Below are 111,903 nucleotides of genomic sequence, written 5' to 3'. Positions count from 1 at the left end.
CGCGTTGATGCGCTGGGCCCTGCACCCCGACGAGGACCTCAACGCCCTCGTCGAGGAGTGCTTCGCCCTGGCTTTCTCAGCCTCTTAAGCCTGGACCATGCAGCCCCAGCCGTCGTAGATGCCGTCGTGGCTCTCGACGATGCCGCGGACCTTCCACGTCGTCTCGTGCAGGGCGGGCGGCTCGACCGAGTCGCGGCGGATGGCCTGCAGCACGAAGTCGCCCTCGTCGCCGCGCTCGACGGTGACCGCGAACCCGTCCTCGCGGAGATCCTGGGCGGACAGTTCGGCGCGGTCGGCGTCGGAGAAGTACGCGAGGAACTCGACCGCCCGCGGCGAGCTGAGCCGGTCGCCGTGCGCCTCGAGCTCCTGCACGACCTGGTTGTCGTCCATGATGTTGCGCTGCCAGGCGTCCGGGGTGAGCTCCTCGCGGACCTTGCTCCAGCCGGGGTCCGAGGCGATCGCCGTCTCCGGCGTGATGCCGTCGATCGACGGGAGCGGCGGCGGGCTGCTGTCGGCGGGCAGATACCCGGTGATCCGCCCGCGGTTGTCGGACAGCACGCGGCCGACCAGCGCGCCCCCGGCCGAGCGCAGGACCTGACGGACGGCGGCGTCCAGCTCGTGGATCGCGGCCAGCTCCTCGGCGGCCGGCATACCGCTGACCCCGTCACCCTTGTACGTGAACTCGACGTCGAAGCGCTGCGGGTACCGGGCCACCGGGGCGGCCTCGACCGCGCCGAGGTCGATGTTGTACATCGCGAGCCGGTCGCCCACCTCGCCCGGGTAGACCGCCCAGCGCTCGACCCACGCCGGTTCCCGGCCCAGCAGCCTGCGCAGCAACCCCACGCCGTCCTCCTTGACGCCTCGTGCGTTTACGACCCCTTGGGCACCGGGAAGCTGGGCGCCTCCGGGCCCGCGTGCGACTGCTTCGGCACCATCACCCGGCGCCGGAAGACGCAGACGAGCGTGCCGTCCTGCTTGTACCCCTTGGTCTCCACCGTCACCACGCCGCGGTCGTCCTTCGACTCGGACTCGCGCTTGTCCAGCACCGTGGTCTCGCCGTAGACGGTGTCGCCGTGGAAGGTCGGCGCGGTGTGCCGCAGCGACTCGACCTCCAGGTTGGCGATGGCCTTGCCGGACACGTCGGGCACGGACATGCCGAGCAGGATCGAGTAGATGTAGTTGCCGACCACGACGTTGCGCTTGAACTGCGTCGACGTCTCCGCGTAGTGGGCGTCGAGGTGCAACGGGTGGTGGTTCATGGTCAGCAGGCAGAACAGGTGGTCGTCCGACTCGGTCACCGTCTTGCCGGGCCAGTGCCGGTAGACCGCGCCGACGTCGAACTCCTCGAAGTACCGGCCGAACTGCATCGTCGCCCCCTTGTTCAGGTGTCTGGCGGCAGCATGCCGGGCCGGAACGGACGCTCGATAGAGGGACGCGGGCAAGTGTGACAAAACGCAGCAAGCGGCGGGGCTCACCCGGCGCCCGCCGCCCACGCTTCGTGCTGGTTATCTTGGTACGCCATCCACGCCCGTCGCAACGCTGCGTATAGAGACGCGCGTCACATTCTCGCTGGATTGGGCGTGCTCACTACGCAGTGTGACGGCCGTCCCACTACTGACAGTGAGATGTTCACCATTTGGTAAAGTCCGGGCCCGATGGAACGGTTGAACACCCGGGGGCGCGTGCTGCGGATCGTGGCGACGCTGATCGTCGGCGCCCTCACCCTCGCGGGCACCTTCTTCGCCGACGACACGGTGTTCCCGTTCGCGCCGTTCCGGATGTTCTCCACCGCCGACAAACCCAACGAGCCGGTGCTCGTGCTGCGTACGGACGGCATCGACACCACGGGCCGCAAGTTCGAGCTCAACGAGCGCAACGCGGGCGTGCGCCGGGCCGAGATCGAGGCGCAGATCGAGCGCTTCAAGGCCGACCCGTCGCTGCTGCACTCGGTCCAGGAGTCGTACGCGGCGCGCAACCCCGGCAAGCCACCGCTGGTCGAGGTGGACATCGTGGAGGTGCAGCACCACCTGCGCCACGCCCAGCCGACGGGGGAGATCACCGAGGTGGTTCTGGCGAGGTACCGGCCATGACGCGCTGGCTGTTCGCACCCGTGCCGAAGGCGCGCATCGCCGCCTTCCGCACGCTCGTCTACTTGTTCATCCCGCTCGACCTGGTGTTCTTCAGCGCCTGGATCAAGTCGCACGGCAACCTGCCGGGCAACCTGTACCAGCCGCTCGTGGTGAGCGACCTGCTGCACCTGCCCACCCCGACCCACCTCCTCGTCAACGCGATCTACTGGGCCCTCATCCCGCTGTCCCTGCTCGCCGCCACGGGCCGCGCCCCGCGCCTGCTCGGCTGGACGGTCTTCGCGCTCTACTTCGAGTGGATGATCATCGCGATGAGCTACGGCAAGATCGACCATGATCGGTACGCGATCCTGGTCGCCCTGGCCGCCCTGCCCACCGCGGGCCGCGCCCGGCACGGCGACCAGACCCCCTCGGAGGCGAGCGGCTTCGCGCTGCGGGTGACCCAGATCGCCGTCATCGCCACGTACTTCCTGGCCTCGGTGGCCAAATTCCGCTACGGCGGCCTGGAATGGCTCACCGGCGCGACGCTGACCCGCTCATTCATCCGCCGGGGCACGTGGGCAGCGCAGTGGCTGCTGCAGATCCCGGGCTTCACGACGGTGTCGCAGTTCGGGATCGTGGGCTTCGAACTGCTCAGCCCTATCGTCTTCTTCGTCCGGCCCAAGTGGCGCTATCTGATGGTGGCGGGCTTTTACCTGTTCCATTTGCTGACGTTCGCTTTGATCACGATCTCGTTCGTGCCGCATCAGATCGCTATGGCGGGCTTCCTGCCGCTGGAGAAGGTCACGCCGATCACCTGGCTCCGGCGGTGGCGTTCGCGCTCCTCGTCGCCCTCGGCCGACGCTCCCACTTCCTCGCCCGACGCTTCCACTTCCTTGCCCGCGCACGACGCTTCCTCGCCCGCGCCCGGCGCTTCTTAGACCGCGCCCGCGCTTCCCCGGCCGACTTTTCCTCGCCCGTGCCCGGCGCTTCCTCGCCCCCCGCTCCCGCGCCCGGCGCTTCCTCTTTCTCGGCCGCCTTGAGTTCGTCGTCGTCCTCCGCCGCGTCGAGGTCCTCGTCAGCGTCGGTCGCGTCGAGTGCTTCGTCGTCCCCAGCGGCGTCGAATGCTTCGTCGGCTTCGGCCGGCGAGCTTGGGGCGGTTGATAAGGGCGGCGACCGGTCCCGCCGCGACGGGCCGGAGGAGCCGGGCGCCTACAACAGCGTGAGCTGCTCGTTCTCCTGCTCTGGCAACGCCTTCACCGCACGTGGCCGTCTCTCCCCCGCACGCGGCCGCCCCTCCCCCTCGCTCGGCGGACTGTTCATCGGGCGCGGCGGGTCGTTCACCGGGCGCGGGTCGTCGACGTTGCGGTTCGAGCCGAAGTCGCCGGCGTTCATCCCGTGCTTGCGCGCGGCGAGCCGGACGCGGGCGGCGATCTCGCGCTGATAGGACTGCGGCGCGTACGATCCGTCGCCGTACAACTCCCGATACCGCGGCCCGAGTTCGGGGTGTTCGCGGAGGAGCCACTCGCGGTACCACTCGCGGGCGCCCGGCCTCAGGTGCAGGGCCAGCGGCACGATGCTCGCCGCCCCCGCCGCTGACAGGGCCGCCACCGTGGCGTCGATGGACTCCGGCGTGTCGGTGAGGCCGGGCAGGATCGGCGCCATGAGCACCCCGACCGCGAACCCGGCGTCGGAGAGCCTGCGGATGGCGTCGAGGCGGCGGCGCGGGCTGGGCGTGCCGGGCTCCACCGCGCGCCAGTAGTGCTCGTCGACGAACCCGACCGACATGGACAGGCTCACCGACGTGACCGAGGCGGCCTCCTTGAGCAGGTCGAGGTCGCGCGTGATGAGCGTGCCCTTGGTGAGGATCGAGAACGGGTTGGCCCGATCGCGCAGGGCGGCCAGGATCTCGCGCATCAGCTTGTACCGTCCCTCGGCCCGCTGATACACGTCGACGTTCGTCCCCATCGCGATGTGCGCGCCCGACCAACTCCGCGCGGCAAGCTCGCGCCGCAGCACCTCACCCGCGTTGACCTTGACCACGATCTGCGAGTCGAAGTCCCGCCCCGCATCGAGATCCAGGTACGTGTGGGTATGCCGGGCAAAGCAGTTGTGGCTCACCACCCCGTTGGCGATGAAGTCCCCGGTCCCGGTCGTGATGTCGAACATCGGCGCCTCGACCCCGAGCGGCTCGACACCCACCACCCGCAGCGATTCGTCGCCACGGACCAGCTCGCCGATCGGAACACCGATGCCGCGGGCCGGCCCGAACGCCAGCCCGAACCGCACGCGCTCCCGCGGTCCACCGAGCACGCGAACGCCGCCTGCCCCACCTTCGCCGCGGTCAGTTCGGAGGCCAGCCGCGTGACCGTCGCCCCGGGCCGAGCCGCGGTCAGCTCGGAGCCCGGCCGCGTGACCTTCGCCCAGGAGGCCAGCCGCGTTACCGTCGCCCCGGGCCGAGTCGTAGTCAGTTCGGAGGCCAGGCGCGTGACCGTCGCCCCGGAGGCCCGCCGCGTGACCTTCGCCCAGGAGGCCAGCCGCGCTATCTTCGCCCCGGGCCGTGCCGTGGCCGGTTCGAGGGCTGGCCGCGTGACCATCGCCCCGGAGGCCGGCCGCGTTGCCGTCGCCCCGGGCTGGGCCGCGGTCGGGACGGAAGCCGTCGAACGGGTCGTCGGTCGCGGTGGCGAATCCGGCGCGCTCCAGGCACTCGACCAGCCAGTCGACCACCACCTTGTCGACCACGTCGAAGCGGGGCAGGTCGCCTGCCATCGAGCCGGTGGCGTCATAGAGGCCCGCCACGAAGCCGAGGCCCCAGGCGCGGTCCGGCTTCTCCGGCCAGTCGAGCAGGGCGCTGGCATCGCGGACGCTGGCGCCGGCGAACTCGCGGGAGTCGTTGGTCAGCGCGTGCAGGCCTCCGCAGGCGGCGGCGTATTCGTGGACTCGGTCGAGTACGGCGGAGGGGACCTGGGTGGCGTGGCCGTCGCCGTTGACGAAGCCGCAGAGGTAGCCCCGGCGGTAGGCGGGTGCGTCCGTCGGCGGGGCGGGCGGCAGGGCGCCGAAGCCGGCGAGCCGGTTGGCGGTGGTCAGGTGGGGCCGGCGGCTGCGGCCGTGGCGGGCGCCGGTCACGTGCTTCCAGCCGCGGTCGGTCAGGAAACGGTGCTCGCCCGAGGCCACCAGCGCGGTGCCGTCGGCGAGGGTGATCCGGTGGGCGGGCTTCACGGTCTGCCAGTGGGCCAGCACGCGGGTCGTGGTGTAGCGGCGCAGGCGGCCGTCGCGCACGGTGCCGACGATCTCGTCGCCGACCCGCAGGTCGGCCAAGGGGCGGGTGGTGCCGTCGGCCATCAGGATCGCGGTGTCGCCGGTCAGGCAGTAGACGCAGGCGTGCGAACAGCCGCGGTACGGGTTGATCGTCCACTGGAACGGCACCCGCGAGGCGCCCGGCACCTTGTTGATCAAGGATTTGGCCTGGACCTCGTAGAACGTGATGCCGCGGAACTCGGGTGTGTCGAAGGTCCGGGCGACGGCCCCGGGCAGGGCGAGCGGTAGCGCTCGCGGCCGCCCGGGGTCACCGGTGCCAGGACCGCCAGTCGCCTTGAGGTTGTCCCATCGCACGAGCCCATTCGAACACGCGTTCTAACGGGATGCAAGGCGCCCTGGTGGGGTACTACCGTGTGTCAGGCCTTGGTGACGGAGTCGGCGTCGGCGGCCGGCTCGCCCGTCGCCTGCTCGGCCGCCTTGGCCTCGGCGACCTTGGCCTTGACCTCGGACATGTCGATGTCGCGGGCCTGCTGGATCAGCGACTCGAGGGCCTGCTGCGGCAGGGCGCCGGGCTCCGAGTAGAGGGCCACACCGTCGCGCACGATCATGAGCGTCGGGATCGAGCGGATGTTGAACTCGGCGGCGAGCATCTGCTCGGCCTCGGTGTCCACCTTGCCGAACGTGATGTCCGGGTTGGCCTCGGACACGCGCTCGTAGACCGGTGCGAACATCCGGCACGGGCCGCACCAGGAGGCCCAGAAGTCGACGAGGGTGATGCCCTCGCCACCGATCTTCTCGGCGAAGTTCTCCGCGGTCAGCTCTACGGTTGCCATGCTTTTCAGCTCCGATCCTTCATGGCGTCCTCGGGTATGCACCGTCATAACCAGATACCCCTTACCGGCATTCCCAACCGGTCTGCGGGATGATGGTCACGTGGCAACGATCGAACGCCCGGTCTTCGTCTTCGACGGCGACTGTGCCTTTTGTTCATCATGCGCCCGGTTCATCGAGCGGCGCATCGGGCCCGCCGCCGAGGTGGTCGCCTGGCAGTTCGCCGACCTCGAAGCACTCGGGCTGAGCGAGGATCAGGTGAGCTCGGCCGTGTACTACGTGGCCCCCGGACGGGTGACGGCAGGCCCGGCGGCCATCGCCGACCTGCTCAAGCGCGCGGGCCTGATCTGGCGCGCCGCGGGGTTCGTGCTGGGCCTGCGCCCGATCACCGCGATGGCCTGGCCGGTGTACCGCTGGGTCGCCCGCAACCGCCACCGCATGCCCGGCGGCACCGCGGCCTGCGCCCTCCCGCCGAACCACCCCGCCCGCGCCGGTTCCTAGCACTGGGAGGGTCTGGCGCACTCGCGCTCTTTCTCAGCACGGCACTGTCCAGCGCTGTCATTCGGCACCGCGAGGTCGGGGGGGGGTGTCCTTCGGCACCGCGAGGTCGGGGGGGTGTTCTCCGGCACCGCGAGGTCGGGGGGTTGTTCTCCGGCACCGCGAGGTCGGGGGGTTGTTCTCCGGCACCGCGAAGTCGGGGGCTTGTACTTCAGTGCCGGAAGGTGTTAGCGCTGTATGGGCGCCTTGGCGGCGGGGTTGGACCGTCGGATGTCCTGAAAAGCGGTGGGGGAGCTTCGCTCCACCCACACCCCCTCAAGACCGCAGCGGGGTCCTATCCGGGGCGGAGGCTGGGCGTCCCCTCAAGACCACAGCGGGGTCCTATCCCGGTAGAGGCTGGGCGCCCCTCAAGACCGCAGCGGGTCCTACCCAGGCGGAGCTTGCGGCCGCACTTGGGGGGCCGCAACCGAAATGCACGGGCAAAATGGCGCCAAGGCGGGCCTTTCGGCATACGCTCGGCGGTGGGAGGTTGCCATGCCGAGCAAGCCCGCATCCGGCCCGTCCGGTCGTCCGGCCGTTGGGGTCGACCTGCCGTTGCGGCGGCAGGAGTGGGATCTGCTCGTCCGGCTGCCGCGCAGTGTGCTGGTTGCGGCCTGTGCCGGGGACGAGGACGTCGACGCCGTTGCCGGGGTCGCGGCCATCGCGGCTGGGCAGCGGTCCCGGGCGCTGCTCGTGCGCGGGGTGGTGGCCGCCATCTTTGCCGAGCAGCTCACCGACAACGATATTGAGGACTCCGGGCCCGGCGTGGGCGCGGTGCTCGATGATTGCGGCTACGCGGTGCGACTGCTGGCCGAGCGACTTGGGCCGGACATCGCCCTCGCGTACGGCGAGTGGCTGATGGACATCGCCGCCAGCGTCGGGCGGACCGCCTGGGAGGCCGGGCGGATTCGGCTCGGCGGGGTGGAGATCCAGCTGGCCGAGCGCCGCTTCGTCAACGGTATCGGCCGCGAACTGGCCCGCGCACTGCACCGCTGAGAGGGCGAACCCGGCGCGTCGCGGAGCGCCGGCCGTGAAACTGGCGCGCGCCCGACCCCTGGCGCGCCGCGAACGCCGGTCGGGTGGGCTGGGCAAACCTTCTCACCCGGCTGGCCTCCAATCACGAAAGACCCCGAAACACCCCGCCGGCCGCCAACCACGAGACGCGCCGCCGGCCGCCAACCACGAAACACCACGGAACACCCGGCTGGCCTGCGAGTCCCGCTGCCCCAATACAGTGCCCCGATGGACATCGAGCCTCTGCTGGAGGTCGGCGTAGGCCCCTGGGACGGCCCCTGGCCCACCGAGGACCACTACGACCCCGAGCTCCTCGAGGCAGGCGACCGGCGCAACGTCGTCGACCGCTACCGCTACTGGAAACTCAGCGCGATCGTCGAAGACCTCGACACGCGGCGGCACCCCTTTCACGTCGCCGTCGAGAACTGGCAGCACGATCTGAACATCGGCACCGTAGTACGCAACGCCAACGCCTTTCTCGCCGCCGAGGTGCACATCGTCGGGCGGCGGAGGTGGAACAAGCGGGGCGCCATGGTCACCGACCGCTATCAGCACGTGCGCCACCATTCCGACGTCGAGTCCTTCCTGGCCTGGACCGAGGAGGCCGGGCTGCCGCTGATCGGCATCGACAACCTTCCGGGCGCCCGCGCGCTGGAGCGGGCCGCGCTGCCCGAGCGGTGCGTGCTGCTGTTCGGCCAGGAGGGGCCTGGCCTCTCGGAACCCGCCCATGCGGCGTGTGCCGCGGTGTACTCCATCGCGCAGTACGGCTCCACGCGCTCCATCAACGCCGGCGTCGCCAGCGGCATCGCCATGCATACCTGGATCCGTCAGTACGGGGTCGTAAACCCGTGAACGGCCTTACCGTGGGTACATGGGCGTCGCAGTCAGCTGTCCCCGCTGTGGTGGTCCGGTGCGGCCGCCGGACCTCATGCACTCCGACTGGCGCTGTGACGGCGACGGTGCCGTGTTGCCGTTGCACGTCGCGCACCACATCGGCCCCGAGATCGTCGACGCGGCCAAGGCCAAACTGATCGCGGCCGCCACGCGGGCCGGGGACAAGCGCCCCACGCCCCTGTGGTGCCCGTGGCCCCTGCCGACCGGATGGACCGTGACCGGGCTCGGTTGGGTCGGTGATGAGCGTTCGGGTGTACGGGCAACCGCCGTCGCCTGCAGCGGCCCGGGTCCGGTGGAGCACGGGCCGGCCGACTGCGTGATCATCGCCGAGGAGCCCGGCATCGGCCTGGGCACCCGGTTCGCCGGCATCCCGGGCACCGATCCGGGCCCGTTCTTCGACGGGGACATCGCCACCACCACCGCGCACGCGCGGGTCAAGGCCTCGGGCTGGCCGACCCCGCTGTGGATGGCCAAGTCGCCGGAGGATCGATGCGCGTACGTCGGCGAGGCGGCCGGCATGTGGATCTACGTCGTGACCTGGCCCGCCGCGGCCGGTTATCTCCTGGAGGAGGAGCTGGACCTGCACGATCTCGCCGAGGACATTCCCGCGCAGCTGGTTTACGGCGCGCCGTCGCCGTATCTTCACGGCAAGGCGTAGACAGCCGCGACTAAGATCGGGCTCCGAGCCGCAAACCGCTCGGCGCGGCGCAACTGCACCCTGAGCCGCGTAGCTGATACGCTGAGTTCGCCGGGGCGTTGGTGCGCAGCGCCACGGGGAGGGGATTGACGGCGATGGTCAAGAAGGTCCTCACCTGGGGAAGCATTGCCTTCCTGATTTTCTTCGTGGCATATCGGCCACAGTCGGCCGCCGAGGTGTTCAAGTCCATCGGCGGCGGCATCATGGACATCGCCACGGGTTTCGGCGACTTCTTCTCAAGCCTCGTCGCCTAAGGCCCGCACATGTCGACCGGCGCCGAGCCTCCCGAGGACGATCCGAACGCCCGGCGAAACCAGGACCGGGACACCGAGCCGATCCCGCGTGCCCGACCGGGGTCCCGCCCCGAGTCGCACGCCGACTACGCCGCCGATGAGCCCGAGTACTCGCCGACCTCCGACTACGAGGCCGTCCGCGACGCCGAGGCGTCCCGCGGGCCCGCGCACGCCGACTACACCACGGACGGCGACGAGTACCTGTCGGACCCCTACGCCGACCCGATGACCGACGGGGCGCATGCGCGTGGGGCGGCCGCCCCGCAGTACAGCGGCGCTCCACCGTCTTTCTCGCAGGACGAGTTCGCGCGGCTGCAGGGCGGCGACGCGGTCCCCTCCGTCCCGCCGGGCAGCCGGATGGCGCCGCTGGAGGACGAGGCGAGCCGGCACGCGGCGCGCTATCTGTTCCCGACGGAGAAGTTCCGCGGTGAATGGAAGCGGCACTGGATCCAGCTCGCGAAAGAGGGCGGGATCGCGATCTTCGCGACCATTGCGATGGGCTACATCGCCGGCTGGCTCACCAAGCACGGCCAGGACCAGCTGCGCACCGCGGTCGTGGTGATCTGGGCCGTGGTGATTCTCTGGTGCGCCTGGAAGGTCGCCGACTGGTGGTACGACCGATTCATCCTGACCAACAAGCGGGTCATGGTCGTATCGGGCATTTTCACGCGCAATGTTGCGATGATGCCGCTGCAGCGGGTCACGGACATGAAATACGTACAGTCATTGACGGGTCGCATGTTCGGCTACGGCCATTTCGAGCTGGAGTCGGCCGGTCAGGATCAGGCGCTGCGCAACATTCGCAACCTGCCCAACCCGAATGAGCTCTACCTGCGCATCGTCGAGGAGATGTACGAGCCGGAGGCGGTCGAGGCCCGCCTGGGCCGTGCGGTCACCGGCGAGGACGACGGCACCTGAGGCTGAGAGTTCGCTGAAAACTGGGCCCGGTATGCAACCTCAGGGACCCTTCGTTGCGTCTATGAACGTGGGCGCGGAGGGTGGAGGGGGCGGCCGGTGCCGGACGACGCAAAGTTCCGCGAGGAAGATTTCCGTGAGTTCGTCGGGCTTCGCTCCAAGGCGCTGTTGCGCACGGCCTACCTGCTGGCCGGCGACTGGGCGACCGCGGAGGACCTCCTCCAGATCGCGCTGACGAAGACCTTCCTCGCGTGGAAGCGGCTCGGGCACATCGAGGCCGTCGAGCCGTACGCGCGCCGCGTGCTCGTCAACACCGCGACCAGCTGGTGGCGCCGGCGCTGGCACGGCGAGCGGCCCACCGAGATCCTCCCCGAGAGCGCCGCCGCCGACCAGCTCGAGGAGAGCCTGGAGCGCGACGCCATGTGGCGGCACGTAAAGGCCCTGCCCAACCGGCAGCGGGCGGTGCTCGTGCTGCGGTACTACGAGGACCAGTCCGAGGCCGAGACCGCCCGCCTGCTGGGCGTGTCGGTCGGCACCGTCAAGAGTCAGACCTCCCGCGCCCTGGCCACGCTGCGCGAGAAGCTCAGCGCCGAGGGTGTGCGTCCCTCCACGAAACCCCAGCCCGCCCGGCCTCCCACCGAGCCCGTGCCGCTGCCCGTCGCCGCACCTGTGACGGACGAGATTGCGGTCATCGAGGACCCGGAACAACCTTTTGCCGAGGCTGAGGCGCTTCTACCCGCGGACACCGTGGTGGAAGAGCCGGTTGAAGTCTGACCATGCGGTTGGGTTTGGAGACGTGACAACCATGCTGGAAGACGAGCTCCGCGAAACGTTCGCGGCCAGGGCGGGCAGCACCCCGCCGGGGTCGCTGGCGTCGCTGGACGGGTTCGCCGACGCCGCCATCAGCGGCGCCGCGCGGATCCGGCGGCGACGGCGCGTCGCGATGAGCGGGTTGACCGGGATCGTCGCGCTCGGTGCCGCCTCCGTGGCGGTCCTGTACACGCTGACCACCGGTGCCCCCGGCGGCGCACCGCAGCCCCCCGCACCCGCCGCGCAGGGCAGCACCTCGCAGCACCCGGCGACCGAGCAGACCCCCACCGCCCCGGTCACCCCGTCGGAGATGCGCGAGGTCACCGGCATCGGCCCCAGCGCCGAGGCGGCCACCCGGGTGCGGCTGCAGCTGCCGGCCAAGAGCAGCGTCACCGCGGCGTACCAGGCCAAGGACGGCTACCTGGTGGTCAACACCCAGCCCGACGGCGACAAGCAGCTCGTCCTGCAGGACGACGACGAGCAGCAGCAGGTGCTGGTCGACGAGGCCACCAACATCACGGTGGCCAAGGACGGCAGCACCGTGGCCTGGGCGTCCAAGGGCAAGATGAACGTCGGCACCCGCAGCGACGAGAGCGCCAAGAAGATCACCAAGGAGAACTCGGTCGACGTGCCGCAGGACACCGAGCCGGTCGCCTTCGTGGGGACCAACCTCGTGGTCAGCAACGACGACAAGGGCTTCGACGTCTGGCACACCGAGCGGGGGTACAGCCCGACCTGGGACGCCACCGTCGTGCGCGTGTTCGGCGGGACCCCGGACAACGGCGGCGTCTACGCGGAGCTCAAGGCGGTCGCGGCCGGCGAGACGGCGATGTGCCTGGCCCTGCTGAAGTTCGACCAGCCGTTCAAGATCATGAACAAGGTGTGCGGGCTGCCGATCGCCGACAAGGAGGGCGGCCGGATCTCGCCGGACGGGCGCTGGCTCGCCTACCCGGTGGTGGGGGCGAAACAGGTGGCGATCCTGGACCTCACCTCGGTGTTCACCGGTGGCAAGCCCAAGCTGTGGAACCTGACCGTGACGAACAAGACGGTCTGGCTCAACGCCAAGGCGTTCGTGGTCGACAACGGCAAGAAGTTCGTCAAGCTCGACCCGAGCGGCCAGGCGGACAAGGTCGAGACGCTCGACGAGGACAGCGACGGCGTCGTGCTCATCGAACCGCTCACGCAGAAGTGACGCCTCCCTAGACTGGGGGCGTGCGGATCGATCTTCACGCCCACTCGACGGCCAGCGACGGCACCTCGACCCCGGCCGAACTGGTCGCCGAGGCGGCCGCGGCCGGGCTGGACGTCCTGGGCCTGACCGACCACGACACCACCGGCGGCTGGGAGCCCGCGTTCGCGGCCCGGCCGGAGGGGCTGGCCATCGTGCCCGGGGCGGAACTGTCGCTGCGCTGGCACGGCGGGGCCCGGCCGATCGGGCTGCACATGCTCGCGTACCTGTTCGACCCGGCCGATCCCGCACTGTCGGCCGCGCTGGCGAGGGTGCGCAGCTCGCGCGAGACCCGGGCCGAGCGGATGGTCGACCTCCTGGCCGCCGACGGCATCGACGTCACCTGGGACGAGGTCCTGCAGGACGCGTCCGGTGGCACCGTCGGGCGCCCCCACCTCGCCCAGGCGCTCATCCGCCGCGGTCTGGTCGGCACGGTCACCGAGGCGTTCCAGCCGGAGTGGCTCGGCGCGCGTTATCGGGTACCAAAGGAGGATCTTGAAGTTTTTGAGGGCCTCCGGCTGATCCTCGGGGCGGGCGGGGTGCCCGTGTTCGCGCATCCGCGTGCGAGCGTGCGCGGCCCGATCGTGCCCGATTCGCTCATCGTCGAACTGGCCGCGGCCGGGCTCTTCGGGCTGGAGGCCGACCACACCGACCACAACCCGCGCGAACAGGCCGAGATGCACGCCCTCGCCGACCGCCTGGGCCTGGTCACCACCGGCAGCAGCGACTACCACGGCACCAACAAGACCGTCCGGCTCGGGGCGCGGACCACCTCGCCCGAGGCGCTGGCGAAGATCGTGGCGGCCGGACGCGGGAGCGAGGTGGTCGGCGGGTGAGCACGGAATACAGCGGCGCCGGCGATCCGCGCCGCAGCATCGACCTGCTGTGGGGGCGGATGCCGGGCCCGACCGCGCGCCGGGGGCCGCGGCCCAAGTTCACCGTGCCCGGCATCGTGGCCGTCGCCGTCGCGCTGGCCGACGAGGACGGGCTCCCCGCGGTGTCGATGCGCAAGGTGGCCGAGCGCCTGGGCGTGACGGCGATGTCGTTGTACACCTACGTGCCCAGCAAGTCCGAGCTGCTGGACGTGATGGTGGACGCGGTGGCCGGCGAGGCGGTCCGCGACGCGTACACGTCCGACGGCTGGCGCGACCGGCTCACCGAGGTCGCCCGGTCCAACTGGGAGCTGTACCGCCGGCATCCCTGGCTGCTGCAGGTGGCCACCAGCCGGCCGGTGCTCGGGCCGAACACCATCGCGAAGTACGACTGCGAATTGCGCGCCTTCGACGGCACCGGCGTCTCCGACGTGGAGACGGATCAGCTGCTGAGCCTGGTGCTCGATTACGTGACCGGGGCCGCCCGGGCCGCCGTCCTGGCCGACCTGGCCGAGCGGCACACCGGGCGCAGCGACACGGAGTGGTGGGAGGCGTGGGGGCCGCTGCTGGCGGAGGTATTGGACCCGGCCCGCTACCCCACCGCGGCGCGGATCGGGCAGGCGGCCGGGGAGGAGTACGGCGCCGGAGATCCCGCCCGCGCGTTCACCTTCGGCCTGAAGCGAGTACTCGACGGCATAGAGCGTTTCCTGCCGCCGAGTACCCGCCCCAGCTAGGACCCGGTGCGGTGTTGAGGGGGTGTGGGTGGAGCGAAGCTCCCCCACCGTTCTTCAGGACATCGAGGGGTAAACCACGCCGCCCGAAAGACCGTCCGCTGCCTACCTCAAGGTTGTGTAGAGCGCCTTGGTGAGGGAGCCGTTGGCGTCGTCACCGTCGAGCGACCAGATCATCGCGCCGCCGTAGCCGGCGAGGCGGACGTACAGACCCTTCTGGGCCACGACGATGGGGTCGTCGAAGGTCCAGAACGTGGTGCCGTTGAACAGCCACGCCTGGCCGGAGAGCAGGTCGTGGTACACCTTGTAGCCCTGCTGGGGCAGCTTGGCCAGGACCTTGTAGTCCTCGTTGCCGGCCGCCCAGGTGCCCGGTGCCGCTCCGGTCGCGGGCTTGAACAGGCCGTTGCCGCCGCCGGTCACGCCGGTCCAGCCCTGGCCGTAGTACGGGACGCCGAGCACGAGCTGCTTCTTGGGCGCGCCGCGGTCGGCCCACGCCTTCAGTGACGTGGAGCCGCTGAAGTCCGGGGTGGTGGGGGCGTTGCGCGGCACGAACAGCGCCGACTGCTGGTTGGTTGTCGTCTCCCACGTGCCGTGGAAGTCGTAGCCCTGAACGGTACCGAAGTCGAGGTATTTGAAAATCTGGTTGGCCTCGAAGCCGGCGTCGATCTTCGCGGGGGCGGCCGGCAGGAAGGCGGTGAGGGTGGCCTTCTTGCCCAGCTGCTTGCGGAACTCCGCCACGAGCTTGGTGAAGTTCTGCTTGTCCTCGGGCCGGATCACGTTGCCCGGGTTGCCCTCGGAGCCCGGCCACTCCCAGTCCAGGTCGAAGCCGTCGAACACGCCGGTCGACATGAACGTGTCGATGCAGGACTTCACCAGCGTCTTGCGCGACTCGTCGGTCAGCGCGGCGTTGGAGAAGTTCGCCGACAGCGTCCAGCCGCCCAGCGACATGAGGACCTTGAGGCCGGGGTGCATGGCCTTGAGCTTGCGGAGCTGGTTGAAGTTGCCGGCGATGGGCTGCCCGGCCTCGTCGGCGACGCCGTCGACGCTCTCCGCCGCACCGACCGGGCGCTGGTAGTCGGCCCACGGGTCGACGGAGACGCACTTGCCGGTCGCGTCCACGCCGCCGAAGGCGTAGTTGATGTGGGTCAGGCGGGAGGCCTGGCCGCTGGTCTCGAGGTTCTTGACGAAGTACGAGCGGCCGTAGATGCCCCACTGGATGAAGTACCCGACGCGCTTGTACTCGTCCTGGTGGGAGACGCCATTGGCGCCGGCTGCCGTCGCGGGCGCGAGGGCCAGCGACGTCACCGCCAGCGCGGCCGCGACCCCCGCCAGGAGCCTGCGTTTGCCCATGAGCCCTCCATTTGTAAGGAAAGTTTTCGGTTCTCTGGGCAACGTAGGGGCGGGGTTCGATGGCGTCAAGACCCAGGTATCCGCTCGATATGGGCCTGCTATGACAATCCGGTCGTGGATTTGAAGCTTCTCGGCGAGGTGTTCGTGACCCTGCTCGTCATCCTCGACCCGCCAGGGGCCGTGCCGATCTTCCTGGCCCTCACCGGGCAGATGGAGCGGCGGGCCCGGCACCGGGCGGCGCTGCAGGCCGTGCTCCTCGCGCTCGGGGTCATCGTGGCGTTCGCGGTGCTGGGCCGGCAGATCCTCGCCTACCTGCACATCGACCTGCCCGCGCTGCAGGGCGCCGGGGGTCTGCTGCTGCTCCTGGTGGCGCTCGAACTGCTCACCGGCAAGACCGACGACCCGCGGCAGGAGGTGACCTCCAACGTGGCGCTGGTGCCGCTGGGCACGCCGCTGCTGGCCGGGCCGGGCGCGATCGTGGCCACCATGCTGTTCGTGCGCCAGGCCCACACGGCCGGCCGATACGCCGCCGTCGCGCTGGGCATCGTCCTGGTGATGGCGGTCGTGTACCTCGTGCTGCGCTTCTCGGGAGTGCTGGTGCGCGTCCTGCGGCCCAGCGGGATCGAGGTCGTCACCCGGATCGCCGGCCTCCTGGTGGCCGCGATCGCCGTACAACTGCTGGCCGACGCGATCGGGGCGTTCGTGACGACCTATCTCCATTCGCCGCATTGATTTTTTGTCGTACCCGGCTGGCAGGATGCTGGGCGTGGAGCAGTTGGGACTTTTCGCATCACCGCCGCGGTTGTTCACGTGCACGCCGAGCAAGCTCGGGAGCTACGAGGACTGCCCGCGGCGCTACCGGTTCACCTACGTCGACCGCCCGGCCCCGCCGAAGGGCGCACCGTGGGCGCACAACTCGCTCGGCGCCTCGGTCCACACGGCGCTGAAGAACTGGTATGCGCTGGAGCCCGACCGACGCCGGCCCGAGGCGCTGCCCACCCTGCTCAAGGCGACCTGGGTCCGCGAGGGCTACAAGGACGACAACCAGGAGCGCGAGGTGTACCGCCGGGCGCTGGGCTGGCTCGAATCCTATGTGGACACCCTGGATCCGCAGGAGGACCCGGTCGGCGTCGAGCGCACGGTCGCGGCCCGGACCGAGACGCTCGCCCTGTCGGGCCGGGTGGACCGCATCGACCAGCGGGGCACCGAACTGGTCATCGTCGACTACAAGACCGGCCGCAACGGCGTCTCGGAGGACGAGGCGCGGGGGTCGCGGGCGTTGGCGCTGTACGCGATCGCCACCTCGCGGGTCTTCCGCAAGCCCTGCCACCGGGTCGAGCTGCACCATCTGCCGACGGGGACCGTGGCGGCGTTCGAGCACACCGACGCCTCGCTGGACCGGCACCTGCGGCGGGCGGAGGCGACGGCGGCGGACATCCTGGCCGACTCCGAGTTCGCGGCCCGGCCGGGACCGCAGTGCTCGTGGTGCGACTACCGGAAGGTGTGCCCGGAGGGTTCCTCCTCGCCGGCGCGCGATTCGTGGGCAGCGGTCGAGAGGGGGCCGGCGGATGCGGTTCGGGATTGACGTCTGCACGTTGGGCGAGTTCGCGGAGCCCGCGCTGGTCGTCGACATCGCGGTGGCGGCGGAGGCGGCGGGGTGGGAGGCGCTGTTCGTCTGGGATCACCTGGCCTTCGCGTGGGGGATGCCGTCGGCCGATCCCTGGGTGACGCTGGCGGCGGTCGCTCAGGCCACTTCCGACCTGCGCATCGGCACCGCGGTGACGCCCCTTCCCCGGCGCCGGCCACAGGTGGTGGCCAGCGCCCTGACCACGCTCGACCGGCTCAGCCGGGGCCGGGCGGTGCTGGGGGTGGGCATCGGCGGGGTGGACGTGGAATACACGGCGTTCGGCGAGAGCGCGGACCTCAAGTCGCGGGCCCGCCTGCTCGACGCCGGGCTGGAGACCGTCGCCGGCCTGCTCGGCGGGCAGAGCGTCGACGGCGTCACGCTGGCGCCGTTGCCGATCCAGCAGCCGCGGCCGCCGATCCTCGTCGGGGGCGCCGGCAGGGCCGCCCTGCGCCGAGCGGCCCGGTGGGACGGCTGGCTCGCGGCGGGCGATGACGAGGACGGGTCGATGACCACCTCGCCGGCCGAGATCGCCGCGGCCATCGAGCTCATCCGCCAGCAGCGCGACCCGGCGGCGGGGCCGTTCGAGGTGGTGCTGGTCGGGGCGTCCCGCGGGCCGGATGACCCGCTGCTGGCCGAATACGCCGACGCCGGGGTGACCCTCTGGCTCGAGCACATCCATCTGCGCCGCGACTCTCTGGAGGGCCTCATGCGCCGCATCGGCGACCGCTGATCAGGCGTAATAGATGATCGGCAGGCCGCAGACGACGAGCAGGACCGTGTAGCCCACGATCATCGCGGCCAGGGCCAGGCCGGCGCCGGGGCGGTGCTCGCGGCGGCATTGGGACCAGGCGATGTGCCCCATCAGGATGCCGAACGGCGGGATGAGGAAGGCGCAGATCAGGGCGGCTATCGACAGGCCGTTCACTCGCACCTGAGAACCATTTCACATGGTCTGTCGGCTTCGGAAGGTCGATACTCCTCGCATACCCGCCAGTAACTTCCAGGAGGTCTCCCCATGGCTCGGCTGGCACGGACGCCCGGACTCAGTGATGTGCAGGAGTCGATGCTGGAGACCGTGCGGGCCTTCGTCGACAAGGAGATCATTCCGCACGCGCAGCAGCTCGAGCACGACGATGTCTACCCGGCCGACATCGTGGCCGGGATGCGGGAGATGGGGCTGTTCGGGCTGACCATCGGCGAGGAGTACGGGGGACTCGGGGAGTCGCTGCTGACCTACGCGCTCGTCGTGGAGGAGCTCTCGCGCGGGTGGATGTCCGTCTCGGGAATCGTGAACACGCACTTCATCGTGGCGTACCTGGTGTCGCAGCACGGGTCCGAGGAGCAGAAGCGGCGGCTGCTGCCCCGGATGGCCACCGGCGAGGTGCGCGGGGCGTTCTCGATGTCGGAGCCCGGTACCGGGTCCGATGTGGCCGCCATCCGCAGCAAGGCCGTGGCCGACGGGGACGAGTGGGTGCTCGACGGGCAGAAGATGTGGCTCACCAACGGGGCGTATTCGTCCGTGGTGGCCACGCTGGTCAAGACCGAGGTCGGGGCCGAGTCCGTCTACGGGAACATGACGACGTTCCTGCTGGAGAAGGAGCCCGGGTTCGGGCTGAACGAGCAGCTGCCGGGGCTGAACATCCCCGGGAAGATCGAGAAGATGGGGTACAAGGGCGTCGAGACCACCGAGATGGTGCTCGACGGCGTGCGGGTGCCTGGATCAGCGGTGCTGGGCGGGGCCGAGAAGGTGGGGCGCGGCTTCTACCAGATGATGGACGGGATCGAGGTCGGGCGGGTGAACGTGGCCGCGCGGGCGTGCGGGATCTCGATTCGGGCGTTCGAGCTGGCCATCGCGTACGCGCAGCAGCGGCACACGTTCGGCCAGCCGCTGGTCAAGCACCAGGCGATCGCGTTCAAGCTGGCCGAGATGGCGACGAAGATCGAGGCGGCGCACGCGCTGATGGTCGGGGCGGCGCGGCTCAAGGACGCCGGGCAGCGCAACGACGTCGAGGCGGGCATGGCCAAGCTGCTGGCCAGCGAGTACTGCGCCGAGGTGGTCCAGGAATCGTTCCGCATCCACGGCGGGTACGGCTATTCCAAGGAGTACGAGATCGAGCGCCTGATGCGGGAGGCGCCCTTCCTGCTGATCGGCGAGGGCACGTCCGAGATCCAGAAGACGATCATCAGCCGCGGTCTGCTGCGGGAGTATCGGGCCCAGTGATCGCGTGCACCGCGCGGACGACCGCGATGCACGTGTTCTCCAGGAAGTCGACGCCGGCCTCGGCGGCCAGGGCTCGGCCCTCGGGGCTGTAGATGTCCTGCTGCAGCCAGATCGCGGGCGCGCCGATGGCCAGCGCGTCCTTGACGACCTGGGTCGCGTCGGCCGACGGGCGGAACACGTTGACCAGGTCGACCGGGAACGGAATGTCGGCCAACGTGCGGTAGGCGCGCTCGCCGAAGATCCGGTCGGCGAACGGGTTCACCGGCACGATGCGCCAGCCGTGGCGCTGGATCTGCAGCGGTACCGCATGAGCCGTCTTCCCCCGGTCCCGCGAAGCCCCCACGACGGCGATGGTCGCTGACTCGCGCAAAATCTGTGCAGCAGAACGCATGCCACCAAAGCTAGCGCGCGAGGAGGATCGGGCGCGGGCCTCCGTGCAGCCCGGCGGCGAGGCGCGCACTGAGCAGCAGCCCATGGACCCGCACGGCCTCCGCCGGGTCGCCGATCGCCGCGCGCGCAGAACCGTGGGTCTGGTAGTAGCCCAGCAGGTCCATGAGGAACAGCAGGCTGGCGTCGACCCCGGCCGGGCGCAGGGTCACCGGGCGGCGCTCGCCGGCGACGACCAGGTCGAGGCGCGGCACCGCGCGGTCGCCGTTGAGCTCGACCGAGGTGAGGGCTTCCCAGGTGTACCGGCGGCCGCGCACTTCGACCCCACCCGGGCTCAGCCGCAGCACGGAGGCGCCCCGCACCAGCCGCGTGACCAGGGACACGCCGACGCAGGCGGGCACCCCGGCGAGCAGCGCCACCGTCGGTATTCCGGCGAACAGCGCCGCCGCCGCGACCGTTGCGGCGAGGGCGAACGCGCGCCCCGCCCGGGCCGCGACCAGCGGCGGGGACGCGAAGAACTCGAACCCCGGGCGCACCGGCGGCTCCTCGCGGCGGCGCAGGTCGGTGAGCACGTGGCCGAGGCCGACGATCGCGATCGCGAGCAGGCCGAAGAGGATGAAGCCGTCGGACGCCACGGCGTGGATGAGCCCGGCCGCGGCCCCGACCAGCAGCGTCGGAACGACGACCCAGAGCCAGCGCATGGGTTCCAGCCTAGGAACGCCCGGACCCGGCCGCGTCGGGCGTTCAGGTGGCCTGGCGGGCGAGCGTGCCCCGCAGGCGCTCCAGCTCCTCCGGCAGGCCGATCGCGGCGCGCTGGGAGGGCTGCTCGACGTACGAGTGGATGGCCCGGAACAGGAACCACAGCGACACGTCGAGGGGCACGTCCTGCCCCGGCTGGAAGCGCTTGATCGGCCGCCCCTCGACCAGCTCCGGGCGGACGATCATCCACAGCGAGCTCTCCGGCCCCGGCCCGAGCGCCTCCCACGGGACGAACGTGCGCCCGCCGTCGATCGCCAGGCCGTGCGGGGTGAGCAGCAGCGGGCCGCTGCGGATCATGCGGAAGAGCAGCAGCAGTACCGTGCAGCCGTTGAGCACCAGGATCGCCCAGGCCATGGTCGGGACGATCCGGCCGGTCACCCGCAGGCCGTTGAGGGCCATGAGCAGCAGGGCGGCGCTGAGCAGGCCGTTGAACACGCACTGGCGGCGGAACGCGGGCAGCGCGGCGAACGCGGGCTCGCCGCGGAACAGCATGAGCCGGAACGTCGACGGGCCCCGCGTGCTGCGGGTGAGCTGGACCAGCCCGACCACGATGCCGAGCACGGTCAGCGGCTGCAGCACGATGATCAGGGGCAGGAACATCTCGGGCTCGCCGGACAGGAGCACGACCTCGCAGGCCGCCGCCACGACGGCCGGCGGTGCGAGCAGCACCACGTAGTCAGCCGGACGAGCCCCCATGTGGCCAAACATAGCCAGCAAAGCTGGACATTCGCTGACCGTGCGGTGGGTGCGGGCTCAGCGGTACTGGGCCTCCCGCACGCTGTTCCCGCCGTCGATCACGAGCATCTGGCCGGTGATGTAGGACGCGCCGGGCGAGCACAGGAACGCGATGGTGGCCGCGACCTCCTCCGGCGTGCCGGGGCGCCCCATCGGGGTGCCGAAGCCCTGCTTGAGCTCGACTAAGGTGGACGCGCCGGTGTGGATGATGCCGGGGGCGACCGCGTTGACCGTGATGCCGTCGGCCACCAGCTCCATCGCCAGGGCGCGGGTCAGCCCGACCACGCCGGCCTTGGCCGCGGCGTACCCGGCCTCGGCGGGCAGCGCGTTGACCGGCCCGGCGGTGGCCGCGAGGTTCACGATCCGGCCCCAGCCGTGCTCGGCCATGCCGCCGACGAAGGCCCGGCTGACCAGGAACGCGGTGGTGAGGTTGCGGTCGATCTCGCCGCGCCACTCCTCGTAGGTGAGCTGGGCCACCGGGCGCAGCACCTCGGGGCTCGCCTTGCTGGCCAGGCCGGCGTTGTTGACCAGGATGTCGACCGCGCCGAGCTGGTCGAGGATGGCGTCGGCGAGCGCGCCGACCTCGGCCTCGACGGTGAGGTCGGCAACGAAGCCGATCACGCCGAGCTCGCTGGCCCGGTCGTGGATGCGCCGCGTGGTCGACACGATGGCGACTGCCGCGCCCATCTGCTTGAGCCGCCGGGCGGTGGCGTAGCCGATGCCGTCCGGGCTGCCCGCCCCGGTGACCAGGGCCACCCGGCCGTCGAGCCGGTCGATCGCGGTCGGCTGCTCCTCCTCGACGGTCTCGCCGTCGAGGTCGGGGCCGCTGGACGGTACGGCGCGCAGGGTGCGCCGCGCGGAGGACGGCCGGCTCGCGTCGCGCCGGCCGCTCTTGCCGGCGGGGCCGCTGGAACGTAGGTCGGGTGCCATAGGGCAAATCCTGCCTGCCCGATACACCACCGGGCAATGCGACGCGCGTTTTCTCAGTTCGGCGGGGTGAATGAGGTTTTGCGAATCATCCCGGCGGCCCGCCCCTTGGCCGCGATGACCAGCGCCATCTTGCGGGAGGCCTCGTCGATCATCTCGTCGCCGAGCATGACGGCACCGAGCTTGCCGCCCTCCTCGGACGTGTAGTAGTCGTACGCGTCCAGGATGAGCTCGGCGTGGTCGTAGTCCTCCTGGTCGGGCGAGTACACCTCGTTGGCCGCGTCGATCTGGCCCGGATGCAGCACCCACTTGCCGTCGAAGCCCAGCGCCGCGCTGCGCCCGGCGACCTCGCGGAACGCGTCCACGTCGCGGATCTGCAGGAACGGCCCGTCGATGGCCTGCAGGTCGTGCATGCGGGCGGCCATCAGGATGCGCATGAGGATGTAGTGGTACGGGTCGCCCGGATAGCCGGGGATCAGCCCGCCGACGACCAGGGACCTCATGTTGATCGAGGCCATGAAGTCGGCCGGGCCGAAGATGATGGTCTCCACGCGCGGGCTGGCGGCGGCGATGGCGTCCACGTTGACGAGCCCCGCGGCGTTCTCGATCTGCGCCTCGATGCCGATCCCGCCGACCGGCAGGCCCATGGTCTTCTCGATCTGGGTGAGCGTCAGGTCGAGCCACTCGATCTGCCCGGCGCTCTGCACCTTGGGCAGCATCACGGCGTCCAGATTCGCGCCGGCGCCCTCGACGACCTCGATGACGTCGCGGTACGTCCACGGCGTGGTCAGATCGTTCACGCGCACGACCCGCGTCTTGCCGGCCCAGTCCCCCTCGTTCAGGGCGGCCACGATGTTCTTGCGGGCCGCGGGCTTGGCCAGCGGCGCGACCGCGTCCTCCAGGTCGAGGAACACCTGGTCGGCCGGGAGTCCCTGGGCCTTGCCGAGCATCTTCACGCTCGATCCGGGGACGGCGAGGCACGAGCGGCGCGGTCGTCCGAGGGCGGCCATGGCGGGCTCCTTAGCGAAGGTTCAGGCGGCTACCAAACGGTAACCTCGGGGCGTGAGTACACAGAACTCCCCTGTGGGAGATCTCACCGGCCGTACGGTGGTCATCACCGGGGCCAGCTCCGGCATCGGTCTGGCCGCCGCCGTCGACATGGCTCGGCGCGGCGCCAACCTGGTCCTGGTGGGCCGCACTCCGGCCCGCCTGGAGGCGGCAGCCACCGCGGTCAGGGCGGCGGCGAACGGCCGCACGATCCCCGCGTACCGCAGCGACTTCGCCAAACTCGACGACGTCCACGTGCTGGTGGACCACCTCCGCCAGCGCCACGAGCGCATCGACGTGCTCGCCAACAACGCCGGCGGCGTGGTGCGCGGCCACCGCGTCACGCCCGACGGCTTCGATGCCACCCTGCAGACCAACCACCTGGCCGCGTTCCTGCTCAGCAGCCTGCTCCGGGAGCAGTTGCGGGGCGGCCGGATCATCAACACCGCCTCCGGCGCGCACGCGATGGGCGCGCTGGACCCCGCCGACCTGCGGGGCGGGCGCAAGCGCGGGCTGTGGCGGACGTACGGCTCGGCCAAGCAGGCCAACATCCTCTTCGCCGCCGAGGCCGCGCGGCGCTGGCCGGACATCATGTCGGCCTCGTACCACCCGGGCTTCGTCCGCAGCCGCTTCGGCGCCTCGATCGGCGTGAACCTCGCGGCCCGGCTGGCGCCGTTCGCCCGCACGCCCGAGCAGGGCGCCGACACGCTGACCTGGCTGGCCGCCACACCGGCCGGGCAGCTGACGTCCGGCGGGTACTACATGGACCGCAAGCTGTCCCGGCCCAACCGGGCGACCGACGACCCCGCCCTGGCCGCGCGGCTGTGGGAGGAGAGCCTCAGCGCCGTGGGTCTTTCGTAGCCCCGCGGACCTTGTGCAACCGGAACGGCCGGCGCGGGATGCGGGTGGCCGGGGTCGGTCGCGGCGGGGCGGCCTGAGCATCCTCGGGCAGCTCCGCCGAGCCGGCCGCCGGGGTCAGCCGGCTGACCACGCAGCGCTCGGCCCAGCCGCGGGCCAGGTCCTCGGCACCGCCGGTGCCGTTGAGGCGCTTGCCGGCCAGCTGGGGCACCAGCTCGGCCCAGGCCTCGTCGTCCGGCGCGATCCGGGTGACCTCGGCCGGGAACGTGACGATCCGCCCGCCGTGGTCGCCGCGCAGGCTCACCTCGGCCGTGGCCGCCTCGGCCAGGCCGGGGACCGCCTGCTCGCCCTCGCCGCTGACCACGAGCAGGGCGCCGCCGAGCCAGGCGCACCACACGAGCGTGGCGGGCCGGCCGCCGATGCCGATCCAGGCGACCGCGGCCTTCTTCGCCGCCTCTTCGACCAGCGCGTCCATGCCGGACATCCAATCACGGCCCGATCGGATCGCGCGGCGCCTTGTCGTGGAACTCGGTGGAGCCGTACCGCAGCGCCTGCAGCTCTTCCGGCCACTCCCCCGCGGGCCAGCCGCCCTTGCGCAGCAGCGCGTCGACGAACTGCCCCGGCTCGCTCACCTTGGCCCAGACCGAGGGCAGGAAGGTGGCCCGCCGCCCGTCCTCGCGCAGGATCAGCCCGTCCACGCCCGGGCGCAGCGCGGCGAGCAGCTCGTCCCGCGACCGCGCCGCGATCGGCTCCGGATGGCTCAGGATCGACACCTTCACGTCCAGCGCCGGCCAGTCCTCCCCGGTGACCGGGGGCAGCCGCGGGTCGCGCATGGCCTGCACCGCGTTGCGCACCACGTCGCGGTGCAGCGGCTGGACCGGCTCCAGGCTGCCGACGCACCCGCGCAGTGCCCCCGCGCGTTCCAGGGTCACGAACGAGGCGCCGTCGGCCTGCAGCGGGCTGTCCGGCGCGATCGTCGACGTCAGGCGGGTGCTCGTCAGCCGTGCGTGTATGGCGTCCGCGGCCAGGCGGGCGAGGAATCGGCCATCCGTCAGCGACAGCGTCGCCGTCACGGTCACGCCCACAGCATAGGCGCGTTTCAGGCCACCAGCATGGGCGTTCCGACCAGGTCCAGGACGGCCTCCAGGGAGGTGACGACCCGCCCCCGCCAATCCGGCTCGGCGTGGAAGGTCAGGTGTCCGCCCAGGTCAGGAGCCCGCAGTTGGACCGCCGTGAGCCCGAACCGGGTCGCGCCGGTCAGCTCGCGGCTGCCGCCGTCGCCCACGTACAGGCAGCGGGCCGGATCGACGTCGAGCTGCGCGCAGGCGGTCGCGTACATCGCGGCGTGCGGCTTGGTGTGCCCGACCTGGCACGAGTAGACGGCGGTGTCGATCACGTCGGCCAGCGGCGTGCGCGGCAGGAGCAGCGGCAGCTCGAACCAGCAGTCGCTGACGATCGCGATGCGCACCCCGGCGGCGCGGAGCGTTCGCAGCACACTCAGCGCCTCCGGCCGCAGCGGCGCGTCGGCCAGCACCGTCTCCAGCCGCAGCTCGAGCGCCGCCCGCAGCTGTGCGGTGCTCGGCTCCACGCCCAGTTCGGCGCAGAGGCGGCGCAGGCCGGCCAGGTGGCTGCCGTAGCCGCCGCGGGCCCGCTCGTCGTAGGTCCGGTCCAGCACGGCCAGCCACTCGGCCGGGTCCACGCCGAGCACCTCAGCCGTGCGCCGATGGCCCCCACCTCGGCGAACCGCGCTGGTACAGGTGTTGAAATAGTCAAAACAGACGGCGTCGATCACCGTTCGGCCCCCCTCATGTCCTCCGAACGGTCTACCTGGTCGCTGTGGCGGCCTGTGTCGGATCAACGACAATTCGCACCATGCGCAAGGTCGGTCTCACCACCATCGCCGCCCTCGTCGTCGCGATCGTGGCGGTGTCGGCCTCGGCGCCCATGATCGCCTTCGCGGCCGCGCCCGCGCTCGCCATCGCGTTCTGGCGCAACGCGCTCGGCACGGCCGCGCTGGCCCCGGCCGCACTGCTGGGGCGGCGGGGCGAGCCGGGCCGGTTGCGCGGCGCGCTCGGCGTGACCGTGCTGTCCGGCGTCTTCCTGGCCGTGCATTTCGGCACCTGGGTGCCCAGCGCCAAGCTGACCAGCGTGGCCATGTCGGTGGCCCTGGTGTCCACCACGCCGGTGTGGACCGCCCTGGTCGCGGCCGCGCGCGGGGTGCGGGTGCCGGGGAGCACGTGGGCCGGCATCGGGATCGCGGTGGCCGGCGTGGCCCTGGCCACCGGAGCCGACCCCGATCTGTCGGGGCGGGCGCTGCTGGGCGACGCGCTGGCGCTGGCCGGTGGCATCGCCGCGGCCGGCTACACGCTGCTCGGCGAGCGCGCGCGGGCGACCCTGCCGACGACCGTGTACGCCTCGGTCTGCTACTCGGTCTGCGCGCTGATCCTGCTGGTGGTGTGCGTGGCGAGCGGGACGGAGCTCTGGGGGTACACCTGGGAAACCTGGATCGCGATCGCGGGCATGACGATCGGGCCTCAGCTCCTCGGCCACACGTTGATCAATTACTCGCTGCACCGGGTGAGCGCGACCACGGTCGCCGTGCTGCTCCTGCTGGAAGTGCCGGGCGCCCTGGTCATCGCGTGGCTGCTGCTCGGGCAGCTGCCGGCCGCGCGCACCCTGCCGGGCATCGCGATCCTGCTGGCCGGCGTGGCCGTGGTCGTCCTGGGCGCCCGGCGCCGTCAGCCCACGAAGGGCGGCACGATCATCTCGCCGGAGGCGATCGGCACCACGTGACCGGCGACGGTGGCCGAGACGGCGGCGCCACCCGACGCCGTCACCGTGCAGTGCAGCGCCGAGGGGCGGTGGATTTCCAAGCCTTGGGCGATCTCGTACTGCGCTGTGCCCTCGCCCGCCACCAGCCCGCTGGTCACGAGCCAGACCCCGAGCCCCATCGCGGCCGAACCGGTCGCCGGGTCCTCGGCCACGCCGACGTCCGGGACGAGCACCCGCACGTGCGCGAGGTGCCGCTCGGCGTCCCAATGGAAGACGCTGAGGTTGTCCACGGGCCGCAGCAGCTGCACGCGCTGGACGGCCTCGTCGGTCACCGACAGGAACGTGAACTCCAGCCCGCATCCGGCCTTGCGCGGGGCCGGGCCGAGGTAGTCGGCCTCGGTCAGCCCGATCGACTCCAGCAGCGGCTGCGGGTCGAGGGCGGGTCCGACGGTCGGCGTGCCGCCGGTGACGGTCGCGGCGCCGTGCACCTCGTCCACGTGGATCGGCAGCAGCCCCGCGCCGCACTCCTGCACCACGTCCGGGCCCTTGATCAGCCCGTCCCGGACCAGCGTGACGGCGACGCCGACGGTCGGGTGCCCGGCGAAGGGCAGCTCCGTGCCGGGGGTGAAGATCCGGGCCCGGTACGTGGCGTTGCTGCCCGGGCTCGCCGGCAGTACGAAAATGGTCTCGGAGAGGTTGAACTCGCGCGCGATGGCCTGCATCTGCTCGGTCGCGAGGTCCTTGGCGTCGTAGACGATCGCCAATGGGTTGCCGGTGAAGGGCCGATCGGTGAAGACGTCCACAATCGAGTACCGCACCATGCTCATGGGCTCAGCCTATTGGCCTGCGGACCGTGTGGTTCGGTCCAACGCTTGCTTTGTGGCCCCTTTCAGTAGGCTTGAGCCTCGTGAGTACTGCGCCGCGGGTCTACATCGCGCGCCTCGCGGGCCTGAGCGTGTTCGATCCGAACGGTGACCAGGTCGGCCGGGTGCGGGACGCGGTCGCGCGCGCCCGCACCGGCAACCAGCCGCCGCGGGTGGTCGGGCTGGTCGCCGAGATGCCCATGCGCCGCCGCATCTTCCTGCCCATCGGGCGGATCACCGCCATCGAGCCCGACGCCGTGGTGCTCAACACCGGCACGCTGAACCTGCGCCGCTTCGAGAAGCGCCCGGGCGAACTGCTGGTGCTGGAGGACTTCATGGACCGGCACGTGACGATGGCCGCGACCGGGCGTACCGGTGCGGTGGTCGACGTGGCCATGGACGCCGACCGGGCCGGCGAGTGGTCGCTGTCGCGGGTCGCGGTGCGCGAGTTCACCGGCCGGCTCACCCGCCGCGGCCACCTCAACCAGCTCGAGTGGGGTGAGGTGACCGGGCTCACCGGGGAGCCGGAGACCCAGGGCACCGCCGGGCTGCTCGCGGTGCTGGACAACATGCGCCCGGCCGACCTGGCCAACGTCCTGCAGGACCTCTCCGAGACCCGGCGGGTCGAGGTCGCGGCCGCGCTGGACGACGAGCGCCTGGCCGACGTGCTGGAGGAGCTGCCGGAGCACGACCAGCTGGAGATCATCACCTCCCTGGAGCCGCAGCGGGCCGCCGACGTGCTGGAGGAGATGGACCCGGACGACGCCGCCGACCTGCTCGCCGAGATGCCCAAGCCGGAGCAGGAGGTGCTGCTGGACCTCATGGAGCCCGACGAGGCGCAGCCGGTCCGGGCCCTGCTGGAGTACGAGCCGGGGACCGCCGGTGCGGTGATGACCTCCGAGCCGATCGTCATGGCGCCCGACAACACCGTCGCCGAGGCGCTGGCCCGTATCCGGGAGCCGCAGCTGTCGCCCGCGGTCGCCGCCGGCGTGTTCGTCACGCGGCCGCCGATGGCCACGCCGACCGGGCGGTACCTCGGCGTCGTGCACTTCCAGCGGCTCCTGCGCGAGCCGCCGTCGGCCCTGCTCGGCGGGGTGGTCGACAACGACATCGAACCGCTGTCGCCGGAGCTCCCGCTGGCCGAGATCACCCGGCGGATGGCGACCTACAACCTGGTGGTGATGCCCGTGGTCGACGACAACGACAAGCTGGTCGGCGCCGTCACCGTCGACGACGTCCTCGACCACCTGCTGCCCGAGGACTGGCGGGACCGCGATCACGCCGAGCCCATCGCGCCGATCTCCCTGAACGGCGGAAACGGTGGGTCCCGTGGCTGAACGCAGTGAGCGCAAGCGGCTCGATCAGCCGCGGGACACGCGCATCAGCCTGCCGCGGTTCGACCCGGAGGCCTTCGGGCAGTGGTCGGAGGGCATCGCCCGGTTCATGGGCACGGCGAAGTTCCTCGTGTACATGACGATCGTGATCCTGGGCTGGATCGCCTGGAACACGCTCACGCCGAAGAGCTGGCAGTTCGACCCGTACACGTTCACGTTCCTGACGCTGATCCTGTCGCTGCAGGCCTCGTACGCTGCGCCGCTGATCCTGCTCGCGCAGAACCGGCAGACCGACCGGGACCGGCTGGCGGCGGAGGAGGACCGGCGGCGGGCGGCGGCGCAGAAGGCGGACACGGAGTACCTGGCCCGGGAGATCGCGGCGCTGCGCATCGCGCTCGGCGAGGTGGCGACGCGGGACTTCCTGCGCTCGGAGCTGGCCCGGGTGGCCGAGGAGCTGGACGAGGCGGCGGACCGGCGGGCGAAGGCGGAGCGCAAGAAGGTCCGCAAGGCGCTCGGCTCGCTGTCGGATCCGCTGGCGCTCGACGAGCCGGACGACGTCGTGGACTCCGACGAGCCGCCGCGTCGCCATAAGCGCTGAGGTCTTTGTATTACGCCCCCGCGCCTCAAGGGGCGAGGCGCGGGGGCGGGTAAACGATGATCCCATCGGGTTCGGTGCGGCGACAACCCCCGCGGGGGGACATCATTCGCTTATCGGGCGTGTGACGCGTTCCTCGTGCGAGCTCGACGAGGCGGGCCGGGCGGGTGGCCCGACGTACGATGGCACGCATGTCAGCCCCGGCCACCACCGTCGAAGACGCGATCACCGCTGCGCTCGCGACCGTCGACGATCCCGAGATCCGCCGGCCCATCACCGACTTGGGCATGGTCCGCGACGTCACCCTCCGACCGGACGGGATCGCCGTCATCGGCCTCCTGCTCACGGTGGCCGGCTGCCCGCTGAAGGACAAGCTCCGCTCCGACATCACGCGCGCGGTCGGCGCCGTGGACGGTGTCGCCGGGGTCGAGGTCGAGTTCGGCGTGATGACCCCCGAGCAGCGCAAGGACCTGCAGTCCAGCCTGCGCGGCGACGTGCAGGAGCCGGTCATCCCGTTCTCCCAGCCCGGCTCGCGCACCCGCGTCTACGCGGTGGCCAGCGGCAAGGGCGGCGTCGGCAAGTCCAGCGTGACCGTGAACCTCGCCGCCGCGCTCGCCGCCCGGGGCCTGGCCGTCGGCGTGGTCGACGCCGACATCTACGGCCACTCGGTCCCCCGCATGCTCGGCGCGGACGGCCGCCCGACCCAGGTCGAGTCCATGATCATGCCCCCGTCGGCGCACGGCGTGAAGGTCATCTCGATCGGCATGTTCACCCCCGGCAACGCCGCCGTCGTCTGGCGCGGCCCGATGCTGCACCGCGCGCTGCAGCAGTTCCTGGCCGACGTGTACTGGGGCGACCTCGACGTCCTGCTCCTCGACCTCCCCCCGGGCACCGGCGACGTGGCCATCTCGCTGGCCCAGCTGCTGCCGTCGGCGGAGATCCTGGTCGTGACGACCCCGCAGGCCGCCGCGGCCGAGGTGGCGGAGCGGGCGGGTTCCATCGCCCTGCAGACCCACCAGCGCATCGTGGGCGTCGTGGAGAACATGTCCTGGCTGGAGCTTCCGGACGGCCAGCGGATGGAGGTCTTCGGCGCGGGTGGCGGCCAGACGGTGGCTGACTCCTTGACCCGGGCCGTGGGGGCGAAGGTGCCGCTGCTGGGGCAGATTCCGCTCGACACGCGGCTGCGGGAGGCGGGGGACGAGGGTCTTCCGCTGGTACTGGCTACGCCGGACGCTCCGGCTGCTCAGGCGCTCGCTTCGGTGGCTGACAAGTTGGCGTTGCGGCGGGAGAGCCTGGTGGGGAAGCCGCTCGGCCTCAAGCCGGCTGGGCGCTGACGCTCTTTGTTGCTGACGGCGGTCTCTTTGGGGCCGCCGGTTGTGCTGGTTTGCTGACGGCGGTCTCTCGGGGCCGGCCGGTTGTGCTCGTTTGCCGACGGCGGTTTTGGCACCGGGCCGTTTGTGCTGGTCAACGAAATGTCGGGCGCTGGCGCGCCGCGACATTTCCTGATTTTTCGCCTGACGGGGCATAAATCCGTTATGTCGCGATGCGGAGCGTCCGACATAACGGACAAAAAGCTTTTCACGCGCGGATTAGGCGACTGTGCTTGAGAACGCGCGGACGGCCTTTACGCGCGGACCAGGTGACTGTGCTTGAGAAGGCGCGGACGGCCATTACGCGCGGATCAGGTGACGTCGTCCCACGAGGCACGGACGGCCGGCTGTGTCGCCGGTGCGGTGGCCGGGGTCGGCGCGGAGGCGGTCACGTTCTTGGCGGCCGAGGCGGCGTCCTGGGCGTCCTTCTTGACCTGGTCGGCCACCCCGCGGACGTCGTCGTAGATGCCCTGCAGCGGCTTGCGCAGCGCGGCCTCGTCCTCCTCGCTGAGCAGGTGCTTGCGCAGGAAGGTCTTCGGGTGCAGGTCCTCGAGCTGGATGTCGGTGCCGAGCTCCTTGCTCAGGTCGCCGGTGGCGTTGCGGGCCATGGTGCGGACCTGGCGCAGCATGCGTACGCCGTCGCTGATCGCCTTGGGCAGGCGGTCCGGCCCGAAGATGAACACACCGACCAGGATGATGACCAGAATCTCCCAGCCGCCCACGTCGAAGCCCATGCGCCGGCCCTCCCCTTGCTCTCGCCTGCCAGACTACGCACTCCCCCGCCGGTTCCGGGAGGGTCCGTCACGTCACTTCGCGTCGGCGACGAGCGTGACGGAGGCCTTGGCTCTGGCGGTACCGCGGAGATATTGCACTTCGACGGTGTCCCCGGGTGCGTATTTGCGGATCAGGGCCGTGAGGTCCCACGACTCCTCGATCGGCTTGCCGTTGACCGCCAGAACCACGTCGCCGGTCTTGAGCCCGCCCGCCTCGGCCGGTCCGCCCGCCTCGACCGTGGCCAGGCGCGCGCCGCCGGCCGGGTTCTGGTAGGAGTTGTCGACCTGCACGCCCATCACGGTGCGGCGGGCCTTGCCGGTGTTGATGATGTCGGTGGCGATCCGGCGGGCGTGGTTGATCGGGATGGCGAAGGCCAGGCCGACGTTGCCCGCGCTGGCCTGGTCCTCGGAGAGGGTGCCGATCACGGAGTTGATGCCGATCACGCGACCGGCGGCGTCGAAGAGCGGGCCGCCCGAGTTGCCCTGGTTCACCGCGGCGTCGGTCTGGATCGCGGAGTAGTACCGGGCCGTGCCGCCCTCGCTGGTGCGGATCGGGCGGTCGAGGTAGCTGACCACGCCGTACGTCACGGTGCTGGTCAGGCCGAGCGGCGCCCCGACGGCCACGACCGGGTCGCCGACCTGCACGGAGTCGGAGTTGCCGAACTCGACCGGCACCAGCTTGCCGTCGGGCAGGCCGTTGGTGTCGATCTTCAGTACCGCGATGTCGGACTCGGGGTCGGTGCCCACCACGCTCGCCGGTGCGACGGAGGCGTCGCTGAAGCGGACGGTGGCCGTACCGGTGCCGCCTTCGACGACGTGGTTGTTGGTGATCACGTGGCCGTCGGCGCTCACGACGAAGCCGGAGCCCAGGGACGTGCCGTTGCCGACCCGGATGCTGATCGTGACGACGCTCGGCAGGACCTTCTTGACCAGGGCGGCCAGCGACTCGGGGGCGCGATTGTTCAGCGGGGCGTTGCCGAGCTGGTTGCCGCCGAGGACCGACCCTCCTCCGCCGACCGCGAAGACGTAGCCGAGGGTGCCGCCGAGCGCGCCGGCGAGCAGGGCGGTGACGATGGAGACGACGAGTACGAGACCGATGCCGACGCGCGGACCGGTGGACGGGGGCGGCGGCTTCTCCAGCTCCGGCGCTTCGTCCTGGGGCGCCTTGACCACCACGACGGGTGCGTCGGGATCACGCCACGGGTCCGCCAGCGCGTCGGACCACCAGCTGTTGGCCGCGGGCTGCGGTGCCGTGGCCTGCGGCGAGTTGGGCGCAGCCCAAGTTGGGCGCGCCCCCCAGCCGGTGTTGCTGGCCGGCGCGCCGGGGCCCGGCTGCCGCCAGGCCGAACCGTCTGTCACGATCGGCTCCTCCGTCCGTTTCGCATCCAGCATTACACGACCCGGCTTGAAGCATGCGCGGGCGCGGTCTCCTAGGCTTGCGGTCAATCGACTTCTCTTTAAGGGGTGTCCCATTACCGCCTCCGCTCGGACCGCTGACTTCATCGACGGCTTCGTCGCCGAGGACCCGGTGCTCGCGGCCGCTCGCGAGCAGGCGTTCGAGCTGGGCATCAGCGCGGTGAGCCGGGGCTGCGGGGCGACCCTGCGGGTGATCGCGGCGGTGAGCAACGCCAAGGCGGTCGTCGAGGTCGGCACCGGCACCGGGGTGAGCGGCGGCTGGCTGCTGCGCGGGATGCGCCGCGACGGCGTGCTCACCACCATCGACTTCGAGGCCGAGCACCAGCGCATCGCGCGCCGGGTGTTCTCCGCCGCCGGCAACCCGCCGTCGCGCACGCGGATCATCACCGGCCGGGCCCTCGACGTGCTGCCGCGGCTCGCCGACCGGGCCTACGACCTGGTGTTCGTCGACCACGACCAGAGCGAGTACGGCCCGGTGGTGGCCGCCGCCGAGCGCCTCCTGCGGCCGGGCGGCACCCTGGTCCTGGCCGATGCCCTGGCCGGCGGACGGGTCAGCGATCCCACGGTTCGAGACGCGGAGACGGTACTGCTTCGTGAGGCGGTCAAGGCCCTCCGCGAGAGCGATGCCTGGGTGCCGGCCCTCCTGCCCCTCGGCGACGGTTTGCTGATCGCCGCTCGCGCACAGTAGCGCTCCGCAAAATTGTCGTACCCGTGTTCGAAGATACGGGCATGACAGAACTCGGCATCATCACCCGGACGATCCTCTCGGCCACCGCCCCCTATGACCTGCGCTCCTCCCTGCGAGCGCTCGCCGACTTCCGCCCCGCGCAGCGCGACATCGCCCTCGACCCGGCCGGCTCGGTGCGCCGCGCCTTCCCGCACCCCAGCGACCCGGAGGCGGCCGTGGTCGTCGAGGTCGCCGAGCGCGACGACGGCGCACCCGGGGCCGGGCTGACCGTCTTCAGCGCCGATCCACTCGACGGCCCCGACCTCGACGCGGTCCGAAGACGGGTCTCGGCCTGGCTCGGGCTGGACGACGACCGGGCCGAGTTCCTGACCCGGGCCGACGCCGACGAGCCGGTCCGGCCGCTGCTCGCCCTGGCGCGGGGCCTGCACCAGGTCAGGTTCTCGAGTCTGGCCGAGGGAGTGGTGTACTTCACGCTCCTGCAAAACTCCACCCAGTGGTTCGCGACCCTGGGCAAGCGCCGGCTCACCCTCTACTTCGGAATCCCGGCCTCCGTGGACGGCCAGGATTTCACCGCCATCCCCGACCTGCCCAGCCTGTCGCGGCTCACGGCGTTCGAGGTGCGGCCGTTCGTCCAGGGCCGCAACAAGGCGGAGCGGCTGGTCCAGGTGCTCGCGGGGGTGGCCGCGCTGGACGAGGAGCTGCTCCGGACGGGCCCCTACGGCGAGGCCCGGGACGCGTTGCTCTCGGTGCGGGGCATCGGCGACTACACGGCGCACGCCCTGCTGCTGCGGGTCCTCGGACGGCCGGATGCGGTGCCGTTGGAGATGGAGCAGTACCGGCATACGGCGCGCGCGGTCTACGGCGAGGACACGCCGTCGCCGGACGAACTGCGGGAGTGGTACGGGCCTTGGATCGGCTGGTGGGCTTATACCTGCCGGGCCGCGTTGACCTGGATCGACCAGGACCGGACGGAGCGCGAACGCGCGGAGCGCACGCGGCGGCGCTCCGCTTCGGCGCGGAGACCGCGGTCGACGGCGTGGAGCACCCACCCGCCGCGCTCGGCGCCGCGGCATCCGGCGCCGTGGAGCCCGCAGGACCCGGGCTGCGTCGCCGACGACCTGGCGACGGCCGCCCCGCGCACTGTCGCCGACGACCTGGCGGCCATTGAACCAGGCAGCGTTGCCGACGACCTGGCGACCGCCGTTCCGCGCGACTTGGGCAACCCGGGCGGCTCGGATGTGGCTGGGCTGGACGGTTTGACTGCGGCCGAGCTGGACGAGCGAGCCACGGCCGACCTGCACAGCTTGGTCGAGCCCGGGCGCAACGACTTGGCCGGGCGTGGGCTCAACGGCTTGGCCGCGCAGGGGCTCACCGACTTGGCCGGGACCGCATTGGACGAGGCGGCGGCTTCGCAGTCAGCGGACGGGCAGCTCTTGGCGGCAGCCGACGATCTGATGGCGGAGCAGGGCGACCGGTCCGTGGTGTTCGCAGCCGGCTGAGCCGAGGTTGTTCGCGGCCGGGCTGACCGCGGCGGCAACGCGACTGGGCCCCGTCCACGTGCGGCGGGGCCCAGGACGGTCAGAAGGTCAGCTCCCGGCCGGCGGCACCACGCACGAGCGGGTGCCCCGGAATGCGGGCGGCGGTCAGAACGTCGGCTCCCGGTGGCGGCACCCACGCGCAGGAGGCTGGAGCCGTGCCCCGGAGCGCGGGCGGGTGGAGCCGTGCCCCGGAGCGCGGGCGGCGGTCAGAAAGTCAGCTCCCGGTCGGCGGCACTCACGCACGGGTGCGAGCGGTGGTTAGAGGATGCCGGTGAGCTGGTCCTTGTAGCCGAGGATCTTCTCCGGGTCGGCGTCGAGGACGTCGTGCAGGAGGGTGGCGTAGACGGAGCGGAAGTCGGTCGTGAACTTCAGGTCGCCGTTGTCCAGGTCGGAGAGGCTGGGCTGCTCGCCGTAGAGGCCGCCCTGCACGGGGCTGCCCAGGATGAACATGTTGGACGCGGTGCCGTGGTCGGTGCCGTCGGAGCCGTTGGCGGCCACACGGCGGCCGAACTCCGAGTAGACCGCCACGACGACCTTGCGGCCGGCTTCGGTCTTCGACATGCGGTCGGCGAACGTGGTCAGGGCCTGGTCCAGGAGCTTGAGCAGGATCTCCTGGGAGTTGCGCTCCTCCGCGTGCAGGTCGAAGCCGCCCAGGGAGACCGAGAAGACCCGGGTCGCCACGTTGGCCTCGACGCAGCGGGCGACCAGGTCGAGCTGGGTCTTGAGGTCGGAGCGGCCGCCGGTGCCGGTGCCGGAGGAGGACGAGGTGTCGTTCTCCCCGTCGGTCTCGTCGACGCTGTGGATCAGGGCGTCGACCTCGACCAGGTCGGCGAAGGCGCGGGCGGCTCGGGCCTGCAGCGGGGACTCGCCGTCGGAGGACTTGCCGAAGGCGGTGAGGACCTCGGGCTTGACGCCGTTCGGGAGGGTCAGGCCGGAGACGGGAACGGCGGCGCCGGCCGTGGTTTCGCCGGCCAGGACGGGAGGGAGGACGGGTTCGAAGGAGACGGCGTGGCGCGGGTCGCCGCCGATCGAGTCCAGCCAGCGGCCGAGCCAGCCGGTGTTGCCGGGGCGGTCGGGCTGGGCGGTCTGCCAGATGTCCATCGAGCGGAAGTGGCTGTGATCGGGCTTCGGGTAGCCGACGCCGCGGACGATGGCGAGTTTCTTCGCGTCGTACATGCGCTTGAGGCCGGCCAGGCCCGGGTTCAGGCCCAGGGTGTCGTCCAGCTTGAGGACGTCCTCCGGCTTGTAGGCGAGCTCGTTGCGGGCGGGGGCGTAGGCCTTGTCCGCGTACGGGATGACGTTGGACAGGCCGTCGTTGCCGCCGTAGAGGGTGACCAACACCAGGGTCTTGGCGTCGCCGGGGCGGTCGTCCCAGGTCTTGGTGTCGAAGATGTCGCGCAGCGTCCAGGCGCCGCCGGCGGCCAGGGCGGTGCCGCCGACCACGCCGCTGGCGATCAGGAACTTCCTGCGGGTCAGGGCGTCCATGCCGCCTCCTTCCAAACGATGCGAACGCTTCCAGTTGATGACCTGCGAGGCCCGGGCAAAAAGCTCTAGAGGCCCAAGCCGAGAAAGCTCTAGAAGCCCAAAGCCCAAAAGCTCTAGTTGATGGCGTACTCGGGACTAGCGAGACCCAGCGTCAGCAACCGGCGAGCGTCGCCGGCGGCGGGAGTCAGCGCGGCCAGCGTCCGATCGGTGAACTTGTCGATCACCAGGAGCCGGGCCAGAGCCGTCGGGCGTTGGGGGGCTGGGGTGGCGGTGAGGCGGTCCAGTACCGGCTGAGGGGCTTTTGCGGCCAGGGTCTGGGCCAGCTTGATCCGGGCCTGCGTCGCCGACGTCGTCAGCCAGGCCGCGCCCGCCGGCCAGCCGCCCACGCTCGGCGGGCGGAGCGGGACCTGACCCAGCGCGTTCAAGCCGCTCTGGAGCTGCTTGCGCTGGGCGTCGGGCAGGTCCCCCGGGCGCAGCTGCAGCTGACGCAGCGCGCCGACCAGCCACTCGACGGGCTGTTTGACCAGCTCGGTGTGGCCGTCCGCGGCGAGCAGTTCGCGCAGCATCGCGGCCGTGGTGGGCTTCGACTTCGCGCGCCCGAGGACCGCGTCGGGGATCGGGGCGTCGCTGCAGTACCGCAGCCAGAGGCGGCGGGCGATGAACTCGGGGCTCGCCGGTTGGGCCAGCAGGAGGTCCGCGAAGCCGTCGGCGTCGTAGTTGCCGGTCTGGCCCAGGATGGTCTTGGGCTTGTCGTCGTGGCGCTTGGCGTTGAAGGTCGCCGTCCCTGATTTCTGGTCCACGACCCAGCCGGTCAGGGCCCGGGCGCCCGCGCGGACGTCCTCCTCGGTGTAGTGGCCCACGCCCAGCGTGAAGAGTTCCATGAGCTCGCGGGCCAGGTTTTCGTTCGGGGCCTTGTTGGTGTTCTTCTGCCCGTCCAGCCAGATGATGAGCGCGGGGTCGCGGAGCATCGCGTGGACCTGCGTCGCGAAGTCGCCCAAGGCGGTGCGGAACAGGGTCTGCTGCTGGCCCAGCATCAGCGGGCCGGACTTGACCTTGTCGGCGGAGGTGGCCCAGTGGCCGTGCCAGAAGAAGGTCAGCTTCTCGTGCACCTGGTGCTCGGCCTGCACCATGCGGTCCAGCCACCAGGTGCCGACGGTGCGGATCTGCTCGGCGCGGTCGGACTTCTCGTTGATGACCGGGCCGAGCTTGGGCGGTGGGGTCCGGGCCGCGCCGGCGTCGGCGCCGGTCGCGGCGAACAGGGCGTCCAGGGTCGCGTCCGGGCCCTTGGCCTCGGCGGCGTCGACCTCCTCGGCGGTGGGCCCGAACGTCGCCCGGCGCAGCAACTGCGCGACCTTCTCACGATCGGCCATGGACCTCACGCTATGCCCCGTTTGTACGAGGCATGTCAGGCCCAGCTTCGACTCAGTTGAAGAACAACCGCGCATATACGATAAATCCGATATGTCGCGGCGCGCCAGCGCCCGACATATCGGACGCGCGCCCGACATGACGCGCGCCCGACATATCGGATCGCAAAGCTCAGCGCCCCGAGTAGACCGGCTTCTGCTTGTTGACGAAGGACGCCGTCGCGTTCTGGTGGTCGGCGGTCCGGCCGCAGGTGGCCTGCGCCTCGGCCTCCACGGCCAGGGCGTCCGCGAGCGAGCCCGAGCCGCCGACCGCCAGCTCGCGCTTGATCTGGGCGTACGCCACGGTCGGGCCGGCGGCCAAGCGGTCCGCCAGTTCCAGCGCCGTCGGCAGGACGTCCTCGTCGGACTCGGCCAGGCGGGTCAGCATGCCCAACGCGAAGGCGTCCGCGGCCCGGACCGGTTCGGCCAGGAGCAGCAGTTCGGTGGCCTTGGCGTGGCCGACGATCCGGGGCAACGACCAGGAGATGCCGGTGTCGCCGGCCAGGCCCACGTTGGCGAAGGCCATCAGGAAGGCCGTGCGCGGGCCGCCCACGCGGAAGTCAGCCAGCAGGGCGAGCGAAGCGCCGGCGCCGGCGGCCATGCCGTTGACCGCGGCCACGACCGGCTTGGGCATCTCGGCCAGGGACGTGGTGATCGGGTTGTAGTGCTCGGTGACGGTCGACAGGGAGGAGCCGGTGCCGGCTTCCAGGGACGCGGCGTGCTCGCGCAGGTCCTGGCCGCCGCAGAAGGCTCGGCCGGCGCCGGTGAGGACCACTGCCCGTACCGTGGCGTCGGTTTGAAGGTTTTGCAACGTGTCGCGGAGGGCGACCTTCAGGGCGTCGGTCAGCGAGTTGAGGGCGTCGGGGCGGTTGAGGGTCAGGATCGCCACACCGGACTCGGTGCGCTCCACGAGCAGGTCGTCCATCAGGTCTCCTAAAAAAGGCTCGCGTCCACGAACCGGTCGGCAGCGGGGCGCAGGCGCAGGGCGTGGTGGTCGAAGAAGGCGGCCGCGGCGGTGCCGGCCCAGCGCGCGGGCAGCAGGGTCGCCGGCAGCTGCGGGTCGCGGAAGAGGAACCCGCGCCAGGCGTGGACCAGCGTGAACCGGACCGCGTACGCCTGCTCGTCGGGGGTGGCCGGGCCGACGGAGTGCACCAGCGGCGTGAGGCGCTCGACGAACTCGCCGTACGAGGCGGCGAGCGCGTCGAGGTCCCAGGCTCGCGCGACGAGGTTCACGGCTCCAGCAGTACCGCCGGAATGCTCCGCCGTAAAGCGGTCGTAGCGCACACCGGCCTCCGTCAGCAGGGCGTCGACCCCCTCACCCGGGCGCGGCGCGATCCACGTGGAGCCGTCGATCGAGCCGTACCCGAGGAATCCGAGGTTCGCCACCAGTCTCGCCCGCGCGCCGCGATGCGCGGGCGGTTCGAGCGTGATGAGATCGAAGCTGCCCGCCCATGCGCTCCCGGGGCCGCCGGGGCGTTGCGTGCGGTAGATGCGGGCGCCCGCGGCGTCGAGGCGTCGTGCCGCCTTGGGGGTGATGCCGTATCCGGGGCCGGTCGGCAACCGTAGTGGGTGCAACCAGCCCTGTCGCACCATGCGGGAGATCGCGGTGCGCACGGCCGGCGCGGCGATGCCGAGGGGAGCGAGCAGGCGCACGAGGGCGGCTACGGCGGCCCGACCGCCACGCGGGCGCAGATGGTCGCCGTAGAGATCAAAGAGGGCGGACCGGGCCTGCATGGCCGCTTATTGTGACACTTACCCAGCCATTTTGGCCAGGAAGTGTCACAAGGTTGCCGCCCCGGTTTGGGTCTTGGGGCCATCATCAGGGAAAATCATCGGTTGGCGCGTACATCACGGAGTCCGCGGGTCCGGTCGAGGCCCCGTGAGCTGGCGCGCCGGGCATGCGGGGACGGCTGTGCCACCTGATGTCTGGGACATCAGGGAGCGAAGGGAGACAACATGGCGGCCATGAAGCCGCGGACAGGCGACGGTCCGCTGGAGGTCACCAAGGAGGGCCGCGGCATCGTCATGCGCGTCCCGCTCGAGGGTGGTGGACGGCTCGTCGTCGAGATGACCAAGGATGAGGCCAACGAACTCAGCGAGGCGCTGAAGACGGCCACTGGCTGAGTCTTCCTGCAATCGGCTCCGCTATCGGGTTGACTGGGTTGGGAGGAGCGGCCGGCACGCGGTCGCTCCCACTGTCGTGCGCGCGGAATTTTTTGGAGGCCCCGTGCTGGACATCAGGCTCGCCACGAGCCGCGCTTCCTCTGGTGCGGTGGCCGTCGTGGTGCCGTCCAGCGATCCCTTCTCCACGCTCGACCTGCTCAACCCGGCCGACCTGGCCGAGAGTGAGGCGTTCCTGGAGGACGTCGAGCACTCCGGTTCGGCCGGCTCCATGCACAAGCTGCCACGGCCTGGCCGCAAGCCGTCGCCGCTGCTGTTCGTCGGCATCGGCGACGGCGACGAGGCCGGTTGGCGGGCCGCCGGCGCGGCGCTGACCAAGGCCGCTCGGGCAGAGCAAGGGCTTCGGATTCTGGTACCCTACGATGCCGCCCCGGCCGCGCTGCGCGCGCTGGCGGAGGGGTTGTGGCTCGCCGCGTACCGGTTCCGGCTGGCCGACGCCGATCCCGACCCGCTGCGCCGCGTCACGATCGCGCTGGAGGCGAGCGAGGAGCGCACCGCCGCGCTGGAGCAGGCCCGCGCGATCGTCACCGCCACCACCCTGGCCCGCGACCTGACCAACATGCCCAGCGACCGCAAGACCCCGGCCTGGTTCGCCAAGCAGGTGACCAAGGCGGCGGCCGGGGTGGCGGGGCTGACGGTCGAGGTACGCGAGCCGGAATACCTGCGCGAGCACGGCTTCAACGCGATCCTCACGGTCGGCCGGGGCGCCGGTGTGGCCCGCGGCCCGCGGCTGGTCGAGCTGTCGTGGCGGCCGCGCGGAGCGAAGCGGCACGTGGTGCTGATCGGCAAGGGCATCACCTTCGACACCGGCGGCGTGTGCATCAAGCCGCTGGCCGGGATGAAGCTGATGCGCAAGGACATGGGCGGCGCGGCCGCGGTCGTCGGCGCGACCCTGGCCGCGGCCGCGATGCGCCTGCCGGTGCGGATCACCGCGCTGGCCCCGCTGGCCGAGAACGCGCTCGGCGGCGACAGCATGCGCCCCGGCGACGTCGTCACCCACTACGGCGGCATCACGTCGGAGATCCTCAACACCGACGCCGAGGGCCGGCTGGTGCTGGGCGACGCGATGGCCTACGCCGTGCGCCGGCTGCGCCCCGACGTGCTGATCGACCTGGCCACCCTCACCGGGGCGCAGGGAGTGGCGCTGGGGAAGCGGACCGCCGCGATGTACAGCCACAGCGACACCCTGGCCGGAGACCTGGCGGCGGCGGCCGAGGCGTGCGGCGAGTCGGTGTGGCGGATGCCGTTGAGCGAGGACTACGCACCGGAGATCCGCGGCGAGCTGACCGACATCATCAACTCGACCGACATCGGGGCGGGGTCGCTGCTGGCCGCGCTGTACCTGCGCGAGTTCACCGGGCCGCTGCGCGAGAACTGGGCGCACTTCGACATGTCCTCGCCCGCCTGGGCCGACTCCGCCGACGGCGAGCTGGCCAAGGGCGCCACCGGCTGGGGCGTGCGGACGCTGACCCGCTGGCTGGAGACCACCGCCGCGTGAGCGGCGGTGGTCCTTCGAAAACCCCAGCTACAGAATCGTCCAGGTGTCGCCGCTGTTGAGCAGCGCGGCGAGCTCCTCGTCGGGCGTGCCCTTGGCCTTGGCCTTCGCCGTGGTGAGCTGCTCGCGCACGATGTCGTCGTAGGCGGGCCGCTCGACCGAGCGGAACACGCCGATCGGGGTGTTGCGCAGGTCGAGGCCGGGCAGGCGGGACAGCGCGAACGCGTACGCCGGCTCGGTGACCGTCTGGTCGTGCACGACGATCTCCTCGGCCGGGACCGACGCGGTCGGCAGCACCGACAGGCCGAAGCCGCCGGGCGGGTGGGTGACCGCCCACTCGCCGTCCTTGCCGAACGTGATCGGCTTGCCGTGCTCGAGCCGGATGATGTAGTCGTCCCGGGTACCGGGGTCCTTGAGCACTTCGAACGCGCCGTCGTTGAAGATGTTGCAGTTCTGGTAGATCTCCACGAACGCCGAACCGCGGTGCTCGGCCGCGGCCCGCAGCACCGACTGCAGGTGCTTGCGGTCGGAGTCGATGGTCCGCGCGACGAAGCTCGCCTCCGCGCCCAGCGCGAGGGAGATCGGGTTGAACGGCGAGTCCGCCGAGCCGGCCGGGGTCGACTTGGTGACCTTGCCGATCTCCGAGGTGGGCGAGTACTGCCCCTTGGTCAGCCCGTAGATCCGGTTGTTGAACAGCAGGATCTTCAGGTTGACGTTGCGGCGCAGCGCGTGGATCAGGTGGTTGCCGCCGATCGACAGCGCGTCGCCGTCACCCGTGACCACCCACACCGACAGGTCGGGGCGGGACACGGACAGCCCGGACGCGATCGCCGGCGCGCGGCCGTGGATCGAGTGCATGCCGTACGTGTTCATGTAGTACGGGAACCGCGAGGAGCAGCCGATGCCGGAGACGAACACGATCCGCTCGCGCGGGATGTTCAGCTCGGGCATGAAGGACTGGACGGCGGCCAGGATCGCGTAGTCCCCGCAGCCGGGGCACCAGCGGACCTCCTGGTCGGACTTGAAGTCCTTCATGGTCAACTTCAACTGCTCAGGCATTCTTGACCACTTCCTCGAGCACGCCCTCCAGCTCGGACGCGGTGAACGGCAGGCCGCGGACCTGGTTGTAGGCGATGGCGTCGACCAGGTAACGCGACCGGATGACCCCGGCGAGCTGGCCCAGGTTCATCTCCGGGATGACGACCTTGTCGTAGGATTTGAGCACCTCGCCCAGGTTCTTCGGCATGGGCGAGAGGTGGCGCAGGTGCGCCTGGGCCACGGCCAGGCCGCGCTGGCGCAGGGCGCGGGCGGCGGCGCCGATCGGGCCGTACGTCGAGCCCCAGCCCAGCACCAGCACGCGGGCGGTGCCGTCCGGGTCCTCGACGTCGACGTCGGGCACGTCGACGCCCTCGATGCGCGCCGCGCGGGTGCGCACCATGAAGTCGTGGTTGGCCGGGTCGTAGGAGATGTCACCGGTCTTGTCGGCCTTCTCCAGGCCGCCGATGCGGTGCTCCAGCCCGGGCGTGCCGGGAACCGCCCACGGCCGGGCGAGGGTCTTGGGGTCGCGCAGGTACGGCAGGAAGGTCTTGCCGTCCTCCCCGTTGGGCTCGGTCGCGAACTGCACCTGCAGGTCGGGCAGGTCGTCGGTCTCCGGCAGGCGCCACGGCTCGGAGCCGTTGGCGATGTACCCGTCGGAGAGCAGGATCACCGGCGTGCGGTAGGTCAGCGCGATCCGCGCCGCCTCGATCGCCGTGTTGAAGCAGTCCGCCGGCGAGCGGGGCGCGAGCACCGCGACCGGAGCCTCGCCGTGCCGGCCGAACAGGGCCATGTTGAGGTCGGCCTGCTCGGTCTTGGTGGGCAGACCGGTCGACGGGCCGGCCCGCTGCACGTCGATGATCAGCAGCGGCAGCTCCAGCGCGACGGCCAGGGAGATCGTCTCGCCCTTGAGCGCGACGCCGGGGCCGGACGTGGTGGTGACGCCGAGCGCACCGCCGTAGGAGGCGCCCAGGGCCACGCCGATCGCGGCGATCTCGTCCTCGGCCTGCACCGTGGTCACGCCGAACTTCTTGTGCTTGCTCAGCTCGTGCAGGATGTCGGAGGCCGGGGTGATCGGGTACGCGCCGAGGAAGACGGGCAGCTTGGACCGTACCCCCGCGGCCACAACACCCAGGGCGAGCGCGGCGTTGCCGGTGATGTTGCGGTAGTTGCCCGCCACCATCCGGGCCGGCTTGACCTCGTAGCGCACCGCGAAGTTCTCGGTGGTCTCGCCGAAGTTCCAACCGGCCTTGAACGCGGCGATGTTCGCCGCCACCAGCTCCGGGCGGGAGGCGAACTTGCGCTCCAGGAACGACAGCGTCGACTCGTGCGGCCGCGAGTACATCCAGGACAGCAGGCCCAGCGCGAACATGTTCTTGGCCCGCTCGGCGTCCTTCTTGGAGATCTCGAAGGACTCCAGGGCCTTGACCGTCATCGAGGTCAGCCCGACCGGGGCGACGTTCCACCCGTCGAGGGAACCGTCCTCCAGGGGGTTGGCCGCGTAGCCGACCTTGGCCAGGTTGCGGTTCGTGAACTCGTCGGTGTTCACGATGATCGACGCGCCCTTGGGCAGGTCGGCCAGGTTGGCCTTCAGCGCCGCGGGATTCATCGCCACCAGGACGTTCGGCGCGTCACCGGGCGTGAGGATGTCGAAGTCGGCGAAGTGCACCTGGAAGCTCGACACGCCCGGCAGGGTCCCGGCAGGAGCCCGGATCTCGGCTGGGAAGTTGGGCAAAGTGGAAATATCGTTACCGAGCTGCGCGGTCTCGGATGTGAAACGGTCACCGGTGAGCTGCATGCCGTCGCCGGAATCGCCAGCGAACCTGATGACCACTCGATCCAGCTGGCGGACCTGCTTGGTCACGTGAGCTGACCTCCTGTGGCGGCGGATGGGTTGCCTTACACCCCTGAGGGTACGTCGGCGTGAACGTCATGCCTGCGGCGCATATCCCTTCCGGGGCGCCGAAGCTGCGACTTTCGTCATTGCGCGGTCCGCCGTCTTGTGCGCTTCGCGCCAATACGAACAAAGCGGGCGCCGGGTGTACTCCCCGGCGCCCGCCTCATCACGCTCAGTCCTCGCTGTCCCGCTTGGGCGGGTCGTCCGTGGCCCGGAACCGCGAGCCGGCGACGGGGCCGTCGGGCAGGCGGGGCAGGGTCAGCGAGCGCGGTACCGACGAGCGGCTGATCACCTCGGACTTGCCGCCCAGACCGCCGCTGACCGGGACGAGCATCACGTCCTCGATCTCGTCGGCCCGCAGCGAGTCGTCCTCGCCGGTGTCCAGGCGCATGCGGCGGCGCAGCGAGAGCACCACGAAGACGCCGAACAGCGCGACCAGCGCGACGATCGCGCCGATGATCGGCATGCTGGACAGCTGGCTGCCGTCCCCGCCGGACTGATTGCGCAGGCTCAGGTCGCTGTCCAGGTTGCGCTGGGCCGGCGGCGACGGCGGGGCCGAGGTCGGCAGCGGGGCCTCCGAGCCGGCCAGCGCCGGAGCGGTGATCTTGTAGTCGTAGCGGGTCTCGATCATGTCCAGCCCGGGCGGCGCGAGGTAGGCGTGCACCGCCCCGACCAGCGGCAGTTCGGCCCGTGCGGCCGCGCTGATGGCCATGCCGAAGTTGCCCGAGACCTCCTTGCCGGCGGCGATGTCACCGAGCTCACAGCGGTCCCGGTCGCCGGCGATGCGCTTGTGCGAGCGGCAGGCCGTGGGGAAGGTCACCAGGTCCACCCCCGGCGGCGTGACGATCTCGACCGCGCCGACGGCCTTGGTGACCCCGGTGTTGCGCAGCCGCACCGCGAGCTGGAACGACTCGTCGACCGGGGCGGACGCGGCGGGCAGCGGCGGGGCCGAGGTGTTGAGCTCGATGCCCGGCGTCGGCGGGGTGGTGAAGGCGAAAGAGATAGGAGCGATTCGCTGGTACGCCCCGATCGACGCGGTGATCTGCCCGGCCGTGATGGTCTTCCACGCCCCCGGGTCGACGTTCACCTTGAGCACGATCTGGCCCATCGCGTCCTGAGGCAGGGCGCAGCTGAAGCTGTAGGCGCCAACCGCGACATTGCAACCGCCGCTGCCGTACCCGCCGGTGACCTGCGCACCGCTCGGCAGCGCGTAGTAGCCGGTGACGGTGTCCTTGCCGACGTTCTCGCCCGTGTTCTTGATCGCGACGACCAGCTCGCTGGAGCCGTCACCCTGCCAGTACGCGTCACTGAGCGACACGGTGCTCACGGTCATCTTGAACCGGTGCACGGGCGTCGGCGGCGACGGCGGCGCCTCCGTCGTGGGCGGCGGCGGGGCCACGGTGGTGGGCGGGGCCTCCGTCGGCGGGGCCTCGGTGGTCGGGTCCGGCGTCGGGACCTCGGTGGTCGGGGTCTCCACCGGTGCGGTACTGGTCTCGCCATCGCCCGGCGGCTCGCTGTACGCCGGCGCGGCGAACAGCACGGAGCAGACGGTGGCCAGGAGCACGAAGGAGCCGGCCCGCAGCCGCCGTGTTGTGCGGCGGCCCGAGGGTGCTTCCATAAGGGGGTGTCCTTCTGATGTCGTGTCTGACGAGGTGACTCGCCGGGCTCTTTTGCAGTCCGACAAGGAACCTGAAGCACATTATCTAGACAGATTCGCGTTTTCGGCACTTCGGAGATCGTGATGATGCGTGTACGGTGCGTGCGGTGAGCGGTTATCTGGGTGGATATGCGACGCTCGGGCTCCTTCTCCTGGTCGGAGCCGGGGTTTTCGTCGCTGCCTTTACGGCCAACCGGCTTCTCGGTCCGCGCCGTTCGGCCGAGTGGTCGACCGCCACGGGTGCGAAGTACGAGACCTATGAGTGCGGTTTGGACCCGGTTGGTGGTGACTGGGCGCAGGCCCAGATCCGCTACTATGTGTACGCCTATCTCTACGCCCTGTTTGCGGTGGAAAGTGTCTTCCTGGTCCCGTGGGCGGTGATCTACGACGCGCCCGGGTACGGCGGTGCGGTGGTGGTCGAGATGGCGATCTTCGTAGCGGTCCTCTTCCTGGGCATTCTGTATGCCTGGCGGAAAGACATCCTCCGATGGACCTGAGGCTCTAGGCAATACCCGTTCGGGCCACTGGTTCCGAGCTGTTACTCGGTTTTGCCGGATTTTGCGCTTCGCGGCTCCACGGTTCTCAGGCCAGGCCGCGCCGGGTGGCGGCCGGCTGGCGGTCGCCCCGGATGGCGGCCACGGTGTCCAGGACGCGGCGGGTCGCGCGGACCTGGTGGGCGCGGAACACCCGGGCGCCCAGCCAGGCCGAGACCGCCGTCGCCGCGAGGGTGCCCTCCAGCCGCTCCCCCACCGGCACGTCGAGGGTCTCGCCGATGAAGTCCTTGTTCGACAGCGCCACGAGCACCGGCCAGCCCGTCGCCACCATCTCGTCGAGGCGGTTGGTGATCGCCAGGGAGTGGCGGGTGTTCTTGCCGAAGTCGTGCGCCGGATCGATCAGGATGCCGTCGCGGCGCACGCCGAGGGCGAGGGCTCGCTCGGCCAGGGCGGTGACGGTCCGTACCACATCGGCGACCGGATCCTGGAAGGCCGTGCGGTGCGGGCGGGTCCGCGGGGTCAGCCCGCCGGCGTGGGAGCACACGAGCCCCGCCCCGGTCTCGGCCGCGACCTCCGCGAGGGCCGGGTCGGCACCCGCCCACGTGTCGTTGATCAGGTCCGCGCCCGCCGCGACGACCTCCCGGGCCACCTCGGCCCGCCAGGTGTCGATCGAGATCACGACGTCCGGGAACATGGCCCGGATCTTCTGCACCGTCGGCAGCGTCCGCCGCAGCTCCTCGGCGGCGTCGACGGTCTCGCCCGGTCCGGCCTTCACCCCGCCGATGTCGATGATGTCGGCGCCCTCCTCGACCGCCGCCTCCACCGCGCGCAGCGCCGCGTCCTCCGCGAAAGTTGCACCCTTGTCGAAGAAGGAGTCGGGAGTCCGGTTGACGATCGCCATCACCGCGTAATCGCCGTCGGCGAATTGCCGAGCGCCGAGACGAAACATCGCATGACCTCCGTGTTTCCTACTGATGGGTGTGCCGGGCTCGCCCAGGCGTACTCAGCGTGCCACGATTCCCCCTATGGCTGAGTTCCTCCTGGTGTTGATCGCCGCTGTGGTCGTCGGGGCCATCGGGTTCGGCGTGTCGCTGTTGATCACCGGTGATGACCCGGGGATCGAAGGACATGAGCCCGACGGACGCTCCGTGCCGCTGCCGTCGTCGCGCCCGCTGGTCGAGGGTGACGTCAACCAGCTCCGCTTCGACACGGTCGTCCGGGGCTACCGGATGAACCAGGTCGACACGGCGCTGCGGCGGGCCGGGTACGACATCGGCTACAAGGAGGAGCTGATCCAGGTCCTCGAGGCCGAGATCAAGGCGCTCCGCGAGGGCCGGCAGGAGGACGCCGACGCGCTGCGCGACGCGCGTCAGGCCGCCGCCACGGGTGCGTCGCCGGAGGCCCCGGCCGACGCCGACGCCGACGTGATCTCCTCCTCCTCTGCTGATGAGGACACCGAGGACAAGCCGGCCGACGAGTTCCGCCCCTCGCCGGTGGTGAAGTGACCGGCGGCGACGACGCCGAGGCGGAACGGCCCGGTCCCGGCGAGGTGACGGCCACGGTGATCGTGGCCGCGCCCGCCGAGAAGGTCTTCGCGGCGCTCACCGACTGGTCGCGCCAGGGCGAGTGGATCCCGTTCACGACCGTCCGGGTGCTCTCCGGCGACGGCGGCGAGGGCAGCCAGATCGAGGCGGTCACGCAGGCCGGGCCGGTGCTGGTGCGCGACCTCATGCGGGTGGTGAAGGTCGACCCGCCGTTCGAGGTGCGGGTCGTGCATCACGGAAAGGTGCTGCGGGGCCCGGGAGTTCTCCGGTGTACCGCACTGGGCCCGACCCGCACGCAGGTGGTGTGGCACGAGTGGTTCCAGCTGCCGGCCGGGAACGCCGGGCGGCTGGCCTGGCCGCTGCTCTGGCCCGGCTCCAAGGCGGGTCTCACGGGGGCGCTGCGGCGGTTCGCCCGGCTGGTGGAGGCCGGGAAGCTGCGCTGAGGGTTTTTGTCGTACCCGGGCGGTAGCTTGCGTGCATGAGTGATGTGGTGGTGGGGGCGGACGGGCTGGCCCGGTGTGGCTGGGGCGGGTCGACGCCGGACTACCTGGAGTACCACGACAACGAGTGGGGCCGGGAGATCCGCGACGACAACGGCCTGTTCGAGCGGATGAGCCTGGAGGCGTTCCAGTCCGGGCTGTCGTGGATCACGATCCTGCGCAAGCGCCCGTCGTTCCGGACCGCGTTCGCCGGCTTCGAGATCGAGAAGGTGGCCGCGTTCGGCGAGGCCGACGTGGACCGATTACTGGCCGACCCCGGCATCGTGCGCAACCGCGCCAAGATCGAGGCGGCGATCGCCAACGCCCGCGCCGCGGCCGAGCTGCCGGGCGGGATCGCGGCCCTGCTGTGGTCCTTCGCCCCCTCCCCCAAGCCCGACCGGCCGGCAGATTTCTCCCACGTGCCGGCTGTGACCGCGGAGTCCAAGGCCATGGCCAAGGACCTCAAGAAGCGCGGCTTCCGCTTCGTGGGCCCGACAACGGCCTACGCGCTCATGCAGGCGACCGGCATGGTCAACGATCACGTGGCCGGCTGCTTCGTGCGGATCTGACGCCGTGATGCAATAAGGCAATGGCGAAGTGGGTGGTCGAGGTCTCCGAGGAGCAATACGCGAACGAGCGGGTCTACGGGGCCGGTGAGCTGACCGTCGAGGGCCTCGCCCCCGGCGATGAGGCCCTCCTGGTCGCCGGCGGGCCCGAACCGGTCGTGTTCGGCCTGGGCCGCGTCGACCGGGCGGGGCGGGTGCAGTACACGGTGAACCTGCTCGACGCTCCGCTGCCCGCCGGTGGGCTGCGGGCCGGGCCGCTTGACGAGGACGCCTACCTCGCCGTCGCCCGGCAGGCCGCGCCGGCCGCTCCGGTCGCGCCGCGGCGGACGTACCTGGTGAGCGTGGACATGCCGATCGAGGCGAGCTCGCCCGGGGAGGCGGTGCGGGCGTTCTGGGGCTACGTGCGCGAACTGGGCCCGGCGGAGCTGCCCGCTTTTGTGTGGCCGGCGGGGGACGAGCTGGCGATGCAGGCGTACGTGCTCGGCGTCGAGGCCAACCAGGACCCCGAGGAGGAGTAGGCCTGCTCGGAATGACGCGTCGCTGCCCCAAGGACCCGGTGCGGTGTTGAGGGGGTGTGGGTGGAGCGAAGCTCCCCCACCGCTTTTCAGGACATCGCACGGTAACCAAGAGCGCCAGTAAGACCGTCCGCTCCGCGATTACTCGACAGTTGAGAAGCGTATCGAGCCGGCCATGAGGTCTGGGTGCTCTATGGTCAGCGCCAGCGCCACCGATTCCTCCAGGCTCAGCGCCCCGCCGCTTGCGTAGGCCGTGTCGAAGGCCGCGTCGCCCATGGAGGAGCGGAGGTCGGCCTGCTGCTCGGTCCAGTACGCGGCGAACCCGCCACTGGAGCAGCGCAGCCGAATGCGGGCCGACTGGGCCGCGCCGAACAGTTTGGCCGAGGTGTCCAGGTCGTCAGCCAGCGCGCAGCGGACCGCCACGGCGTTCAGGGTTTCGCAGACCCGCAGGTGGAAGCCGTGGGTCATCCGCGAGCGGAGGGCGACGATCAAGTGGTCGTGGGCCGCCACCAGGTCGCCGCGGGACAGTGCGACCATCCCCAAAAGCATGTCGACGGTACGGCGGCCGCGTTCCAACGGGCGGCTGTTCTCCAACGGCCGGGCGCTGGCCAGCAGGTCCGCCGCCTCGTCGAGGGCGCCGCGCCGCCACAGGAGCTGGGCCAGGGCGTAGACGGCGGACAGGGCCTCGCCGGCCACGCCCTGCTCGTCGGACCAGGTGATGACGTCGCGGGTGACCCGCTCGGCCTCGTCGGTGCGGCCCATCTCCAGCAGTGGGGCGCCGCGGGCCGACAGGATGCGGGCGAGCAGTCCGGGATCGCCGGCGCGGCGGGCGGCCGCCTCGGCGCGCTGGGAGAAGCGCAGTTCCTCGACCGTCTCGCCGTCGGCGCCGGCGTGCAGGGAGTGCATGTGGTACGCGGCCGCCAGCTCGGCGTCGGGTACGGGCTCGCCGGTTGCGCTGATCCGCTCGTACAAGCGGAACAACCACATGCGGCCCTCGCGGACCAGACCGCGCTCGCGCCACCACTGGTCCATCGAGCCGGCCAGCGCGAGCCCCTGCCGGGCGCTGCCCCGGGTCACCGTCCAGTGCAGGGCCGCACGCAGCTCGTCAGCCAACGGATCCAGGGTGTACAGCGAAAGCGTGACCGGGCGCCCCTCGTTGTCGAGGTAGGCGTCGTGGGCCGCCTGCAGGCACCAGGCGACGTGCCGCTCGCGGGCCGACTCCTCCTCGCCCGCCTCCAGCAGCAGGCGGGCGGCGAAGGCGCGGATGGGGTCGAGCATGCGGTACGTCGCGTTGGTGGCCCCGGCCTCCGCCTGCAGCAGCGACTTGTCGACCAGCGTGGCCAGCGGGTCGAGCGGGTCGCCGTCGTGCAGCCACTCGATCGCGGGCAGGTCGACCGGGCTGGCGAAGACGGACAGCCAGCGCAGCAGCCGGGCCGAGCGGGGGTCGAGGGTGCGGTACGACCAGTCGACCGCGGCCTGCATGGTGCGGTGCCGGTCGCTCATCCCCGCATCGGGGGTGGCGGGGCGCAGGCCGGCGTCGAGGGTACCCAGGACGTCACCGATGCGGTCCGCGAGCTGGGGCGGCGAGAGCAGGCGCAGGCGGGCCGCGGCCAGCTCCAGCGCGAGCGGCAGGCCCTCGAGCGCCTTGGCCACCCGGGTGAGGTGGGCGATGTCGCCGGGCTCGACCGGACGGCCGCCCCGGGCCGCGGAGGCGCGGTCGACGAGCAGGGCCACGGCGTCGCTGAAGCCGCCGCCGGAAGCCGCCTCGACCGACAGCGGCGGGATGCGCCACACCACCTCGCCGGGCAGGCCGAGCGGCTCGCGGGAGGTGGCCAGGACGTACACCTCGGGGCTCGCCGACAGCAGCCGGGACACCAGGCGGCGGGCGGCGGGCAGCTGGGCGTCCGACGTGTCGAGCAGGACGAGCAGCCGGCGGTCGCGGACGTGGTCGGCGATGGTCTGCACCACGGCGCGCCCGGGTTCGGGGCGCAGGCCGAGCGCGGCGGCGACGCTGACGTCGACCAGGTCGGCGGTGGCCACGGCGCTGAGGTCGGCGAACCAGACGCCGTCGCGGAAGCGCTCGACGATCTCGCCGGCCGCCTCGACCGCGACCCGGGTCTTGCCCGCGCCGCCGGCCCCGACCACGGTGACCAGGCGGTGCCGGTTGATCAGATCGCGGACGGCGGCCCGCTCGGTGGCGCGGCCGATGAACCGGGTGGTCTGCACCGGCAGGTTGTGGGCGGGCGCGTCGATGGTGCGCGGGCGCGGGAACTGCCGGTCGAGGCCGGGCGCGACGAGCTGGAAGATCCGCTCGAAGCCGTCGAAGCCGCGCAGCCGGTGCAGGCCGAGGTCGAGCAGCCAGGCGCCGTGGCCGAGCGGGCCGTTCTCCAGGCCGGGGTCGGTCGGGTCGACCGGGGCGGCCGAGGACGACAGGCCGACGTGGGCGGCGGTCGCGGCCGAGCAGAGGACCTGCCCGCCGTGCGCGGCCGCGGCGACCCGGGCGGCGCGATGGACCTCCGGGGAGGTGTACTCGCCGCCGTACGGCTCGGCGAATCCGGTGTGCAGGCCCATGCGGACCTTGGGGCGGGCCTCGGGGCTCGGCCAGTCGTGGGCGGCGAGCGCGCGCTGGGCCTCGGCGCAGGCGGACAGGGCGAGGGCGGCGTCGGCGAACGCGACGAAGAGTGAGTCACCCTCCGTGAAAAGTTCCACACCGTCCGCTTTGGACAGTGCGCGGCGAATCACCTCCCGGTGCTCGTGGAGCACCGGCCGGTATCCCACACCGAGCATCTGGGCCAAACGCGTCGAGCCCTCGATGTCAGTGAAGAGGAAAGTCACCAGCCCGCTGGGCAGGTGCGTCCGCCCCGACACGTGAAACCTCCGCCGTCCTAATTCAGGCGAGCCCTATATTTCCCCAACCAAGTGGCCCGCGCATCGTAAAAACGGTCGATCCCGGATTGGCCCTCCGGGGCGATCTGTGCTGGTCAGCACGATGGCAGGCAAAGCTTGAGTGGGTTTCGCGTGACGTAACGACAACACTCCGGCAGCAGTTGTGGCACAACAGGACACAACATCAAAGCCGTTTCGACGGTTTATCGCGAAACTCATCCGTAACATTGTTTCAACAGCCGCAGGCCCCTCCGCAGCACCCGCCGCCGGACTGACCGCCGCCGGGGCCCGCGGACGTCCCGCCCACCGCGACCGTGGACAGCAGCTTGACCGTGTCGTCGTGCCCGGCCGGACAGGCGGTCTTCACGTTGGCTTCACGCATCGGTCGCTGGACCTCGAAGGTGTCACCGCAGGCCCGGCAGCGGTACTCGTAACGTGGCATTCCCACAGGCTATGCCACGCTGACACCTCCCGGTGAACTCGTCTCCGGCGGGCGCTCCGGTGCGGTTCGCGGGAGGCTCTTCCCCGCCCGTCCGGGTGCAATACTGGTCCTCGTGGCACGCGACGACGAGACGCCAGATGCCGAGCGTCCGACCACAGTGGACACTGCTGAGGCCTCGGATCCGACCGCTCCTGCCCCGGCTTCCACGGCGGCCGCCATCCGGCCGCCCGTTCCGCGGGAGCCGGCCGACGAGCGGTCGATCCCGGTGGAGATCACCGCGCCCGATCTGAGCAAGCCGGAGCATGAGCCGAAGCATCTGGCCGAGGCGGGCAAGCGGCCGAGCTGGCTGGAGTCGCGGCGCTCCGCGCCGGCCGCTTCGACCTCGGTCGACGTGCTGGAGGCGGCCAACCCCCGGTGGGCGCGGTCCGAGGCGCGGCGGGAGCGGTTCGACCGGATCAAGGCGCGGCCCGGGTTCCGGTTCCTGCTGCCGGGCGTGCTCCTCGCGGTCCTGCTCGCCGCGGCCGGGACCGCCGGTGCCGTGGTGGCCGGCGCCTCCAAGCCGAGCGCGGACGTCGCGGAGTCGGGGCCGGCACCGGGCGGTACCAATGGCGCACCTCCGATGACCGGAGCACCGGAAACCGGGCAGGCCCCGCGCCCGGAGGACCCGTCCGCCTCACCCACCTTCAGTCCCCCGCCGGGCACCCTGCAGCGCCCCGCCGACGTCTACGGGGCGTGGGCGGCGAGCCGGTCGGTGCGGCTGGACATCCCGGTCGTGGCGCTGCAGGCGTACGGATACGCGGAGGCGGTGGCCGCGCGGACGACACCGAAATGCCACCTGACGTGGACTACCTTGGCCGGCATCGGGAAGGTGGAGTCGGATCACGGCCGGACCAACGGTTCGGTGCTGCAGGACGACGGCCGGTCCGTTCCGCCGGTGGTGGGGCCGCCGCTGGACGGGCAGAACAACCGGCAGTCCGTGGCCGACACCGACCAGGGGACGATGGACAACGACCGGACCTGGGACCGCGCCGTCGGGCCGATGCAGTTCCTGCCCTCGACGTGGAAGCAGTACGGCCTGGACGCGGACGCGGACGGCGTGATCGACATCAACGACATCGACGACGCGGCGCTGACGGCGGCCAAGTTCCTGTGCGACAACGGGCGGGACCTGGCCACGCTGGAGGGCTGGAACTCGGCGATCCACGCGTACAACGTGCCGGAGGAGTACCGCGCGGCGGTCTTCAACGCCACGAACGACTACGGGCGCAAGGATCGGCAGAGCTGATCGCGCCCCGGCCGCGGGCCCGGCGGCCGGTTGCGCTGCGTGGTCGGCGCAGGTCACGAGGGTGATCCACACGCCCTGCGGGTAGATCAATGCCACGCTCTGCGCTCTGGTACTTCCGCTCAGCCACAAACAAGGGCAGGCTTAGGACCGTGAAGGTGCGCGAGTGGGACCCAGGGACCGCGCCCGCGGCCGAACTCGAGGCGGTACTGCGGGCGCTGAACGACATCGTGACGGTCGATGTGCCCGAGGACCCGCCGTGGCGCGAGACGATGTTCCGGGAGTACCTGGGCGTCACCATGCCGGGCGAGCGGCGCACGTCGTGGCTGGCCACCAGCGACGGCGGTGAGATCCTCGGGCACGCCAGCCTGCTCGCGCTCGAGGATATCGGCGTGCTGGAGCTGTCGGTGGTGCCGAGCGCCCGCCGCGGCCGGGTCGGCAGCACGCTGCTGGCCGCCGTCGCGCGCCGGGCCGCCGAGGAGGGCTTCGAGTCCGTCGGCGTCGAGGTCATCGGCGGCACCCCGAGCGTCAAGTTCTTCGAGGCCCACGGCTTCGAGTGCGCGTTCATCGAGATGCGCAACCTGCTCGATCTCACCGGCGTCGACTGGCTGCGGCTGGGCGAGATGGCGGCCGGGATCGGGGCCGGCTACCGCATCGAGTACTACCCCGGCGGACCGCCGCCGGAGCTGTACGCCGGATACGCCTACGCCAAGGAGGCCGCCCGCGCCGCGGTGATCGACGATCTCGCGCTGCGGCCGAGCTCGTACGACTCCGAACGGCTGGCCGCGAGCCTGCGCACCCTGCACGCGCGCGGCCTGAAGCCCTACATCGTGCTCGCCGTGCACGAGCAGTCCGAGACGATCGCCGGCCTCACCGAGGTCGTCGTGCCGGCGCAGCGCCCGACGCGCGCGGACCAGTACGACACCATCGAGGTGCCCACCCACCGCGGCTACGGCATCAGCCGCGCGATCAAGGCCCGCATGCTGTTCGAACTGCGCGCCGCCGAGCCGCACCTGCTGGACGTGCAGACCTGGAACGCCCTGGAGAACGAGCCGCTGCTGCAGGTCAACGCCGAGCTGGGGTTCAAGCCGGACCGGGAGTGGCGCGAGTACGAGGCCGACGTCATCGACCTCCTGCGCCGGCTCAAGGGCTGAAAGGCCCGGCAAGCAGGCGCAGGTTCGGCCGTTTGGGGCCCGCCGTCTTCAGGTTTCTTGGAACTGATGGTAGCTGGCGCAAAAAAATCCAGCCGCCGATCATCACCATCAGTGAAAGACGGTTACGCCGAGTCAGCTCGCCGCCCAAGGGCCCGTGACGAAAGTGCCGTCCGTGGTAAAGGGGTACGCGTTCGGCTTGCAGCCGTTCAGCGCGATCGTCTGGGTCTGCATCACCGGGGCGACCTGGCCCGAGCCGGGGCATTTCATGTGGTCGAAGCCCAGGAAGTGGCCCATCTCGTGCAGGACCGTCATCGAGTGGAAGTCGATGCCCGCGGGGAAGCCGTCGATGCCCTTCAGCCAGCGGCGCAGGTTCAGCAGGATGGTCTTGCCGTAGCGGCAGGAGTAGATGCCCTGGGTGGTGACGCCCACCGATTTGCACAGTTTGTCCACGGTGCCCGGCGTGGCCAGTTTCAGGGTCACGTCGTAGTCGGCGCCTGAGACGCGCTGGAACTTCCAGCTGGCGTTGCTGATCTTGTTCGAGGCGTAGGTCACCGGGTGCTCGGCCGACCTGGTCCAGCCCTCGGGAGTCGCCACCGCCCGGTCCACCTCGGTGGCCACCGTTGCCGTGGTCCATACCGGGTTGTTGCCCCAGTTGATGCCGTTCTCCATCTCGACCCGGTACCTGACCAGGGTGCCGCCGGCGCCCACGACGTCCGAGCCGCCCGTCGACACGGTGAAGGTGCCGCTCGCGGTGTTCGGGACGCCGTCGTTGGTGTTGGCCTTGCCGCCGCCGGTGTCGCCGCCCGGGTTCACCCGCTTCACCGTCGCGGACGGCTTCGGGGTCGGGGACTTCGTGGGGGCCGGGGCCAGTTCGCCGACGCCCTCCAGCTGGCCCTCCGGGAACGGGTCGGTACTGGCTGGGGCCTCGGCCAACGGCGGGCCCGGAGGCGCGGACTCGGCGTGCGTGCCGCATCCCGCCAGCACTGACAGTAGCGCCACGCTCAGCCCGATGTGTTTTGCTCGTGTCCCCAGCACGGGCCGAGCCTAGGGGAACTTCGCAATGGATGGAGCCCTGCGATTGAATCCGTCACGGTAAGCAACGTGCGGGCGGGGGCTGCACGTCTATGTACAGCCCCCGCCCGACCGACCGAGCCGTTACGCGGGAAGGGTCCACTTCTGCGCGGCCGTGCCGTTGCAGGTGTACAGCTGGACCACCGTGCTGTCCGCCGAGTTGCCGCCGGCCACGTCCAGGCACTTGGACGACTGCGGGTTGCGCAGCGAGCCGTCGGACTGCGGCGCCCAGTTCTGCGCGCCGGAGCCGTTGCACGTCCAGAGCTGGATCTTGGCGCCGTTCGCCGAGCTGCCGCCCGAGATGTCCAGGCACTTGCCCAGGGCGCGCAGCGTCTGGCCGGAGACCGTCCAGGTCTGGGCGGTGGAGCCGTTGCACGTGTACAGCTGGATCTGCGTGCCGTCCGCGGTCACCCCGCCGCGGACGTCCAGGCACTTGGAAGCCAGGCCGCGGACCGGGCCGCTCACCACCGAGGTGCCCTTGACGAACGTGAAGTCGTCGAGGTCGAACAGGCCGGTGCCGGTGCCGGTGAACGTCAGGTACACGTTCGCCGTCCCGGACGGGACGCCCGTGAGCGCCGCGGTGACGTCCGCGTACGTGTCCCAGCTGCCGGTGTTCGGCACGTTCACCGTGCCCAGGATCGGGCCGGTGGTCGAGCCGGTGCGGACCTGGATCTGGCCGCCCGGGCCGCCGGAGACCACGCGGGCCTTGAACTGGGTGGCGCCGCCGATGTTCAGGCCGTTGTACGCCGCCCAGTCGCCCGGCTCGATGTAGCCGAGGGTCTGGCCGTTGTGGGCGCCGGCCTTCGTGTACGGCTGGACGCCGGACGCGGAGGAGAAGAGCTCGGCCTGGACGGTGTCCGCGGGCGGAGCCGAAGCGTCCTTGATCCGGATGTTGCGGAAGGACACCTGGTCACCCGAGCCGTGGTTCTGGATGCCGATGTACCCGTCGAGGTTGCGCGCCGGATCCGTGTTCGTGAAGTCGTTGATCAGCGAGCCGTTGAGGTACACCCGCAGCCGCTGCCCCTCGACCAGGATCTCGTAGGTGTTCCACGCGCCGGGCGGGTTGAGCGCGGCGTCGCGGGCGGCGATGTTGGCCGACTGGAAGTTGTAGATCGCGCCGGTGGTGTGGTCGGGCGTGTCGGTGGCGTCGATCTGGATCTCGTACCCCTGGTTGATCGCGATGTTCGGATCGGTGCCCGGGTTGGGGAACCCGACGTAGACGCCCGAGTTGCTGTCCCCCGTGATCCGGAAGTCGGCCTTGAGCGAGTACGACGTGCCGAACTGCTTCGCGGAGTACCAGAACAGGCCGAGCCCGCCGGTCGAGGACAGGGTGGCGTCCGCGTTGGTGAAGCTGCCCGGGCCGGCCTGCGACCAGCCCGTCGTGGAGCCGTTGTAGAGCGGCGTGTAGCCGGTCTCCGGACGGCAGTCGGCCTGCGCCCGCTTGGAGGCGTACCGGATGCCGCCGAGCAGCTGGTTCCGGAAATTCCCGTCGGCGTACGACTCCTGGGTGTGACCGAAGCCGGTGTAGAAGGAGCGGCCGGAGTCGATCGTCTTGCACCAGGTGATCGGGTGGTCGCCGCCCATGGTGCCGCCGGAGTACGACGACTCGTCGAGCGTGGCCAGCACGTGCACGGTCGCCCGCGGGTTGGTCTGGTAGTTGTACAGCTCGTCCGTGCGCGTCCACACCTGCGGCAGGTGCGCCGTGGCCGGGTTCGCGCGGTCCTCGGTGCGCGAGTTGACCTGCTGGATCGCCGGGTGCGAGGCGAACCAGGCCCCCACCAGCTGGCCGTAGAAGGGCCACGAGTACTCGGTGTCGGCGGCCGCGTGCACGCCGACGTAGCCGCCGCCACCGCGGATGTACGACTCGAACGCCGTCTGCTGCGCGTCGTTGAGCACATCGCCGGTCGTCGACATGAACACGACGGCCTCGTACGGCGCCAGACCGGCGGCGGTGAAGACGGACGCGTCCTCGGTGGCGGTCACCGTGAAGTTGTTCGCCGCACCCAGGTCGCGCACGGCCTGGATGCCGGCCGGAATGGCGTCGTGCCGGAAGCCCGCGGTCTTGGAGAAGACCAGGACGTCATAGGCGGGGTCCGCGGCCTGGGCAGCCGGCGCGCCGACGAGCAACGAGCCGACCAGCACAGCGGCGAACGTCAAAGAGCGGATCTTCATGGCATCGTCCACTTCTGCGCGCTCGTGCCGTTGCAGGTGTACAACTGCACGACCGTGCTGTCGGCACTGTTCGCCCCGGCCACGTCCAGGCACTTGCCCGAGGCCGGGTTCTTCAGCGAGCCGTCGGCCTGCGGCACCCAGTTCTGCGCGCCGCTGTTGTTGCACGTCCAGAGCTGGATCTTGGTGCCGTCCGCGGTCGCGCCGGCCGAGATGTCCACGCACTTGCCGAGGACCTTGAGCTGCTGGCCGACCTGGGCGACGACCTGCGCGGCGGTGCCGTTGCAGGTGTAGATCTGCATCTGCGTGCCGTCGGCGCTCGCCGCGCCCCGGGCGTCGAGGCACTTGCCGGCCAGACCCTTGACCGGGCCGGTGCCGTTGCCGCCCGCACCGGTCGTGAAGGTGAAGCTGTCCAGATCGAACAAGGCCGCGGTGGTACTGCCGGCAAAGGTCAGATACAGCGAGGTCGTTCCGGCCGGCGCATTGCTGATCGGGCCGCTCACGTTCGTGAACGTCTCCCAGGATCCGGTCACCGGCACGGTCGCCGAGCCGATGATCGTGCCCGTCGGCGAGCCGGTGCGCAGCTGCAGCGTGCCGCCCGCGCCGCCCGAGGAGACCCGCGCGGTGAACGAGGTGGCGTTGTTCAGCTTGTACGGGTCGAACCCGATCCAGTCGCCGTTGTTGATGTTGCCGACGGTCTTGCCGCCCTCGGCCGTCGCCTTGGTGATGGGGTCGACGCCGGAGAAGGTCTTGTAGAACTCGCCCTGCCGGTAGCGGGGCGCCATGATGCTCTGCGCGTGGACGGTCAGCCCGCCCTTGTCCGTGTACTGCGCGTCGAAGATCGGGAAGATGTTCGAGGCGGAGTCGTGCTCACCGTCGACCGGGATGGTGATGGTCCCCGCGCAGCCGGTCTGCGACGTGATCGCGTGCGCGTGCTGGTCGTGGCCGAGCACATAGGTCATGGTCACCTTGGTGCAGTCGATCGGGCCGTCCTCGGGGTCGGTCACGGTGACGCTCCACGGCACCGAGTCGCCGAAGGACACCAGCTGGCCGGGCTTCGGGCCGTGGACGGTGACCGTCGGCGCGGTGTTGCCGACGCTGATGGTGACGTTGGCGGTGCCGATCGCGCCCTGCGGGTCCCGGGCCGTCAGGGTCACCGAGTAGGTGCCGTTGGCGGCGAAGGTGTGCGACGGGTTGGCCGCGGTCGAGGTGCCGCCGTCGCCGAACGTCCACGCGTAGGTCAGCGCCCCGCCCTCGGGGTCGCTGGAGCCCGCCGAGGAGAAGGTCACGGCCAGCGGGGCCGCGCCGGAGGTGACGTTGGCGGTCGCGTTGGCGATCGGGGCGCGGTTGCCGCCGGCGCCGACGTAGTCGTAGCGGTACAGCGCCGAGTTGAGGTCGCCGTTGAAGTAGCCGGTGCCGTAGTCCAGGACGTAGAGCGACCCGTCCGGGCCGAACTGCATGTCCATGACCTGCTTGCCGTTCCACGGGAAGTTGTCGATCGTCCCGCGCGAGCCGTCGGCGTTGATTTTGATCGGCTTGATCCAGCCGCGGCCGAACTCGCCGGCGAAGAACAGCCCGTCGAGCGACTGCGGGAACTTGGTGGTCGACGGGTTGGCCGCGTCGTAGTGGTACACCGGGCCGGCCATCGGCGACTCGGAGCCGCCGCCGAACTCGGTCGGGCTGCCGGCGTCGCCGCCGTAGCGGATCCAGGCCGGCTTGGCCGCGGGCAGGGTGCCGAGGCCCGTGTTGCGGAACGAGTTGTTGGTCGGGCCGCCGGTGCAGTTGAACTTCGCGCCGGTCGAGTTGGTGGCGAAATTCCACTCGTTGTAGGTCTCGGTGGCCGTGTTCGTGCCGGTGCAGTACGGCCAGCCGAAGTTGCCCGGCGCGGTAATCCGGTTGAACTCGACCTGCCCGGACGGGCCGCGGTTGGCGTCGGTGGCGCCGGCGTCGGGGCCGTAGTCGCCGACGTAGACGATGCCGGTGGCCTTGTCCACGGTCATGCGGTACGGGTTGCGGAAGCCCATCGCGTAGATCTCGGGCCGCGTGTTCGCGGTACCGGGGGCGAAGAGGTTCCCGGACGGGATCGAGTACGTCCCGCTGGCGTTGACCTTGATGCGCAGGATCTTGCCGCGCAGGTCGTTGGTGTTGCCGGCGGAGCGCTGGGCGTCGTACGCCGGGTTGCGGTCGGTGCGCTCGTCGATCGGGGCGTAGCCGGCCGAGTCGAACGGGTTGGAGTCGTCGCCGGTGGACAGGTAGAGGTTGCCCTGGGCGTCGAAGTCGAGGTCGCCGCCGACGTGGCAGCACATGCCCCGGTTGGCCGGGACGTCGAGGATGTCGACCTTGCTGGCCGTGTTCACGGTGAAGTCGGCGTTCAGCGTGAAGCGGGACAGCCGGTTGACGCCGGTCCAGGTGGTCCAGGTGGCGGCGGTGCCGGTGGCGGGCGCGTCGCCGGCCGGGGTGCTCAGCGGCGGGGCGTAGTACAGGTAGATGTACCGGTTGCTGGCGAAGTTGGGGTCCGCGGCGACGCCCTGCAGCCCCTCCTCGTCGTGCGTGTACACCGGGATGGTGGCGATGACCGAGGTGGTCCCGGCGGCGTCGGTGCGCCGCAGCGTGCCGTTGCGCGCCGTGTGCAGGACCGACCGGTCGGGCAGCACGGAGATGGCCAGCGGCTCGCCCACCTCGGGCTCGCCCTTGGCCAGGGTCACCTGCTGGTAGTCGGCCGCGTTGATGGCCGCGAGCGCGGGCGTGGCGGGCGCCGCGGCGAGCGTGAAGGCGGTGGCGGTGACGCTGGAGGCAACGAGAATCAGGGCTGCCGAGATCGGCCGCCATCGATGTCTGGAGGGTTGCAGGTTCACGGGGTGTCCCTTCCTGACGTGGTGATGTGCCAGGCAGGGCGCGCGCCGCCGCGCCGGATGCCAAAGCGACCCGGGGCGCCGCCGCATCCGGTGCCGTCCGGATACATTGATGAAACACCCTGGTGTCGTGGGGGACACACTAGGGGCTTTAGCTACGGCTGTCCATACTTTGGTTCGCCGATGCCCGAACTTTTGCTGGAGCAGCTAAAAGCCACGAAAACGATCGCGGCGAATATGCTGTAGCCATGGGGGCTCAGGGGGGACTGCGCAGCGATGCCGAGCGCAACCGGCGACAGTTGGTGGAGACGGCGAAAGTGGTCTTCGCCGAGCGTGGGCTGGGTGCGCCGCTGGACGAGATAGCCCGGCGGGCCAAGGTCGGCAACGCCACGCTGTACCGCCGCTTCCCCAGCCGGGGCCTGCTCGTCGCCGCGGTGTTCGCCGACGCACTGCAGGACGTCGTCGACGCGACCGAACGGGCGCTGAAGGTGGCGGACCCCTGGGAGGCGTTCGCCGAGCACCTCACGTTCCTGTGCGAGGCCCAGGCGGGCAACCGCGCGTTCGCCGATCTGCTGGTGGCGATCGCGTCCGCGGTACCGGAGCTGGAGAGCCTGCGCGGCCGCGCCTTCCAGGGACTGGCCGAGCTGATCGACCGCGCCCGCGCGGCGGGAGTCCTGCGCCCCGACTTCCAGCACACCGACGTGGTGCCGGTGCTGATGGCCAACGCCGGCCTGGCCGAACGAACCGCCGAACACGCCCCCGCAGCCTGGCGGCGCCATCTCGGCTACACCCTCGCCGGCCTGAGAGCACCGAGCCAGACCATAACCGCCCCGTCCGACCACGTCGGCATCCTGCGCGCCATGCACACCCTCGCCGAAAGAAACGGACTGACAGGCTAGGGCCCAGTTCCAACACAACCGCTGCGAGCAGAACCCGGTGCGGTCTTGAGGGGGTGTGGGTGGAGCGAAGCTCCCCCACCGCTTTTCAGGACATTCGACGGTCCAACCCCGCCGCCAAGGCGCCCATACAGCGGGCCACCTTCCGCTGCCCTAAGACCCCGAACAGAAGACCCCGCCGAAAAAGAGCTAGCAAGACTCGCGCCAGGCGTCGAGGTCCAGCTTTTTCTTCATTGACGAGAAGCGCAGTGGCTTTGTTTTGCCGCAGAAGGTACCGGTGGAGCCTTCGTATTCGACATGGAAGACGGGCTTGCCGGCGTCGGTGAACACCTTGAGGTCGTCGCACTCGTCGTAGTGCGCGCACTCCTCGTTGACCGCGAAGTCGAAGGCCGGTGCGAGCGCCGCGGCCTGCTCGACGTCGTTCTTGAGCCCCACCCCGAGGCCGGTACGGTGGGCCAGATCAGCCACCCGCCGGTTGAAGGTCAGCTGGTCGGCCGCGGTGAGCGGGAAGCCGCTGCTGTTGCTGTAGCCGTCGACGTTGTCCGGCTCGACGGCGTCGAAGCCCTTGTCCCGGCACTGCTTGAAGCGGGCCGTCAGGAGCGGCTCGAGCACGTCCCAGCGGCGGATGTCCAGCCACTTCTCCCCCGGCCAGCCGTCCAGGCCCTTGCCCTGCACGGACTCCGGGAAGTTCTTGGCGTCGGAGCGGAAGTCCTCGTGCGCGCCTACGTTGACGTAGCAGATGACGTGCCGGCCGGCCGACTTGAGCGCGGCCACGTCGGAGGCGGCGGTGTTGGCCCCGTCGACGTCGTACACCTCGGCCGGCACGGACTTGTCCAGGGTCCCGGTCAGCTGCCACTGCCAGCTCATCCCGACCGCCGGCTTCCACCAGCCGCCGGGTGGCGGGGGCGGGGCGGCGGTGCCGGACGGGCCGGCCGACGCGGACGGGGACGCCGAGGCGGAGCCGAGCCCGTCCGCATAGGACGGTCCGACCCCGCCGGTGCCCGGGGCGTGCGAGCCGGGCCCGCCGAGGTCGCGCCCGTGCTGGTCGCCGCCGGTGCAGGCGGCGGCGTAGAGCACGGCCACCGCGACCAGGCCGAGCAGCAGCCCGCGCAGCCGCCGGGAACTCACCGCGCCGCCGCCCGGGCCCGCAGCGAGCTCGGGACGCCGTGGTACGGCAGCGGCGCCGCCAAGTCCGTCACCAGCCCGTGCCCGGCCCGGCGCAGCAGCATCGCGCCCGCCTCGCCCAGCCGGGCCGTCGGCACCCCGTAGACGAGGTGCGCGGCGTTGGACCAGTCGCGCTCGGCGGGCATGGCGGCGTAGGTCTCCCATGACCCCTCGAACGTACACACCACGTCGGCGAGGGCGGCGTACCCGGGCAGGCAGCGGGTGCCGGGGTTGAGCACCACCGAGCCGCGGACCGCCCGCACGACCTGGGTCACGTAGGCCAGCCCGGCCGCGTCGGACGGGACCTGGTCGAAGAAGATGCCGCCGACCGGGTACTGCGACCAGCCCACGATGTCGCACCAGACCTCGCCGTTGGCCCGCTCGCCGTAGCCGAGGTCGACGTAGCCGAGCATCCGCACCCCGGCCTCGTGCAGCCGCGCGGTCGCGGCGGTGTAGACCTCGTCGCGGCCCGCGCCGGGTCCATTGTGGACGTTGACGACGGTCCAGCACGCGCCGCCGCGGGGCAGCGCGTCCCACGCCTCGGGGTCGACCAGCGGGTGGACGTACAACGGAAGCAGCATCATTCTCGGTAACTCTCCGGATCGCGCAGGACCAGCGCGGCGACGGCGAGACCGGGCAGGCCGGCCCCGAGCAGCGTCGCCACGGCGAGGGTTTCGGTGAACGTGGGCGCCACGTGGACCAGGGCCGGAGCCCAGTGCCCGACGCCCGTGACGAGCAGCGCCGGCCACCACACGACGATCGCGGCGGTGCCGGCGCGGCCGTGCGAGGCGAGCACCAGGCACAGCGCGTAGACGGCCATGAGCAGCACGGCGGCGGCGAAGGACTGCCCGCGGGCGAGCAGCCCGGACCACACCGCGCCGGCGATGGCCGCGCCCACCACGACCGGCACGGCGAGGACGGCCACGGTGCCGGCGCTGATCCGGCCCAGCCGGCGGTCGAAGGCGAAGCGGTCGGCCAGATTCGCCCGGGCGGCGGCGATGCGGCGCTGGTGCCAAACCAAAGTCAGTTCCATCAGCGGTACCCCGAGCAGCAGCGGCACGGCCTCCAGCGGCACCCGGTGCGGGGCGATCCCGTCCAGCGCGACGGTGCGCAGCAGCGCCGCCTGGCCGGTGCCGACCAGCCCGTAGAGGGCCGCGTAGCCGACGTCGTGCCGCCACGAGCGCCAGCGCCGGCGGGTGATCCGGCGCGCCGCGCGTTCCCGCAGGACCGGCCAGTACGCGACCGCCACGAGCACCGCCACGCAGGCCAGCAGCACCCCGACGGGCAGCCCGAAGCGCAGCCCGGCGGTCGCCACCCAGCAGGGCGCGACGGCCCCGATCACCACCCGCTCGCGGTTGGTCACCAGGGTCACCCCGGCCACCGCGAACAGGGCGAGCTGGACGGCGGCGACGACGTACGCGCGGCTGCCCTCGCCGACGAGCACCAGTCCCCACAGCGCGGCCAGGGCCAGGAAGCCGGTGCCGAGCAGCCGGGCGGCGGCGGTGCGGCCGCGCTCGGACAGCGCGCGGTAGCCCAGGTAGGACAGGGCCTGCCCGCCGCCCCAGCCGAGGATCAGGGTGCCGGTGGTGGCCAGGGCCGGCACACCGTCCACTTCGGACGACGCGCCGATGCCGATGGCGAGCGGGGTCAGGTAGATCAGCGCCCGCATGAGCGTGTCGGCGACCACCTTGCCCGCGCTCGGGCCCTCGGGCGGGATCGGCCGGAACTGCTGGGTGTCGGCCGCGTCGAGGGTCCGGGCGACGACGCGGCCGGCGAGGGCGAAGACGGACTGCTCGCCGTACTCGCGGTCGGCGACCCGGTCGTTGATGCCGTTGGCCTCCAGGATGGCCGCAATCTCGTCGATGTCGACGGCGCCGAGGCAGTCGTCGCGCATCTTGTCGGCGAGCGCGGCGACCGGATCGGTGGCGACCCGCCCGACATAGCGCAGCGGCTCCGGACGGTCCAGTTCGCTGGGCCGGGCGCGCCGCTGTGCGGGCACCACGACCAGCGAGTCACCGCTCACGCCGACACCAGGTCCACAGTGGACCCGCACAGGGCGCGGTAGCGGGCGCGGTACGCGGACAGGCAGCGGTCCAGGGTGTGCTCGGCCAGGGCCTGCTCGCGTCCACTGTGGCCGATCGTGGCCCGGAACTCGGCCGAGGACAGGAACGCCACGCACGCGGCGGCGAACGCGGCCGGGTCGCGCGGCGGCACCACGAGGCCCGCGTTGCCGACCGCCTCGGCCACCCCGCCGACGTCGGTGCTGACCGTGGGCCGGCCGCACATCATCGCCTCCAGCACGGTGTACGGCATCCCCTCGGAAATGCTCGACAGCGCCGCCACCTGGCCCACGGCGAACGCGTCGCGGCTGGTCCGGCACGGCCCGGCCCAGGTCACGGCGGCGGTCAGGCCGAGCCCGGCGGCGACCGCGCGGCAGTCGGCGGCGTAGGACTCGTTGCCCTCCGGGACCGGGCCGGCCAGGTGCAGGCGGGCGTCGGGGATGGACTCGCGGACGATGGCGAGCGCGCGGATCAGCGTCTCCAGGTCCTTGAGCGGGTCGATCCGCCCGACCCAGGAGATGACCGGCTCGTCGGGCTCGCCGGTCAGCGGCGGGAAGCGGTCCGGGTCGACGCCGTTGCCGATGACCGCGAGCTTGGCCGGGTCGGCGCCGTGCCGCACCGCCCACCGCGCGTTGAAGCCGCTGACCGGGGTGACCAGGTCGGCCTCCCAGTACGCGAGCCGCGCCAGGGCCCGGTGGAAGCGCAGCAGCGCCGTCTTCACCCCAGGCGACTGGGCGCCGGCGGCGAGGTAGCGCTCCCGCAGGTACACCCCGTGCTCGGTCATCATGAACGGCACCCCGAGCCGCCACTTCGCCGCGAGGGCGACCATCGCCGAGAGGCCGTTGGCGTTGGCGTGCACGAGCTGGGCGTCCTCCGGCAGCGGCGCGGCCAGCGGGCGGAGGGCGTGCTCGAGCAGTACCGCGGCCTCGTCGGCCTCGCGCAGGGTGAGCCGGGGCAGCCGGATGCCGTCGCCGGCCGCCCGCGCCCACGCGTCGAGCAGGATGTCGCCCAGGCCGGCCCCGGCGAGCGGATGGCGGCCCACCCGCCGGCCGAACCGGGTCCGCCCGACGGCCAGGTCGGCGAGGGCGCGCAGGCCCTCGGCGAACAGGACCAGGTCGGCCGCCGAGTCGCCGAGCATGCCGCGGCACAGCAGCCCGGCGGCCCGTTCGGGGCGGCCGCGCGCGGGGCGGGCCGGGCCCCAGACCGGCACCGCGCGCAGCGACCGGACGTTGCCGGGCAGCTCGATCGCGGGCCGGTCGGGCTCGGTCCCGACGATGGCGACCAGGTCCCACTCCACTTCGGACAGTCCGCGCACCAGCTGGTCGCACCAGGTGGTGACGCCGCCGGTGGCGTACGGGTAGGTGCCTTCGTTGACGAGGACGACGCGCACGGCGGCTCAGCTCACCCGCAGCGTCTGCTGGCCGTTCTTGCCGAAGCTGCGCCACGCCGAGCGCTCGCCGCCGTAGGCCTCGCCGAACGCGCCGCCGCCGACCTCGAGGCCCAGCAGGGAGGCGCTGACCACGGTGGTGCCGCTCGGCATCGTCATCGGCACGTCCAGCGCGTTGCCCTTGTTGGTGACGGTGACCTTGCCGTCGAGCAGGTACGCCTCGATCTGGCGGCTCTGCACGGCGGCCGTCCACGCGGACTGGCGCCGGTTCTGCAGCGCGGACTCGGCGAACTTCGGGTTCACCACCGGGGTCGCGGTGGTGTAGGTGTTCCGGTAGCGGGCGAGGACGGCGTCCAGTACGGGGTACAAGATGCGGTCCTCGGCGAGATTCGACTGGTGCGCGTAGTGCGGGGCCGGGTTGGCCGACACCACGTGGTCGTAGGCGATGCGGCTCTCGATCGGCACGATGTAGTTCGCGAACCCGCTCGCGCCCAGCGGGCTGATGCACGTCGAGGCCGGGTTGTTCTCGCAGATGCCGCTGCCGCCGTCGGCCGCGCTGGTGTACAGCCAGTTGTACTCGTCGACCTCCTCGGCGACGGTGGCCACGTTGTAGTAGATGTTCATCGGGAACCGCGGCACCGTCGTCGCGCTGCCCACGGTGCGGGCGGTCTGCTCGCGGGAGGCGTCCGAGGCCACGTACTTGACCCCGTTCGCGGTGAGCGCCGGCGCCAGGTTCGGGTTGTCGGCCGGCATCTGCGGCAGCGTCTTGAGGCCCGAGTGCTCGCCGGTGACCAGCTCGCTCGCGTCGATCGGGATGCCCTTGGACTTCGCCCAGTCGACGTTCTTCTTGATCTGCGCCGAGATGTCGGCCTGCGACACCCACTGCCCCGTGCACTTCCAGGGGGTGACCGAGAAGTCCTGCACACAGCCGAGATACGGGTGCTCGTACGTGTGGTTGATGAAGCGGAACTGCGCCTTGTTCGCCACGACCGCCGCCGTGAGCGGATCGCCCGCCCCGGCCTCGACGCTGCCGCCGCCGTTGAACACCACGTCGAGCTTGACGCCACGCGCGTTCTGCCAGGTGACCAGGGCGTTCACGTCGTCCTTGGTCATCCGGACGGTCTGGTTGTAGGGCTGGACGGTCGGATCCCGCTGGGGGTTGCAGTCGTCGCCGACCGTGCAGTTGTGCACGGTGTCCCAGCGGTCGTCGGGCAGGAAGACGTCGTCCACGTGCACGCTGAAGTAGTTGCGCGTGTAGCCGAGGTGGGTGCCGCGGGTCAGCCAGGTGATCAGGCCGTGCCCGAGTTCCAAAGCATGCGTCTGGTACCGGTTGGCCGCCAGCGTCACCACCAGCTCTTCACGGCCGTCGTGCGCGTACACGCCCATGAGCGAGCCGGTCGCGCCGCCGCCGGGCTGGGCGCCGGTGACGAGCGGCGTGAAGGTCGCGCCGGCGGGGGCGGCGGACGCGCCGAGGTACCCGAACGACTCCGAAACGGTCGGATCGCGGTCGTCGACCGGCACGGCCCCCTTGAGGTAGCCGAACCCGCCCGCCTTGCCGGCCTCGGTGACCTGCATGGTGGCGCCGTCGAGCACGCCGCTCCAGGCGTTGGTGAGCCCGACGTTCGAGCCCGCGAAGGTGTACGCGTCGATCTGGCGGACCTTGAACTCCCGCTCGAAGTCGGCCAGCGCGGTCGCCTCGGCCCCGGTCACCGACAGCTCGTTGGGCACGATCACGCCCTGGTACTTGGCCCGGCGTACCCCGCTGACGGTGTCGGCGAGGTAGGCCGCGGTGATGACCGGGCGGCCACCGGCGGTGAGGTCGAGCACGTCGTAGGGGACGCCCTCCCGGTCGAGCTGGGCGCGAAGGGTGTCGATGCCGGTGCCGGCGTCGTCGAGGACGAGCACGCGCAGGTCGATGCGCTGTTTGGGGGCGGCGGCGGCCAGCGCGGGCTGGGCGAGGGCGATGCCGGCGAGGCCCAGCAGGGCCAGGGCGCCGGCGACGATCCGGGACTTCAAAGTGCTGTGCTCCTCTTGGGGGTCAAGAAACTCAGGCGGCTTTGGCGACTTCGGCGATCGAGCTCGTGACGATCGCGTGCAGGTTGTGGCGGGCCCGCCAGCCGAGGCGGGCGCGGATGCGGGCGGCGCTGGCGACGACCGCGGCCGGGTCGCCGAGCCGGCGCGGGGCCTCGTCGTAGGGCAGCGGTCGGCCCAGGGCGCGGCCGACGGCGGCGATCATCTGCAGCACCGACGCGCCCTCGCCGCGGCCGACGTTGAGCACCTCGTCGCGCAGCTCGTCGGCGGCCAGGGCCAGGGCCGCGCGGACGTGGGCGTCGGCGATGTCGGCGACGTGCACGTAGTCGCGGACGGCCGTGCCGTCGGCGGTCGGGTAGTCGGTGCCGTAGACGGTGGCCGGGATGCCCAGCCCGGCCGCGCGCAGCAGGCGGGGCACGAGGTTGGTGCCGCCCTCGTCGCGCAGGTGCGGGGCGGCGGCGCCGGCGACGTTGAAGTACCGCAGCGCGGCCCACCGGAACCCGCCCCCGGCCGCCGCGTCGCGCAGCATCCACTCGCCGATGAGCTTGGTCCGGCCGTACGCGTTGGCGGGCTCGGTCGGGTCCTGCTCGCGCACCGGCGAGCGGCGGGGCGTGCCGTAGACGGCGGCGCTGGAGGAGAACAGCACCGAGCGGGTGCCGGCGGCGGCCACGGCGGCCAGCACCGCGCGCAGGCCGTCGAGGTTGTCCTGGTAGTACCGCAGCGGGTGGGCGGTCGACTCGGCCACGTCCTTGCGCGCGGCGAGGTGGATCACCCCGTCGGGCCGGTGCCGGAGGAACGCCTCCCGCATGGCGGCCCCGTCGCGGACGTCGGCCCGCAGCAAGGGCACCCCGAACGGCACGCGGGCCGCCCGGCCGGTGGACAGGTCATCGACGACAATGCATTCGACGGCCGCCTCTTGCAGGGCGGCGACGACGTGCGCGCCGATGTAACCGGCGCCTCCGGTGACGAGCCATCTCACGATCAGCGCAACGAGGGCCCTCGCACCCGATCGGGGAACTGTCGTGTTCCTGACACTTCGCCGAGGCCGGATTTCACCACTGCGGGGCCGTTACCAGGGTCGTGAACTGCAGGAACAAGTTTGCGGCCGAGCCGGGGCGGGTGAAGTCACGACACGCCCAATATGCCCGAAATGAGTTAAGCGGCCACCCGGTCGCGACCGCCCCGCTTGGCCGCGTAGAGCTGCCGGTCGGCCAGGTCGTAGAGGTCCCGCCCGGTCATCCCGGCGGCCGGCGCGGCCACCCCGATGCTCAGCGTCACGCGCAGGCCGGGCGCGAGCTCGTTCCAGTCCCGGGCCCCGATCACGGCCCGAATGCGGGCCCCGATGCGGGCGGCCGTGCCCAGGTCGCACCGCAGGAACAGGGCGAACTCGTCGCCGCCGAGGCGCACCGCGACGTCCTCGGGCCGGCAGTGGGCGCGCAGGACCGCGGCGACCTCGCGTAGGACGCGGTCGCCGGTGCCGTGGGAGTACCGGTCGTTGATGCCCTTGAACCGGTCCACGTCGACGAGCACCAGCACCACCGAGCCGAGGTCGGCGTCGTCGAGCTGCCGGTCGAACTGGCGCCGGTTGCCCAGCCCGGTGAGCGCGTCCTGGGCGGCGACCCGGTCGGCCCGCGCCCTGGCTGCCTCCAGCTCGACCCGGCGCCGGGCCTGCTGCAGCATCGTGCGCCGCTCGTTGCGCAGCTGCCACAGGTAGCGGGCCTGGGCCCGGACCGCGCCGAACAGCGCGCCGGCCGCCTCCCCGGGCTCGGCCTCGGCGACCAGCCGGGCCAGCTCGAACTGGAAGATCAGCCGCTGCGAGCTCAGCGGCGCCAGCTCGGTCGCGGCCAGGAACTCCCGCCGGGCCGCGGCCCACTCGCCACGGTGCCGCAGCGCGATGCCGAAGGCCAGGTGGGCCAGCCGGGCCTCGTGCTCGTGCCCGCCGGCGCGCAGCGGCACGACGAGCGCGCCCGCGGCCGCCCGGGCCTCCTCGACGGCACCGGTCTTGACCAGCCCGAGCGCGAGCAGGACGGCGGCCAGCGGCGCGTCGGCCAGGTCGGCGTCGGCCTCGACCAGCGGCCGGACCAGCCCGACGGCCTTGGCGAACTTGCCGTCGGCCTCCTCGACCAGCCCGACGTGCTCCAGCCGCAGCCCCCACTCCAGCAGCAGCTCGGCCCGCTGCAGCTCGGCCGCGACCCGCTGGGCCGGATCGAGCGCGAACGCCTCCGTGGCGTAGGCGGCGGAGGAGTCGGCCAGCTCATAGAGCTCAGCGGCGCGGGCCGCCTCGGAGATCGAGGAGATGGCCGCCGTGTACCGCGGGTTGGCCAACGGCAGCCGGTCGAGCACGAGCAGAGCGTTGGCCAGCCGGTGCAGCCCCTCGTCGAGCCGGCCCAGCTTGATTAGGATCTCGGCGGTGTCAGCCAGCGCCCGGGCCTCCCCGCCGCGCACCCCGGCCGCCCGGTGCCGCTCGAGCAGCCGCTCACCGGTGGCCAGGGCCTCCTGCAGCCGGCCGAGCGAAATCAGCGCATACATGCGGCCCTGCCAGATCATGCCAACGGTCCGCTCGTCCCCAAACTCGCCGGCAATCCACTCCAGCCGGTCAGCCAGCGCAACGGCTTCCGCATTGCGGCCCTGCACAGTAAGTTCGTGCACCCGCAAGGCCAGCGGCTGAAGCGGCCCATAGGGGCGCACCGGAGCCGGAAGCCGCGTCATCGCCATGGACAAGAACTCGGCAAGCAACGAGCCAGGCTGAGCGGAAAAAGAGACGCGCTGCCGCGGATAAGAGCCGCTGCTCTGTTGAGGGGGTGTGGGTGGAGCTTGCTCCCCCACCGCTTTTCAGGACATTCGACGGTCCAACCCCGCCGCCAAGGCGCCCATACAGCGCTGAGACCTTCCGCTGCAAGGGCACCTCAGAGCAAAACCCTCCGCCGCACGTGCGCCCCAGGGCAAACCCTCCGCCGCACGTGTGCCAAAGGGCAAAACCCTCCGCCGCAAGTGCGCCCCAGGGCAAACCCTCCGCCGCAAATGCGCTAAAGGGGGCAACCCTTCGCTGCTCAAAACCCCAGAGCGCTATGTACGGCGCAACAGCCGCGCCGCCTCGGCCGCCCAGTAGGTCAAAATCAACTGGCCACCCGCGCGGCGGATTGAGGTCAGTGTCTCCAGGATCACTTTTTCGCGGTCGAGCCAGCCGTTGGCCGCCGCCGCCTCGACCATCGCGTACTCGCCCGAGACCTGGTAGGCGGCGACCGGCACGTCCACCATCTCGGCGACCCGGGCAAGCACGTCGAGGTACGGCAGCGCGGGCTTGACCATGACCATGTCCGCGCCCTCCTCGACGTCGAGGGCAACCTCGCGCAGCGCCTCGCGCAGGTTGGCCGGGTCCTGCTGGTAGCTCTTGCGGTCGCCGACCAGCGCGGACTCGACGGCCTCGCGGAACGGGCCGAAGAACGCGCTGGCGTACTTGACCGCGTAGGCCAGCAGCGAGACGTCGGTGTAGCCGGCCTTGTCCAGCGCCCGGCGGACCACGCCGACCTGGCCGTCCATCATCCCGGACGGGCCGAGCACGTGCGCTCCGGCCTCGGCCTGGGCGAGCGCCATCAGCTCGTACTGCCGCAGCGTGGCGTCGTTGTCGACCGAGCCGTCGGCGGCCAGCACGCCGCAGTGCCCGTGCGAGGTGAACTCGTCCAGGCACAGGTCGGCCATGACCACGGTGGCGTCGCCGACCTCGGCGACCACGTCGCGCACGGCGACGTTGAGGATGCCGTCCGGGTCGATGCCGCCCGAGCCGGTCTCGTCACGCGTCTCCGGCACGCCGAAGAGCATGATCCCGCCAACACCCTCGGCGACGGCCTCGGCCGCGGCCTTGCGCAGCGACTCGCGGGAATGCTGCACGACGCCGGGCAGGGAGCTGATCGGCCGCGGCTCGGCCAGCCCCTCCTTGACGAACATCGGCAGGATCAGGTTGGACGGCTGGACGTGCGTCTCGGCGACCAGCCGGCGCATCGCGGGTGTGCGACGCAGCCGGCGCGGCCGAACCTCGGGAAAACCCATCGGGAGTGACCCCTCTAACTAGCGAAACCTCAGGGCAGTAGGGCCCTGCACCTTAGAACCGCGGCGCTGCTTGGCAGGCATCGCGGCGAGCTTCTCGCGCAGTTCTACAGCGTAGCCCGCGAGCGCCTCGACCAGATCTCCCACCGAGGCATGTGCCGGCTGCACGTCGACCCGCAGGCCGAACTCGACAGCGGTGTCGGCCGTCTTCGGGCCGATCACGGCCACGACCGTGCGAGCGTGCGGCTTGCCGGCGATGCCGACCAGATTGCGCACCGTCGAAGAAGAGGTGAAGAGCACCGCGTCGAACCCGCCGGACTTGATCGCGTCGCGGATGTCGGCCGGCGGCGGGGCGGCGCGCACCGTGCGGTACGCGGTCACGTCGTCGACCTCCCAGCCCAGCTCGGTGAGCCCGGCGGCGAGCGTCTCGGTGGCGATGTCGGCCCGCGGCAGCAGCACCCGGCCGACCGGGTCGAGCACCTCGTCGTGCGGCGAGAACTCGGCCAGCAGGCCCTCGGAGGACTGCTCGCCGGTCGGCACCAGCTCCGGCACGATGCCGAAGCCGCGCACCGCCTCGGCGGTGGCCTCGCCGATGCAGGCGACCTTGACCCCGCCGAAGTGCCGGGCGTCCAGGCCGTGCTCGGCGAACTTCTCCCAGACCGCGCGCACGGCGTTGACCGAGGTGAAGACCGTCCAGGCGTACCGCCCGTCGACCAGCCCCTTGATCGCCCGTTCCATCTGGGCCGGGGTGCGCGGCGGCTCGACGGCGATCGTCGGCACCTCGCACGGGATCGCGCCGTAGGCCCGCAGCCGCTCGCTCATCGCGCCGGCCTGCTCCTTCGTGCGCGGGACGAGGACCTTCCAGCCGTACAGCGGACGGTTCTCCCACCAGCCGAGCTTCTCGCGCTGGGCCACCCCGGAGCCGAGGCAGAGCACCACGCGACCGGCGAACCCGAGCGCGGCGGCGACCATGCTGTCGACGCTGGAGGCCGAGCTGTACTGCGTCTCCCCCGTCCCGTCGCCCGTGATCGAGACCGGCGTGGCCGGGTCGACCCCGGCGGCCAGCAGCCCGTCGCGGACGGCGGCGAGGTCACCGGCGTCGACGGCCAGCGCGGACGAGCCGCGGGCCACGGCGGTGGCGATGGATTCGAAATCGACGGACTGCACGTCGTCGACGTCGGCGGTCACGCGTACGCCGGGCAGTGGCACGCCGGCGTAGGTGGCCACCCCGGCGGCCTGGCCGATGCCGGGCACGACCTCGAACGGCACCGCGGTGCGGGCGACGGCCTGCACCTCCTTGAGCACGGTGTCGTGGGCCAGCGGGTCGCCGCCGACGAGGTGGATCGCGTGCAGGCCGGAGCGGGCCGCGGACAGCAGCACCTTGGCGACGTCGCCGGGGGCGCCCTCGGCCGGGCTGAACTGGCACTCCGGGTCGGCCTCGGCGCGGATCGCGGCGAGCAGCGGCTCGGGAACGTTACGGTCGTGGACGACGTGGTCGGCGTTTACCAGCGCCTCATGGGCGCGGCGCGTCAGCAGGCCGGGGTCGCCGGGGCCGGCCCCGACGAAGGCGATCCGGCCGGTGCTGCCCTTACGGGTGCGGGTCATGCTGCACTCCCAGTGCGTTGTCGGCGCCTTCTTCGCGCAGGTCGCGGGCCAGGGCGCGGCCCACCTCCGCGGCGTCGGCGAGCGTTCCGGTGCGCGAGAGCCGGAGGGCGAAGCCGCCGTCCGGGCTGAACACCGCACCGCGCAGATAAATCTCCGGCCCCTCGTCGCCCTCGGCGACCTCGGCCAGTGCCGCGATCGGGGCGGAGCAGCCCGCCTCGAGCTCGGCCAGCAGCGCCCGCTCGGCGGTGACCGCCGCGCGGGTGTATTCGTCGTCGAGCGCGGCGAGGATCTCGCGCAGCTCGGCATCGTCTTCGCGGCACTCGACGGCCAGCGCACCCTGCGCGGGTGCGGGCAGCATCAGCAGCGGGTCGAGCACCTCGGTGGCCTCGCCGCCGCGCCCGAGCCGGGACAGCCCGGCGTGCGCGAGGACGATGGCGTCGAACTCGCCGTCGGCGAGCTTGCGCAGGCGCGTGTCGACGTTCCCCCGCAGCGGTACCGCGTGCAGCCGTCGGCCCAGCGCGTTGATCTGGGCGATCCGGCGCAGTGCCCCCGTGCCGATCCGGGCATCGTCGGGCAGCTCGTTGAGGGTCAGCCCGCCGCGGGCGACGAGCGCGTCGCGCGGGTCCTGCCGGCTCGGGATCGCGGCCACGACCAGGCCGTCAGCGCCGGCGGTGGGCAGATCCTTGTAGGAGTGGACGGCGAAGTCGATCTCCTTGGCCAGCAGCGCGTCGCGCAGGGCGGAGACGAACACGCCGACGCCGAGCTGCGGGATCGGGGCGCTCGAGCGGTCGCCGGGCGTGACGATCTCGACCAGCTCGACCTCGCGGCCGGTCCGCGCGCGCACGGCGTCAGCCACGGTCGTCGACTGGGCCATCGCGAGCGCGCTGCCCCGGGTGCCGAGCCTCAACGTCACGGGTGCACCTCGGAAGCCTCGGCCGGATTGATCTCGGCGGTGGGAACCTGCAGATCGAACAGCTCGCGCAGCGCCTGAGCATAAGCCTCGCCGCCCGGTGCCGCCGCCAGTTGGCGCACCCGGACGGTCGGTTGGTGGAGCAGGCGCTGGACGATCCGGTGAATGCTGTGGGACACCTCGGCCCGCGCGTCGTCGCCGAGCTCGGGGCAGCGCTGGGCCAGCCGGCGCAGCTCGGCCTCGACGACCTCGTCGGCCCGGGCCCGCAGCGCGGCGACGGTCGGCGCCACGTCGGCGCCGCGCAGCCAGGTGAGGTAGGCCTCGACCTCGGCCGCGACGATCTCCTCGCCCGCCCGCTCCTCCGCCTCGGCGGTGGTGGACAGCGACTCCGACAGCAGCTCGATGTCGACGAGCGTCACATTTTCCAGCTCGTGTACGGCCGGAGCAACGTCCCGCGGCAGCGCCAGATCGAGCACCAGCAGGTCGTGGCCGGCCCCGGCGAGCAGCGGAGCGTCGAGCACCGCGCCGGGCGAGGCGGTGGCGCTGACCACGATCTCGACCCGCTCCAGCAGGGTGGGCAGCTCGGCGAACGGCACCGCCTCGGCCCCGTGCAGCTCGGCCAGCCGCTCGGCGCGGGCGTGGCTGCGGTTGGTCACGTACAGCGGCGAGGCACCGGCGCGGCGCAGGGTGGCCAGCGACAGCGCGCCCATCGAACCGGCCCCGATGACGAGCGCGGGCCGGCCCTCGACCGGCGCGGTGGCACCCTGCCCGTAGGCGAGGGCGGCGCTGACGACGCTCTGCCCGGCCCGGTCGATCTCGGTCTCGGCGTGCACCCGCTTGCCGACCCGCAGCGCCTGCTGCAGCAGCTCGTGCAGGAGCCGGCCGGCCGTGCCCTGCTCGCCGGCGGTGCCGTAGGAGTCGCGCAGCTGGCCGAGGATCTGGGCCTCGCCGACGACCATCGAGTCCAGGCCGGCGGCGACGCGGAAGGCGTGGCGCACGGCGTCGGCCTCGTAGTGCACGTACAGCTGCGGGGCCAGCTCGCTCACGGCCAGCCCGGCCCGCGCCGCGAGCAGCCCGCCGATGTCGGCCAGGCCACCGTGGAACGCGGTGACGGCGGCGTAGATCTCGACCCGGTTGCACGTGGACAGCACCACGGCCTCGTCGACGTACGGCAGCCCGACCAGCTCGGCGAGCACCTGCGGCAGTTCGCCGGGGCTCAGCACGAGCTTCTCCAGCAGCGGTACCCCTGCCGTCCGATGGGAGAGTCCCACCACCAGCAAGTTGACGTTCCCGGTCACGATGCGACCTCCGCTTCGCCCCGTCCCGCCTTCGGTCCCGCCGGCAGCCCGGTGAGGGCCGACTTGCGGTGCTCGTGGAAGGACAGGATCTGCAACTCGATTGCCAGATCGACCTTACGCACGTCGACGCCGTCGGGGACGTTCAAGACACAGGGTGCGAAGTTCAGGACACTCGTGACGCCGGCCGCCACCAGGCGGTCGGCCACGTGCTGGGCGGCGTGCGCCGGAGTGGCGATCACCGCGATCGAGATCTGCTCCTGGTCGACGATCTCGGGCAGCTCGTCGATGTGCCGGACGACCAGGCCGTTGATCTGCTCGCCCACGCGGCCGAAGTCGGCGTCGAAGAGGGCGGCGATCCGGAAGCCGCGGCTGCCGAAGCCCGCGTAGCCGGCCAGGGCGTGACCGAGATTACCGACACCGACCAGCGCGACGGCCCGGCGGTGGGTGAGGCCCAGCACCTGCTCGATCTGGTCGATGAGCAGGGTCACGTCGTAGCCGACGCCCCTGGTGCCGGTGCGGCCGAGGTGGGACAGGTCCTTGCGGAGCTTGGCGGAGTTGACCCCCGCGGCCGCGGCCAGACCCTCCGATGAGACCGTGTCGTGCCCTTCCTCGCTGAGGTGGTGCAGGGCGCGCAGGTACTCCGGAAGCCTGGCGACGGTGGCCTCCGGCAGGTCCGGAAAGTCCGGTCCGTCCGTGGGGCCGGTGCGCTGCTGGCTCATGAGTCTCCGAGACGACGACGGCGGTGTACGAGGCCGCTCGCAAAGGCGGTTACTAGCTGTGCTAGCGGAGTTCGTCGTTGCAACAGAGTAGGCGCTTGTGAAGCCGTGCACAAATCGCGATCTTGAAGACTCGACGCCTACCACGTAGAGGTCAGCGCCCGCCCGTGCGGATCGCGTACGCGAGAAATGCCCCCGCGGCACGTGGTGCCCCCTTTCTCCGACGCGGTCGGCAGCGGGCGGGCGCTGTGGCAAGTATCCGGCAAATCCGACATTTGTCGCAGCCCAACACGCTTATGTAGCCAGCCTACACGTTTTTCCAGTAGGGCTGCCCCTACCATCAAGTGGCTGGACGGCGGGATGGGAGCGGAGGGCCGCGATGCCTAGCGTCGATGACATGACGACGACCATCACCCCGATCGGCCCCGGCCGCGTTTCCCGCATCTTCCGCCAGCTGGGCATCGACACGCAGTACGTGCTGCTCGGGTTCCCCCTGTCGATCATCACGATCGTGCTGTGCGTCACGGGGTTCTCCCTCGGCGTCGGGCTGGTGGTCCTCACCGTCGGCTTCCCGATCCTGTTCGCGACCGTCTTCCAGGCACGCGGATTCGCCACGCTGGAGCGCGCGCGGATCGGCCCGGTGCTCCGTACCCACCTTCCGCACCCGTACTACAAAAAGGCCGAGCCGGGCGCGGGCTTCTGGCGCCGCACGTTCGTCCCGCTCTCCGACGGCCAGTCCTGGCTGGACCTGCTGCACGGGGTGTTCCGGATCATCCCCAGCACGTTCGCCTTCGCGTTCGTGGTGGCCTGGTGGGCCGGCGCGCTGGGCGGCCTGACCACGGTGCTGTGGGACTGGTCGATCCCCCGCGGCCCCGACAACCAGGACCTGCCGGAGCTGCTCGGCCTGGGCAGCGGCACCGACACGCGCCTGCTGTTCCACACCGCCCTCGGCCTGGTCTTCGCCCTCACGCTGATCCCGGTGGTGCGCGGCGTGGCCCTGCTCGAGGCACTGTTCGCCCGGGCCCTGCTCAGCGGGGTCAACGAGCTGCGCGAGCGGGTCTACGAGGCCGAGCGCAGCCGGGACCGGGCCCGCGAGCAGACCACCGCCGCCGTCTCGGCCGAGGCGACTGCCCTGCGCCGGCTGGAGCGGGACATCCACGACGGCCCGCAGCAGCGCCTGGTCCGGCTGGCCATGGACCTGGGCCGCGCCGACCTGCAGTTCGACAACGACCCGGCGGCCGCCCGCGCGACCGTGGCCGAGGCGCTGGCCCAGACCCGCGAGACGCTGGAGGAGCTGCGCGCGCTGTCCCGCGGCATCGCCCCGCCGATCCTGGTCGACCGGGGGCTGCGGGCCGCGCTGACCGCCCTGGCCGCCCGCTCGATCGTCCCGGTCGACCTGGAGCTGCCCGAGGTGGGCCGGCTGGCCGCCAACGTGGAGACGACCGCGTACTTCGTGGTCGCCGAGGCCCTCACCAACGTGGCCAAGCACTCCCACGCCAGCGAGGTCAAGGTTTCGCTGCAGCGCTCGGCCTACGGGATGCTGGTCACGGTCGAGGACGACGGCGTCGGCGGCGCGAGCCTCGCCAAGGGCCACGGCCTGACCGGGCTGTCCGACCGGGTGAAGGCCTCCGGCGGCGAGCTCACCGTGACGAGCCCCCTCGATGCCGGCACCAAGCTCGTGGCCATCCTGCCGATCTAGTTGGCACTACTATCAGCCGCGTGCGCGTAGTCGTTGCGGATGATGCGGTACTCCTGCGCGAGGGCCTGGTGCGCCTGCTCACCGAGAGCGGCCACCAGGTCCTCGCCGCCGTCGGGGACGGCCCCAGCCTGGTCGAGGCGGTCGTCGAGCACCGGCCCGACGTGGCCATCGTGGACGTGCGGATGCCGCCGTCGCACACCGACGAGGGCCTGCGCGCCGCCGTCGAGGCCCGGGCCCGGGTGCCCAAGACGCCGATCCTGGTCCTGTCGCAGTACGTCGAGGTCTCCTACGCCGACGATCTGCTCGCGGATCGGGCGGGCGCGGTCGGGTACCTGCTGAAGGACCGCGTCTCCGAGGTGGCCGAGTTCCTGGACGCGATGCAGCGGGTCGCCACCGGCGCGACCGTGCTCGATCCGGAGGTCGTCGGCCAGCTGCTCGTCCGCCGCCGGCGCGACGACCCACTGCGCAGCCTCACCCCGCGCGAGCGCGAGGTGCTCGGTTTGATGGCCGAGGGCCGCTCCAACACCGCCATCGCCAGGAAACTGGTCGTCACCGACGGCGCGGTCGAGAAGCACGTCAAGAACATCTTCACCAAGCTCGACCTGCCGCCGGACGACGAGCAGCACCGCCGCGTGCTGGCGGTGCTGACCTATCTACAGGGCTAGGATCTGGTGTCTTCAAGCACCGAAAGGTGTTAGCGCTGTATGGGCGCCCTGGCACCGTTGACTACCATTCGATGTCCTGAAAAACAGTGGGGGAGCTTCGCTCCACCCACACCCCCTCAACACCGCACCGGGTCCTGGTTCGACATGGCCAGTTCGACTGCCTCGACCAGGGAGTGGGCGACGGGGAGCCCCGTTGCCTCCAGGAGCTTGCTGTCGGTGAAGCCGCCGGCGTACAGCACCGCCGTGCAGCCGTTGGCCAGCGCGGCGTCGCCGTCGTCGACCGAGTCGCCGATCATCACGACGTCGGCCGGGTTCAGCTCCAGCGCCTTGAGGTGGCGCTCCAGGTAGGTCGCCTTGCGGTGCCCGCCGATGGTGCCGGGCAGGCCGTCCACGCGGACCAGGCGCGCGCCCAGGCCGTGCCGCTCGACCTCGATCAGCAGCTCGTCGTGGAAGAACATGGAGAGCAGGGACTGGGTGCCGGGCCACTTCGCCATCGCCTCGAGCGCGTCCGGAACCAGTTGCACCTCGGCCATGCGCTCGCGGTACGCGTCGTGGAAGGCGTCGTCGAGCAGCTTGAACTCCACCTCGTCGACCGGGCGCTCCAGCACGTGGGCGTAGTAGTCGAGGATCGGCCGGCGGAAGTCGCGGCGGTGCTCCTCGGCCGTGATCACGGGGCCGCCGACGGTGGCCAGGCAGACGTTGGTGGCGTCGACGACGAGCTTGAGGTCGTCGAGGAGGGTTCCGTTCCAGTCCCAAACCAGGTGCTTCACCCGGGTGAGGATAGCGAAAGGTCCCGGCGCAGTCGCTCCTCTTCTACCCGCCAGTAACCGTGCTCCTTGCCGTCGAGGAGGAGCACCGGGATGCGGAAGCCGTACTCCTCCTCCAGCTCCTCGTCACCCTCGATGTCGACCTCTTCCCAGGGCTCGCCGACCCGGTCGAGCACCGTTTTGGCCTCGTCGCACAGGTGACAACCCGGCCGCGTGTACAGCGTGAGCCTCGTCGTCACCGCAGCGCCCCCTTGCGCACCTTGCCGGTGGCGGAGTGCGGCAGCTCGGCGACGAACTCGATCGCCGTGGGGCACTTGAAGCGGGCCAGGTTGCGCTCGCAGTGCGCGATCAGCTCCTCGGCGGTGACCTGCGAGTCCGGGACCCGCACGACGAGGGCCTTGACGGTCTGCCCGGTGTACGGGTGCGGCACCCCCAGCACCGCGGCCTCCACCACGGCCTCGTGGGCGGCCAGGACCGACTCGACCTCATGCGGGTACACGTTGAAGCCGCTGACGAGAATCAACTCCCCCAGGCGGTCCACGATGACCAGGTCGCCGTCCTCGTCGGCGTAGGCGACATCGCCGGTCGCCCACCACCCGTCCGCGCCCGGTCCGCCGCTGCCGTCCGGCCAGTAGCCGAGGAACAGGTTGGCCCCGCGCGCCACGATCTCACCCGGGTCAGTGTCGCCGTCCTCATCCTCCTGCACGTCCTCACCCGCGGCGTCGACGAGCCGGACCTCGACCCCGGGGATCGGCCGGCCGATCGAGCCGGGCTTGACCGCCGCGCTGGCCAGGGTGCTGGTCAGCACCGGAGCGGCCTCGGTCAGCCCATATCCCTGGTGTACGGGCCGTCCGGTCGCGTCCGCGAAGCGCCGTTCGGCCGCGGCGTCCAGCGGCGAGGCCCCGCACACCGCGAGCCGCACCCGGGACCAGGCCTCGGCCAGCCGCTCCCCCATGAGCGACCAGGCGATGAACATCGGCGGCACGCCGACCACCCCGGTCACCCCGTGCCGCTCGATCGCCTCCAGCGCGTCGGCCGGGTCGAAGCGCTCCAGCAGCACCCCGCAGGCGCCGTGGTACGCGACCGCACCGAGGCCGGAGTTGAGCCCGTACGCGTGGAAGAGGGGCACGGCCAGCAGCAGCACGTCGTCGGACTCGACCGGCGGCGGGTCGATGCTCGCCAGCTGCTCGTGGTTGGCCAGCAGCGCGCGGTGCGGCAGCATCGCCCCCTTCGGCGCGCCGGCGGTCCCGGACGTGTACAGCAGCACGGCCAGATCCTCGCCGCCCACCGCTTCGTCCTGAGTGAAAGCGGATCGCCCGCTGAGTAACTCGCCCAGGTTCTTGCCGAGCTGGTATCGGACCGCCGGCGCCGCCTCCCCGAGGGACTCCAGCACCGGCGCGGTGCCCACGAGGACGGCGGCGCCGGAGTCGGTCAGCACGTGGGTGAGCTCGCGCGCGGTGTACGCCGGGTTGACGGGCACGGCTATCAGGCCTGCTCGCAGTACACCGAAAAAGACCGCCGCGAACTCGGGGACGTTGGGCAGTGCGATGGCGACGCGGGGGCGGCCGTGCTCGTCGGCGGGCAGGCCCAGGGCGGACAGGCCGGCGGCCACGGCGTCCACCTGGCGGTCGAGATCGGCCCAGGTCAGCTCGGCATCGTGCGAGCGCAGGGCCGGGCGCTCGGCACCCGCGACGGCGGCCCGCCGCACGGCGTCAGCGAAGTTGCCGGCAGCTGAATTCGAATGCTCCTGCACGGTCGACGAGTCTTGCACAGCCCCGGCTCCGGCATCGAGACCCGGAGGGTGGGGGTGCGCGATCAGAAAGATCACCCGTCACCAATCACCCCCTTCCATGCCATCGTGCGTGCGGCATGACGGGAGCTCGATGGGCCGACCGTGAGAGGCCCGACACGCCGACTGAGTAAGAGACCACCCGAACGTGTGCAGGGGGCGTGAGATGCCGGGACACTCTGGGGCGGTTTACGTCCTGATTTACCGGTTTCGCGGCGTGTCGTACGGCGTGTCGTCGCGAAGTGACGGACAGCATGTGCGCCGGTCGCACACGGATCCGTGAACAGAATGTGCCCTCACATCAAGAGCCGCCCACACGCGGGTGACGCCGGACCTATTATCACCGAAGTCGACTCACCCCATTTGTTGCGAGTTGACACCCCTCACCCCGAGGAGGCCGAAGTGCCCGTGATCGCGCCGAATAGGCCCTTTGTCAGGGCTTACGAAGCATGAGCGGTTACCAGCACGTGTTCGAAGCCGAGCACGCACTCGCCGGTGGGCTGTCGATGCTGCGCGACTCCATGCGCGACATGTTCAGCACGGTGATCCGCGGTGACGGCGGCAGTGTGCCGCGCACCCGTGGCCGCCCCCACACCAACGAGGCACCGACCCGATCGGGTCCGGCTCCGAACGCCCGCCCCAACGCCGGCATCAACGGCAAGCCCGCCAACGGCGGCGCCGGTGCCGGGCTGCTGGGCGAGGAGACCGTGCCGATCCCGCAGGACGTGCTCAGCGGCGGCACGGACACGCTGACCGAGACCGGTCCGCGCGAGCCCGTCCCGCCGCAGCCGACGCGCCCCGACCGCGGGGACCCGGCCTCGGAGGTCTGGGCGCTCATCGAGCGGGCCCAGGCGGGCGACGGTGCGGCATTCGGGCTCCTCTACGACCGGTACTTCGACACGGTCTTCCGCTTCGTGTACTTCCGGGTCGGCAACCGCCAGCTCGCCGAGGACCTGACCGCCGACACGTTCCTGCGTGCGCTCAAGCGCATCGGCAGCTTCACGTGGCAGGGTCGCGACCTCGGTGCATGGCTGGTCACCATCGCCCGCAACCTCGTCGCCGACCACTTCAAGTCCGGCCGGTACCGGCTGGAGGTCACCACCGGCGACGTGCTCGACGCGGACCGGCCCGACCGGGGACCCGAGGGCAGCCCCGAGGCGGCCGTCATCGACCACATCACCAACGTGGACCTGCTCAAGGCGGTCAAGCAGCTCAACCCCGAGCAGCAGGAGTGCATCGTGCTGCGGTTCCTGCACGGGTTCTCGGTGGCCGAGACCGCGCAGACCATGAACAAGAACGAGGGAGCCATCAAAGCGTTGCAGTACCGTGCGGTGCGTGCGCTCGCCCGGCTGCTCCCCGACGGATTCCAGCCGTGACCGCTGTCACCTCCGGTTACAGTGCGCCCGCAGGCGCCGTAACCAGCCTCCGCTCTGCACCGTTGGTCCTGATGCGACCGTCGGCATGGCGCACGGCGGACGCGGTGGCCCACCATCCCGCTGCCCTTCCGCGCCTGAATGACGCGATCAGCGAAGGGGGGTGCCTCAGGTGATTGGCTCCGTCTTCCATCGTCGACGGGCTGAGCGACTCGCCCAGCTCCTCGACGAGGCCAAAGGGGCCCGGCGACACCACATGAGGACCACGCTCGACGACTCCCTCTCCGACCTGGTGTCGGTCGGACGGCGGCTCGGTGAGCTGCCGATCCGGGTGGAGGCGCAGCAGGAGTTCCGCGACGGTCTGCGGGCCATGCTCATGGCCACGATCGAGCGCGAGGGCATCGGGGCGACCGCCACGGCGCCCGAGCCCGAACCGACCCGCCGGACGGGCCTGCGCTCCCTGCGCCGGCCCGCGGGCAGCCGACCGGCAGTCAGCCGCCGGACGCGCACCCGGGGCGCCATCGTCGTCGGCCTCGCGGCCGGCACCCTGGCCCTGTCCGGCATGTCGGCCGCGAGCGGCGACGCCATGCCCGGCGACGCGCTGTACTCCGTGAAGCGGTCGACCGAGAAGGCCCAGCTCGCGCTGGCTGGCTCGGACATCAGCCGCGGCCAGCTGTACCTCGAGTTCGCCCGGACCCGGCTCGACGAGGCCCAGGCGGTCAAGGACCCGACCGGGCTCTCCTCGGTGCTCGACGACATGGACGGCGAGACCCTCGAGGGTGTGCGGCTCCTGACGGCCACCGCGGTGGCCCGCAAGGACTCCGCGGCGCTCGACGCGATCGACGGCTTCGTGACCAACCAGCGCGGACCGGCCGAACGGCTCAAGAGCGGGGCGAGCGGCGACGCCCGGACCCGCGCGGCCCAGTCGGTCACCCTGCTGGACGAGATCGACCGCCGGTCCAAGGCGCTCCGCCCGCTGGTGAAGTGCGGCTCGACGGCCGTCACGGCGCCCGACACGCTCGGCCCGGTGCCGGTGAGCAACGCCTGCCGCCCGGCCAACAAGTCGAGCAACGGCAGCGGCGGGCAGCAGCAGCAACAACAGGTGCCCGGCACGTCGGCGACGAACAACACCGGCGGCAGCGGTACCGGCGGCAAGACCGCCACCACCGCCCCGTCCGCGGCCGTGAACTCCTCGGCCACGGAGTCGGCCCCGGCCGAGCCGAACGCCAACTCGGTGTCGGACCCGACCCCGGCCCCGACCAAGTCGGAAAAGGGCGGCCTGCTCGACTGGCTGCTGCACTGATCCACAGCAACTGATTCAACACAGTTACACGTGCACGACATGGCAGGGCCCGGTGACGTACACCGGGCCCTGTTGCTGTCTGGTGCTTGTACCGTTGGCTTTCGGTTGAAGGGAGACCGACGTGCCGATCCGTCCCTCCGCGCTGCGCCGCCGCAAGCCGAGCGGCCGCATCGTCGTCTCCGCCGCCGGCTGGGCCGCGGCCGAGGTCGAGGCCGCCCTGGAGATCCCGTCCGACCCCGCCGCGGCGGCGTTCTTCGACGTCGACAACACCATGATGCAGGGCGCGTCGATCTACTACTTCGCCCGCGGCCTGGCCAAGCGCAAGTACTTCACCAGCCGCGACCTGGCCCGCTTCGCCTACCAGCAGGCCCGCTTCCGCCTCCTCGCCTCCGAGCACGCCGGCACCGTCTCCAGCGCCAAGTCCGCCGCGCTCGCCTTCATCGCCGGCTGGAAGGTCGAGGAGATGGAGCGCCTGTGCGAGGAGATCTTCGACGAGCTCATGGCCGACCGCATCTGGGGCGGCACCCTGGCCCTCGCGCAGCTGCACCTGGACGCCGGCCAGCGCGTCTGGCTGGTCACGGCCGCCCCGGTCGAGCTGGGCCGGATCATGGCCGCCCGCCTGGGACTGACCGGCGCGATCGGCACCGTGGCGGAGATCCGCGACGGCGAGTACACGGGCCGCCTGGTCGGCGACCTGATGCACGGCCCGGAGAAGGCCTCGGCGATCACCACCCTGGCCATGGCCGAGGGTCTGGACCTTTCCCGCTGCGCCGCCTACTCGGACTCGATCAACGACGCCCCGATGCTCTCCACGGTCGGGTACGCCGTCGCGGTCAACCCGGACCCGGCGCTGCGCCGCATGGCGCGCGAGCGGGGCTGGGAGATCCGCGACTTCCGCTCGGCCCGCAAGGCCGCGAAGATCGCCGTTCCCACCGCCCTGGCCACCGGCGTCGTCATCGGCGGCCTGGCCACCTACAGCGCGATGCGCAAGCGCCGCCGCCGCAGCGCCGCCAGGCCAGCAGAATAGGCCCGGCCTGTTGCAGCTGACGTCCTGCCGCCCGTCGGAGCCGGTGCGGTTTTGAGGGGGTGTGGGTGGAGCTTGCTCCCCCACTGCTGTTCAGGACATCGCACGGTATTCAACGGTGCCCGAAAGTCCGTCCGCTGCTTCAGGCGGAGAAGGCGTCCGGGCGGCGGTCCAGGAGCTTGTACAGGGTCTGCTGGATCGTCTCGCGCACCTGGTCGGCCAGGTTGAAGACCACCATCGGGTCGTCCGCCGAGTCGATGTAGTCCTCGGTCGGGATCGGCTCGCCGAACTCGATCAGCCACTTGCTCGGCAGCGGCACCAGGCCCAGCGGCCCCAGCCAGGGGAAGGTCGGGGTCACCGGGAAGTACGGCGCGCCGAGCAGCCGGGCCAGCGGGCGGATGTTGGCGATCATCGGGTAGATCTCCTCCGCGCCGACGATCGAGACCGGGACGATCGGGGTGCCGGTGCGCAGGGCGGCCGAGACGAAGCCGCCGCGGCCGAAGCGCTGGAGTTTGTAGCGGTCGGCGAAGGGTTTGCCGATGCCCTTGAAGCCCTCCGGGAACACGCCCACGAGTTCGCCGTCGGCCAGGAGGCGTTCAGCGTCGGGGTTGCAGGCCAGGGTCGCGCCGGACTTGCGGGCCACCTCGGAGAAGAAGGGCATCCGGAAGACCAGGTCGGCGCCGAGCAGGCGGAGGTGGCGGCGGGCCGCGGTCTCGTCGTGGACGGCGACCGAGAGCATCAGGGCGTCCAGCGCGAGCGTGCCGGAGTGGTTGGCCACGACCAGCGCCGCGCCCTCCTTGGGCAGGTGCTCGGAGCCGGCCACCTCGGTGCGGAACCACTGGTTGTACAGCGGCCGCAGCAACGGCAGGAAGACGCCGTCGGTCAGGTGGCGGTCGAAGCCGAAGCCGTCGACCTCGTATTCGCCGGTCAACCGCTCCCGGAGGAAGGCGAGCGCGCCGGCGACCCGATCGTCCCAGACGTCCGGGAGATTCGGGTCAGTCATTCGCCACTCTCCAAGGCGGCCCGTGCCGCGCGGGTCCTGCGGAAGCCGTCGAGCAACGACTGCTCGACCGAGCGAATGGTATCCGCGCGCAGCAGTTCGTTCTCACTGCGGCTGGCGACGAACTCGGCGAACGCCTCGGCGGTGGTGCGCGGGGTGAAGCCGAACGCGCGGACCAGCTTCGCGGTGTCGACGACCCGGCCGTGCACGAACAGGTCGAGCTGGTCCAGGGACACCCCGGCCCGGCCCAGGCCGGCCAGCACGTTCAGGCCGGGCTCGAGCACGGGCATGGTGACGCGGCCCGCCCGGCGCACGGCCTGCGAGAGCGTCAGGGTGCCCGCCCCGGCCACGTTGAACGTGCCCGGGTGGTCCTCCGTCACCGAGCGCACCAGAACCTCGAACGCGTCGTCGACGTGCAGGAACTGCAGCCGCGGGTCGCGGCCGAGCACCGTGGGCACGACCGGGCGGTCGAAGTACCGCGTCAGGCGCGTGTCCACGGCCGAGCCGATGAACGGCGCGAACCGCAGCACCGTGGCCGCCACGTCGGGGCGCCGGCGGCGGAAGCCGCGCACGTAGCCCTCGATGTCGAGCACGTCCTTGGCGAACCCGCCGCGGGGCACCTCGCGCGGCTCGGTGTCCTCGGTGAAGATCGCCGGGTCGCGGAAGGAGGCCCCGTAGGCCGCCGTCGAGGAGCGCACGATCAGCTTCCGCAGTCGCGGCGCCTGCTGGCAGGCGGCGAGCAACTGCATGGAGCCGATGACGTTGAGCTCCTTCATGGCCGCGCGGCCGCCGTGCTGGTCGGTCGCGGTGGCCACGGCGAGGTGCGCCACCGCATCCACCCGGGCGTCCACCATCGCCCGCAGCACCCCGGGGGTGCGCAGGTCGATCTGGTGAACGTCGATCTTGGAACCGGCGGCCGCCAGCACCGCGGCGAGGTCGCCGGTGGGTGCGGTGGCGTCGACGCCGACAACGCGGACGATGCGCGGGTCGGCGGCGAGCCGGGCGGCCAGATGCGCGCCGAGATACCGGCTCACCCCGGTCACCAGAACGACGCTGGGTGACGCGGTCACGCGGCTCCGATCAGAGCTGAGCGCACAACTGAGCGCAGCCCCGTCACCCGGACGGGCCTGGAACCGGCCGCCGGGTGAGGGTGCGGGACGCTACTTGCCGAGACGACGACGCTGGACGCGGGTCTTGCGCAGCAGCTTACGGTGCTTCTTCTTGGCCATACGCTTGCGGCGCTTCTTGACCACCGAGCCCATACGAGCATCTCCTCGATACAGCGGAACGCGTGCCATCGCTGGCACGCCGAAGACATGGTTAGCCGTTCCAGGGTAGCCGCATCGCCGCCGGATCGGAAAACGGCCCCGCCCCGCCCCACCGAGGTATGGCTACGCGGTCTCGCGGAACGCCTCGCGAAGGTATGCGTCGACCGCGTGCTCGGGCACCCGGAAGGACCGGCCGACGCGGACCGCGGTGAGATCACCGGCGTGGACGAGGCGGTAGACGGTCATCTTCGACACCCGCATCAAGGTGGCCACCTCGGCGACGGTCAGAAACCTGACCTCGCCCAACCGGCCTTCGGTGGTGTGTGGCGTGCTCGACATCGCGACCTCCGACCAGCGTGCTCGCCCAAGAGCTCGGCCCGGCTGCCCCGGATCGAGCGTCACTCAATCAGCGTGTTACCAGTACGGTAACGGTACGCCTGTGACTTGTACCCGGACTTCGTCGGAATCTTTCCGGGAGACTTGATCATTCGGTACGGAGGGCGACGACCGGATCCAGCTTGCCCGCGCGCTGTGCGGGGACCACGCCGAAGATGATCCCGACGCCCGCGGAGACTCCGAAGGCCAGGGCGAGCGACCACCAGGTGATCGCGGCCGGCACCGGTGACAGCGCGGCCACGATGAGCGACGCGCCGATCCCCAGCGCCATGCCGATCACCCCGCCGAGCGTGGTCAGCAGCACCGCCTCGAGCAGGAACTGCACGCCGATGTCGCGCGGCCGCGCGCCGACCGCCTTGCGCAGCCCGATCTCCTTGGTCCGCTCCCGGACCGAGACCAGCATGATGTTCGAGACCCCGACCCCGCCGACGAGCAGCGAGATGCCGGCAATCGCGGCCAGCACCCCGGTGAGCACGCCCAGGATGTCGCCGAGCACGCCGAGGATCTGCTCCTGGGTCACGGCGCTGAACTGGGTGCCCGGGTGGCGCCGGGTGAGCTCGGCGATGATCCGCGCCGACAGGTCCGCGATCTCGTCGCGGTTGGGCGCGTTGACCGCGATGCCGTCCACGCGATTCGTCGCGAGCAGCCGCTGCGCGGTCGTGATCGGCACGTGTACCTCGTTGTCGCGGTCGATCCCGAGACTCTGACCGAGCTGCTCGAAGACGCCGACGACCCGGAACCGCACGCCCGCGATGGTCATCTGCTGGCCGACCGCGTCCCGGTCGCCGAACAACTTGTGGGCCACGCTCCAGCCGAGCACGGCGACCCGGCGCTGAGTGTCCACATCGGACCGGGTGAGGTAGGTCCCGCGGGCCAGATGCCGCACGAACACGTTCGGCGTGGTCTCGATGACGCCGTTGATGCTCGCGAACGTCTCCACGTTCCCGGCGGCGACGGTCTCGCCGGACGCCACGGTCACCGCGACCCGGTTGCGATCGCCGACGATCTTCGACACCGCGTCCACGTCGGACAGGTCCATCCGCGACACGGACGGCGCCGAGCCGATGTTGACCTCGCCCGGCACCACGATGAGCAGGTTGGAGCCGAGCCCCTCGACCTGCTGCTCGATCTCCTGCTTGGTGCCGGTGCCGATGGCGACCAGCACCACGACGGCCGCCACCCCGATGATCACGCCGAGCATCGTGAGCATGCTGCGCAGCCGGTTCGCGCGCAGGGCGTCGATGGCCACCCGCCAAGCCTCGGCCACCCTCACGCGACAATCTCCCCGTCCCGCATGACGATCTGCCGGTCCGCGCGTTCGGCCACCTCGCGGTCGTGCGTGACGATCACGAGCGCCACGCCCTGCTCGCGGTTGAGCGTCTCGAGCAGCGCCAGCACCGCCTGGCCGTTCTTGGTGTCGAGATTGCCCGTCGGCTCGTCGGCCAGCAGCACCTTCGGGTCGGTGACCAGGGCCCGCGCGATCGCGACCCGCTGCTGCTCGCCGCCGGAGAGCTGGTTCGGCCGGTGATCGAGGCGGTGTCCGAGGCCGACCCGCTCGAGCATCGCCACGGCCTGTCTACGGCGGTCGGAGGCGCGCATTCCGCGGTACACCAAGGGAAGCGCCACGTTGTCGACCGCGCTGGTGCGGGCCAGCAGGTGGAACGACTGGAAGACGAATCCGATCGTCTCGTTGCGCAGCCGGGCCAGCTCCTTGGGATCGAGGCCGCTCACCTCGCGCCCGCCGAGCAGCAGCCGCCCGGACGTGGGCCGGTCCAGGCCGCCGAGCAGGTGCATGAGGGTCGACTTGCCGGATCCCGACGGCCCGATGATCGCCACGTAGTCGCCGGCCTCGACCGTGAAGCTGACGCCCTTGAGCGCCGGGACGGTCACCCCGTCCAGCGCGTACTCCCGCGTGACGTCCTCCGCGACGAGGGCCGCCGTCATTGTGGCCGCCCCGCGGTGGTCATCCATTCGGAAGTTCCATGCCCTGCTTGACCTTGTCGGTCCCGCGCACCACGATCCGGTCGCCGTCGCTGAGGCCGTTGAGCACCTGGACGCGGTCCTGGCCGGAGACGCCGACGCTGACCGGCTGCTCGACCGCCTTGCCGCCGCGCACGAGCCACACCACGTCCTTGCCGCCGACGTTGAAGACCGCCGCGGCCGGGACGGTCACCGCATCCTCGATCGAGCGGACCCGCAGGTGCGCGACCGCATTCATCCCCGGACGGGGCTGCGGTGCCGGGCGTCCGTCGTCGTACTTCCCGGCGCCGAGCTTCAGCCGCGAGCGGTACGCCACGCCGCCCCGCGCCGACGTGCTCGGCAGCACGTCGGCCGAGCTCACAGTGGCCTCGTAGCTCGCGCCGGGAGCCGCGTCGAGCTCCACCCGCGCGGTGATGCCGGGCTGGACGAGCAGCACGTCGGTCTCGTCCACCTCGGCCATCAGGCCCAGCTCGGACACGTCGACGACGGTGAGGATGGCGGTGCCGGCGGTGACCCGGCCTCCCGTCGGTACCGCCGGATCCACACCCGGACCGGGCCCGCCGGTTCCCGTCGCCGGAGCCTGCCCGCCGGTGGCCGAGCCGATGAGGTCGGTGATCGACGGGGCACTCGCGGCCGACGTGCCGCCCAGCTGCACGACCCCGGCCACGGGCGCCCGCAGGGTCAGCTCGTCCACCGTGGACTTCGCGAGGTCGTAGGCCGATTGGGCCTGGGCCCGCTGGGCCTGGGTGAGCGCCGCCATCGCCTGCGACACGCTGGCCAGGCCGCGCTGGACGCTCTGGATGACCGCGCGGGCCGAGGCCGCCGCCTCCTGATAGGTCCGCTCGGCCAGGTCGATCTGGGTGGTGAGCGACGTCCGCACGGTCACGTCGGCGATCTGCGCGGCAGCGGTACGGGCATCCGCGAACGCCTTCGCCGCCGCGTCATCGGTCTTCTTCTGCTGCGCCGAGAGGTTCTTGACCCCGGCCCCGCCGCCGCCGGAGTTCTTGAGCGCGTCGAGGGCCTGGCTCGCCTGCGCCAGCCGCTGCTGGGCCGCGGGCGAGTCGACGACCGCGAGCACCTGGCCCGCGGTCACGGTGTCGCCCGGCTTGACGCTCAGCGAGATGAGGGTCCCGTCGGCGGCCGCGGTGAGCGTGGCGGCGGCCCGGGCGGTGACGGTGGCCGGCGCGTCGACAACCTCAACGACATCGGCCCGGCCGGCGCTGCCCAGGTCAATGCCGGAATCGCCGCCGCCGGTGCAGGAGGCGCCGGTCAGCGAGACCAGAATGAGCAGGGCCACAGCCGTCGTACGCGGGGGAACGCGATACACGTCGGCAAATGTACATACGTTTTTCGGCTAACCCGCCTCCGAAGGACCGCTGCTGCCGCTGGTAGGCCCCGGTGCGGTGTTGAGGGGGTGTGGGTGGAGCGAAGCTCCCCCACCGTTCTTCAGGACATTCGACGGTCCAACCCCGCTGCCAAGGCGCCCATACAGTGAGCCACCTTCCGCTGCCAGACTAGACGTGATCCCGGACATATCGGGCGCAATCGTTCTGTAGGTCGTTCCAGCGGACCCCGAACGCCTTTCGCGCGGCGGCGTCGAGGGAGCGGCCGTCGCGGACGGCGTACTTGAAGAAGTTCAGCAGCTTGGCCTCGCCGAAGCGGTCGGCCAGGTGTTGAAGGGTCAGGTAGGCGATTCCGTAGCGGGCGCTCACGTCGGCCGTGGTCGCGTCCCCGGGCGGGTCGTCGAGGTCGATCTCGCCCTTCCAGTCGCCGCCGTGCACGTACTTGCGCACGTCGGGGAGGCTGTCGAAGGGCTTGCCGGTGCCCTTGACCCGGACGTACTCCGCGATGCCCTCGACCAGCCACCAGGTGTGGGCCCACGACTTCTCGACCCCGGACAGCGTCACGACGTGGGTGAACTCGTGGCGCAGGACGTCCAGGGTGCCCTGGGTGTCGACCTGGGCCGCGTTGAGCACGATCTCGGTCGCGCTCGCGGTGAGCGGCAGCGCGAAGCCGATCACCCACGGCTCCTGGGCCATGCCGTACCAGGCGGCCCACTCCTCGGGCCCGGCCAGGTAGACGACGTATCGCGAGGGCGGAGGACCCCAGCGCGCGTACTGGTCGGTCAGCGCGGCCGCCTGCTCGGCCGCCGCGAGCATGGAGGGCAGGCGGTCGGCGTACTTCGCGGTCGTCGACATCACCACCCGGTCCCCGATCGCGGTGCGCAGATCGCTGACCTCCCACGGCCGCGGGCCGAGGACCTTGGCCGTGCCGAACTCCAGCAGCGTCACGCCGGAGCCGCCGACCTTCCACCGGGTATCGGCCTCGAGGTTCATCGGCTCGCAGGTGGTGACCACGTAGCAGTACTGCACCAGCACCGTCACCCGCGCGGTGCCGCCGTCCTCGGTGCGGGCCGCCGTCTCGGCCGCCGGCTGCCAGACCTTCACCTGCAGCTTGCGCAGCGAGCCGTACCGGCGGGCGAGGTCGGCGCGCAGCCCGCGCGCGGACGGGTCGACGGCGCGCAGGAAGCCCGCCTCGTCGCCGTTGAGCAGCGCACTGGCCTGGTCCTGCAGCACCCGGTTAATGCGCCCGTCGAGCGAGGTCGGCGGGGCGTTCGGGGTGGCGACCGGCGCGGTGGTCTGACCCGCGCCGGCCCGCGCGTTCGGGTGCCCGGCCGCGTCGGCGGCCGGCGCGTTCCACAGGCCCAGGTCCTGGCCCTGGCCGGAGACGAGGGCGGGGCGCTCGTGCTGGCGGGCCGTGGCGAACGCGATCGCGCCGGCCGGGGCGCCCAGCATGACGGCGAACGCCAGGACCAGGGCGGCCCGGAACACGGCGGTGCCGCTGCGCGACTCGACCGGCGCCTCGAGCAGCCGGTGGCGCGACTCGCCACGCTGGCGGGGAATGGCCGGATAGCACGGCGGGACGTCGATGACGTCCCCGCGCTGCCCGTCCTCCCCAACAGTCACTGCCGGACCGTACGTGAACCCGGCAACCCGCCGCGTCGCCCTAACGGACGAGAAGCGGGGTGATGTGACGAATCGCCCGTTTCCTGCAGATCAGGTGATGCGTTCTCACCCGCGCGAACGCAGGGCCCGGGCCAGGAAACCCACATTGGCCGGACGCTCGGCGAGGCGGCGCATCATGTACGCGTACCACTGCGTCCCGTACGGCAGATAGACCCGCACGGTGTAGCCCAACTGAGCGAGCCGCAGCTGCTCGTCGGGGCGCACGCCGTACAACATCTGGAATTCGAACTCGTCGGGCGTGCGCTCGTACCACTTGGCCCGGTCCTCGCCGATCTCGATCAGCCGCGGGTCGTGAGTGGCCAGCATCGGGTAGCCGGCGCCGGCCATGAGCACGTTGAGGCAGCGCACGTAGGACTTGTCGACGTCCAGGCGGCTCTGGTACGCCACCGACTCGGGCTCCTTGTACGCGCCCTTGCACAGCCGCACCCGCGAGCCCGCGACCGCCAACTCACGGCAGTCGGCCTCGGTGCGGCGCAGGTACGCCTGCAGGACCGCCCCGGTGGTCGGGAACTCCGCGCGCAGCCGGGCCAGCACCTCCAGCGTCGAGTCGGTGGTGGTGTGGTCCTCCGCGTCCAGCGTCACGGTGGTCCCGGACTCGCTGGCCTTGGCGCAGATGGCGCGGGCGTGCTCGTAGGCGACCTTCTCGTCGAAGACCTGGCCCAGCGCCGAGAGCTTGAGGCTCACCTCGGCGGCCGGGGTCAGTTCGGCGGCGTGCAGGGCGTCGAGAATCTTGAGGTACTCGTCCCGGGTCGCCTCGGCCTGCTGGGGGTTGGTGGTGTCCTCCCCCAGGTGGTCGAGCGTGACGGCGAGTCCGTCCGCAACGAGCTCGCGGGTGCGCTGTAGCGCGTCGTCCGCGTGCTCCCCGGCGATGAAGCGGCGCACAATGCTGCGGCTGACCGGGGCGGTTTCAACGAGCCGCTCGACCCTGTTCGAGCGGGCGGCGGCGAGGATGACCGATCTGAGCATGTGCCGAGCGTAAACAGAGTTCCCGAACTCCGGTGACGCCTGGTCGCCACTGTGGCATTTCTTGACTACCTTGGTCGGGTGGACTTCGACGCGTATGCGCGGACCGCCGTCGACATCGTCAACGCGCCGCTCGAAAGCATGCAAGATCTGGCCGCCCTCTTCGGCGAGGACAGCTGGCAGACCGCGGAAGCGACCGAACGCGACCTGGTCGCCTTCCGGCGCGCCCGCAAGCGGCTGCGTGAAGTGTTCGAGCACGGCTCGTCCGGCCGGGACGTGGCCGCCGTCGCGGAGCTCAACGCGCTGCTCGAGGCCTATCCGATGCAGCCGCGCATCTCCGGGCACGACACCCACGACTGGCACATGCACGTGACCGGCCGCGGCTCGTCGGTGAGCTCGGAACTGCTGGCCGGCGCGGCCTGGGGGCTCGCGGTGTGGCTGTGCGAGCACGGCAGCACGCGCTTCGGCGTCTGCGCCGACGAACGCTGCGGCAACGTGTACCTCGACACGTCGTCGAACTGCTGCCGCCGGTTCTGCTCCGAACGGTGCGCCACCCGCTCCCACGTGGCCGCCCATCGCGCCCGCAAGCGCGCCGCCGAGACGAGCGCCTCGCTGGCCGTGGGTGACGCCGATCGGGCGGTCGTGACTGCTTAAGTGCCGGAAACGGCCCCCGCCGCTGCTCACTTCGGCATATCTTGCGTCATGTGGTTCGCTTTACCGGGTGTCCGACAATTTGGACACCCGGGCTTGGGCGATGCGAAGGTGCCGGCTCCTCCCATGAGGCCGGTTCCCGACACCGGGTTCATCACCGGATCACAACGCCCTACGAAGGAGAAACAGCACCATGGCTCAGGGAACCGTGAAGTGGTTCAACGCTGAGAAGGGCTTCGGCTTCATCAGCGTCGACGGCGGCGCCGACGTCTTCGTCCACTTCTCTGCCATCCAGTCGGACGGCTATCGCAGCCTCGAAGAGAACCAGCGCGTCGAATTCGAGATCAAGCAGGGCCCCAAGGGCCCCCAGGCCGAGTCCGTACGCAAAATCTGACTTTCTAGGACGGCCCCGGCCCCGGGCCCGCGCGCGCCATCGCGCGGCCGGGGCCTCTCTTTTGTGCTTGGGCACCGGAAAGTTGCCCGCTGTATGGGCGCCTTGGCGGCGGGGTTGGACCGTCGAATGTCCTGAAAAGCGGTGGGGGAGCTTCGCTCCACCCACTGTATGGGCGCCTTGGCAGCGGGGTTGGACCGTCGAATGTCCTGAAAAGCGGTGGGGGAGCTTCGCTCCACCCACACCCCCTCAACACCGCACCGGGGTCTACCAGCTGCAGCAGTAGCAGCGGCGGTAGCGGCAGCGGCAGCGGTGGTTGCAGCGGCGCGGTCTGGTGGGTTTGGGTTCACGAACTGGTTGGGTTCGTGCGCGCCCTTGGTGGGCGTGTCTCAGACGACTGCGGATGGGGTGGCCAAGTGCTGCCGGGCGAAGCGTAGGGACTCGGCCAGGTCGGCTTCTCGCTCGGCTCGGCTGCCGGCCTTGCGCGTGCCGACCTCGACGGCTACCGATCCTGTGAAGCCGCGGGAGTCGAGTGAGGCTAGGAGCTGGGCGCAGGGCATGGTGCCCCGGCCCGGGACGAGGTGTTCGTCGCGGGCTTTGCCGGTGCCGTCGCCGAGGTGGACGTGGGCCAGGTTGCCCGCCATCGTGTCGGCGAGCGTGATCACGTCGGTGCGCGAGGCCGCGCAGTGCGACAGGTCGAGGGTGTAGGCGTCGAAGCCGGTCAGGGTGGGGTCCCAGCCCGGGGCGTAGGGGACGAACTCACGGCCCACGCCGCGGAGCGGGAACATGTTCTCGACGGCGAAGCGGATGCCTGGGAACTGCCGGCCCAGCCGGAGCAGGCCGGAGGAGAAGGTCCGGGCGTACTCCCGCTGCCACGCGAACGGCGGGTGCACCACGACGACGTCGGCGCCCAGCGTGTCGGCGAGCTGGGCGGCGCGGCGCAGGCGCTCCCAGGGGTCGGGGCTCCACACGCGCTGGGTGACCATCAGGCAGGGGGCGTGCACTGAGCGTACCGGGATGTTGTAGTGCTTGGACAGCCCGGCCAGCGCGCGGCCGTCCTGGCTGACCGCGTCGGACCAGACCATGACCTCGACGCCGTCGTAGCCGAGCGCGGCGGCCATCTCGAAGCCGGCCGCGGTCGGCTCGGGGAAGACCGAGGAGGTGGACAACAGGACCGGAACTTGGCGACTCACACCACCAGGCTAGCCCGGTTCGCACAGCGTCTCCTGTCGATCAACTCGACTCCAGTACTTCCAGGCGGCGAAGAATCACCCCTTCGCGCAGCGCCCACGGGCAGATCTCGACCTCGTCGATCCCGAGGACGCGCATGGTGACCTCAGCCACCACGGCGCCGGCGAGGATCTGGTGCGCCCGGCCCGGGCTGACCCCGTCGATCTCGGCCAGCGCGGAGGACGACATGCGGCGGATGAACGAGAGCACCTGGTGCAGCCCGACGCGCGTGAGGCGGCGGGACACCCGCGGGCCGGCGCCGGACGGTGCGGCCCCGGCCAGCCGGGCCAGGGTGCGGAAGGTCTTCGAGGTGGCCACCGGCCGGTCCCAGCCGCCGGCGAGCAGGGGCGGCGCGACCCGGCGGACGAGCGTTTCGGCGTACTCGCACATGGCGTCGACCGAAGCGGCCGACGGCGGGTCGCCGTGCAGCCGCTCGCGGGTCATCCGGCCCGCGCCGAGCGGCACCGACAGCGCCACGTCGGGCTCCTCGTCGATGCCGGCCGCGAGCTCCAGCGACCCGCCGCCGATGTCCATCACCAGCAGGCGCCCGGCCGACCAGCCGAACCAGCGGCGCACGGCCAGGAACGTCATGATGGCCTCGGCCTCGCCCGAGAGGACCTGCAGGTCGACGCCGGTCTCCTCGCGCACCCGCTTGAGCACCCGGGCCGAGTTCTTGGCGTCGCGCACGGCCGAGGTGGCGAAGGCGAGCAGGTCGTCGGTCTCCAGCCGCGCGGAGGCGTCGCGGGCCTGCTCAACGGCGGCGATGAGGCTGTCGGCGCCGGCCTTGGACAGCTCGCCGTCCTTGCCGATCCGCTCGGCCAGGCGCAGCTCGGCCTTCTGCGAGTGGGCCGGCCACGGGTGGGCGCCGTGATGGGCATCGACCACGAGCAGGTGGACGGTGTTGGAACCCACGTCGAGCACGCCCAGTCGCATGGTCAAACCGTATCCGCGTGGGGTTGCGGGCGCGCGCGAAGGGACGGCGTAGGCTCTTTCGAATGGACATCCACGTCGAGGTCGAAGGCCTCGAGGACCCGCGCGATCTCGAGGTCGATCTCGACTTCCCGCGCGAATGGCTCGAGTTCGCCGATCCGGCCGACGCCGAGCACCTCATCCGCGCCGACCTGACGTGGCTGCTGTCCAACTGGACGTGCGTGTACGGCAACCAGTGCCACGGCATCATCGAGGGCCGGGCCGAGGAGGGCTGCTGCTCGCACGGCGCCTTCTTCACCGACGATGACGACCAGGAGCGCGTGAAGGCCGCGGTCAAGCGGCTGACGCCGGAGCACTGGCAGTACTATCGCCGCGGTTTCAAACGGTGGACCGAGAACGACACCATCGACGGCAAGAACAAGGCGCTGCGCACCGCGACGCGGGCCGGTCACGGGTGTGTGTTCCAGAACGACGTCGACTTCCCCGGCGGTGGGGGCTGTGCGCTGCACGGGCAGGCCCTGCGCGACGGCGTGCATCCGCTGGAGTACAAGCCGGACGTGTGCTGGCAGCTGCCCGTACGACGGGATCAGGACTGGCGCAAGCGCCCCGACGGCACCAAGGTGCTCGTCTCCACCCTGGGCGAGTTCGACCGCCGCGGCTGGGGCGAGGGCGGGCACGACCTGCACTGGTGGTGCACGTCCTCACCGGAGGCGCACGTCGGGGCCCAGCGGCTCTACCAGGAGTACGAGCCGGAGCTCACGGCGCTGATCGGCAAGGCGGCCTACACCCGGCTGGCGGAGCTGTGCGCGGCCCGCGCCCAGCAGGGGCTGATCGCCGAGCACCCGGCGACCGCGAGCGCCCGGGTCCTGAAGCTAATCCCCATCACCCCGGTGTGAGCGGGAGCGGCGCGCCTTGGCCACCAGGGAGTAGCCGACCGCCATCAGCGACAGCCCGATCAGGATGCTCGGCAGCAGCATGGGCCAGCGCGACTGGGTGAAGGCCGTGTAGGCCGAGCTGACCGCCAGCAGCAGGCCGACGACCATCATGAGCATGCCGGCCGGGCCGGTGTTGAAGCTGCGCACCAGGAAAAACGTTACGCCGCTCGGCGGGTCGGGGTGCCGGACTCCTCAAGTTTCGCCCGGGTGAGCCGAAGGTGCGGGCGTGACCACCCTGCCCGCGATCAACGCCCTGGTCGACGTGGTGCTGATGGACGGCGAGGCCTATCAGTCCCGCGTCGAGGACGCCAGTAACAAGCGCCTGACCGTGGCGGCGCCGTTCGGTGTGATGGACGCGGATGTCCCGAAGCTCGGCGCTTCGATGGAGCTGGCCTGGGTGGCGGGCGACCGGCGGCAGGCCGTCGACGTGCGCCTGGTCGAGCTCGGCCGGGAGCGACCGCCCCGCTGGTCGCTGGAGGCGGTCGGGTCGATCCGGCTGCAGACCCGGCGCAACTACGTGCGCGGCGGCGGCGGCGAGTGGGTCGAGGTCGAGCACAACGGCACGACGTACACCGGCCGGGTCATCGACCTGTCCGAGGGTGGTGTGCGGTGCCGCATGGAGCAGGACCGCTTCGAGCGCGACGACCGCGTCGACGTGAAGGTCGCGCTGGAGACGGACTCCATCACGCTGAAGGGGACCGTCCTGTTCGTCCGCCGGGATCCGGAGAACGCCACTTACGACGTGATCATCACTTACGAGACCACCGAGCTGATCGGCCGAGCGATCCGCGGTTACGTCCTGCGCCGCGAGATGGAAGAGCGCAGACGCAACCGCGAATCGGTAGCCAATGCTGGGTGAGGCCTACGGCTCGAACTTGTAGCCGAGGCCGCGGACGGTGACGATGTAGCGCGGCGCCGAGGGCTCTGGCTCTATTTTCGAGCGGAGCCGCTTGACGTGGACGTCCAGGGTCTTGGTGTCGCCCACGTAGTCGGCGCCCCAGACGCGGTCGATCAGCTGGCCGCGGGTGAGCACCCGGCCCGCGTTGCGCAGCAGGAGTTCGAGGAGCTCGAATTCCTTGAGCGGCAGCTGTACCGCGTCGCCGCCCACCGTCACCACGTGCCGGTCGACGTCCATGCGCACCGGGCCGGCCGAGAGCGTCGGCGGGGCCAGCTCGCCGACCGCGTCGACCTGGCGGCGCAGCACCGCGCGGATGCGGGCGACCAGCTCGCGGGGCGAGTAGGGCTTGGTGACGTAGTCGTCGGCCCCGATCTCCAGGCCGACCACCTTGTCGATCTCGCTGTCCCGCGCCGTGATCATGATGATCGGGACGTTGGACTTCTGCCGCATCTGCCGGCACACCTCGGTGCCGGACATCTCGGGCAGCATGAGGTCGAGCAGGACGATGTCCGCGCCGGTGCGGTCGAACTCGGTCATGGCCTCGGTGCCGGTCGCCGCGATGGACACCTCGAAGCCCTCGCGACGGAGCATGTACGACAACGGGTCCGAGATCGACTCTTCGTCCTCGACCACGAGTACGCGCGCCAACGTGCTGTCCTTTCGTAGCTGCCGGGGAGCCACACTGCGCTGCGAACCGCGGGTGGAAGGTTGCTGTTGCGTAACGATCATGGGGCCCCTCCGATCTCAACTGACGGCGGTAGCGCCAACGCGGCCTCCGTCGGACGCGAGGGCAGCCGCAATGTGAACGTCGAGCCAACTCCCACGGTGGAGGTGACCGTGACCCGGCCGCCGTGATTCGTGGAGATGTGCTTGACGATCGCGAGCCCGAGCCCGGTGCCGCCGGTGGCCCGGGAGCGCGCCCGATCGGCGCGGTAGAAGCGCTCGAAGATGCGGTCGATGTCCCGGGGCTCGATGCCGATGCCCTGGTCGGCCACGGCGATCTCGACGTAGCCGTTGTCCTCGCTGACGGTCACGGTGACGGTGGTGTGCTCGGGCGAGTACGCGATCGCGTTCTCCACGAGGTTCACGACCGCGGTGACGAGCTGGTTCTCGTTGCCGTAGACGGTCAGGCCGCGCACGCCCGTGAAGGCGAGCTCGATCCCCTTGGCCGCGGCCGGGGTCTTGGCCCGGTCCAGCACCTCGACGGTGATCTTGTCGACGTCGACGGGCTCCGGCTCGGGCAGCGGCTCCGCGCCCTGCAGCCGGGAGAGCTCCAGCAGCTCCGAGACCAGCCGGCCGAGCCGGGAGGACTCGTGCTTGATCCGCTCGGCGAACCGGATGGCGGCCGCCGGGTCCTTGTCGGTGGCGTCCAGCAGCGCCTCGGCGAGCAGTTGCAACGCACCTACGGGAGTCTTGAGCTCATGGCTCACGTTGGCGACGAAGTCGCGGCGCACCCGGGCGACCCGGTGCGCCTCGGTGACGTCGGCCGCCTCGATCGCGACCCGGCCGCCGTCCAGCGCGACCGCGCGGACGTTGACGCCGAGCGGTTCGCCGTGGGTCAGCCGGGGCAGGTCGAGCTCGACGACCCGGGTGATGCCGGTACGCCGCACCTGACCGGCGAGGGTCCGCACGATCGTGTGCGCCTCCTCGGCGACGGTCGTGGTCCCGCCCGGGCGCTGCCGGACGAGGCCCATCTCCCGTGCGGCCGCGTTGGCGAGCACGGGCTTGTCGAGCTCGTCGAGGACGAGCACCCCGACCTGCAGCGCGTCGAGGATGTCGGTCACCGCCGGTCCCTCGGATTTCGGCTGCCGGAACTTCCAATCCACGATCCGATGGTAGGAGACCCGTTAGCGCATCCAGCGCACACGGAGGCACGAATCGGGCTCATGTGGTCCAGTGTTCACCCTGGTGGCCGCCATTGTTCACCGGGTCGGTCAAGGTCGGGCCATACGGTGAGGTTCACAACGATGGGAGCAATATGCGCGACGAATATCGTGCCGATCTTCTGCAGGTCAACAAGCTGCTCGTGTGGATGGCCGACGCCGTCCGCTCGGCGATGAGCCGGGCCACGAACGCCCTGCTCACGGCCGATCAGACCGACGCCGAGGAGGTCGTGGCCCGCGACGCCGAGGTCAACGCGCTCTACCGGCTCGTCGAGGACAAGGTGTACGACCTGTGCGCCCGTCAGGCCCCGGTCGCCTCCGACCTGCGGCTGCTGCTGACGGCGCTGCACCTCGCGGCCGACCTCGAGCGGATGGGTGACCTGGCCGACCACGTCGCCAAGGCCACGCTGCGCCGCCACCCGGCCCGCGTCGTGCCCGACTCGCTGGCCCCGACGTTCGAGCAGATGGGCACGGTCGCCGACCGGATCGCGGCCAAGATCTCCAGCGCCATCTCGAACCTCGACGTGGTCGCCGCCGGCCAGCTCGAGCGGGACGACGATGCGATGGACAAGCTGCACGCCGACCTGTTCGCGACCATGTTCGCGCCGGGCTGGGACGGTGGCACCGAGGCCGCGGTCGACACCGCGCTGCTGGGCCGGTTCTACGAGCGGTACGCCGACCACGCGGTCAACGCCGGCCGCCACGTGGTGTTCCTCGTCACGGGTGAGACGCTCGACACCCGCGAAGCCGCCAAGAGCTGAGCAAGCGACAAAAAGGGGGGCCGGTCATTCGACCGGCCCCCCTTTTTTTCTGGAGATCAGCGACCCTGGTTCGCGACCGCGGCCGCGGCCTCCTTGGCCGCCTCCGGATCCAGGTACGTGCCGCCGGCCGTGATGGGCTTGAGCGCCGCGTCGAGGTCGTAGCGCAGCGGGATGCCCGTCGGGATGTTCAGCTTGGCGATCGCCTCGTCGGAGATGCCGTCGAGGTGCTTCACCAGGGCCCGCAGCGAGTTGCCGTGCGCCGCCACCAGCACCGTCTTGCCGTTGAGCAGCTGGGGGACGATCTGGTCGTACCAGTACGGCAGCATCCGGGCCACCACGTCCTTGAGGCACTCGGTCTTCGGCCGCAGCTCCGGCGGCAGGGCCGCGTAGCGCGCGTCGCTCGCCTGCGACCACTCGTCGTTGTCGTCGATCGGCGGCGGGGGCGTGTCGTAGGAGCGGCGCCAGAGCATGAACTGCTCCTCGCCGAACTCCTGCAGGGTCTGCTTCTTGTCCTTGCCCTGCAGGGCGCCGTAGTGCCGCTCGTTGAGCCGCCACGAGCGCTGGACCGGGATCCAGTGCCGGTCGGCGGTGTGCAGGGCGATCTCGCTGGTGCGGATGGCACGGCGCAGCACTGACGTGTGCACCACATCCGGCAGGAGACCGGAATCACGGATCAGCTCGCCGCCCCGACGGGCCTCGGCCTCTCCCTGGGCGCTGAGGTCCACGTCGACCCAGCCGGTGAACAGGTTCTTGGCGTTCCACTCGCTCTCACCGTGCCGCAAGAGCACCAGTGTCCCGACTTCACTCATGCCGCAATCCTCCCGCACCGAATCACTTCGACATCACACGGTCCCTGATGTAAGGATGCGAGACCGTGGCAGTCATTACGGGGAAACAGCGCTTGCCGAGCCAGTTCTGGGTGCTCTGGGCGGCCACGCTCGTCAATCGGGCCGGCGGGTTCGTCATCATCTTCCTGACGATCTACCTGACCACCCAGCGCGGTTTCAGCGCGTCGACCGCGGGGCTCGTGGTCGGCCTGTACGGCGTCGGCGGCGCCGTCGGCGTGACGGTCGGCGGGCACCTGACCGACCACTGGGGCCGCCGCCCGGCCGCGCTGCTCTCGCTCGGCTCGTCCTCGGTGCTCATGCTGGCCCTCGGCCTGGCCCGCGGACCGGTGGAGATCATCACGGCCGCCGTCCTGCTCGGCGCGGCGGCCGAGGCGGCCCGCCCGCCGCTGGGCGCGATGATCGCCGACATCGTGCCGACCGAGCTGCGGATGCGGGCCTTCAGCACGTACTACTGGGCGATCAACCTCGGCTTCGCCGTCTCGGCCGCGCTGGCCGGCTTCGCCGCGCAGGCCGGGTACTTCACGCTCTTCGCCGCCGACGCCGCCACCACCGCGGCCGCCGCGCTGCTCATCGCCTGGCGCATCCGGGAGACCCGGCCGGCGGCGGCCCCGCACGAGGAGGAGCACGAGCGCGGCGGGCTGCGGGCGGTGCTGCACGACCGGGTGTTCCTCGGCTTCGTGGCCTGCAACCTGCTCGTGGCGCTGGTCCTGCTGCAGCACATGTCGATGCTCCCGCTGGCGATGATCGACGACGGGCTGTCCAGCCAGACGTTCGGCCTGGTGATCGCGCTCAACGGGGTGCTGATCGTGGCCGGGCAGATGGGCGTGACCCGGCTGCTGAGCACCCGCCGACCGGCCTATGTGATGCCCGTCTCGGCCGTCATCATGGGCGTCGGCTTCGGGCTCACCGCGTTCGCGCACACGCCGCTGCTGTACGCCGGAACCGTGCTCGTCTGGACCGTCGGCGAGATGCTCAACGCGCCCTCCAACTCGGCCCTGCTGGCCGGGCTGTCCCCGGTTCGCATGCGCGGCCGCTACCAGGGCTTCTTCGGCCTGTCCTGGCAGGTCGCCTCGTTCCTGGCGCCCACCCTCGGCGGCCTGGTGCGGGAGAACCGGCACCTCGGCAACACCGGCCTGTGGCTGGGCTGCCTCGGCGCCGCGCTGGTCGCCGCCGTCTGGAGCCTGAGCGCGGCCCGCGCCCGGGAACACAGGGTGGCCGCACTGACCGAACGCGAGCTGGCTAAGATTGAACTGTAAAGTGACTTAACAAAAGCAAAAGCGGAGCAAAAGCAACGTGCGCACCTGGTACCGCTCCACGATCGGCGGCCTCCCCCGGCTCTACTGGTACCTCTGGACCGGCATGCTGATCAATCGCGTCGGCGGCTTCGTCGCGCTGGTCCTCTCGCTCTACCTCACCTCCGCCCGGCACCTCGAGATCCCCGTGGCCGGGCTCGTGGTCGGCGCCTACGGCATCGGCGGGATCGGCGGCGTGCTGCTCGGCGGGGTGCTCGCCGACCGCTGGGGCCGCCGCCCGACCCTCCTGCTCGCCCACTTCGGCGCCGTGGCGGTGCTGTGCGGGCTGATCGTGGCCCGGCCCATCCCGGCCATCGCGGTGCTCGCCGCGCTGCTCGGCGTCATGCACTCGATGCCCGGCCCGGCGTTCGTGGCCGCGATCGTCGACGTGACCCCGGCCGACGACCGCAGCCGCGCGTTCAACCTGCAGTTCTGGGCGTTCAACCTGGGCATGGCGGTCGCCTCGGTGCTCGCCGGGGCTTTGGCCGAGGTGAGCTTCACGCTGCTGTTCTCGGTCGACGCGGCCGGCACGCTGCTGACGGCCCTGCTGATCCTGTGGAAAGTGCACGAGACCCGGCCGGCGAACCGAACGTTCGCGAACAAAGAGGGACTCCGCACCGCGCTCACCGACCGCGCGTACATGCTGTTCGTCGGGCTGTCGCTGCTGCTCGCGATCGTCAGCACGCAGACCTCGACCATCCTGCCGCTGGCGATCACCGGCGACGGGCTGCGGCCGTCCGCGTACGGCTCCGTGGTGGCCTACGCCGCGCTGCTCATCGTGGTCGGCCAGCTGTTCGTGCCCCGCCTGATCGACCGCTGGCGCAAGGGCACCGCGCTCGCCGTGGCCAACGTGTTCCTGGGCCTGGGCTTCGCCGCCGTCGCGCTGGCCGACGGCCTCGTGGGCTACCTCGCGGCCGCGACCGTGTGGACCGTCGGCTCGATGATCGCCGCGCCGCCCAACGCCGCGGTCATCGCGGAACTGTCCCCGGAGGCGCTGCGTGGGCGGTACCAGAGCGTGTTCTATCTGACCTTCCCGGCCGCGAGCTTCATCGCGCCGGCGGCGGGCGGGGTGAGCCTGCAGTATCTGGGCAACTGGCACTGGATCGTGTGCGGTGCGCTCGGCCTGTGCGCGGCCGCCGGCCACCTGCTCATCCAGCCCGCGCGGGAGCGCCGGGTGGCCAAGGACCTGGCGGCCGCGGAGGAGTTTGCGGTGCCGATCGCCGGGTAGTCGTCCCGCTCACTTCAGCGCTATGGGGGGCGGCTTTGGACGAGGACGGCTTGTCGGCGACGCTGGAGCCGACGCCATCCGACACGCTCGTCATCCGGCTCGCCGGCACCCTGGACCTCGCCACGTGCGAGCAGGTGACCGAGGCGGTCCAGGCCGTCCTGCCCGTCTTCCGTCCCGACGCGCTCATCCTCGACCTCGACCAGGTCACGCTGCTCGACTCGGCCGGCATCGGAGCGCTGGTCGGCTGCTGGAAGCTCGCCGCCGGGTCCGGATGCGAACTGCGCCTGCGCAACCCCCGGCCGCTCGCCTACGCCCAGCTGGAGATCACCGGACTGCTGGACGTCTTCGCCGTCAGTTAGAGCGTGCCGTCGTACTTCGCGGCGCCGCTCGCCGTGCCGTCGGCGCGCAGCCGGGAGCGGGCCGCGGTGTCGCCGTAGAGGCCGTAGCGGAACAGGTCGAGCATCGACTTGCTGACGGCGTTGGCGGCCGGCGTGCTGCCCCACAGGGCGGCGCCGTGATCCCCGCCGATCAGGGTGAGCAGCCCCTTCGGCCACGTGGTGGCGTCGTAGAGCGATTTGCCGCTGCTGTACGGCACGGTCGCATCGGCGTCGCCGTGAATGAACAGCACCGGGGTGGCCGCGCCGGAGAACTTGCCGCCCATGGACCCGCCCGAGACGATGACCGCGCCCTTGAGCCGGCTGTCGCGGGTCGAGCCGGAGAGCAGGCCGGCGGTGGTGTACCCGCCGGCCGAGTGCCCGGCCGCGCCGACGTGGGCGGTGTCGATCCGCCCCGCGAGCGGTGAGCCGGACTGGCCGTCGAGCTTGAGCACCTCGGTGATGACGGCGGACGCGTCGGCCGGCTGGTTGGCCATGTCGTTCTGGTTGAATGGGTTCGCCTTGTCGTTGGTGCCTGGGTAGGCGGGCGCGGCGACGACGAACCCGGCGGCGGCGATCTTCTGCGTCACGCCGGCGTACCCCTCGGGCGAGCCGTGCAGGCCGTGGCTCCACAGCACCAGCGGGTAGCGGCCGGCCGTCTTCGGGTACCAGACGACGGTCCGCAGCGTCCGGCCCGCGCGGGTGAACGTGAACTGGCTGCTCGTGATGGCGAACGTCTGGGTGGGCGCTTTGCCGGAACTCGCCGCGGGAGCGGTCGTGGTCTTGGCCGCGGCGCTGGTGCTCGCACCGGCGCGCGCCGCGAGGGCGCCGCTGCCGTCGGGGTCCGCGAAACTTTCAGCGACCGACGGGGCACCGCTCGGCGTGGGACCGTTCGCGGAAGCCTGGGTGCTGCCACAACCGGCGAGACCCAGCAGAAGAGCGGCGGTCAGCAGACGCCTGAGCATGCGAGGAAATTACGGGCTTCGAGGCCCCGGCGTCTTTACGGCCGCCTTAAGTTTGGCGACTCGTACCGGCGGCAGCGGGTGCGTGCACCCCCAGTCCACGGCACCCGCTGTGTGCCGCCGGTGGCGACGACACGCCCCGCCCGGACATGTCATCGCGAGAGGCCCTCACGGGCCGGAACACCCCCGCCGCTCCCCAACTTCAGGAATCGCCGGATCCGAAAATGACGGTACGCGGCCGCTCATTCGCGCGCCAAGTAAACAAGCTGTCGGCTCGCTCACACACTCGAAACAATCGGTGCCGATCGAAGGTGTCAGTCGAAATGTTGAAAGCGTGGCCACAGGTCGGACCAGGTGCCGGTCAGGTCGCGGCAGACGTAGACGCGAGCTGTTTGCTCTTCGTTGTCCACGCCGTAACCATTGTCCAGCCGGGCGCGTTCCACGCAGGAGCCGAATGCCGTTGCGCGGCGGGGGTCGCCCTGGGAGACGAGCACCACGACGGTCTTGGATTCCGGCGGCGGGCCGAGGTACCACAGCTCGTTCTGTCCACTGTAGACATCGGGTAGGCCGAGCGGTTTGCCGTACCGGTCGAGCGCACCCGCCTCGCCGTAGTTCCCCGTCACCAGCACCGTGCGCGGCTTGTCCTCGGCCGGCAGCTCGTCGTAGACCGCCTTGACCTGCGCCACGTAGCGCTGCCAGCCGATCTCGTCGGAGAGGCCCTGGTTGATGGCCGGGATGGGGGTCTTGCCGATGACGTCCACCGGCAGCACGGGCAGCGACATGACGATCGCCATCCCGCAGTTCACGACCACGGCCGCGCCGAGCAGCCAGCGCCTGGTCGTGCTGTCGCCCAGCCAGTTCGCGGTCGGCACCGCGCCGATGGCGAACAGCGCGGCGAGCAGGCCGAAGCTGTAGTACGGCTGGCCCGCGATGACGAACAGCAGGACCAGCATCAGCGGATAGGCGAGCGCGAACGCCCGCACCGGCCGCCACTCGGGCCGGCGGAGCAGGGCCACGATGCCCGCGATCCACACCGGCACGAAGAACGGGCCGAGCCAGGCCAGCTGCAGCGGCAGCAGCGTGATGCGCGCGTCCTCGCCCTTGTTCTCGGCCAGCGCCGAGGCCATGTCGAGCTGCGGAAAATCATTGGCGATCTGGTACAGCAGGTTCGGCAACCCGACCAGGACCGCGATCCCGGCCCCGGCCCAGAGCCACGGGGAGAGCAGCGCGCGGCGGGGCCCGACGATGAGCAGACCGGCCGCGAACGTCAGCAGCAGCAGGATCACGAGGTGCTTGTTGTAGAGCGCGATACCGGCGAAGAGGCCGGCCCACAGGTAGTACCGTGGCGAATCCCGCAGCAGGGCGCGCATCAGGCTGATGATGACCAGCAGCCACAGCACGAGGTCGGGCGCCGCGGTGATGGTGATGTGCCCGGCGGTGAGCGGAAACGTGGTGAGCACGCCGGCCGCGGCCAGGGTCTGGGCCAGGGCCCGGCCGCCGAGCTCGCGGGCGACCAGGGCGAGCAGGAACGCGGCCGCGGCGAGGAAGATCAGGCCGGGGATACGGATCGCCCAGACCGTGTCGCCGAACAGCTCGATGCAGCCGCGCACCATGAGCGGGGTGAACGGTGGCTGGTCGACGTAGCCCCATTTCGGGTGGGCGCCGACCATGCGGAAGTACAGCTCGTCGCGGTGATAGTCGTACCGATTGATGGTCAGCAACAGCGCGAGCGCGGCCAGGCCGGCAACCGCGCCGACGGGCTTCCACGCCAGAGGGGGCCTCTCGGTCACCTCCGACAGCGTAGCTATTCGGGTCGATTCACGAAGTCCCGAAAAGCGCGCAGATTGTCCAGCGGCTCGCCGCGCTTGACCCGCCAGTCCCACTCGCGGCGGATGGCCGAGCCGAAGCCGATCTCCAGCATCGGGTCGAAGCTCTCGTCGGCGTACGTCAGCACCGCCCCCAGCAGCCGGTCGAGCTCGTCCTCGGTGACGGCGTGCAGCGGCAGCTTCCCCATCAGGTACACGTCGCCGACCGCGTCGATGCTGAAGGCCACGCCGTACATGCGGGCGTTGCGCTGCAGGAGCCACTCCCACAGCGCCTCGCGGTTCTCGTCCGGGTGGCGCATGACGAACGCCTCGACCCGCAGCGCGTGCTCGCCGACGATCAGGTTGCAGTTCGTCTTCTGCTTGTGGGTGCCGGGGAGGGTCACGACGTACGCGTGCTCTCCGGTCTTCTCCCACGGGATCTCGCGCTCGGCGGCGACCTTCTCGATCAGCGCGTCGATCGCCTCGATGTCGACGGAGTCGCTCATGCCGCCACCGCCTCCCGGTGGAACTCCAGTGCGTCGCGGTAGGCGGCGAGCAGGCCACTGGCGGTGTGGGCCCAGGAGAACTCGCGGGCGTGCCGGACCGCGCCGAGCGACAGGGCCGCCCGCCGGGCCGGCTCGGCCAGCAGCGGCCCGAGCACGGCGGCCCAGTCGGCCGGCTTGTGGGTGTCGACGAGCACCCCGGACACGCCGTCGCGGACCGCGGTCACCAGGCCGCCGACCGCCGCCGCCACGACCGGCGTGCCGCACGCCTGCGCCTCGATCGCGACCAGCCCGAAGGACTCGTTGAAGCTGGGTACGGCCACCACGTCCACCGCCCGGAACAGCTCGGCGAGGGAGTCGCGCGGCTGCGGCGGCAGGAAGCGCACGATGTCGGCGATGCCGAGCTCGCCGGCGAGGTCCATGAGCGCGGTGGGCTGGTCGAGGCCGGAGCCGCTGGGCCCGCCGCAGATGACGACGAGCAGCTTGGGGTCGCGGGCGCGCAGCTCGGCGGCGGCCCGCAGCAGGATGTCGGGCGCCTTGAGCGGCTGGATGCGCCCGGCGAACGCGACGATGTGGGCGTCGGCGGGCAGCCCGAAGCGCTCCCGCGCGGCCAGCTTGCGGTGCGGGCGGGGCAGGAACCGGTCCAGGTCGACGCCGGGCGGCACCACGCACACCTTGCGCGGGTCGGCGTCGTAGAGGTCGATGAGGTCGTTCGCCTCGGCCGGGGTGTTGGCGACCAGCCCGTCGGCCGCGGCCACCACCTGCTCCTCGCCGATCACGCGGGCGATCGGCTCGGGCTTGTCCCCGTCGGCCAGCAGCGCGTTCTTGACCTTGGCCAGGGTGTGCGCGGTGTGCACCAGCGGGACGCCCCAGCGGTCCTTGGCCAGCCAGCCGACCTGGCCGGAGAGCCAGTAGTGGGAGTGCACCAGGTCGTACCAGCCGGACGGTCGGGCCGCCTCGGCGCGCAGCACCCCGCCGGTGAACGCGCACAGCTGGGCCGGCAGGTCCTCCTTGGCCAGGCCCTCGAACGGGCCGGCGATGATGTGCCGCACGAGCACGCCGGGCGCCATCTCCACGGTCGGCGGCAGCTCGCTGTTGGTCGCCCGGGTGAAGATCTCCACCTCGACGCCGGCCCGCGCGAGCCGCTCGGCCACCTCGACGATGTACACGTTCATGCCGCCGGCGTCCCCGGTGCCCGGTTGGTCCAGGGGCGAGGTGTGCACCGAGAGCGTTGCGACGCGCCTGGGCAGGGTACGGCGGGATTGCGGGGTATGACCGTGCAGCGAATCAACCCGCGCCACGTCGTGCTCCTGTCTGTTGCCGGTTGGTTACATCTTCCCAACCGTCCATGTTCCCTCGCTTTCACCCATGTACCCACCGTTGCGTTGGTCACTGCGCTCCGGGCAACTTCATGCAGGATGGCCACATGCCTACTCGTATCGCCGTCGTCACCGGCGCCTCCAGCGGCATCGGGGCCGCCACCGCCCGCCGGCTCGACGCCGCGGGCTTCCACGTCGTCGCCGTCGCCCGGCGGGCCGAGAAGCTCGACGCGCTGGTGGCGGAGCTGCAGTCCGGGTCGTCCTTCGTGGCCGATGTGACCTCCGACGCATCCGTGGCCGCGCTGGCCGAGCACCTCGGCGGGTTGGACGGCGAGGTCGAGCTGCTCGTCAACAACGCGGGCGGGGCGATCGGGGCGGAAACGGTCGAGGACGCCGACCTGGCCGACTGGCAGTGGATGTTCGACGTGAACGTGCTCGGCACCGTCCGGATCACCAAGGCCCTGCTGCCGCTGCTGAACCGCTCGGGCCGCGGCACCATCGTGATCATGAGCT

The 111,903-nt window shown here is 71.3% G+C and carries 109 protein-coding genes and 3 pseudogenes (2 of these 112 running past the window's edge); 48 read left to right on the top strand and 64 right to left on the bottom strand.

The window, feature by feature from the left end:
* Positions 1–88: the 3' end of a TetR family transcriptional regulator gene (locus ACQP00_RS03760; RefSeq protein WP_433214331.1), read on the top strand. Its footprint begins 482 nt before the window's first position; 88 of the gene's 570 nt are visible here — the last part of the coding sequence; its start codon lies off the left edge, out of view; it ends in the stop codon at positions 86–88.
* Here the strand turns inward: ACQP00_RS03760 and ACQP00_RS03755 are convergent.
* Both ACQP00_RS03755 and ACQP00_RS03750 read right to left on the bottom strand, forming a co-directional pair.
* Positions 85–843, bottom strand: coding sequence for a DUF695 domain-containing protein (locus ACQP00_RS03755; protein WP_433214328.1), 759 nt, complete (start codon positions 841–843; stop codon positions 85–87). The two genes, ACQP00_RS03760 and ACQP00_RS03755, sit on opposite strands and share 4 nt — an antisense overlap.
* Before the next feature lie 26 nt (positions 844–869).
* A complete protein-coding gene (locus ACQP00_RS03750) occupies positions 870–1,367 on the bottom strand; it encodes a MaoC family dehydratase (RefSeq protein WP_433214325.1) in 498 nt (165 codons plus the stop codon).
* A 288-nt stretch (positions 1,368–1,655) separates the two neighbouring features.
* Here ACQP00_RS03750 and ACQP00_RS03745 point away from each other — a divergent pair, with 288 nt between their 5' ends.
* Together ACQP00_RS03745 and ACQP00_RS03740 are read left to right on the top strand one after the other, a co-directional pair.
* Positions 1,656–2,090, top strand: coding sequence for a hypothetical protein (locus tag ACQP00_RS03745; protein WP_433214322.1), 435 nt, complete (start codon positions 1,656–1,658; stop codon positions 2,088–2,090).
* A complete protein-coding gene (locus tag ACQP00_RS03740; protein ID WP_433214319.1) occupies positions 2,087–3,007 on the top strand; it encodes an MFS transporter permease in 921 nt (306 codons plus the stop codon). The genes ACQP00_RS03745 and ACQP00_RS03740 overlap by 4 nt, the downstream gene beginning before the upstream one ends.
* Positions 3,008–3,278: 271 nt before the next feature.
* Here ACQP00_RS03740 and ACQP00_RS03735 read toward each other — a convergent pair whose 3' ends face one another.
* Together ACQP00_RS03735 and trxA are read right to left on the bottom strand one after the other, a co-directional pair.
* A complete protein-coding gene (locus ACQP00_RS03735; RefSeq protein WP_433214316.1) occupies positions 3,279–5,678 on the bottom strand; it encodes an intein-containing Rv2578c family radical SAM protein in 2,400 nt (799 codons plus the stop codon).
* A gap of 62 nt (positions 5,679–5,740) precedes the next feature.
* Positions 5,741–6,157: a thioredoxin gene (gene trxA, locus ACQP00_RS03730; protein WP_433214313.1), complete on the bottom strand. Its 417-nt coding sequence runs from the start codon at positions 6,155–6,157 to the stop codon at positions 5,741–5,743.
* A gap of 100 nt (positions 6,158–6,257) precedes the next feature.
* On the opposite strand from trxA, the gene ACQP00_RS03725 reads away from it, so the two are divergent.
* From ACQP00_RS03725 to ACQP00_RS03680, 10 genes are all read left to right on the top strand, one after another.
* Positions 6,258–6,656, top strand: coding sequence for a thiol-disulfide oxidoreductase DCC family protein (locus ACQP00_RS03725; RefSeq protein ID WP_433214311.1), 399 nt, complete (start codon positions 6,258–6,260; stop codon positions 6,654–6,656).
* A 531-nt stretch (positions 6,657–7,187) separates the two neighbouring features.
* Positions 7,188–7,688 carry a hypothetical protein gene (locus ACQP00_RS03720; RefSeq protein ID WP_433214308.1) on the top strand — a complete coding sequence of 167 codons (501 nt, stop codon included), beginning with the start codon at positions 7,188–7,190 and terminating at the stop codon, positions 7,686–7,688.
* Between the two features lie 246 nt (positions 7,689–7,934).
* A complete protein-coding gene (locus ACQP00_RS03715) occupies positions 7,935–8,558 on the top strand; it encodes a TrmH family RNA methyltransferase (protein ID WP_433214305.1) in 624 nt (207 codons plus the stop codon).
* Positions 8,559–8,577: 19 nt separating this feature from the next.
* Complete coding sequence (locus ACQP00_RS03710) at positions 8,578–9,258, top strand: DUF6758 family protein (protein WP_433214302.1); 681 nt, start codon at positions 8,578–8,580, stop codon at positions 9,256–9,258.
* A gap of 134 nt (positions 9,259–9,392) precedes the next feature.
* Positions 9,393–9,551: a hypothetical protein gene (locus ACQP00_RS03705; RefSeq protein WP_203853873.1), complete on the top strand. Its 159-nt coding sequence runs from the start codon at positions 9,393–9,395 to the stop codon at positions 9,549–9,551.
* Between the two features lie 9 nt (positions 9,552–9,560).
* The gene (locus ACQP00_RS03700; RefSeq protein ID WP_433214299.1) at positions 9,561–10,508 is read left to right on the top strand and encodes a PH domain-containing protein; all 948 of its coding nucleotides are present in this window, start codon (positions 9,561–9,563) and stop codon (positions 10,506–10,508) included.
* 96 nt (positions 10,509–10,604) lie between these two features.
* Positions 10,605–11,279, top strand: coding sequence for a SigE family RNA polymerase sigma factor (locus ACQP00_RS03695; RefSeq protein ID WP_433214296.1), 675 nt, complete (start codon positions 10,605–10,607; stop codon positions 11,277–11,279).
* Between the two features lie 31 nt (positions 11,280–11,310).
* Positions 11,311–12,507 (top strand): hypothetical protein, encoded by a 1,197-nt coding sequence (locus tag ACQP00_RS03690; RefSeq protein WP_433214293.1) that lies wholly within the window; start codon positions 11,311–11,313, stop codon positions 12,505–12,507.
* 20 nt (positions 12,508–12,527) lie between these two features.
* Complete coding sequence (locus tag ACQP00_RS03685; RefSeq protein WP_433214290.1) at positions 12,528–13,379, top strand: PHP domain-containing protein; 852 nt, start codon at positions 12,528–12,530, stop codon at positions 13,377–13,379.
* On the top strand, positions 13,376–14,149 hold the full coding sequence (locus ACQP00_RS03680) for a TetR/AcrR family transcriptional regulator (protein WP_433214287.1): 774 nt from the start codon (positions 13,376–13,378) through the stop codon (positions 14,147–14,149). The genes ACQP00_RS03685 and ACQP00_RS03680 overlap by 4 nt, the downstream gene beginning before the upstream one ends.
* 102 nt (positions 14,150–14,251) lie before the next feature.
* Here ACQP00_RS03680 and ACQP00_RS03675 read toward each other — a convergent pair whose 3' ends face one another.
* Positions 14,252–15,496 carry a glycoside hydrolase family 18 protein gene (locus ACQP00_RS03675; protein WP_433214284.1) on the bottom strand — a complete coding sequence of 415 codons (1,245 nt, stop codon included), beginning with the start codon at positions 15,494–15,496 and terminating at the stop codon, positions 14,252–14,254.
* A 114-nt stretch (positions 15,497–15,610) separates the two neighbouring features.
* Between ACQP00_RS03675 and ACQP00_RS03670 the strand changes: the two genes are divergently transcribed.
* From ACQP00_RS03670 to ACQP00_RS03660, 3 genes are read left to right on the top strand one after another with little or no spacing between them, the layout of a single operon-like run.
* A complete protein-coding gene (locus tag ACQP00_RS03670) occupies positions 15,611–16,228 on the top strand; it encodes a MarC family protein (protein ID WP_433214281.1) in 618 nt (205 codons plus the stop codon).
* A 25-nt stretch (positions 16,229–16,253) separates the two neighbouring features.
* Complete coding sequence (locus ACQP00_RS03665; protein ID WP_433214278.1) at positions 16,254–17,081, top strand: RecB family exonuclease; 828 nt, start codon at positions 16,254–16,256, stop codon at positions 17,079–17,081.
* Positions 17,065–17,853, top strand: coding sequence for an LLM class flavin-dependent oxidoreductase (locus ACQP00_RS03660; RefSeq protein WP_433214275.1), 789 nt, complete (start codon positions 17,065–17,067; stop codon positions 17,851–17,853). The genes ACQP00_RS03665 and ACQP00_RS03660 overlap by 17 nt, the downstream gene beginning before the upstream one ends.
* On the opposite strand, the gene ACQP00_RS03655 is transcribed toward ACQP00_RS03660, so the two are convergent.
* On the bottom strand, positions 17,854–18,054 hold the full coding sequence (locus ACQP00_RS03655) for a DUF4190 domain-containing protein (RefSeq protein WP_433214272.1): 201 nt from the start codon (positions 18,052–18,054) through the stop codon (positions 17,854–17,856).
* Between the two features lie 84 nt (positions 18,055–18,138).
* Here ACQP00_RS03655 and ACQP00_RS03650 point away from each other — a divergent pair, with 84 nt between their 5' ends.
* Positions 18,139–19,344, top strand: a complete 1,206-nt coding sequence (locus ACQP00_RS03650) for an acyl-CoA dehydrogenase family protein (protein ID WP_433214269.1) — start codon at positions 18,139–18,141, stop codon at positions 19,342–19,344.
* Here ACQP00_RS03650 and ACQP00_RS03645 read toward each other — a convergent pair.
* The 5 genes from ACQP00_RS03645 to ACQP00_RS03625 are packed head-to-tail and all read right to left on the bottom strand — an operon-like array spanning position 19,307 to position 23,162.
* Positions 19,307–19,735 carry a CoA-binding protein gene (locus ACQP00_RS03645; protein WP_433214266.1) on the bottom strand — a complete coding sequence of 143 codons (429 nt, stop codon included), beginning with the start codon at positions 19,733–19,735 and terminating at the stop codon, positions 19,307–19,309. The two genes, ACQP00_RS03650 and ACQP00_RS03645, sit on opposite strands and share 38 nt — an antisense overlap.
* Positions 19,736–19,745: 10 nt before the next feature.
* Positions 19,746–20,432: a hypothetical protein gene (locus ACQP00_RS03640; RefSeq protein WP_433214263.1), complete on the bottom strand. Its 687-nt coding sequence runs from the start codon at positions 20,430–20,432 to the stop codon at positions 19,746–19,748.
* Positions 20,433–20,475: 43 nt separating this feature from the next.
* On the bottom strand, positions 20,476–21,186 hold the full coding sequence (locus ACQP00_RS03635) for a hypothetical protein (protein WP_433214260.1): 711 nt from the start codon (positions 21,184–21,186) through the stop codon (positions 20,476–20,478).
* Between the two features lie 57 nt (positions 21,187–21,243).
* The gene (locus tag ACQP00_RS03630; RefSeq protein WP_433214257.1) at positions 21,244–22,155 is read right to left on the bottom strand and encodes an SDR family NAD(P)-dependent oxidoreductase; all 912 of its coding nucleotides are present in this window, start codon (positions 22,153–22,155) and stop codon (positions 21,244–21,246) included.
* Positions 22,156–22,208: 53 nt separating this feature from the next.
* Positions 22,209–23,162, bottom strand: coding sequence for an HpcH/HpaI aldolase/citrate lyase family protein (locus ACQP00_RS03625; protein ID WP_433214254.1), 954 nt, complete (start codon positions 23,160–23,162; stop codon positions 22,209–22,211).
* Positions 23,163–23,235: 73 nt separating this feature from the next.
* On the opposite strand from ACQP00_RS03625, the gene ACQP00_RS03620 reads away from it, so the two are divergent.
* Entirely contained in the window at positions 23,236–24,060 is an 825-nt protein-coding gene (locus ACQP00_RS03620) for an SDR family NAD(P)-dependent oxidoreductase (RefSeq protein ID WP_433223672.1), read from the top strand.
* On the opposite strand, the gene ACQP00_RS03615 is transcribed toward ACQP00_RS03620, so the two are convergent.
* Genes ACQP00_RS03615 through ACQP00_RS03605 form a run of 3 tightly spaced genes read right to left on the bottom strand, consistent with a single transcriptional unit; the run spans position 24,038 to position 25,849 of the window.
* On the bottom strand, positions 24,038–24,532 hold the full coding sequence (locus ACQP00_RS03615; RefSeq protein WP_433214251.1) for a hypothetical protein: 495 nt from the start codon (positions 24,530–24,532) through the stop codon (positions 24,038–24,040). The two genes, ACQP00_RS03620 and ACQP00_RS03615, sit on opposite strands and share 23 nt — an antisense overlap.
* A gap of 13 nt (positions 24,533–24,545) precedes the next feature.
* Positions 24,546–25,136, bottom strand: a complete 591-nt coding sequence (amrA, locus tag ACQP00_RS03610; RefSeq protein WP_433214248.1) for an AmmeMemoRadiSam system protein A — start codon at positions 25,134–25,136, stop codon at positions 24,546–24,548.
* Positions 25,137–25,156: 20 nt separating this feature from the next.
* Positions 25,157–25,849 (bottom strand): HAD family hydrolase, encoded by a 693-nt coding sequence (locus ACQP00_RS03605; protein ID WP_433214245.1) that lies wholly within the window; start codon positions 25,847–25,849, stop codon positions 25,157–25,159.
* A gap of 80 nt (positions 25,850–25,929) precedes the next feature.
* Here ACQP00_RS03605 and ACQP00_RS03600 point away from each other — a divergent pair, with 80 nt between their 5' ends.
* A complete protein-coding gene (locus tag ACQP00_RS03600; RefSeq protein ID WP_433214242.1) occupies positions 25,930–26,850 on the top strand; it encodes a DMT family transporter in 921 nt (306 codons plus the stop codon).
* Here ACQP00_RS03600 and ACQP00_RS03595 read toward each other — a convergent pair.
* Positions 26,796–27,656: a PhzF family phenazine biosynthesis protein gene (locus tag ACQP00_RS03595; RefSeq protein WP_433214239.1), complete on the bottom strand. Its 861-nt coding sequence runs from the start codon at positions 27,654–27,656 to the stop codon at positions 26,796–26,798. The genes ACQP00_RS03600 and ACQP00_RS03595 overlap by 55 nt on opposite strands.
* Before the next feature lie 80 nt (positions 27,657–27,736).
* Between ACQP00_RS03595 and ACQP00_RS03590 the strand changes: the two genes are divergently transcribed.
* The 3 genes from ACQP00_RS03590 to ACQP00_RS03580 all read left to right on the top strand — a co-directional run bounded on the left by ACQP00_RS03590 (position 27,737) and on the right by ACQP00_RS03580 (position 30,955).
* A complete protein-coding gene (locus tag ACQP00_RS03590; RefSeq protein WP_433214236.1) occupies positions 27,737–29,029 on the top strand; it encodes a magnesium transporter MgtE N-terminal domain-containing protein in 1,293 nt (430 codons plus the stop codon).
* Complete coding sequence (locus ACQP00_RS03585; RefSeq protein ID WP_433214233.1) at positions 29,022–29,624, top strand: DUF1003 domain-containing protein; 603 nt, start codon at positions 29,022–29,024, stop codon at positions 29,622–29,624. Before ACQP00_RS03590 ends, ACQP00_RS03585 begins: the two co-directional genes overlap by 8 nt.
* Before the next feature lie 188 nt (positions 29,625–29,812).
* The gene (locus ACQP00_RS03580; protein WP_433214230.1) at positions 29,813–30,955 is read left to right on the top strand and encodes an Mrp/NBP35 family ATP-binding protein; all 1,143 of its coding nucleotides are present in this window, start codon (positions 29,813–29,815) and stop codon (positions 30,953–30,955) included.
* A gap of 347 nt (positions 30,956–31,302) precedes the next feature.
* On the opposite strand, the gene ACQP00_RS03575 is transcribed toward ACQP00_RS03580, so the two are convergent.
* Both ACQP00_RS03575 and ACQP00_RS03570 read right to left on the bottom strand, forming a co-directional pair.
* Positions 31,303–31,725, bottom strand: coding sequence for a Sec-independent protein translocase subunit TatB (locus ACQP00_RS03575; protein WP_433214227.1), 423 nt, complete (start codon positions 31,723–31,725; stop codon positions 31,303–31,305).
* 72 nt (positions 31,726–31,797) lie between these two features.
* Positions 31,798–33,156, bottom strand: coding sequence for a trypsin-like peptidase domain-containing protein (locus tag ACQP00_RS03570; RefSeq protein ID WP_433214224.1), 1,359 nt, complete (start codon positions 33,154–33,156; stop codon positions 31,798–31,800).
* 136 nt (positions 33,157–33,292) lie between these two features.
* Between ACQP00_RS03570 and ACQP00_RS03565 the strand changes: the two genes are divergently transcribed.
* Positions 33,293–33,868: an O-methyltransferase gene (locus tag ACQP00_RS03565; protein WP_433214221.1), complete on the top strand. Its 576-nt coding sequence runs from the start codon at positions 33,293–33,295 to the stop codon at positions 33,866–33,868.
* 41 nt (positions 33,869–33,909) lie between these two features.
* Positions 33,910–35,367, top strand: a complete 1,458-nt coding sequence (locus ACQP00_RS03560; protein ID WP_433214218.1) for a DNA-3-methyladenine glycosylase family protein — start codon at positions 33,910–33,912, stop codon at positions 35,365–35,367.
* A 297-nt stretch (positions 35,368–35,664) separates the two neighbouring features.
* Here ACQP00_RS03560 and ACQP00_RS03555 read toward each other — a convergent pair whose 3' ends face one another.
* The 4 genes from ACQP00_RS03555 to ACQP00_RS03540 form a co-directional block, all read right to left on the bottom strand.
* The gene (locus ACQP00_RS03555) at positions 35,665–36,891 is read right to left on the bottom strand and encodes a DUF1501 domain-containing protein (RefSeq protein ID WP_433214215.1); all 1,227 of its coding nucleotides are present in this window, start codon (positions 36,889–36,891) and stop codon (positions 35,665–35,667) included.
* A 113-nt stretch (positions 36,892–37,004) separates the two neighbouring features.
* Positions 37,005–38,261 carry a DUF1800 domain-containing protein gene (locus tag ACQP00_RS03550; RefSeq protein WP_433214212.1) on the bottom strand — a complete coding sequence of 419 codons (1,257 nt, stop codon included), beginning with the start codon at positions 38,259–38,261 and terminating at the stop codon, positions 37,005–37,007.
* Between the two features lie 169 nt (positions 38,262–38,430).
* On the bottom strand, positions 38,431–39,225 hold the full coding sequence (locus tag ACQP00_RS03545; RefSeq protein WP_433223670.1) for an enoyl-CoA hydratase-related protein: 795 nt from the start codon (positions 39,223–39,225) through the stop codon (positions 38,431–38,433).
* Between the two features lie 5 nt (positions 39,226–39,230).
* Positions 39,231–40,031 (bottom strand): PaaX family transcriptional regulator, encoded by an 801-nt coding sequence (locus ACQP00_RS03540; RefSeq protein WP_433214209.1) that lies wholly within the window; start codon positions 40,029–40,031, stop codon positions 39,231–39,233.
* Between the two features lie 222 nt (positions 40,032–40,253).
* On the opposite strand from ACQP00_RS03540, the gene ACQP00_RS03535 reads away from it, so the two are divergent.
* Positions 40,254–40,421 (top strand): DUF3117 domain-containing protein, encoded by a 168-nt coding sequence (locus ACQP00_RS03535; protein WP_081971220.1) that lies wholly within the window; start codon positions 40,254–40,256, stop codon positions 40,419–40,421.
* A gap of 103 nt (positions 40,422–40,524) precedes the next feature.
* A complete protein-coding gene (locus ACQP00_RS03530) occupies positions 40,525–41,976 on the top strand; it encodes a leucyl aminopeptidase family protein (protein WP_433214206.1) in 1,452 nt (483 codons plus the stop codon).
* Between the two features lie 27 nt (positions 41,977–42,003).
* Here ACQP00_RS03530 and ACQP00_RS03525 read toward each other — a convergent pair whose 3' ends face one another.
* From ACQP00_RS03525 to ACQP00_RS03515, 3 genes are all read right to left on the bottom strand, one after another.
* A complete protein-coding gene (locus ACQP00_RS03525) occupies positions 42,004–43,032 on the bottom strand; it encodes a 2-oxoacid:ferredoxin oxidoreductase subunit beta (RefSeq protein WP_433214203.1) in 1,029 nt (342 codons plus the stop codon).
* Positions 43,025–44,872: a 2-oxoacid:acceptor oxidoreductase subunit alpha gene (locus ACQP00_RS03520; RefSeq protein ID WP_433214200.1), complete on the bottom strand. Its 1,848-nt coding sequence runs from the start codon at positions 44,870–44,872 to the stop codon at positions 43,025–43,027. The genes ACQP00_RS03525 and ACQP00_RS03520 overlap by 8 nt, the downstream gene beginning before the upstream one ends.
* A gap of 205 nt (positions 44,873–45,077) precedes the next feature.
* The gene (locus ACQP00_RS03515) at positions 45,078–46,523 is read right to left on the bottom strand and encodes a hypothetical protein (protein ID WP_433214197.1); all 1,446 of its coding nucleotides are present in this window, start codon (positions 46,521–46,523) and stop codon (positions 45,078–45,080) included.
* 146 nt (positions 46,524–46,669) lie between these two features.
* On the opposite strand from ACQP00_RS03515, the gene ndhC reads away from it, so the two are divergent.
* The gene (gene ndhC, locus ACQP00_RS03510) at positions 46,670–47,059 is read left to right on the top strand and encodes an NADH-quinone oxidoreductase subunit A (protein ID WP_433214194.1); all 390 of its coding nucleotides are present in this window, start codon (positions 46,670–46,672) and stop codon (positions 47,057–47,059) included.
* 85 nt (positions 47,060–47,144) lie between these two features.
* On the opposite strand, the gene folP is transcribed toward ndhC, so the two are convergent.
* Positions 47,145–48,005, bottom strand: coding sequence for a dihydropteroate synthase (folP, locus tag ACQP00_RS03505; protein ID WP_433214191.1), 861 nt, complete (start codon positions 48,003–48,005; stop codon positions 47,145–47,147).
* Between the two features lie 76 nt (positions 48,006–48,081).
* Here folP and ACQP00_RS03500 point away from each other — a divergent pair, with 76 nt between their 5' ends.
* Genes ACQP00_RS03500 through ACQP00_RS03485 form a run of 4 tightly spaced genes read left to right on the top strand, consistent with a single transcriptional unit; the run spans position 48,082 to position 50,163 of the window.
* On the top strand, positions 48,082–48,561 hold the full coding sequence (locus ACQP00_RS03500) for a DivIVA domain-containing protein (protein WP_433214188.1): 480 nt from the start codon (positions 48,082–48,084) through the stop codon (positions 48,559–48,561).
* Positions 48,558–49,043, top strand: coding sequence for an SRPBCC family protein (locus ACQP00_RS03495; RefSeq protein ID WP_433214185.1), 486 nt, complete (start codon positions 48,558–48,560; stop codon positions 49,041–49,043). The genes ACQP00_RS03500 and ACQP00_RS03495 overlap by 4 nt, the downstream gene beginning before the upstream one ends.
* Positions 49,044–49,078: 35 nt before the next feature.
* On the top strand, positions 49,079–49,648 hold the full coding sequence (locus ACQP00_RS03490; protein ID WP_433214182.1) for a DNA-3-methyladenine glycosylase I: 570 nt from the start codon (positions 49,079–49,081) through the stop codon (positions 49,646–49,648).
* A 20-nt stretch (positions 49,649–49,668) separates the two neighbouring features.
* Entirely contained in the window at positions 49,669–50,163 is a 495-nt protein-coding gene (locus ACQP00_RS03485; protein ID WP_433214179.1) for a hypothetical protein, read from the top strand.
* Positions 50,164–50,301: 138 nt separating this feature from the next.
* Here ACQP00_RS03485 and ACQP00_RS03480 read toward each other — a convergent pair whose 3' ends face one another.
* The gene (locus ACQP00_RS03480; protein WP_433214176.1) at positions 50,302–53,028 is read right to left on the bottom strand and encodes an adenylate/guanylate cyclase domain-containing protein; all 2,727 of its coding nucleotides are present in this window, start codon (positions 53,026–53,028) and stop codon (positions 50,302–50,304) included.
* 250 nt (positions 53,029–53,278) lie between these two features.
* A complete protein-coding gene (locus ACQP00_RS03475; RefSeq protein WP_433214173.1) occupies positions 53,279–53,488 on the bottom strand; it encodes an FmdB family zinc ribbon protein in 210 nt (69 codons plus the stop codon).
* A 112-nt stretch (positions 53,489–53,600) separates the two neighbouring features.
* On the opposite strand from ACQP00_RS03475, the gene ACQP00_RS03470 reads away from it, so the two are divergent.
* Positions 53,601–54,773 carry a lytic murein transglycosylase gene (locus ACQP00_RS03470; protein ID WP_433214170.1) on the top strand — a complete coding sequence of 391 codons (1,173 nt, stop codon included), beginning with the start codon at positions 53,601–53,603 and terminating at the stop codon, positions 54,771–54,773.
* Between the two features lie 149 nt (positions 54,774–54,922).
* Positions 54,923–55,924: a GNAT family N-acetyltransferase gene (locus ACQP00_RS03465; RefSeq protein ID WP_433214167.1), complete on the top strand. Its 1,002-nt coding sequence runs from the start codon at positions 54,923–54,925 to the stop codon at positions 55,922–55,924.
* Between the two features lie 132 nt (positions 55,925–56,056).
* Here the strand turns inward: ACQP00_RS03465 and ACQP00_RS03460 are convergent, their stop codons facing one another.
* The 3 genes from ACQP00_RS03460 to ACQP00_RS03450 form a co-directional block, all read right to left on the bottom strand.
* Positions 56,057–56,923 (bottom strand): DUF3152 domain-containing protein, encoded by an 867-nt coding sequence (locus ACQP00_RS03460; protein WP_433214164.1) that lies wholly within the window; start codon positions 56,921–56,923, stop codon positions 56,057–56,059.
* Positions 56,924–57,079: 156 nt separating this feature from the next.
* Entirely contained in the window at positions 57,080–59,167 is a 2,088-nt protein-coding gene (locus ACQP00_RS03455) for a ThuA domain-containing protein (RefSeq protein WP_433214161.1), read from the bottom strand.
* A complete protein-coding gene (locus ACQP00_RS03450; protein WP_433214158.1) occupies positions 59,164–62,106 on the bottom strand; it encodes a PQQ-dependent sugar dehydrogenase in 2,943 nt (980 codons plus the stop codon). Before ACQP00_RS03450 ends, ACQP00_RS03455 begins: the two co-directional genes overlap by 4 nt.
* 158 nt (positions 62,107–62,264) lie before the next feature.
* On the opposite strand from ACQP00_RS03450, the gene ACQP00_RS03445 reads away from it, so the two are divergent.
* A complete protein-coding gene (locus tag ACQP00_RS03445) occupies positions 62,265–62,915 on the top strand; it encodes a TetR/AcrR family transcriptional regulator (protein WP_433214155.1) in 651 nt (216 codons plus the stop codon).
* Between the two features lie 186 nt (positions 62,916–63,101).
* Here ACQP00_RS03445 and ACQP00_RS03440 read toward each other — a convergent pair whose 3' ends face one another.
* The 12 genes from ACQP00_RS03440 to ACQP00_RS03385 all read right to left on the bottom strand — a co-directional run bounded on the left by ACQP00_RS03440 (position 63,102) and on the right by ACQP00_RS03385 (position 78,130).
* A complete protein-coding gene (locus tag ACQP00_RS03440) occupies positions 63,102–64,040 on the bottom strand; it encodes an endo alpha-1,4 polygalactosaminidase (protein WP_433214152.1) in 939 nt (312 codons plus the stop codon).
* Entirely contained in the window at positions 64,037–64,660 is a 624-nt protein-coding gene (locus ACQP00_RS03435) for a spherulation-specific family 4 protein (protein WP_433214149.1), read from the bottom strand. Before ACQP00_RS03435 ends, ACQP00_RS03440 begins: the two co-directional genes overlap by 4 nt.
* On the bottom strand, positions 64,657–66,099 hold the full coding sequence (locus ACQP00_RS03430; protein WP_433214146.1) for a hypothetical protein: 1,443 nt from the start codon (positions 66,097–66,099) through the stop codon (positions 64,657–64,659). The genes ACQP00_RS03435 and ACQP00_RS03430 overlap by 4 nt, the downstream gene beginning before the upstream one ends.
* The gene (pelF, locus tag ACQP00_RS03425) at positions 66,096–67,526 is read right to left on the bottom strand and encodes a GT4 family glycosyltransferase PelF (RefSeq protein ID WP_433214143.1); all 1,431 of its coding nucleotides are present in this window, start codon (positions 67,524–67,526) and stop codon (positions 66,096–66,098) included. Before pelF ends, ACQP00_RS03430 begins: the two co-directional genes overlap by 4 nt.
* A 6-nt stretch (positions 67,527–67,532) precedes the next feature.
* Positions 67,533–69,539, bottom strand: coding sequence for a hypothetical protein (locus ACQP00_RS03420; RefSeq protein WP_433214140.1), 2,007 nt, complete (start codon positions 69,537–69,539; stop codon positions 67,533–67,535).
* 31 nt (positions 69,540–69,570) lie between these two features.
* Positions 69,571–70,533, bottom strand: a complete 963-nt coding sequence (galE, locus tag ACQP00_RS03415; protein WP_433214137.1) for a UDP-glucose 4-epimerase GalE — start codon at positions 70,531–70,533, stop codon at positions 69,571–69,573.
* Positions 70,534–70,709: 176 nt separating this feature from the next.
* Entirely contained in the window at positions 70,710–72,101 is a 1,392-nt protein-coding gene (locus ACQP00_RS03410; RefSeq protein WP_433214134.1) for a diguanylate cyclase, read from the bottom strand.
* Positions 72,102–72,620: 519 nt separating this feature from the next.
* Entirely contained in the window at positions 72,621–73,601 is a 981-nt protein-coding gene (gene hemB / locus ACQP00_RS03405; protein ID WP_433214131.1) for a porphobilinogen synthase, read from the bottom strand.
* A gap of 18 nt (positions 73,602–73,619) precedes the next feature.
* Positions 73,620–75,203, bottom strand: coding sequence for a uroporphyrinogen-III synthase (locus ACQP00_RS03400; RefSeq protein ID WP_433214128.1), 1,584 nt, complete (start codon positions 75,201–75,203; stop codon positions 73,620–73,622).
* On the bottom strand, positions 75,187–76,077 hold the full coding sequence (gene hemC, locus ACQP00_RS03395; RefSeq protein ID WP_433223668.1) for a hydroxymethylbilane synthase: 891 nt from the start codon (positions 76,075–76,077) through the stop codon (positions 75,187–75,189). The genes ACQP00_RS03400 and hemC overlap by 17 nt, the downstream gene beginning before the upstream one ends.
* Positions 76,078–76,112: 35 nt before the next feature.
* Positions 76,113–77,411: a glutamyl-tRNA reductase gene (locus ACQP00_RS03390; RefSeq protein ID WP_433214125.1), complete on the bottom strand. Its 1,299-nt coding sequence runs from the start codon at positions 77,409–77,411 to the stop codon at positions 76,113–76,115.
* On the bottom strand, positions 77,408–78,130 hold the full coding sequence (locus ACQP00_RS03385; protein WP_433214122.1) for a redox-sensing transcriptional repressor Rex: 723 nt from the start codon (positions 78,128–78,130) through the stop codon (positions 77,408–77,410). Before ACQP00_RS03385 ends, ACQP00_RS03390 begins: the two co-directional genes overlap by 4 nt.
* A gap of 394 nt (positions 78,131–78,524) precedes the next feature.
* Between ACQP00_RS03385 and ACQP00_RS03380 the strand changes: the two genes are divergently transcribed.
* Positions 78,525–79,826, top strand: a complete 1,302-nt coding sequence (locus ACQP00_RS03380) for a sensor histidine kinase (RefSeq protein ID WP_433214119.1) — start codon at positions 78,525–78,527, stop codon at positions 79,824–79,826.
* Positions 79,827–79,846: 20 nt separating this feature from the next.
* The gene (locus tag ACQP00_RS03375; protein WP_433214116.1) at positions 79,847–80,491 is read left to right on the top strand and encodes a response regulator; all 645 of its coding nucleotides are present in this window, start codon (positions 79,847–79,849) and stop codon (positions 80,489–80,491) included.
* 116 nt (positions 80,492–80,607) lie between these two features.
* Here ACQP00_RS03375 and ACQP00_RS03370 read toward each other — a convergent pair whose 3' ends face one another.
* From ACQP00_RS03370 to ACQP00_RS03360, 3 genes are read right to left on the bottom strand one after another with little or no spacing between them, the layout of a single operon-like run.
* Positions 80,608–81,261: an HAD family hydrolase gene (locus ACQP00_RS03370; protein ID WP_433214113.1), complete on the bottom strand. Its 654-nt coding sequence runs from the start codon at positions 81,259–81,261 to the stop codon at positions 80,608–80,610.
* Positions 81,258–81,497 carry a glutaredoxin family protein gene (locus tag ACQP00_RS03365; RefSeq protein WP_433214110.1) on the bottom strand — a complete coding sequence of 80 codons (240 nt, stop codon included), beginning with the start codon at positions 81,495–81,497 and terminating at the stop codon, positions 81,258–81,260. Before ACQP00_RS03365 ends, ACQP00_RS03370 begins: the two co-directional genes overlap by 4 nt.
* Positions 81,494–83,011: an AMP-binding protein gene (locus ACQP00_RS03360; RefSeq protein WP_433214107.1), complete on the bottom strand. Its 1,518-nt coding sequence runs from the start codon at positions 83,009–83,011 to the stop codon at positions 81,494–81,496. The genes ACQP00_RS03365 and ACQP00_RS03360 overlap by 4 nt, the downstream gene beginning before the upstream one ends.
* Positions 83,012–83,496: 485 nt before the next feature.
* Between ACQP00_RS03360 and ACQP00_RS03355 the strand changes: the two genes are divergently transcribed.
* The 3 genes and pseudogenes from ACQP00_RS03355 (at position 83,497) to ACQP00_RS03345 (ending at position 86,750) form a co-directional block, all read left to right on the top strand.
* Positions 83,497–84,423 (top strand): sigma-70 family RNA polymerase sigma factor, encoded by a 927-nt coding sequence (locus ACQP00_RS03355; RefSeq protein ID WP_433214104.1) that lies wholly within the window; start codon positions 83,497–83,499, stop codon positions 84,421–84,423.
* Between the two features lie 169 nt (positions 84,424–84,592).
* Positions 84,593–85,459: pseudogene (locus ACQP00_RS03350) on the top strand (DUF5667 domain-containing protein); the annotation flags it as partial.
* Between the two features lie 535 nt (positions 85,460–85,994).
* Positions 85,995–86,750 carry an HAD family hydrolase gene (locus tag ACQP00_RS03345; protein WP_433223666.1) on the top strand — a complete coding sequence of 252 codons (756 nt, stop codon included), beginning with the start codon at positions 85,995–85,997 and terminating at the stop codon, positions 86,748–86,750.
* Between the two features lie 139 nt (positions 86,751–86,889).
* Here the strand turns inward: ACQP00_RS03345 and ACQP00_RS03340 are convergent, their stop codons facing one another.
* From ACQP00_RS03340 to ACQP00_RS03300, 9 genes and pseudogenes are all read right to left on the bottom strand, one after another.
* Positions 86,890–87,750: a lysophospholipid acyltransferase family protein gene (locus tag ACQP00_RS03340; protein WP_433214101.1), complete on the bottom strand. Its 861-nt coding sequence runs from the start codon at positions 87,748–87,750 to the stop codon at positions 86,890–86,892.
* The gene (locus ACQP00_RS03335; protein WP_433214098.1) at positions 87,747–88,817 is read right to left on the bottom strand and encodes an NAD-dependent epimerase/dehydratase family protein; all 1,071 of its coding nucleotides are present in this window, start codon (positions 88,815–88,817) and stop codon (positions 87,747–87,749) included. The genes ACQP00_RS03340 and ACQP00_RS03335 overlap by 4 nt, the downstream gene beginning before the upstream one ends.
* A 90-nt stretch (positions 88,818–88,907) precedes the next feature.
* Complete coding sequence (locus ACQP00_RS03330; RefSeq protein WP_007465623.1) at positions 88,908–89,009, bottom strand: 30S ribosomal protein bS22; 102 nt, start codon at positions 89,007–89,009, stop codon at positions 88,908–88,910.
* 129 nt (positions 89,010–89,138) lie between these two features.
* Positions 89,139–89,354 (bottom strand): helix-turn-helix domain-containing protein, encoded by a 216-nt coding sequence (locus tag ACQP00_RS03325; RefSeq protein ID WP_033363444.1) that lies wholly within the window; start codon positions 89,352–89,354, stop codon positions 89,139–89,141.
* A 145-nt stretch (positions 89,355–89,499) separates the two neighbouring features.
* Entirely contained in the window at positions 89,500–90,684 is a 1,185-nt protein-coding gene (locus ACQP00_RS03320; protein WP_433214095.1) for an ABC transporter permease, read from the bottom strand.
* Positions 90,684–91,355, bottom strand: a pseudogene (locus ACQP00_RS03315) (ABC transporter ATP-binding protein); the annotation flags it as partial. The gene ACQP00_RS03320 and the pseudogene ACQP00_RS03315, both read right to left, overlap by 1 nt.
* Positions 91,356–91,374: 19 nt before the next feature.
* The gene (locus ACQP00_RS03310; protein ID WP_433214092.1) at positions 91,375–92,718 is read right to left on the bottom strand and encodes an efflux RND transporter periplasmic adaptor subunit; all 1,344 of its coding nucleotides are present in this window, start codon (positions 92,716–92,718) and stop codon (positions 91,375–91,377) included.
* Between the two features lie 187 nt (positions 92,719–92,905).
* Positions 92,906–94,357 carry a basic secretory protein-like protein gene (locus tag ACQP00_RS03305; protein WP_433214089.1) on the bottom strand — a complete coding sequence of 484 codons (1,452 nt, stop codon included), beginning with the start codon at positions 94,355–94,357 and terminating at the stop codon, positions 92,906–92,908.
* A gap of 105 nt (positions 94,358–94,462) precedes the next feature.
* Positions 94,463–95,383 carry a proline dehydrogenase family protein gene (locus tag ACQP00_RS03300; RefSeq protein WP_433214086.1) on the bottom strand — a complete coding sequence of 307 codons (921 nt, stop codon included), beginning with the start codon at positions 95,381–95,383 and terminating at the stop codon, positions 94,463–94,465.
* Positions 95,384–95,461: 78 nt separating this feature from the next.
* Here ACQP00_RS03300 and ACQP00_RS03295 point away from each other — a divergent pair, with 78 nt between their 5' ends.
* Together ACQP00_RS03295 and ACQP00_RS03290 are read left to right on the top strand one after the other, a co-directional pair.
* Positions 95,462–96,034 carry a CGNR zinc finger domain-containing protein gene (locus ACQP00_RS03295; protein ID WP_433055932.1) on the top strand — a complete coding sequence of 191 codons (573 nt, stop codon included), beginning with the start codon at positions 95,462–95,464 and terminating at the stop codon, positions 96,032–96,034.
* Positions 96,035–96,224: 190 nt separating this feature from the next.
* Complete coding sequence (locus tag ACQP00_RS03290) at positions 96,225–96,425, top strand: cold-shock protein (RefSeq protein WP_433214083.1); 201 nt, start codon at positions 96,225–96,227, stop codon at positions 96,423–96,425.
* A 386-nt stretch (positions 96,426–96,811) separates the two neighbouring features.
* Here the strand turns inward: ACQP00_RS03290 and ACQP00_RS03285 are convergent, their stop codons facing one another.
* Together ACQP00_RS03285 and ACQP00_RS03280 are read right to left on the bottom strand one after the other, a co-directional pair.
* On the bottom strand, positions 96,812–97,615 hold the full coding sequence (locus tag ACQP00_RS03285; protein ID WP_433214080.1) for a sugar phosphate isomerase/epimerase family protein: 804 nt from the start codon (positions 97,613–97,615) through the stop codon (positions 96,812–96,814).
* Positions 97,616–97,655: 40 nt separating this feature from the next.
* Positions 97,656–98,585 carry a Ppx/GppA phosphatase family protein gene (locus tag ACQP00_RS03280; protein WP_433214077.1) on the bottom strand — a complete coding sequence of 310 codons (930 nt, stop codon included), beginning with the start codon at positions 98,583–98,585 and terminating at the stop codon, positions 97,656–97,658.
* A 62-nt stretch (positions 98,586–98,647) separates the two neighbouring features.
* Between ACQP00_RS03280 and ACQP00_RS03275 the strand changes: the two genes are divergently transcribed.
* Positions 98,648–99,478 (top strand): hypothetical protein, encoded by an 831-nt coding sequence (locus ACQP00_RS03275; RefSeq protein ID WP_433214074.1) that lies wholly within the window; start codon positions 98,648–98,650, stop codon positions 99,476–99,478.
* Here ACQP00_RS03275 and ACQP00_RS03270 read toward each other — a convergent pair.
* Positions 99,455–99,664, bottom strand: coding sequence for a hypothetical protein (locus ACQP00_RS03270; protein WP_433214071.1), 210 nt, complete (start codon positions 99,662–99,664; stop codon positions 99,455–99,457). The genes ACQP00_RS03275 and ACQP00_RS03270 overlap by 24 nt on opposite strands.
* 79 nt (positions 99,665–99,743) lie before the next feature.
* On the opposite strand from ACQP00_RS03270, the gene ACQP00_RS03265 reads away from it, so the two are divergent.
* The gene (locus tag ACQP00_RS03265; RefSeq protein WP_433214068.1) at positions 99,744–100,376 is read left to right on the top strand and encodes a PilZ domain-containing protein; all 633 of its coding nucleotides are present in this window, start codon (positions 99,744–99,746) and stop codon (positions 100,374–100,376) included.
* A 3-nt stretch (positions 100,377–100,379) separates the two neighbouring features.
* Here the strand turns inward: ACQP00_RS03265 and ACQP00_RS03260 are convergent, their stop codons facing one another.
* Together ACQP00_RS03260 and ACQP00_RS03255 are read right to left on the bottom strand one after the other, a co-directional pair.
* Positions 100,380–101,063: a winged helix-turn-helix domain-containing protein gene (locus tag ACQP00_RS03260; protein WP_395899630.1), complete on the bottom strand. Its 684-nt coding sequence runs from the start codon at positions 101,061–101,063 to the stop codon at positions 100,380–100,382.
* Positions 101,064–101,140: 77 nt separating this feature from the next.
* Positions 101,141–102,187: pseudogene (locus ACQP00_RS03255) on the bottom strand (sensor histidine kinase); the annotation flags it as partial.
* 206 nt (positions 102,188–102,393) lie between these two features.
* Between ACQP00_RS03255 and phoU the strand changes: the two are divergent.
* Entirely contained in the window at positions 102,394–103,059 is a 666-nt protein-coding gene (gene phoU / locus ACQP00_RS03250; protein ID WP_433214065.1) for a phosphate signaling complex protein PhoU, read from the top strand.
* A gap of 56 nt (positions 103,060–103,115) precedes the next feature.
* Here phoU and ACQP00_RS03245 read toward each other — a convergent pair whose 3' ends face one another.
* Positions 103,116–103,868, bottom strand: coding sequence for a phosphoglyceromutase (locus ACQP00_RS03245; protein WP_433055904.1), 753 nt, complete (start codon positions 103,866–103,868; stop codon positions 103,116–103,118).
* A 65-nt stretch (positions 103,869–103,933) separates the two neighbouring features.
* Here ACQP00_RS03245 and ACQP00_RS03240 point away from each other — a divergent pair, with 65 nt between their 5' ends.
* From ACQP00_RS03240 to ACQP00_RS03230, 3 genes are read left to right on the top strand one after another with little or no spacing between them, the layout of a single operon-like run.
* Positions 103,934–105,163 (top strand): MFS transporter, encoded by a 1,230-nt coding sequence (locus tag ACQP00_RS03240; protein ID WP_433214062.1) that lies wholly within the window; start codon positions 103,934–103,936, stop codon positions 105,161–105,163.
* A gap of 37 nt (positions 105,164–105,200) precedes the next feature.
* A complete protein-coding gene (locus ACQP00_RS03235; protein ID WP_433214059.1) occupies positions 105,201–106,427 on the top strand; it encodes an MDR family MFS transporter in 1,227 nt (408 codons plus the stop codon).
* A 35-nt stretch (positions 106,428–106,462) separates the two neighbouring features.
* On the top strand, positions 106,463–106,786 hold the full coding sequence (locus ACQP00_RS03230) for an STAS domain-containing protein (RefSeq protein WP_433214056.1): 324 nt from the start codon (positions 106,463–106,465) through the stop codon (positions 106,784–106,786).
* Here ACQP00_RS03230 and ACQP00_RS03225 read toward each other — a convergent pair.
* The 4 genes from ACQP00_RS03225 to mshA form a co-directional block, all read right to left on the bottom strand.
* Entirely contained in the window at positions 106,783–107,766 is a 984-nt protein-coding gene (locus ACQP00_RS03225; RefSeq protein WP_433214053.1) for an alpha/beta hydrolase family protein, read from the bottom strand. The genes ACQP00_RS03230 and ACQP00_RS03225 overlap by 4 nt on opposite strands.
* 311 nt (positions 107,767–108,077) lie before the next feature.
* Complete coding sequence (locus tag ACQP00_RS03220) at positions 108,078–109,553, bottom strand: glycosyltransferase family 39 protein (protein ID WP_433214050.1); 1,476 nt, start codon at positions 109,551–109,553, stop codon at positions 108,078–108,080.
* A 14-nt stretch (positions 109,554–109,567) separates the two neighbouring features.
* Positions 109,568–110,074 carry a YbjN domain-containing protein gene (locus ACQP00_RS03215; RefSeq protein ID WP_433214047.1) on the bottom strand — a complete coding sequence of 169 codons (507 nt, stop codon included), beginning with the start codon at positions 110,072–110,074 and terminating at the stop codon, positions 109,568–109,570.
* Entirely contained in the window at positions 110,071–111,372 is a 1,302-nt protein-coding gene (gene mshA / locus ACQP00_RS03210; RefSeq protein WP_433214044.1) for a D-inositol-3-phosphate glycosyltransferase, read from the bottom strand. Before mshA ends, ACQP00_RS03215 begins: the two co-directional genes overlap by 4 nt.
* A gap of 125 nt (positions 111,373–111,497) precedes the next feature.
* On the opposite strand from mshA, the gene ACQP00_RS03205 reads away from it, so the two are divergent.
* Positions 111,498–111,903 carry the 5' portion of an SDR family oxidoreductase gene (locus tag ACQP00_RS03205; RefSeq protein WP_433214041.1) on the top strand. 353 nt of this gene lie beyond the right edge of the window, so 406 of the gene's 759 nt are visible here — the first part of the coding sequence; the start codon lies at positions 111,498–111,500; the stop codon falls past the right edge of the window.

Source organism: Dactylosporangium sp. CS-047395, from assembly GCF_050942185.1.
Taxonomy (GTDB): domain Bacteria; phylum Actinomycetota; class Actinomycetes; order Mycobacteriales; family Micromonosporaceae; genus Dactylosporangium.
This window is presented reverse-complemented; position numbering and strand designations above follow the sequence as displayed.

What these genes read in the sequence shown, in the direction of transcription:
- ACQP00_RS03290 (WP_433214083.1), top strand. Translation starts at nt 96,225, where the DNA reads ATGGCTCAGGGAACCGTGAAGTGGTTCAACGCTGAGAAGGGCTTCGGC.
- ACQP00_RS03455 (WP_433214161.1), bottom strand. Translation starts at nt 59,167, where the DNA reads ATGAAGATCCGCTCTTTGACGTTCGCCGCTGTGCTGGTCGGCTCGTTG.
- ACQP00_RS03445 (WP_433214155.1), top strand. Translation starts at nt 62,265, where the DNA reads ATGGGGGCTCAGGGGGGACTGCGCAGCGATGCCGAGCGCAACCGGCGA.
- ACQP00_RS03555 (WP_433214215.1), bottom strand. Translation starts at nt 36,891, where the DNA reads ATGGACGCCCTGACCCGCAGGAAGTTCCTGATCGCCAGCGGCGTGGTC.
- ACQP00_RS03550 (WP_433214212.1), bottom strand. Translation starts at nt 38,261, where the DNA reads ATGGCCGATCGTGAGAAGGTCGCGCAGTTGCTGCGCCGGGCGACGTTC.
- ACQP00_RS03535 (WP_081971220.1), top strand. Translation starts at nt 40,254, where the DNA reads ATGGCGGCCATGAAGCCGCGGACAGGCGACGGTCCGCTGGAGGTCACC.
- ACQP00_RS03690 (WP_433214293.1), top strand. Translation starts at nt 11,311, where the DNA reads ATGCTGGAAGACGAGCTCCGCGAAACGTTCGCGGCCAGGGCGGGCAGC.
- ACQP00_RS03490 (WP_433214182.1), top strand. Translation starts at nt 49,079, where the DNA reads ATGAGTGATGTGGTGGTGGGGGCGGACGGGCTGGCCCGGTGTGGCTGG.
- ACQP00_RS03325 (WP_033363444.1), bottom strand. Translation starts at nt 89,354, where the DNA reads ATGTCGAGCACGCCACACACCACCGAAGGCCGGTTGGGCGAGGTCAGG.
- ACQP00_RS03475 (WP_433214173.1), bottom strand. Translation starts at nt 53,488, where the DNA reads ATGCCACGTTACGAGTACCGCTGCCGGGCCTGCGGTGACACCTTCGAG.
- ACQP00_RS03400 (WP_433214128.1), bottom strand. Translation starts at nt 75,203, where the DNA reads ATGACCCGCACCCGTAAGGGCAGCACCGGCCGGATCGCCTTCGTCGGG.
- ACQP00_RS03225 (WP_433214053.1), bottom strand. Translation starts at nt 107,766, where the DNA reads ATGCTCAGGCGTCTGCTGACCGCCGCTCTTCTGCTGGGTCTCGCCGGT.
- ACQP00_RS03580 (WP_433214230.1), top strand. Translation starts at nt 29,813, where the DNA reads ATGTCAGCCCCGGCCACCACCGTCGAAGACGCGATCACCGCTGCGCTC.
- ACQP00_RS03385 (WP_433214122.1), bottom strand. Translation starts at nt 78,130, where the DNA reads ATGAGCCAGCAGCGCACCGGCCCCACGGACGGACCGGACTTTCCGGAC.
- ACQP00_RS03380 (WP_433214119.1), top strand. Translation starts at nt 78,525, where the DNA reads ATGACGACGACCATCACCCCGATCGGCCCCGGCCGCGTTTCCCGCATC.
- ACQP00_RS03275 (WP_433214074.1), top strand. Translation starts at nt 98,648, where the DNA reads ATGGACATCCACGTCGAGGTCGAAGGCCTCGAGGACCCGCGCGATCTC.
- ACQP00_RS03635 (WP_433214260.1), bottom strand. Translation starts at nt 21,186, where the DNA reads ATGGGGGCTCGTCCGGCTGACTACGTGGTGCTGCTCGCACCGCCGGCC.
- ACQP00_RS03435 (WP_433214149.1), bottom strand. Translation starts at nt 64,660, where the DNA reads ATGATGCTGCTTCCGTTGTACGTCCACCCGCTGGTCGACCCCGAGGCG.
- ACQP00_RS03705 (WP_203853873.1), top strand. Translation starts at nt 9,393, where the DNA reads ATGGTCAAGAAGGTCCTCACCTGGGGAAGCATTGCCTTCCTGATTTTC.
- ACQP00_RS03215 (WP_433214047.1), bottom strand. Translation starts at nt 110,074, where the DNA reads ATGAGCGACTCCGTCGACATCGAGGCGATCGACGCGCTGATCGAGAAG.
- ACQP00_RS03665 (WP_433214278.1), top strand. Translation starts at nt 16,254, where the DNA reads ATGCTGGGCGTGGAGCAGTTGGGACTTTTCGCATCACCGCCGCGGTTG.
- ACQP00_RS03355 (WP_433214104.1), top strand. Translation starts at nt 83,497, where the DNA reads ATGAGCGGTTACCAGCACGTGTTCGAAGCCGAGCACGCACTCGCCGGT.
- ACQP00_RS03615 (WP_433214251.1), bottom strand. Translation starts at nt 24,532, where the DNA reads ATGGACGCGCTGGTCGAAGAGGCGGCGAAGAAGGCCGCGGTCGCCTGG.
- ACQP00_RS03640 (WP_433214263.1), bottom strand. Translation starts at nt 20,432, where the DNA reads ATGCGCTGGCTCTGGGTCGTCGTTCCGACGCTGCTGGTCGGGGCCGCG.
- ACQP00_RS03600 (WP_433214242.1), top strand. Translation starts at nt 25,930, where the DNA reads ATGCGCAAGGTCGGTCTCACCACCATCGCCGCCCTCGTCGTCGCGATC.
- ACQP00_RS03630 (WP_433214257.1), bottom strand. Translation starts at nt 22,155, where the DNA reads ATGGCACCCGACCTACGTTCCAGCGGCCCCGCCGGCAAGAGCGGCCGG.
- folP (WP_433214191.1), bottom strand. Translation starts at nt 48,005, where the DNA reads ATGTTTCGTCTCGGCGCTCGGCAATTCGCCGACGGCGATTACGCGGTG.
- ACQP00_RS03575 (WP_433214227.1), bottom strand. Translation starts at nt 31,725, where the DNA reads ATGGGCTTCGACGTGGGCGGCTGGGAGATTCTGGTCATCATCCTGGTC.
- phoU (WP_433214065.1), top strand. Translation starts at nt 102,394, where the DNA reads ATGCGCGACGAATATCGTGCCGATCTTCTGCAGGTCAACAAGCTGCTC.
- ACQP00_RS03515 (WP_433214197.1), bottom strand. Translation starts at nt 46,523, where the DNA reads ATGGAAGCACCCTCGGGCCGCCGCACAACACGGCGGCTGCGGGCCGGC.
- ACQP00_RS03410 (WP_433214134.1), bottom strand. Translation starts at nt 72,101, where the DNA reads ATGATCTGGCAGGGCCGCATGTATGCGCTGATTTCGCTCGGCCGGCTG.
- ACQP00_RS03300 (WP_433214086.1), bottom strand. Translation starts at nt 95,383, where the DNA reads ATGCTCAGATCGGTCATCCTCGCCGCCGCCCGCTCGAACAGGGTCGAG.
- trxA (WP_433214313.1), bottom strand. Translation starts at nt 6,157, where the DNA reads ATGGCAACCGTAGAGCTGACCGCGGAGAACTTCGCCGAGAAGATCGGT.
- hemC (WP_433223668.1), bottom strand. Translation starts at nt 76,077, where the DNA reads ATGGCCCAGTCGACGACCGTGGCTGACGCCGTGCGCGCGCGGACCGGC.
- ACQP00_RS03740 (WP_433214319.1), top strand. Translation starts at nt 2,087, where the DNA reads ATGACGCGCTGGCTGTTCGCACCCGTGCCGAAGGCGCGCATCGCCGCC.
- ACQP00_RS03715 (WP_433214305.1), top strand. Translation starts at nt 7,935, where the DNA reads ATGGACATCGAGCCTCTGCTGGAGGTCGGCGTAGGCCCCTGGGACGGC.
- ACQP00_RS03330 (WP_007465623.1), bottom strand. Translation starts at nt 89,009, where the DNA reads ATGGGCTCGGTGGTCAAGAAGCGCCGCAAGCGTATGGCCAAGAAGAAG.
- ACQP00_RS03660 (WP_433214275.1), top strand. Translation starts at nt 17,065, where the DNA reads ATGCGGTTCGGGATTGACGTCTGCACGTTGGGCGAGTTCGCGGAGCCC.
- hemB (WP_433214131.1), bottom strand. Translation starts at nt 73,601, where the DNA reads ATGGGTTTTCCCGAGGTTCGGCCGCGCCGGCTGCGTCGCACACCCGCG.
- ACQP00_RS03675 (WP_433214284.1), bottom strand. Translation starts at nt 15,496, where the DNA reads ATGGGCAAACGCAGGCTCCTGGCGGGGGTCGCGGCCGCGCTGGCGGTG.
- ACQP00_RS03340 (WP_433214101.1), bottom strand. Translation starts at nt 87,750, where the DNA reads ATGACTGACCCGAATCTCCCGGACGTCTGGGACGATCGGGTCGCCGGC.
- ACQP00_RS03525 (WP_433214203.1), bottom strand. Translation starts at nt 43,032, where the DNA reads ATGCCTGAGCAGTTGAAGTTGACCATGAAGGACTTCAAGTCCGACCAG.
- ACQP00_RS03500 (WP_433214188.1), top strand. Translation starts at nt 48,082, where the DNA reads ATGGCTGAGTTCCTCCTGGTGTTGATCGCCGCTGTGGTCGTCGGGGCC.
- ACQP00_RS03750 (WP_433214325.1), bottom strand. Translation starts at nt 1,367, where the DNA reads ATGCAGTTCGGCCGGTACTTCGAGGAGTTCGACGTCGGCGCGGTCTAC.
- ACQP00_RS03345 (WP_433223666.1), top strand. Translation starts at nt 85,995, where the DNA reads ATGATGCAGGGCGCGTCGATCTACTACTTCGCCCGCGGCCTGGCCAAG.
- ACQP00_RS03645 (WP_433214266.1), bottom strand. Translation starts at nt 19,735, where the DNA reads ATGCGTTCTGCTGCACAGATTTTGCGCGAGTCAGCGACCATCGCCGTC.
- ACQP00_RS03625 (WP_433214254.1), bottom strand. Translation starts at nt 23,162, where the DNA reads ATGGCCGCCCTCGGACGACCGCGCCGCTCGTGCCTCGCCGTCCCCGGA.
- ACQP00_RS03720 (WP_433214308.1), top strand. Translation starts at nt 7,188, where the DNA reads ATGCCGAGCAAGCCCGCATCCGGCCCGTCCGGTCGTCCGGCCGTTGGG.
- ACQP00_RS03710 (WP_433214302.1), top strand. Translation starts at nt 8,578, where the DNA reads ATGGGCGTCGCAGTCAGCTGTCCCCGCTGTGGTGGTCCGGTGCGGCCG.
- ACQP00_RS03700 (WP_433214299.1), top strand. Translation starts at nt 9,561, where the DNA reads ATGTCGACCGGCGCCGAGCCTCCCGAGGACGATCCGAACGCCCGGCGA.
- ACQP00_RS03540 (WP_433214209.1), bottom strand. Translation starts at nt 40,031, where the DNA reads ATGCAGGCCCGGTCCGCCCTCTTTGATCTCTACGGCGACCATCTGCGC.
- ACQP00_RS03745 (WP_433214322.1), top strand. Translation starts at nt 1,656, where the DNA reads ATGGAACGGTTGAACACCCGGGGGCGCGTGCTGCGGATCGTGGCGACG.
- ACQP00_RS03485 (WP_433214179.1), top strand. Translation starts at nt 49,669, where the DNA reads ATGGCGAAGTGGGTGGTCGAGGTCTCCGAGGAGCAATACGCGAACGAG.
- ACQP00_RS03280 (WP_433214077.1), bottom strand. Translation starts at nt 98,585, where the DNA reads ATGCGACTGGGCGTGCTCGACGTGGGTTCCAACACCGTCCACCTGCTC.
- ACQP00_RS03245 (WP_433055904.1), bottom strand. Translation starts at nt 103,868, where the DNA reads ATGAGTGAAGTCGGGACACTGGTGCTCTTGCGGCACGGTGAGAGCGAG.
- ACQP00_RS03450 (WP_433214158.1), bottom strand. Translation starts at nt 62,106, where the DNA reads ATGCGGCGGCGCCCCGGGTCGCTTTGGCATCCGGCGCGGCGGCGCGCG.
- ACQP00_RS03595 (WP_433214239.1), bottom strand. Translation starts at nt 27,656, where the DNA reads ATGAGCATGGTGCGGTACTCGATTGTGGACGTCTTCACCGATCGGCCC.
- ACQP00_RS03560 (WP_433214218.1), top strand. Translation starts at nt 33,910, where the DNA reads ATGACAGAACTCGGCATCATCACCCGGACGATCCTCTCGGCCACCGCC.
- ACQP00_RS03570 (WP_433214224.1), bottom strand. Translation starts at nt 33,156, where the DNA reads ATGCTGGATGCGAAACGGACGGAGGAGCCGATCGTGACAGACGGTTCG.
- ACQP00_RS03650 (WP_433214269.1), top strand. Translation starts at nt 18,139, where the DNA reads ATGGCTCGGCTGGCACGGACGCCCGGACTCAGTGATGTGCAGGAGTCG.